This window comes from Streptomyces sp. NPDC051064 (genome assembly GCF_044455985.1).
In the GTDB taxonomy this organism is placed as follows: Bacteria; Actinomycetota; Actinomycetes; order Streptomycetales; family Streptomycetaceae; genus Streptomyces.
Window position 1 is genome coordinate 648553 of the sequence record NZ_JBITFK010000001.1, and the last position, 111605, is coordinate 760157.

Annotated in this window: 108 protein-coding genes, 1 tRNA gene and 5 pseudogenes (2 of these 114 only partly in view); 70 read left to right on the plus strand and 44 right to left on the minus strand. The window is 70.4% G+C overall.

From position 1 onward, the window contains the following. Positions 1-55 carry the start of a hypothetical protein gene (locus tag ACIBCU_RS03030; RefSeq protein ID WP_362942189.1) on the minus strand. Its footprint begins 161 nt before the window's first position, so 55 of the gene's 216 nt are visible here — the first part of the coding sequence; its start codon is at positions 53-55; the stop codon falls past the left edge of the window. 65 nt (positions 56-120) lie between these two features. On the opposite strand from ACIBCU_RS03030, the gene ACIBCU_RS03035 reads away from it, so the two are divergent. Both ACIBCU_RS03035 and ACIBCU_RS03040 read left to right on the plus strand, forming a co-directional pair. Next, the gene (locus ACIBCU_RS03035) at positions 121-390 is read left to right on the plus strand and encodes a hypothetical protein (RefSeq protein ID WP_399228824.1); all 270 of its coding nucleotides are present in this window, start codon (positions 121-123) and stop codon (positions 388-390) included. Positions 391-520: 130 nt separating this feature from the next. Continuing rightward, the gene (locus ACIBCU_RS03040) at positions 521-1033 is read left to right on the plus strand and encodes a hypothetical protein (RefSeq protein ID WP_362942183.1); all 513 of its coding nucleotides are present in this window, start codon (positions 521-523) and stop codon (positions 1031-1033) included. On the opposite strand, the gene ACIBCU_RS03045 is transcribed toward ACIBCU_RS03040, so the two are convergent. After that, positions 1025-1912, minus strand: coding sequence for a LysR family transcriptional regulator (locus ACIBCU_RS03045; RefSeq protein WP_362942180.1), 888 nt, complete (start codon positions 1910-1912; stop codon positions 1025-1027). The two genes, ACIBCU_RS03040 and ACIBCU_RS03045, sit on opposite strands and share 9 nt — an antisense overlap. A gap of 69 nt (positions 1913-1981) precedes the next feature. Here ACIBCU_RS03045 and ACIBCU_RS03050 point away from each other — a divergent pair, with 69 nt between their 5' ends. The 3 genes from ACIBCU_RS03050 (at position 1982) to ACIBCU_RS03060 (ending at position 4204) form a co-directional block, all read left to right on the plus strand. Next, the gene (locus ACIBCU_RS03050) at positions 1982-2911 is read left to right on the plus strand and encodes an EamA family transporter (RefSeq protein ID WP_399228827.1); all 930 of its coding nucleotides are present in this window, start codon (positions 1982-1984) and stop codon (positions 2909-2911) included. 128 nt (positions 2912-3039) lie between these two features. After that, positions 3040-3603 (plus strand): flavoprotein, encoded by a 564-nt coding sequence (locus ACIBCU_RS03055; RefSeq protein WP_362942175.1) that lies wholly within the window; start codon positions 3040-3042, stop codon positions 3601-3603. A gap of 55 nt (positions 3604-3658) precedes the next feature. After that, positions 3659-4204, plus strand: coding sequence for an MOSC domain-containing protein (locus ACIBCU_RS03060; protein WP_362942172.1), 546 nt, complete (start codon positions 3659-3661; stop codon positions 4202-4204). 12 nt (positions 4205-4216) lie between these two features. Here ACIBCU_RS03060 and ACIBCU_RS03065 read toward each other — a convergent pair whose 3' ends face one another. Beyond that, the gene (locus ACIBCU_RS03065; RefSeq protein ID WP_399228830.1) at positions 4217-4693 is read right to left on the minus strand and encodes a DUF6194 family protein; all 477 of its coding nucleotides are present in this window, start codon (positions 4691-4693) and stop codon (positions 4217-4219) included. 63 nt (positions 4694-4756) lie between these two features. Here ACIBCU_RS03065 and ACIBCU_RS03070 point away from each other — a divergent pair, with 63 nt between their 5' ends. Continuing rightward, complete coding sequence (locus ACIBCU_RS03070) at positions 4757-5482, plus strand: MerR family transcriptional regulator (RefSeq protein ID WP_362942166.1); 726 nt, start codon at positions 4757-4759, stop codon at positions 5480-5482. Positions 5483-5583: 101 nt separating this feature from the next. Here ACIBCU_RS03070 and ACIBCU_RS03075 read toward each other — a convergent pair whose 3' ends face one another. After that, positions 5584-6873, minus strand: coding sequence for an LAETG motif-containing sortase-dependent surface protein (locus ACIBCU_RS03075; protein ID WP_399228832.1), 1290 nt, complete (start codon positions 6871-6873; stop codon positions 5584-5586). Between the two features lie 240 nt (positions 6874-7113). Here ACIBCU_RS03075 and ACIBCU_RS03080 point away from each other — a divergent pair. Continuing rightward, a pseudogene (locus ACIBCU_RS03080) lies at positions 7114-7633 on the plus strand (SDR family NAD(P)-dependent oxidoreductase); the annotation flags it as partial. Here the strand turns inward: ACIBCU_RS03080 and ACIBCU_RS03085 are convergent. Beyond that, complete coding sequence (locus ACIBCU_RS03085; protein ID WP_399228834.1) at positions 7605-8183, minus strand: dihydrofolate reductase family protein; 579 nt, start codon at positions 8181-8183, stop codon at positions 7605-7607. The pseudogene ACIBCU_RS03080 and the gene ACIBCU_RS03085 sit on opposite strands and share 29 nt — an antisense overlap. Positions 8184-8829: 646 nt before the next feature. Then, positions 8830-9372 (minus strand): DUF1707 domain-containing protein, encoded by a 543-nt coding sequence (locus ACIBCU_RS03090; protein ID WP_399228836.1) that lies wholly within the window; start codon positions 9370-9372, stop codon positions 8830-8832. A gap of 1014 nt (positions 9373-10386) precedes the next feature. Here ACIBCU_RS03090 and ACIBCU_RS03095 point away from each other — a divergent pair. Then, positions 10387-10683: a DUF3303 family protein gene (locus tag ACIBCU_RS03095; protein ID WP_399228838.1), complete on the plus strand. Its 297-nt coding sequence runs from the start codon at positions 10387-10389 to the stop codon at positions 10681-10683. Positions 10684-11780: 1097 nt separating this feature from the next. Here ACIBCU_RS03095 and ACIBCU_RS03100 read toward each other — a convergent pair. Next, on the minus strand, positions 11781-14708 hold the full coding sequence (locus ACIBCU_RS03100) for an AfsR/SARP family transcriptional regulator (RefSeq protein ID WP_399228840.1): 2928 nt from the start codon (positions 14706-14708) through the stop codon (positions 11781-11783). Positions 14709-14806: 98 nt separating this feature from the next. Beyond that, positions 14807-15040: a hypothetical protein gene (locus ACIBCU_RS03105; protein ID WP_399228842.1), complete on the minus strand. Its 234-nt coding sequence runs from the start codon at positions 15038-15040 to the stop codon at positions 14807-14809. 174 nt (positions 15041-15214) lie between these two features. Here ACIBCU_RS03105 and ACIBCU_RS03110 point away from each other — a divergent pair, with 174 nt between their 5' ends. From ACIBCU_RS03110 to ACIBCU_RS03120, 3 genes are read left to right on the plus strand one after another with little or no spacing between them, the layout of a single operon-like run. After that, positions 15215-16558, plus strand: a complete 1344-nt coding sequence (locus ACIBCU_RS03110; RefSeq protein WP_399228844.1) for a replication initiator — start codon at positions 15215-15217, stop codon at positions 16556-16558. After that, positions 16555-16743 (plus strand): helix-turn-helix domain-containing protein, encoded by a 189-nt coding sequence (locus ACIBCU_RS03115; RefSeq protein WP_399228846.1) that lies wholly within the window; start codon positions 16555-16557, stop codon positions 16741-16743. Before ACIBCU_RS03110 ends, ACIBCU_RS03115 begins: the two co-directional genes overlap by 4 nt. Further along, complete coding sequence (locus ACIBCU_RS03120) at positions 16743-17912, plus strand: tyrosine-type recombinase/integrase (RefSeq protein ID WP_399228848.1); 1170 nt, start codon at positions 16743-16745, stop codon at positions 17910-17912. The genes ACIBCU_RS03115 and ACIBCU_RS03120 overlap by 1 nt, the downstream gene beginning before the upstream one ends. Before the next feature lie 46 nt (positions 17913-17958). On the opposite strand, the gene ACIBCU_RS03125 is transcribed toward ACIBCU_RS03120, so the two are convergent. Continuing rightward, positions 17959-18033 (minus strand) — tRNA-Val (locus ACIBCU_RS03125). A gap of 195 nt (positions 18034-18228) precedes the next feature. On the opposite strand from ACIBCU_RS03125, the gene ACIBCU_RS03130 reads away from it, so the two are divergent. From ACIBCU_RS03130 to ACIBCU_RS03145, 4 genes are all read left to right on the plus strand, one after another. Continuing rightward, positions 18229-19002: a DUF4097 family beta strand repeat-containing protein gene (locus ACIBCU_RS03130; RefSeq protein WP_362942554.1), complete on the plus strand. Its 774-nt coding sequence runs from the start codon at positions 18229-18231 to the stop codon at positions 19000-19002. 70 nt (positions 19003-19072) lie between these two features. Beyond that, positions 19073-20440 carry a hypothetical protein gene (locus ACIBCU_RS03135; protein WP_399228851.1) on the plus strand — a complete coding sequence of 456 codons (1368 nt, stop codon included), beginning with the start codon at positions 19073-19075 and terminating at the stop codon, positions 20438-20440. Positions 20441-20560: 120 nt separating this feature from the next. Next, positions 20561-21145: a DUF4383 domain-containing protein gene (locus tag ACIBCU_RS03140; protein WP_362937357.1), complete on the plus strand. Its 585-nt coding sequence runs from the start codon at positions 20561-20563 to the stop codon at positions 21143-21145. A 9-nt stretch (positions 21146-21154) separates the two neighbouring features. Next, positions 21155-21379: a zinc ribbon domain-containing protein gene (locus ACIBCU_RS03145; protein WP_399228853.1), complete on the plus strand. Its 225-nt coding sequence runs from the start codon at positions 21155-21157 to the stop codon at positions 21377-21379. 31 nt (positions 21380-21410) lie between these two features. Here ACIBCU_RS03145 and ACIBCU_RS03150 read toward each other — a convergent pair whose 3' ends face one another. From ACIBCU_RS03150 to ACIBCU_RS03165, 4 genes are read right to left on the minus strand one after another with little or no spacing between them, the layout of a single operon-like run. After that, positions 21411-22070 carry an O-methyltransferase gene (locus ACIBCU_RS03150; RefSeq protein WP_362937363.1) on the minus strand — a complete coding sequence of 220 codons (660 nt, stop codon included), beginning with the start codon at positions 22068-22070 and terminating at the stop codon, positions 21411-21413. A gap of 56 nt (positions 22071-22126) precedes the next feature. Further along, positions 22127-23005, minus strand: coding sequence for an HAD family hydrolase (locus ACIBCU_RS03155; RefSeq protein WP_399228857.1), 879 nt, complete (start codon positions 23003-23005; stop codon positions 22127-22129). Further along, positions 23002-25473, minus strand: a complete 2472-nt coding sequence (locus tag ACIBCU_RS03160; RefSeq protein WP_399228858.1) for a phosphoribosyltransferase — start codon at positions 25471-25473, stop codon at positions 23002-23004. The genes ACIBCU_RS03155 and ACIBCU_RS03160 overlap by 4 nt, the downstream gene beginning before the upstream one ends. 8 nt (positions 25474-25481) lie before the next feature. After that, positions 25482-26642, minus strand: coding sequence for an HpcH/HpaI aldolase/citrate lyase family protein (locus ACIBCU_RS03165; RefSeq protein ID WP_362937369.1), 1161 nt, complete (start codon positions 26640-26642; stop codon positions 25482-25484). A gap of 212 nt (positions 26643-26854) precedes the next feature. Here ACIBCU_RS03165 and ACIBCU_RS03170 point away from each other — a divergent pair, with 212 nt between their 5' ends. Then, positions 26855-27706 (plus strand): TerD family protein, encoded by an 852-nt coding sequence (locus ACIBCU_RS03170; RefSeq protein ID WP_399228861.1) that lies wholly within the window; start codon positions 26855-26857, stop codon positions 27704-27706. A 33-nt stretch (positions 27707-27739) separates the two neighbouring features. Here ACIBCU_RS03170 and ACIBCU_RS03175 read toward each other — a convergent pair whose 3' ends face one another. From ACIBCU_RS03175 to ACIBCU_RS03200, 6 genes are all read right to left on the minus strand, one after another. Then, positions 27740-28474: a Tellurium resistance gene (locus tag ACIBCU_RS03175; protein WP_362937375.1), complete on the minus strand. Its 735-nt coding sequence runs from the start codon at positions 28472-28474 to the stop codon at positions 27740-27742. Between the two features lie 162 nt (positions 28475-28636). Continuing rightward, entirely contained in the window at positions 28637-29779 is a 1143-nt protein-coding gene (locus ACIBCU_RS03180) for a DUF475 domain-containing protein (protein ID WP_362937378.1), read from the minus strand. A 71-nt stretch (positions 29780-29850) separates the two neighbouring features. Continuing rightward, the gene (locus ACIBCU_RS03185) at positions 29851-30426 is read right to left on the minus strand and encodes a TerD family protein (RefSeq protein ID WP_104785332.1); all 576 of its coding nucleotides are present in this window, start codon (positions 30424-30426) and stop codon (positions 29851-29853) included. Between the two features lie 151 nt (positions 30427-30577). After that, positions 30578-31153, minus strand: a complete 576-nt coding sequence (locus ACIBCU_RS03190; RefSeq protein WP_124276684.1) for a TerD family protein — start codon at positions 31151-31153, stop codon at positions 30578-30580. 194 nt (positions 31154-31347) lie between these two features. After that, entirely contained in the window at positions 31348-31806 is a 459-nt protein-coding gene (locus tag ACIBCU_RS03195; RefSeq protein ID WP_362937381.1) for a peroxiredoxin, read from the minus strand. Positions 31807-31971: 165 nt separating this feature from the next. After that, positions 31972-32409 carry a DUF3052 domain-containing protein gene (locus tag ACIBCU_RS03200; RefSeq protein WP_031092598.1) on the minus strand — a complete coding sequence of 146 codons (438 nt, stop codon included), beginning with the start codon at positions 32407-32409 and terminating at the stop codon, positions 31972-31974. A gap of 481 nt (positions 32410-32890) precedes the next feature. Here ACIBCU_RS03200 and aceE point away from each other — a divergent pair, with 481 nt between their 5' ends. Then, the gene (aceE, locus tag ACIBCU_RS03205; protein WP_362937384.1) at positions 32891-35623 is read left to right on the plus strand and encodes a pyruvate dehydrogenase (acetyl-transferring), homodimeric type; all 2733 of its coding nucleotides are present in this window, start codon (positions 32891-32893) and stop codon (positions 35621-35623) included. A gap of 61 nt (positions 35624-35684) precedes the next feature. Here the strand turns inward: aceE and ACIBCU_RS03210 are convergent, their stop codons facing one another. Both ACIBCU_RS03210 and ACIBCU_RS03215 read right to left on the minus strand, forming a co-directional pair. Next, positions 35685-36113, minus strand: coding sequence for a peptidase inhibitor family I36 protein (locus tag ACIBCU_RS03210; RefSeq protein WP_362937387.1), 429 nt, complete (start codon positions 36111-36113; stop codon positions 35685-35687). A gap of 209 nt (positions 36114-36322) precedes the next feature. Further along, entirely contained in the window at positions 36323-37933 is a 1611-nt protein-coding gene (locus tag ACIBCU_RS03215; RefSeq protein WP_399228867.1) for an MFS transporter, read from the minus strand. A 115-nt stretch (positions 37934-38048) separates the two neighbouring features. On the opposite strand from ACIBCU_RS03215, the gene ACIBCU_RS03220 reads away from it, so the two are divergent. The 8 genes from ACIBCU_RS03220 (at position 38049) to ACIBCU_RS03255 (ending at position 47244) form a co-directional block, all read left to right on the plus strand. Then, positions 38049-38714 carry a TetR family transcriptional regulator gene (locus ACIBCU_RS03220; RefSeq protein ID WP_362937393.1) on the plus strand — a complete coding sequence of 222 codons (666 nt, stop codon included), beginning with the start codon at positions 38049-38051 and terminating at the stop codon, positions 38712-38714. A gap of 234 nt (positions 38715-38948) precedes the next feature. Continuing rightward, on the plus strand, positions 38949-40160 hold the full coding sequence (locus tag ACIBCU_RS03225) for an alpha/beta hydrolase (RefSeq protein WP_362937396.1): 1212 nt from the start codon (positions 38949-38951) through the stop codon (positions 40158-40160). A gap of 117 nt (positions 40161-40277) precedes the next feature. Further along, complete coding sequence (locus tag ACIBCU_RS03230) at positions 40278-41198, plus strand: DUF4429 domain-containing protein (RefSeq protein WP_399228870.1); 921 nt, start codon at positions 40278-40280, stop codon at positions 41196-41198. Positions 41199-41344: 146 nt separating this feature from the next. Next, positions 41345-42694, plus strand: coding sequence for a sensor histidine kinase (locus ACIBCU_RS03235; RefSeq protein ID WP_399228872.1), 1350 nt, complete (start codon positions 41345-41347; stop codon positions 42692-42694). Further along, the gene (locus ACIBCU_RS03240; RefSeq protein WP_399228874.1) at positions 42691-43371 is read left to right on the plus strand and encodes a response regulator; all 681 of its coding nucleotides are present in this window, start codon (positions 42691-42693) and stop codon (positions 43369-43371) included. Before ACIBCU_RS03235 ends, ACIBCU_RS03240 begins: the two co-directional genes overlap by 4 nt. 171 nt (positions 43372-43542) lie before the next feature. Continuing rightward, the gene (locus ACIBCU_RS03245; RefSeq protein ID WP_362937409.1) at positions 43543-44586 is read left to right on the plus strand and encodes an alpha/beta hydrolase; all 1044 of its coding nucleotides are present in this window, start codon (positions 43543-43545) and stop codon (positions 44584-44586) included. Further along, positions 44583-45791: an acyltransferase gene (locus ACIBCU_RS03250; protein ID WP_362937413.1), complete on the plus strand. Its 1209-nt coding sequence runs from the start codon at positions 44583-44585 to the stop codon at positions 45789-45791. Before ACIBCU_RS03245 ends, ACIBCU_RS03250 begins: the two co-directional genes overlap by 4 nt. A 568-nt stretch (positions 45792-46359) precedes the next feature. Then, positions 46360-47244, plus strand: coding sequence for a hypothetical protein (locus ACIBCU_RS03255; protein ID WP_399228877.1), 885 nt, complete (start codon positions 46360-46362; stop codon positions 47242-47244). 137 nt (positions 47245-47381) lie between these two features. Here ACIBCU_RS03255 and ACIBCU_RS03260 read toward each other — a convergent pair whose 3' ends face one another. Together ACIBCU_RS03260 and ACIBCU_RS03265 are read right to left on the minus strand one after the other, a co-directional pair. Beyond that, entirely contained in the window at positions 47382-48401 is a 1020-nt protein-coding gene (locus tag ACIBCU_RS03260) for an aldo/keto reductase (RefSeq protein WP_399228879.1), read from the minus strand. 4 nt (positions 48402-48405) lie between these two features. After that, positions 48406-48867: a MerR family transcriptional regulator gene (locus ACIBCU_RS03265; protein WP_399228881.1), complete on the minus strand. Its 462-nt coding sequence runs from the start codon at positions 48865-48867 to the stop codon at positions 48406-48408. 87 nt (positions 48868-48954) lie between these two features. Here ACIBCU_RS03265 and ACIBCU_RS03270 point away from each other — a divergent pair, with 87 nt between their 5' ends. Next, a complete protein-coding gene (locus ACIBCU_RS03270; RefSeq protein ID WP_399228883.1) occupies positions 48955-49776 on the plus strand; it encodes a serine hydrolase domain-containing protein in 822 nt (273 codons plus the stop codon). Between the two features lie 2 nt (positions 49777-49778). On the opposite strand, the pseudogene ACIBCU_RS03275 reads toward ACIBCU_RS03270, so the two are convergent. After that, positions 49779-50189: pseudogene (locus ACIBCU_RS03275) on the minus strand (ATP-binding protein); the annotation flags it as partial. A gap of 83 nt (positions 50190-50272) precedes the next feature. Between ACIBCU_RS03275 and ACIBCU_RS03280 the strand changes: the two are divergent. The 4 genes from ACIBCU_RS03280 to ACIBCU_RS03295 all read left to right on the plus strand — a co-directional run bounded on the left by ACIBCU_RS03280 (position 50273) and on the right by ACIBCU_RS03295 (position 53217). Continuing rightward, positions 50273-51121 carry a helix-turn-helix transcriptional regulator gene (locus ACIBCU_RS03280; RefSeq protein WP_362937430.1) on the plus strand — a complete coding sequence of 283 codons (849 nt, stop codon included), beginning with the start codon at positions 50273-50275 and terminating at the stop codon, positions 51119-51121. After that, positions 51081-51347 carry a DUF397 domain-containing protein gene (locus ACIBCU_RS03285; RefSeq protein ID WP_362937433.1) on the plus strand — a complete coding sequence of 89 codons (267 nt, stop codon included), beginning with the start codon at positions 51081-51083 and terminating at the stop codon, positions 51345-51347. The genes ACIBCU_RS03280 and ACIBCU_RS03285 overlap by 41 nt, the downstream gene beginning before the upstream one ends. Positions 51348-51350: 3 nt before the next feature. After that, positions 51351-51857: an HAD domain-containing protein gene (locus ACIBCU_RS03290; protein ID WP_362937436.1), complete on the plus strand. Its 507-nt coding sequence runs from the start codon at positions 51351-51353 to the stop codon at positions 51855-51857. 454 nt (positions 51858-52311) lie between these two features. Further along, positions 52312-53217: a tetratricopeptide repeat protein gene (locus ACIBCU_RS03295; RefSeq protein ID WP_399228886.1), complete on the plus strand. Its 906-nt coding sequence runs from the start codon at positions 52312-52314 to the stop codon at positions 53215-53217. A gap of 73 nt (positions 53218-53290) precedes the next feature. Here the strand turns inward: ACIBCU_RS03295 and sigJ are convergent, their stop codons facing one another. Next, complete coding sequence (gene sigJ, locus ACIBCU_RS03300) at positions 53291-54190, minus strand: RNA polymerase sigma factor SigJ (RefSeq protein WP_399228888.1); 900 nt, start codon at positions 54188-54190, stop codon at positions 53291-53293. 103 nt (positions 54191-54293) lie between these two features. On the opposite strand from sigJ, the gene ACIBCU_RS03305 reads away from it, so the two are divergent. Continuing rightward, on the plus strand, positions 54294-54656 hold the full coding sequence (locus tag ACIBCU_RS03305; protein WP_362937442.1) for a hypothetical protein: 363 nt from the start codon (positions 54294-54296) through the stop codon (positions 54654-54656). A gap of 28 nt (positions 54657-54684) precedes the next feature. Here ACIBCU_RS03305 and ACIBCU_RS03310 read toward each other — a convergent pair whose 3' ends face one another. Next, positions 54685-55263, minus strand: coding sequence for a 1,4-alpha-glucan branching protein (locus ACIBCU_RS03310; RefSeq protein WP_362937444.1), 579 nt, complete (start codon positions 55261-55263; stop codon positions 54685-54687). Positions 55264-55692: 429 nt separating this feature from the next. Between ACIBCU_RS03310 and ACIBCU_RS03315 the strand changes: the two genes are divergently transcribed. From ACIBCU_RS03315 to ACIBCU_RS03325, 3 genes and pseudogenes are all read left to right on the plus strand, one after another. Beyond that, positions 55693-56358 (plus strand): DUF4232 domain-containing protein, encoded by a 666-nt coding sequence (locus ACIBCU_RS03315; RefSeq protein WP_399228890.1) that lies wholly within the window; start codon positions 55693-55695, stop codon positions 56356-56358. Positions 56359-56526: 168 nt separating this feature from the next. Continuing rightward, a complete protein-coding gene (locus tag ACIBCU_RS03320) occupies positions 56527-56718 on the plus strand; it encodes a hypothetical protein (RefSeq protein ID WP_399228892.1) in 192 nt (63 codons plus the stop codon). Beyond that, positions 56664-56909, plus strand: a pseudogene (locus ACIBCU_RS03325) (LuxR C-terminal-related transcriptional regulator); the annotation flags it as partial. The gene ACIBCU_RS03320 and the pseudogene ACIBCU_RS03325, both read left to right, overlap by 55 nt. An 8-nt stretch (positions 56910-56917) precedes the next feature. Here ACIBCU_RS03325 and ACIBCU_RS03330 read toward each other — a convergent pair. Continuing rightward, positions 56918-57589: a pirin family protein gene (locus tag ACIBCU_RS03330; protein WP_399228894.1), complete on the minus strand. Its 672-nt coding sequence runs from the start codon at positions 57587-57589 to the stop codon at positions 56918-56920. A 59-nt stretch (positions 57590-57648) separates the two neighbouring features. Here ACIBCU_RS03330 and ACIBCU_RS03335 point away from each other — a divergent pair, with 59 nt between their 5' ends. From ACIBCU_RS03335 to fabF, 5 genes are all read left to right on the plus strand, one after another. Next, entirely contained in the window at positions 57649-58866 is a 1218-nt protein-coding gene (locus ACIBCU_RS03335; protein ID WP_399228896.1) for a PucR family transcriptional regulator, read from the plus strand. Between the two features lie 89 nt (positions 58867-58955). Then, complete coding sequence (locus ACIBCU_RS03340; protein WP_362937452.1) at positions 58956-59870, plus strand: ACP S-malonyltransferase; 915 nt, start codon at positions 58956-58958, stop codon at positions 59868-59870. Between the two features lie 13 nt (positions 59871-59883). After that, on the plus strand, positions 59884-60915 hold the full coding sequence (locus tag ACIBCU_RS03345) for a ketoacyl-ACP synthase III (RefSeq protein ID WP_399228899.1): 1032 nt from the start codon (positions 59884-59886) through the stop codon (positions 60913-60915). Between the two features lie 63 nt (positions 60916-60978). Then, on the plus strand, positions 60979-61227 hold the full coding sequence (locus ACIBCU_RS03350; RefSeq protein ID WP_028439857.1) for an acyl carrier protein: 249 nt from the start codon (positions 60979-60981) through the stop codon (positions 61225-61227). Positions 61228-61301: 74 nt separating this feature from the next. Next, positions 61302-62564 carry a beta-ketoacyl-ACP synthase II gene (gene fabF / locus ACIBCU_RS03355; protein WP_104785377.1) on the plus strand — a complete coding sequence of 421 codons (1263 nt, stop codon included), beginning with the start codon at positions 61302-61304 and terminating at the stop codon, positions 62562-62564. A gap of 160 nt (positions 62565-62724) precedes the next feature. Here fabF and ACIBCU_RS03360 read toward each other — a convergent pair whose 3' ends face one another. Beyond that, positions 62725-63219: a DUF3145 domain-containing protein gene (locus ACIBCU_RS03360; RefSeq protein ID WP_362937462.1), complete on the minus strand. Its 495-nt coding sequence runs from the start codon at positions 63217-63219 to the stop codon at positions 62725-62727. Between the two features lie 362 nt (positions 63220-63581). Here ACIBCU_RS03360 and ACIBCU_RS03365 point away from each other — a divergent pair, with 362 nt between their 5' ends. From ACIBCU_RS03365 to ACIBCU_RS03375, 3 genes are all read left to right on the plus strand, one after another. After that, positions 63582-64493, plus strand: a complete 912-nt coding sequence (locus ACIBCU_RS03365; RefSeq protein ID WP_362937465.1) for an SGNH/GDSL hydrolase family protein — start codon at positions 63582-63584, stop codon at positions 64491-64493. Positions 64494-64504: 11 nt separating this feature from the next. Further along, the gene (locus tag ACIBCU_RS03370) at positions 64505-65497 is read left to right on the plus strand and encodes an aldose epimerase family protein (RefSeq protein WP_399228902.1); all 993 of its coding nucleotides are present in this window, start codon (positions 64505-64507) and stop codon (positions 65495-65497) included. Between the two features lie 125 nt (positions 65498-65622). Further along, the gene (locus tag ACIBCU_RS03375) at positions 65623-67536 is read left to right on the plus strand and encodes an FAD-dependent oxidoreductase (protein WP_362937471.1); all 1914 of its coding nucleotides are present in this window, start codon (positions 65623-65625) and stop codon (positions 67534-67536) included. A 40-nt stretch (positions 67537-67576) separates the two neighbouring features. Here ACIBCU_RS03375 and ACIBCU_RS03380 read toward each other — a convergent pair whose 3' ends face one another. Then, on the minus strand, positions 67577-68368 hold the full coding sequence (locus ACIBCU_RS03380) for an EI24 domain-containing protein (RefSeq protein ID WP_399228905.1): 792 nt from the start codon (positions 68366-68368) through the stop codon (positions 67577-67579). A gap of 111 nt (positions 68369-68479) precedes the next feature. Between ACIBCU_RS03380 and ACIBCU_RS03385 the strand changes: the two genes are divergently transcribed. The 7 genes from ACIBCU_RS03385 (at position 68480) to ACIBCU_RS03415 (ending at position 77003) form a co-directional block, all read left to right on the plus strand. Then, positions 68480-69634: a mandelate racemase/muconate lactonizing enzyme family protein gene (locus ACIBCU_RS03385; protein ID WP_362937477.1), complete on the plus strand. Its 1155-nt coding sequence runs from the start codon at positions 68480-68482 to the stop codon at positions 69632-69634. Then, on the plus strand, positions 69631-70650 hold the full coding sequence (locus ACIBCU_RS03390; protein WP_362937480.1) for an alcohol dehydrogenase catalytic domain-containing protein: 1020 nt from the start codon (positions 69631-69633) through the stop codon (positions 70648-70650). The genes ACIBCU_RS03385 and ACIBCU_RS03390 overlap by 4 nt, the downstream gene beginning before the upstream one ends. A 111-nt stretch (positions 70651-70761) precedes the next feature. After that, the gene (locus ACIBCU_RS03395; protein WP_399228907.1) at positions 70762-71745 is read left to right on the plus strand and encodes a hypothetical protein; all 984 of its coding nucleotides are present in this window, start codon (positions 70762-70764) and stop codon (positions 71743-71745) included. Positions 71746-71875: 130 nt separating this feature from the next. After that, on the plus strand, positions 71876-72985 hold the full coding sequence (chvE, locus tag ACIBCU_RS03400) for a multiple monosaccharide ABC transporter substrate-binding protein (RefSeq protein ID WP_399228909.1): 1110 nt from the start codon (positions 71876-71878) through the stop codon (positions 72983-72985). A gap of 32 nt (positions 72986-73017) precedes the next feature. After that, positions 73018-74568 carry a multiple monosaccharide ABC transporter ATP-binding protein gene (mmsA, locus tag ACIBCU_RS03405; protein ID WP_399228911.1) on the plus strand — a complete coding sequence of 517 codons (1551 nt, stop codon included), beginning with the start codon at positions 73018-73020 and terminating at the stop codon, positions 74566-74568. Next, entirely contained in the window at positions 74565-75809 is a 1245-nt protein-coding gene (gene mmsB, locus ACIBCU_RS03410) for a multiple monosaccharide ABC transporter permease (protein WP_362937492.1), read from the plus strand. Before mmsA ends, mmsB begins: the two co-directional genes overlap by 4 nt. A 27-nt stretch (positions 75810-75836) precedes the next feature. Next, positions 75837-77003, plus strand: a complete 1167-nt coding sequence (locus ACIBCU_RS03415; protein WP_399228914.1) for an aldose epimerase family protein — start codon at positions 75837-75839, stop codon at positions 77001-77003. A gap of 53 nt (positions 77004-77056) precedes the next feature. Here ACIBCU_RS03415 and ACIBCU_RS03420 read toward each other — a convergent pair whose 3' ends face one another. Next, positions 77057-78574, minus strand: coding sequence for an alpha-N-arabinofuranosidase (locus tag ACIBCU_RS03420; RefSeq protein ID WP_399228916.1), 1518 nt, complete (start codon positions 78572-78574; stop codon positions 77057-77059). 176 nt (positions 78575-78750) lie between these two features. Continuing rightward, entirely contained in the window at positions 78751-79179 is a 429-nt protein-coding gene (locus ACIBCU_RS03425; protein WP_362939203.1) for an organic hydroperoxide resistance protein, read from the minus strand. A 116-nt stretch (positions 79180-79295) separates the two neighbouring features. On the opposite strand from ACIBCU_RS03425, the gene ACIBCU_RS03430 reads away from it, so the two are divergent. Then, complete coding sequence (locus ACIBCU_RS03430) at positions 79296-79766, plus strand: MSMEG_6728 family protein (protein WP_362939206.1); 471 nt, start codon at positions 79296-79298, stop codon at positions 79764-79766. A 62-nt stretch (positions 79767-79828) separates the two neighbouring features. Here ACIBCU_RS03430 and ACIBCU_RS03435 read toward each other — a convergent pair whose 3' ends face one another. After that, complete coding sequence (locus tag ACIBCU_RS03435) at positions 79829-80848, minus strand: NADP-dependent oxidoreductase (protein ID WP_362939209.1); 1020 nt, start codon at positions 80846-80848, stop codon at positions 79829-79831. A 113-nt stretch (positions 80849-80961) separates the two neighbouring features. On the opposite strand from ACIBCU_RS03435, the gene ACIBCU_RS03440 reads away from it, so the two are divergent. Further along, positions 80962-81396, plus strand: coding sequence for a MarR family transcriptional regulator (locus ACIBCU_RS03440; protein WP_356707579.1), 435 nt, complete (start codon positions 80962-80964; stop codon positions 81394-81396). A gap of 13 nt (positions 81397-81409) precedes the next feature. Here the strand turns inward: ACIBCU_RS03440 and ACIBCU_RS03445 are convergent, their stop codons facing one another. Further along, positions 81410-82102, minus strand: coding sequence for a hypothetical protein (locus ACIBCU_RS03445; RefSeq protein WP_399228919.1), 693 nt, complete (start codon positions 82100-82102; stop codon positions 81410-81412). A gap of 123 nt (positions 82103-82225) precedes the next feature. On the opposite strand from ACIBCU_RS03445, the gene ACIBCU_RS03450 reads away from it, so the two are divergent. The 3 genes from ACIBCU_RS03450 to ACIBCU_RS03460 all read left to right on the plus strand — a co-directional run bounded on the left by ACIBCU_RS03450 (position 82226) and on the right by ACIBCU_RS03460 (position 85498). Continuing rightward, the gene (locus ACIBCU_RS03450; RefSeq protein ID WP_362939215.1) at positions 82226-82804 is read left to right on the plus strand and encodes a hypothetical protein; all 579 of its coding nucleotides are present in this window, start codon (positions 82226-82228) and stop codon (positions 82802-82804) included. A gap of 132 nt (positions 82805-82936) precedes the next feature. Next, a complete protein-coding gene (locus ACIBCU_RS03455) occupies positions 82937-83974 on the plus strand; it encodes a rod shape-determining protein (protein ID WP_362939217.1) in 1038 nt (345 codons plus the stop codon). Between the two features lie 18 nt (positions 83975-83992). Beyond that, positions 83993-85498: a GAF domain-containing protein gene (locus ACIBCU_RS03460; RefSeq protein WP_399228922.1), complete on the plus strand. Its 1506-nt coding sequence runs from the start codon at positions 83993-83995 to the stop codon at positions 85496-85498. Here the strand turns inward: ACIBCU_RS03460 and ACIBCU_RS03465 are convergent. After that, positions 85476-85907: an Lrp/AsnC family transcriptional regulator gene (locus ACIBCU_RS03465; protein ID WP_362939222.1), complete on the minus strand. Its 432-nt coding sequence runs from the start codon at positions 85905-85907 to the stop codon at positions 85476-85478. The genes ACIBCU_RS03460 and ACIBCU_RS03465 overlap by 23 nt on opposite strands. A gap of 161 nt (positions 85908-86068) precedes the next feature. On the opposite strand from ACIBCU_RS03465, the gene ACIBCU_RS03470 reads away from it, so the two are divergent. The 3 genes from ACIBCU_RS03470 to ACIBCU_RS03480 are packed head-to-tail and all read left to right on the plus strand — an operon-like array spanning position 86069 to position 90136. Continuing rightward, positions 86069-87280 carry a nitrate/nitrite transporter gene (locus ACIBCU_RS03470; RefSeq protein ID WP_399228925.1) on the plus strand — a complete coding sequence of 404 codons (1212 nt, stop codon included), beginning with the start codon at positions 86069-86071 and terminating at the stop codon, positions 87278-87280. 44 nt (positions 87281-87324) lie between these two features. Continuing rightward, complete coding sequence (locus tag ACIBCU_RS03475; RefSeq protein WP_399228927.1) at positions 87325-88782, plus strand: acyl-CoA synthetase; 1458 nt, start codon at positions 87325-87327, stop codon at positions 88780-88782. Continuing rightward, positions 88775-90136, plus strand: coding sequence for a carboxyl transferase domain-containing protein (locus tag ACIBCU_RS03480; RefSeq protein ID WP_399228929.1), 1362 nt, complete (start codon positions 88775-88777; stop codon positions 90134-90136). The genes ACIBCU_RS03475 and ACIBCU_RS03480 overlap by 8 nt, the downstream gene beginning before the upstream one ends. Positions 90137-90203: 67 nt before the next feature. On the opposite strand, the gene ACIBCU_RS03485 is transcribed toward ACIBCU_RS03480, so the two are convergent. After that, positions 90204-90509, minus strand: coding sequence for a beta-Ig-H3/fasciclin (locus ACIBCU_RS03485; RefSeq protein WP_362939234.1), 306 nt, complete (start codon positions 90507-90509; stop codon positions 90204-90206). 140 nt (positions 90510-90649) lie between these two features. On the opposite strand from ACIBCU_RS03485, the gene ACIBCU_RS03490 reads away from it, so the two are divergent. Both ACIBCU_RS03490 and ACIBCU_RS03495 read left to right on the plus strand, forming a co-directional pair. After that, on the plus strand, positions 90650-93421 hold the full coding sequence (locus tag ACIBCU_RS03490; protein ID WP_399228931.1) for a BTAD domain-containing putative transcriptional regulator: 2772 nt from the start codon (positions 90650-90652) through the stop codon (positions 93419-93421). A 129-nt stretch (positions 93422-93550) separates the two neighbouring features. Continuing rightward, entirely contained in the window at positions 93551-94345 is a 795-nt protein-coding gene (locus ACIBCU_RS03495) for a VOC family protein (RefSeq protein WP_362939240.1), read from the plus strand. Positions 94346-94359: 14 nt separating this feature from the next. Here the strand turns inward: ACIBCU_RS03495 and ACIBCU_RS03500 are convergent, their stop codons facing one another. Then, entirely contained in the window at positions 94360-94545 is a 186-nt protein-coding gene (locus ACIBCU_RS03500) for a hypothetical protein (protein ID WP_399229754.1), read from the minus strand. On the opposite strand from ACIBCU_RS03500, the pseudogene ACIBCU_RS03505 reads away from it, so the two are divergent. From ACIBCU_RS03505 to ACIBCU_RS03515, 3 genes and pseudogenes are all read left to right on the plus strand, one after another. Further along, positions 94478-94660 (plus strand): annotated as a pseudogene (locus tag ACIBCU_RS03505) (helix-turn-helix domain-containing protein); the annotation flags it as partial. The gene ACIBCU_RS03500 and the pseudogene ACIBCU_RS03505 sit on opposite strands and share 68 nt — an antisense overlap. 213 nt (positions 94661-94873) lie before the next feature. After that, positions 94874-96406 carry a PQQ-dependent sugar dehydrogenase gene (locus ACIBCU_RS03510; protein ID WP_362939314.1) on the plus strand — a complete coding sequence of 511 codons (1533 nt, stop codon included), beginning with the start codon at positions 94874-94876 and terminating at the stop codon, positions 96404-96406. A 257-nt stretch (positions 96407-96663) separates the two neighbouring features. Further along, a pseudogene (locus tag ACIBCU_RS03515) lies at positions 96664-97028 on the plus strand (3-hydroxybenzoate 6-hydroxylase); the annotation flags it as partial. Positions 97029-97041: 13 nt separating this feature from the next. Here ACIBCU_RS03515 and ACIBCU_RS03520 read toward each other — a convergent pair. Genes ACIBCU_RS03520 through ACIBCU_RS03530 form a run of 3 tightly spaced genes read right to left on the minus strand, consistent with a single transcriptional unit; the run spans position 97042 to position 99284 of the window. Beyond that, on the minus strand, positions 97042-97602 hold the full coding sequence (locus ACIBCU_RS03520; RefSeq protein ID WP_362939243.1) for a TetR/AcrR family transcriptional regulator: 561 nt from the start codon (positions 97600-97602) through the stop codon (positions 97042-97044). 10 nt (positions 97603-97612) lie between these two features. Continuing rightward, complete coding sequence (locus tag ACIBCU_RS03525) at positions 97613-99091, minus strand: amidase (RefSeq protein WP_362939246.1); 1479 nt, start codon at positions 99089-99091, stop codon at positions 97613-97615. Then, positions 99078-99284 carry a hypothetical protein gene (locus tag ACIBCU_RS03530; protein ID WP_362939249.1) on the minus strand — a complete coding sequence of 69 codons (207 nt, stop codon included), beginning with the start codon at positions 99282-99284 and terminating at the stop codon, positions 99078-99080. Before ACIBCU_RS03530 ends, ACIBCU_RS03525 begins: the two co-directional genes overlap by 14 nt. A gap of 158 nt (positions 99285-99442) precedes the next feature. Between ACIBCU_RS03530 and ACIBCU_RS03535 the strand changes: the two genes are divergently transcribed. Continuing rightward, entirely contained in the window at positions 99443-100366 is a 924-nt protein-coding gene (locus ACIBCU_RS03535) for an MBL fold metallo-hydrolase (protein ID WP_399228937.1), read from the plus strand. Positions 100367-100690: 324 nt separating this feature from the next. Here ACIBCU_RS03535 and ACIBCU_RS03540 read toward each other — a convergent pair whose 3' ends face one another. After that, the gene (locus ACIBCU_RS03540) at positions 100691-101452 is read right to left on the minus strand and encodes an SDR family NAD(P)-dependent oxidoreductase (RefSeq protein ID WP_362939254.1); all 762 of its coding nucleotides are present in this window, start codon (positions 101450-101452) and stop codon (positions 100691-100693) included. A 190-nt stretch (positions 101453-101642) separates the two neighbouring features. On the opposite strand from ACIBCU_RS03540, the gene ACIBCU_RS03545 reads away from it, so the two are divergent. Beyond that, positions 101643-102515, plus strand: a complete 873-nt coding sequence (locus ACIBCU_RS03545; RefSeq protein WP_362939257.1) for a helix-turn-helix transcriptional regulator — start codon at positions 101643-101645, stop codon at positions 102513-102515. Positions 102516-102923: 408 nt separating this feature from the next. Here the strand turns inward: ACIBCU_RS03545 and ACIBCU_RS03550 are convergent, their stop codons facing one another. Next, complete coding sequence (locus ACIBCU_RS03550) at positions 102924-103418, minus strand: MarR family winged helix-turn-helix transcriptional regulator (protein ID WP_399228940.1); 495 nt, start codon at positions 103416-103418, stop codon at positions 102924-102926. A 223-nt stretch (positions 103419-103641) separates the two neighbouring features. On the opposite strand from ACIBCU_RS03550, the gene ACIBCU_RS03555 reads away from it, so the two are divergent. The 4 genes from ACIBCU_RS03555 (at position 103642) to ACIBCU_RS03570 (ending at position 107203) form a co-directional block, all read left to right on the plus strand. Next, the gene (locus ACIBCU_RS03555; protein ID WP_399228942.1) at positions 103642-103833 is read left to right on the plus strand and encodes a ferredoxin; all 192 of its coding nucleotides are present in this window, start codon (positions 103642-103644) and stop codon (positions 103831-103833) included. A gap of 56 nt (positions 103834-103889) precedes the next feature. Continuing rightward, entirely contained in the window at positions 103890-105104 is a 1215-nt protein-coding gene (locus ACIBCU_RS03560) for a cytochrome P450 (protein WP_399228944.1), read from the plus strand. A 281-nt stretch (positions 105105-105385) separates the two neighbouring features. Then, the gene (locus ACIBCU_RS03565; protein ID WP_399228946.1) at positions 105386-106612 is read left to right on the plus strand and encodes an NAD(P)/FAD-dependent oxidoreductase; all 1227 of its coding nucleotides are present in this window, start codon (positions 105386-105388) and stop codon (positions 106610-106612) included. A gap of 81 nt (positions 106613-106693) precedes the next feature. Continuing rightward, positions 106694-107203 (plus strand): substrate-binding domain-containing protein, encoded by a 510-nt coding sequence (locus ACIBCU_RS03570; protein WP_399228948.1) that lies wholly within the window; start codon positions 106694-106696, stop codon positions 107201-107203. A gap of 107 nt (positions 107204-107310) precedes the next feature. Here ACIBCU_RS03570 and ACIBCU_RS03575 read toward each other — a convergent pair whose 3' ends face one another. Then, entirely contained in the window at positions 107311-107889 is a 579-nt protein-coding gene (locus ACIBCU_RS03575; RefSeq protein ID WP_399228950.1) for a TetR/AcrR family transcriptional regulator, read from the minus strand. 235 nt (positions 107890-108124) lie between these two features. Between ACIBCU_RS03575 and ACIBCU_RS03580 the strand changes: the two genes are divergently transcribed. Further along, positions 108125-108940 carry an oxidoreductase gene (locus tag ACIBCU_RS03580; protein ID WP_399228952.1) on the plus strand — a complete coding sequence of 272 codons (816 nt, stop codon included), beginning with the start codon at positions 108125-108127 and terminating at the stop codon, positions 108938-108940. 211 nt (positions 108941-109151) lie between these two features. Here the strand turns inward: ACIBCU_RS03580 and ACIBCU_RS03585 are convergent, their stop codons facing one another. Continuing rightward, positions 109152-109490 carry a MerR family transcriptional regulator gene (locus ACIBCU_RS03585; protein WP_362939281.1) on the minus strand — a complete coding sequence of 113 codons (339 nt, stop codon included), beginning with the start codon at positions 109488-109490 and terminating at the stop codon, positions 109152-109154. A gap of 846 nt (positions 109491-110336) precedes the next feature. On the opposite strand from ACIBCU_RS03585, the gene ACIBCU_RS03590 reads away from it, so the two are divergent. Further along, on the plus strand, positions 110337-110765 hold the full coding sequence (locus ACIBCU_RS03590) for an ATP-binding protein (protein WP_399228954.1): 429 nt from the start codon (positions 110337-110339) through the stop codon (positions 110763-110765). A 268-nt stretch (positions 110766-111033) separates the two neighbouring features. Here the strand turns inward: ACIBCU_RS03590 and ACIBCU_RS03595 are convergent, their stop codons facing one another. Continuing rightward, a protein-coding gene (locus tag ACIBCU_RS03595; protein ID WP_399228956.1) for an NAD(P)H-binding protein crosses the window boundary here: on the minus strand, positions 111034-111605 show its 3' portion. It continues 571 nt past the right edge of the window; the window shows 572 of its 1143 coding nt (coding positions 572-1143); its start codon lies beyond the right edge, outside the window; its stop codon occupies positions 111034-111036.

Below are 111605 nucleotides of genomic sequence, written 5' to 3' on the forward strand. Positions count from 1 at the left end.
GCCGGCCACCGGTCGGTGAGGGCGGGTACACGATCACAGGCGGATGTCCGGACATGCCTCCACGGTCCCCCGTGCCTCGTCGCCCCGCATCCCGGGGCCCTCCGGAGCGGACGGGGCATCGTGCCCGGCACCGAGTGGGCGGCGTACCACGACGAGCTCGCCGAGGCGTTCGGCCTGCGCATCGACGCGATCGGCCCGCACTTCGGCACAGCCGCCCTGCTGGACGCGCCGACGGACTCCGACGACCCGGCCACGCTCGTGGGCGCCGGCGACCGCTACGTCCGGCCGGCCACGACCTCCGCCGCATCCCGGTCCGCGACCCGGCCCCGGTCCGCCCCCACGCCCTGGTCCGCCGCAGGAGCAGCCCCCACCCGGCGCTCGCGGCCCTGAGCGCGTACCTCGCGGCGGCACGGCCGAAGGCGGAGGGCGAGCCGTGGAGGCCGGGCTGGTCCAGGACATGAGCCGCAGAGGCCCCGAACTACGTTTCGACAGCCGCCTGTTGTGACCTAGTGTCACCCGTATGAGTGCAGCCGTAGCAGCCATGGTCGCCGCAGTCGTCGGCGTGCTCGGCACGCTCTTCGCTCCGGTGATGACGAGTTGGGTGGCGAGGCGCCAGCGCACGGCGGACGAGCTGGCCGAGGAGAGGCGGAGGAACTTCGAGGACCGGCGCACCGCGTACACCTCGATGAACCGGGCGACCCGCCATTTCCACACCCTCCTCAAGGACGCCCTGCACCGCGTGCGCGACGGTGTCTGCACCGACGACGACCGGGCGCGGCTGGAAGAAGCCCGGCGCGACTACCGCGACCGGTACGCCGAGGCTCAGATGATCGTCCCCGGTGCCGTCCTGGCCGCGTCCCGCGAGCTCAACGTGGTCCTCGCCGGGGTGGACGCCGCGCTCAAGCGCGTCGACCGCGGTCTGCCCCGCGAGGGCGAGACGGCCGGGCGGCTGCTCCTGGACCTCAAGGCGGCTGATCCGCAACTCACCGCCATGCACCGCCTCATGCGCCAGGACCTCGGCATCTCAGACTGAGCGGCCCTCGCGGTAGAGCCCGGCGGCGAGGGCGATCGCGGTGTGGGTGGCGGGGTGGGTGGTGGGGGCGCGCCAGATGAGGTGGACGGGGACCGGCTCGGCGTCGCGCAGACGGCGGTAGACGATGCCGTCGCGGCGGTACTGGGCGGCGGTGGCCTGGGGGGTCAGCCCGATGCAGCGGCCGGTGGCGATGGCGGCGAGCCAGTCGTCGATGTCGTGGGTGTACTCGACCGAGGGCCGGTCCTCCTCCGGCCACAGGTCCAGGGCGGTGGTGCCGGTCCGGCGGTCGATGGCCAGGGTGCGGCCGGGGATCTCGGCCAGGCGGATGCTGCGGCGGCGGGCCCATGGATCGTCGGACGCCAGGGCGACCTGGCGGGGCTCGTGGCCGATGCACGCGTGGGACCACGGCTTCAGGTCGATCGGGGCGCGGATCACGGCGAGGTCGCAGAGTCCCTCGGCGAGGCCGCCGGTGGGAGTGTTGTGGCGGATGAGGCGCAGCTCCGTCTCGGGGTGCTGTTCGTGCCAGCGGCGCTGGAACTCGGTGGTGTGCGGGCCGAAGGCGGACCAGGCGTGGCCGATGTGCAGGCGGGTGTGCCCGGTGGTCGCTTCGCGTACGAGTTCGTCGGCGCCGGCGAGCAGCATGCGGGCACGGGCCAGCGCCTGCACGCCCGGGGCGGTGGGGGCGACGCTGCGGCTGGTGCGGTGCAGCAGCCGCACCCCGAGGAGGCTTTCGAGACCGGCGAGGGTGCGGGAGACGGCGGCCTGGGAGATGCCGAGTTCGTGGGCGGCGTCGGTGAAACTTCCGGTGTCCACGATGGCGACCAGGCACCGCAGGTGCTTCAGCTCCAGCGCGGCCGCCCTGGTACGCGTCTCATCCATACGCCCAGCGTATAGGTGAGCGCCTGGATGCATTTTGCGTATGGCGACGGCGCTCCCAGGGTGAGGGGCATGAAGCTCGACTCCCCCGCCGCGATGCCCCGGCCCGTCTCGGCAGCCGGCCACGCAGGCCCTTCCACGGAGCGCGCGGGGCGCGGGGCCGCGGTGGCGCTGATGCTGGGCAGCGGCCTGTCCAACCAGACGGGGGCCTCGGTCGCGGCACTGGCGTTCCCGGTGCTGGGCCCTGCCGGGGTGGTGGCCGTACGCCAGTGGGTCGCCGCCCTCGTACTGGGAGCCGTCGGCAGGCCACGGCTGCGGCACTTCACCCCGGCGCAGTGGCGTCCTGTGCTGGGCCTCGCGCTGGTGTTCGCCGGGATGAACCTGTCCTTGTACCTGGCGATCGAGCGGATCGGACTCGGACTGGCCGTCACGCTGGAGTTCCTCGGCCCGCTCACCGTGGCCCTGTCCGGCTCCCGCCGCCGCGTGGACCTGGTCGCCGCGCTTGCGGCCGCAGGCGCGATCGCGGTCCTCACGCGCCCCACGCCCTCCACCGACTACCTGGGGATCGGCCTGGCCCTGCTGGCCGCGACGTGCTGGGCCTGCTACATCCTGCTCAACCGCATGGTGGGAGCCACCCTGCCCGGCCTGGAGGGCTCGGCAGCCGCGGCGGCCGTCTCCGGCACCCTCTACCTGCCGGTCGGGGCGTGGGCGTTGTGGCACCACCCGCCCACGCCCGCCGCCCTGGGCTGCGCCCTGGCAGCCGGAGTGCTCTCCTCCGCGGTGCCGTTCCTGACCGACGTGGTGGCACTGCGCCGCGTCCCGGCGCACTTCTTCGGCGTATTCATGAGCGTGAACCCGGTCTTCGCGGCCCTGGTCGGTCTCGTCGTCCTCGGACAGCGCCTCGACGCCCTCGCCTGGCTCGCCATCGCCGTGATCGTCGGCGCGAACACCGTCGTGGTCTCCACCGCGCACCGTTCCACCGCCCGCCGCAGCGCGACATGAAGTGCCGCTCAGCAGCGGGCGGCCACCTCTAGTGTGGTGTTCGCGGAAGTACGCCGGCCGTCGCCTTCGCGCCCGAGCGTGAGGGCGCGGGCCGGGTGGGCGGAACCGGACGCAGGGCGGAGAGAACGGTGACAGCAGGCAGCCGCGGGGTGCTGGGAGTCGTGGGCACGGCCACCGACGGAGTGGAGACGCTGCGCACCGGGCTGGTCGAGCCGGCCATCGCGCTGGGCTGGCAGGTGGCCGTGACGCTCACGCCGAACGCCGGGCGGTGGCTCAGGGCGAACGGGGAGTGGGACCGGCTGGAGTCGCTGACCGGCCTGCCGGTGCGGGACATGCCCCGCCTGCCCGCGGAGCCCCGCCCGCACCCGGTCGCCGACTGCTACGTCGTCGCACCCGCGAGCGCGAACTACGTCGCCAAGCTCGCGACGGGCATCGCCGACAACCAGGCCCTGACGCAGGTGAGCGAGGCACTCGGCACAGCCGGCGTCCCGGTGGTGGTGTTCCCCCGGATCAACGCCGCGCACGCGCGGCACCCGGCGTGGGAGGGGCACATCGGGACACTGCGCAGGGCGGGCGTCGAGCTGGTGTACGGCGCGGACGTCTGGCCCTTGTACGAACCTCGGCAGGGCCCGGAGGTACGGGAGCTCCCATGGGCGGCGATCCTGGGACGCCCGGCGGTGGGCCCGCGTTGACGCCGGGCCTCCATAGGATGGCCCGAGGTACACGGGCCGACGGGCGGGGTGGGACATGGCAGGCCGGGTCACAGCGGTGAGCAGCAACGGGACGTACGCGTTCAGCAAGCCCAACCGCCCCTCCGTCACGCTGCTCGCCGGCCTCGGCGTCGAGGGGGACGTCCACGCGGGCGAGACGATCCGCCACCAGTTCCGCATGACGTACGAGCCGGACCTGCCGAACCTGCGCCAGGTGCACCTGATGCACGAGGAGCTCTTCGACGAACTCGCCCTCAAGGGTTACGCCGTCGCGGCGGGCGGGCTCGGCGAGAACATCACCACCCGCGATGTCGACCTGCTCGGCCTTCCGACGGGCACCCTGCTGCACCTCGGTGCGGAGGCGGTGGTGGAGGTGACGGGCCTGCGCAACCCGTGCGCGAAGATCAACGACTTCCGGCAGGGCCTGCTCGGGGAGATGTTCGCCGTCGATCCGGTGTCGGGGGACTTCACGTTCAGGTCCGGCGTCATGGCCGTGGTCCGCCGCGGCGGCCCGGTCCGCCCGTACGACGCGGTGGAGGTCGAGCTCCCACCGGCCCCGCACCGCCCGCTGGAGCGCGTCTGAGGGTGGCGGCTCCTACGAGCTCGGCGCCGAGCCGGTCCGTCGCTCATGACGCACGCGTGCGAGGTGATGGGCCTCGCGCAGCAGCCGGCGCACCGCCTCGTCGGTCCGCCCGCCCGGATTCACCACCGCGAGCCAGCCGACGGAACCGTAGACCGGGTGTGCGATCACGGTGTCGGTGACGCTCGGGTCGTCCTCCGGGGCCGGTTCGCGTGGCGCGTGGCCGGTCCATTCGCTGAACGTGTCCCTCCCGGCGGCGACGTTGACGCGGAAGGTGTCCGGGCGGTCCAGGCGCGACCGCTCGTCGCCCGGGTAGTCCTTCGTCACGATCGTCGCGAACGGCTGAGTCGCTTTCGGCGGTACGCCGTCGGGCGCGTAGGAGAAGAACGTGTCCCCCCAGCTGATCTCGGGTGTTCCGTCGCCGGGTGCCGGCCTGACGGCCAGGACGCCGCCGAGGCCTTCCACGAAGTCGGTGATCTCGTCGATGGTCATGTGCTCAAGCGTTTCATTAAGGTTCCTGTGGAGGCTTTGGACGGGAATCCGGAGGAGCGGCGGGTGTCAACCCTCAAGTCGTCGGACATGCGCACGGTCGATGTCGCGCGGCGGGCGGGGTACTCCGTCCAGCAGATCCGCAACCTCGAACGCGACGGTGTCCTGCCGCCGGCGACGCGTACGGCCTCGGGCTACCGGGTCCACGGGGAGACGCACGTCCAGTCCGCGCTTGCCTACCGGGCCCTCGCTGCCGCCACGGGCCCGGTCGAGGCCAAGCGGATCGTGCGTGCTGTCCACGCACGCCCGGCCACGGAGGCACTCGCGCTGCTCGACGCGGCACACGCCCGGCTCGACCGGGAGCGCACGGACCTGGAACTCGCCAAGGAGGCCGTGACGGCGATCTCCGCCGAGCTGATCGAAGACGTACGCCCGTCGGACTCGATGGGCGTCTCCGAACTCGCCGCCGCGCTCGGAGTGCGCCCGTCCACGCTGCGGCACTGGGACGCCGAGGGGCTCGCCGTTCCGGACCGGGTCCCTCCACGAGGGACGCGACGGTACTCACCCGCGCAGATCCGGGACGCGCGGATCGTGCACCAACTGCGCAGCGCCGGCTACCGGATCGAGCCGCTCCGGGCCTTGATGCCGAGCCTGCGACGCGGACCGGGGAGGGAGGAGGCCGGAGCCGCTCTGGCGGCCCGGGACGCCGGCATCGCGGCCCGCTCCCGCGCCCTTCTCGACGCCGCTGTGCCGCTCCGTTCGATACTGACGCTCCGTCAAGACCTGTGCTAGCACGGCCGTGTCACCGCAGAGGGCCCGACACCGGACGGTGTCGGGCCCTCTGGGCGGTCAACGCGTGGGGCGGGCGCCTGGCCGGTGCCACACCTCATGCGTCAGGCGTGCGAACCTGCCTTGCGACGGCGTACGACGAACACCGCGCCCGCGCCGATCGCCAGGGCCGCGCCGCTCGCGAGCGCGAGCTGCGAGGTGGCGGAGGACGAGCCGGTGGCGGCGAGGCTGCCGCTCACGGGACTGGCCGACGCGCCGCTCTGCGGCTTGAGGTCCGAGGTGTTCGGCTTGGTCGTGCTGGGCTTGGCGTCGCCGACCTTGCCGGGCTTGCTGCCCGCGGCGGCGATCATGAACTCGTAGCCCTCGAGGTCCGGGCTCCCGCCGCAGGTGCCGTCGTCGTTCCAGTAGTCACCGGCGACGAAGGTGACGCCGTTGCCCGCGGGGGCCGAGGCGTCGACCGTGAGGCGCAGTTTGATGTCGGCGTGGGCGCCGGCCTTCAGCGGGCTGATCTTCTCGATGTAGTTCTCGTTGTCGACGTTCTTCCACTTCGAGGAAGAGCCGGACGACCACTGCAGGTGCACCAGGTGGTCGAGGCCGTTGAGCCCGCTCCGGTCGGTCGCGTGGGCGTAGACGAAGGGGAACACCTCGTCCATCGTCTTCTCGGTGCCGTTGGTCACCCGGAGATTGAAGGTGACCTTCGTGCCGGCGACGACCGTGGACGGCAGACCCGTGACGACCGTGGTGAGGTCGGCCTCGGGGACGCAGGTGTCGTCCTCCCCACCGTTCTCGCCGCCCTCGGCCTCCTCTTCCTTCGCCTTGGCGAGCGCCGCATCGGCGGCGTTCTTGTCGTCGAGCGCGGCGTCGGTGGCCTTCTGCAGCTCGCCGATGGCCCGGGCTGCCGCGACCCGCTCATCGCTGTACGCGTCCCCGGCCTCCACGGCCTTGGCATCGGCGGCGACCTTGTCCTTGTCGGCGGCCACGGCGGCGGCCTCCGCCTCGGCGAGAGCCTTCGCCGCGGTGGTCTTCTCCTCCTCGGTGGCCGTCTCCGGAAGAGTCTCTACGGCTGCCTTCGCGGCGACGACCGCCTGGTCGGCGACGGTCTTCACGGAGGCAGCCTCTTCTGCCGCCACCTTGGCGTCCTTCTCGGCCTTGGCGAGGAGAGAGGTCTCGTCAAGGGATTTCAGAGCGGCCACGGCGGCCTTCTCGGCCGCCAAGGCGTCGTCGTACGCCGTCTGCGCTGCGGCGGCGGCCTTTTCCAGCTCCGCGACGGACGGCTTCTCCTGCGTCTGCGCTGCCGGCTTGTCGTCGGCGAACGCGGGGGTGACCGACAGCAGCAGCGCAGGCGTGGTCACTGCGGCGGCAACAGCTGTGGCAAGTATCTGGCGAATCTTCACTAGAGCCCTTCGAGGTCCGAAAAGAGAGAAGGGGTCGCAGCGGACTGGGACACGCATACGCGACTTGAGGTGATCGTATGACCAGGGAGACGGTCGGCCGCCACACTTTCTTCACCTGCCCGCACCGGTGGCACCGCACCGCGGCAGACAGAAAAGACGAATGGGTGCAGTTGCTTTCCCTGCCTGTGCTTTCGCTGTGAGGAACGCCACACCTCCCTGAACGCGCCCCTCCTCGGCCGCCGCGCCAGCGGCGGCGCCGCCCTCGACCTCGCCGACCGTACGAGCATCCGCGCGGCCGTCGACCGCGTCGAGGAACTGCACGGACGGCTCGACGGCGCCTTCAACAACGGCGCGGCGATCCAGCAGCCCGGCCCGCTCGACACCACGAGTGACGAGGACATCGACGAGCAGTTCGCCGTGGACTTCCGCTCGCACTGGACCGCCATGACCGCCGAGGCCGCGCTCATGCGGCGGAACGGCGGCGGGGCATCACCGAGACCGCGGCTGTGACCTGGGCCCTCAGGGAATCCGGGTGAACGGCATCACGCCCGACGGCACCGCCACGGAGATGATCGACGCGTGGGAGGCCGCGTCCCCTGCGTCAGGGGTGGAGCCTGACGCAGGACGGAGAACAGCACGCCCCCGGCCGGGCTCGCCCCGTCGGTCGGAAGCCCCGTCCACAGCGGTCCGCCGCATCCGCTGCCGGCGCCAGGCCACCGCCCACGCTCAGCTCAGTCATGCAGGGTGGGCCGGTAGATGAGTTCCTGGGTGTGGCCGTCGAGCGTCCGGTGCTCGATCAGTTCGAGGTCGAAGTCGGCCGCACCGTGGAAGATCGGGTCCAGCCCGGTCTGCCCGGTGATCACGGGGAAGAGAGTCACCTGGAGGCGGTCGACCAGACCGGCGGCCATCAGCGCCCGGTTCATCGAGAGGCTGCCGTGGGAGCGCAAGGGCACCTCGGACTCCTTCTTGAGCCGGGCGACGACGTCGACGGCATCGCCGCTCGCGACGGTCGCATCCGGCCAGTCGAGGGGCCCTTCCAGCGTGGTCGACACCACCGTTGCCGGCAGGTTCCTCATCCGTGTGACCCACGGGTCACGCACCTCGGACTCGTCGCTGCTCGACGCCACCATCTGCGCGAACGCGCGATACGTGTGGGCCCCGAAGACCATCCGCTGCTCCTCGCGGTACAGACCGAGGCGGCGGTCGAGGAGCTCGGGGCCCTGTTTACCCCAGTAGCCGGTCCAGTTGCCGCCGGCGGCGCCGAAGCCGTCGAGGCTGGAAAAGACGTCGAATGTGTAGGTGGCGGCCATGGCGCTCTCCTCGGCTGCGATGAGTCTCGTATGTGGATGAAGACTGGAAACCACGGCGAAACTCATCGCTGACCCGCAATCGGCGACTGGGCGAGCGAGAGGAGGGTGCAGGGAAACACCGGTTCACAGGACTTGCCCGCTCTTCACGTGTTCGTGAGGGGAGCCGAATCGAAGCTGCCATCCGCTTCGTGCGTCAGGTGATTCACTCGTCACCGACTCTCGGTGAAGCGGACGGACCATGCATAGCCACTCAAGCTGTCGTGCGGGACTCGCCGTACTTCTCTGACCTGGCAACCATCGTGAGCGTACTTGAGGGCGAAGCGGTCGTGGCGCTCTGTGTCGGTGAGGTCCTCCATGGACAGAGGTGCTCCGACAACGAGGTCTTCGTGAAGGACTTCGTCCGTGGCGGCCCCGTTCGAGCAGGCCGGGCAATGATGCGTTTTCGGTAGGGCCATACGTTCAGTGTGCCCCTACCCCGGAGCCTCTGGCATGCGCAGCGCATATGGCCGCGGGGCACAGCCTCTCAGAGGCCGACGTTTCGGCGGGCCGCGATCAGGCCTGGAGCAGAGGTGAAGGGGGCGTCAACAGAGCCGAAGCACTGGGACGGAAATGTGCTGGAGAGACGGGCCTGATGACGGATGGAACGTCAACGCCGCGCGTGGCGGACTTTCAACCGTCCGAACCCCATGGTTCCGGAAATCCGGATTTCTGGCCCTCCGGGACGGGACCGCCGCGTGCTCTTGTAGCGCAGGTCCTTCCACCCGGTGTGCAGATCATCGAGGTCCACGATCGCGTCGCGGGGCACCGTGATCTTGGCCCTGCCGGTGCCGAGCTGCAACTCGATGTCGACTACCGAATGCTCGATGACCGCCCGGGACAGGTCCAGATGCACCCTTCCGAATGCGGACTCGACCTTCAGGCTCCGAGGTACCCGCCATACGCCGCGCCGCCTGATCCGTCCGCCGGCGGCGGCGATCGTGGACGTGGTGACCGCTTTCCCTGCCGGGAGCGAGGCCAGAGTCGACTCGAGCTCGCTGTGCGACGCGACGGTGAGCACCTGGTGGAGGCGTTCGTCCAGATCCTCGTGCGAGATGTGCCCTTCGGCGTACGCCTCCTGCAAACGTCGCACGGCCGTGTCACGGTCGTCATCGCTGATCAGTGGCGGCCGGTCTTCCGGCATAGCGGTCACCGTTGCACTCTACTGCCGCGCCGGCGATGCGAACGGGCCAAAGTCCGTAACGGTCGAGGGATCTGATGGGGAGGCGGACCGCCCCTACGTCCAGTCGAATCGCGGCCGACCTTGGCGACCGGGGTCGCCCACCCCTCCAGCCGCAGCTGTCGCACCAGAGACGGCGTCCGCACAGGATGACCTGCGTCCGGGAGGGCGGCGCGGATTACACAGGCGGCCCCGGGGCGCCCGTGCCCCATCAGAGGCGGAAGCCGCCTGTGGCGTCGATGATTTGCCCGGTAACCCACACGTACGGGGCGTATCTGCGGAGCCCGAACAAGAACTGGGCTTCCCTGTGAACAGGCGGCCAGCGACAATGCAGAGCAACAAGGGACCACAGGGCGGTTCCGCCAGATAAACGGGGGAAACATGATCTTCATCATTTCCATGGCGGTCGTGTCTGCGGCTGCGATCGGGGGGTGCCTGGTCGCACTGCGGCGCAGAGGCGGCTCGGGGGAGCGCGGGGCACTGGAGCGTGGGGCAGCGGACCAGGGTCTCGCACAAGGTCTGGGCGCGGCGAACGCCAAGGGCCAGAACACAGGGTCCTGGTCCTGAGCTCTGCCGTCACCTACTACCGTGAACGCCCCCGCAGCGGATCGCTGCGGGGGCGTTCTGGTTGGTGGGCGCGGACGGTTTCTAACCGCCGACATCTGCTTTGTAAGTTCGTTCGAACCGTCGCTGCGGATGCCTCTTCCCGGGAGAGCAGGGCTGCTTGAGACCGCCCAAGGCTGCGACTGTCCGCCGTCGTTGATGTCAGTGGGTGGATCTCAGGGAGCTGCTACTACCACCCCTTGCCGAACAAGGGGTGCAGCGAGGCCGCAACTCCTGACGTCACCGCCATGACGACGGCGGCACGGACGGAGGACAAGATGTTGCTGCCCTGATCACGTGAGGTGAGGCTGAGCGTAACGTCACCGGGTCTCAGCGAGCGCGGACGGGACCGCGCCAGTCGTGGTGGACGGAAGGAGCGATGCAATGAGGGTCATGCTGAGAGCGCACCTGGACACCCAGGTCTCGAATGAGGCGATCAAGAACGGCACGCTGCAGAAGCTCATGCAGTCGATGACGGAACGGCTCAAGCCCGAGGCTGCCTACTTCGGCCCCAGCGAGGGCGGGCGGTCCTGCACCTTCGTCTTCGACATGCAGGACAGTTCACGGTTGCCCACCATCGCGGAGCCACTTTTCGAAGTGCTCGGCGCGAAGATCGAGATCCAGCCGGTGATGAACAGCGAAGACTTGCAGAAGGGCCTTGCCGCCCTGCAGCAGGGCTGACCCTTCGGCCAACCGCAACGCTCGGTCCGGTGACGTGACTCCAAGCCGTGATGCGCGCGAGAGAGCGGAGCACCTGTTTGGAAGACGCCGTGACCGCATGGTGCGGCGCTGAGCTAGCAAGACGGCACTCGCGAACGGCGCCCTTCCCATCCTGGAGCCTGAGCGCCCCCGCCGGAGGCATGTCTTGAAGCCGCGGGCTTGGTTCTCGACTCATGCCCTCCGGGCCTATCCACTGCGGGCGCGCGGCGGCGGCGTCAGCGCCGAGCGGGCCGGAGGCAGGAGCGCGGGCGCAGCCAGAGCCGGGAAGCGCGCCCGGCGCAGCGGAGCGCAGCCGGGTGCCTTGATGCAGTAGAGAAACTCTTACCGCGCTATGTCCCTGTGGCTTCGAGGGTGGCGCGGTTGGCGTCGATACGTGCTGAGATGCCGATCAACGAGCACTTGACTGGGCCCTGGTGATCGGGTCGAAGTCCGTCACAACAGGTGCTGCGGAGAGGTAGTCGGAGGGATAGATACCCCACCCTTCGATCAGACTCCATCCCGCCTGGACCTCGGCGGCCTCCCCATCAGTAGACGTCACACGAGCAGATCAGAAAGGTCCGGCCGGCAGAGCCCGACGACGCATCTGGGACGTGACTGGCACGACGCCTCTCCCTCGCCCCCGCGGCGGAGGAACGAACAAGGCCCAGGCTCCCGGTTCTATACCGGTGACCTGGGCCTTCGTCGTGCTTCGTACTAGTGGGCGCGGACGGTTTCGAACCGCCGACATCTGCTTTGTAAGTTCGATCACGGGGTTACTGAGGCCCTGGTTGCCGCCGCTCGGCCATTCTGGCCGTCGCCGTAGCGGGGCGTGTGAGGTTGCCGTTGTTCGCCGACGTTGATGTCAGGCATGGATGTCAGCCGCTACGGTCGACCTGGCCGGTGGTCACGATTCGTGCCAGTTTGCCGCCGGGCGGTGGCCGTCGTGCGGCCGCAGGTGTGGGTGGTGGATGACACCGGCTTCCCGAAGAACAGGGTGTCCTCGCCAGGGTGGTCAATCGGCCCCCGGCCGCAATTCCAGGAAGTTGTTTCCCAATCGGCGTACGCCTGCTTTCGGCCGCTTACGCCAAATCGTTCTGTCCGCTCGTCGTACGTCCGTCCAGCTTGGCCTTGAGGCGATCCGCCGCTTCCGGCCGTTCGAGCTGCTCATACAAGGTTGCCGACTGCTGCCACGCAGAGCGGGCAGCGGGATGATCACCAGCGCCTTCGTGTGAATCGCCCAGGCGCTCCCAGAAAGTTGCTTGGTAGAAGTGTTCCCCGTAAGGAAGCGCCTTCAGAGCCCGATGGCAGCAGCTGATCGCTTGATGAAAATCGCCTAGCCCTAGGTATGCCAATGCCATGGTGTCAAAACTGTAGGCTTCGACCTCGGGCTGACCGATCCTTTGTGCCAACTCGATAGCGCGATGGGACCACTTGATTGCCTCTGTATAGTTCCCGAGACGTGCGTGTATCCAGGCTATGCTACTGAGCCCAAGTGCTTCCGAAGAACGGAGGCCGGTCTGCCGAAACAGGTGTATCGCCGCCTCGGAATGACTGAGTGCGTCGTAGTAGCTTCCCTGTGCCTGAAGGAGAAAGCTCATCGCTCCATGAGTGAGCGCCTGCTCGGTCGGATCATCCAGCTCTCGGGCGGTAACAAAGGCCAGGTCAAGATTCTCACGGGCCTCGTCGAACTGTTGCAGTTCTGACAGCGCCCGGGCCAGCTTACGAAGAGTGGTTATCTCCCCGAGCAGGCTCCCGCCCAGACGCGCGGCCTCGACGGCGGTGCGCTGAGTTGCTGCCCATAGCTCCCAGCCCCCTTGACTGAAAAGGAACTCCTGCAAACAGCAGGGAAGTTGCCAGGCCTGGGTGAAAAAGCCCGCATCCAGGGCGTGTGGGATCACCGCTGCCAGTGTGTCGCGCTCGGCGGTGAACCAAGCCAGGGCAGTGGGGCGGTCGGTGAAATGCCCCGGAACGGAGTCGGGCTGCGCCGGAGACAAGTCCAGACGGTTCTTATTCGAGCCAAGTACTTGGTCTGCGGAATAGGCGGTATGGAGATAGTGATCGAGCATCCGCAGCTGCGCGGCCTGGCGTTCGACCGGAGTGTCGTGTGTGGCGGTGAGTTCGACGGCAAATGTACGCAGCAGATGGTGCAGCGCGTAGCGGCCCGGCATCACTTCATTGGCGAGATGTGCGTCGGCGAGTTCGGCGAGCATGAGGCGGGCTCTGCCGATGGGGAGGGCTGTCAGTGCGGCGGCTGCCGCTGCCTCGATGGTGGGTCCCGGGTGCAGGGACAGAGACCGGAACAGCCGGGCGCCGTCGGGCGGCAGGAGCTGGTAGGAGCAGGTGAAGGCTGCGCGGGCATCGGTCGTGGGGTCGCTGCTGGAAAGCGCGTCCAGGCTGCTGTGCGTGTCCCGCAGTTCGGCAGCGATGGCCGCCAGCGGGAAATGCTGATGCCTTTGGGCCCGGGCCGCCACGATGGCCAGGGCCAGCGGCAGGCGCCCGCACTGGGTGATGATCTCGGCAGCGGCCTGCGGGTCGGCGGCCAGCCGCTCGGCCCCGGCACGCAGAACCAACGACGCGTGGGCATCTGCGAACGAGGGCAGATCCAACGGCAGCGGAAGGACGCCCGCGGTGGTCAGCCCCGGCAGCGCGCTACGGCTGGTGATGAGCGTGAGACAACCCATGGACGAGGCCAGCAAGGGGCGTACCTGCTCGGTCTCCCAAGCGTTGTCCAGGACAACAAGGACCCGCCGGCCGTTCAGCAGGCTGCGGAACAAACCCGCTCGCGCGTCGATACCCCTGGGTATGCGCTCCGGCGCAATGCCCAGCCCTTCCAGCATGTGGCGCAGCGCTTCCAAGGGCGGCATCGGATTTCTGGCAGGATCGAAGCCCCGCAGGTCCACGTAGAACTGGCCGTCCGGGAACTGATCCGCCACCCGACCGGCCCACTTCACCGCCAGTGTCGTCTTCCCGACGCCGGCCATGCCGCTGATCAGAACCGCGACAGGTGCACCCGGCCCGGCCGACACCTTGTGGGTGATCTCCCCCAGACGGCTGAGCTCCGCCCGCCTCCCCGCGAAGGCACCCAGATCGGCAGGCAGCTGCGCCGGACGCACCATGGCCTCCGCCGCTCCCCTCCCGGCTTCTGGTGCCTCCGACTCATGCTCCCCACCGGACGGTGGCCCCTGCTGACGAAGTACCTGCATGTGGGCGCCGCTCAGCTCGGGACCCGGGGAGACACCCAGTTCCTCGAGCAGCCGGTGCCTGATCTCCTCGAACGCCACCAGGGCCTCTGCCTGGAACCCGGCGGCTGCCAGCGCCATGACCACTCTGGCGTGCAACGGCTCGTTCAACGGATCCAGGGCGACGGCCCGGCGCAGCCAGGGCAGGACATCGTCCGCCCGGTCGCACAGCAATGCCGCGTCGCCAGCCAACTGCGCCGTGCGCACGAGTTCACGCTCGATGGAGCTGAAGACGGCATGGGCCCGCATCGAAGCAGGAATCCCCATGGCCACCTCTCCCTGCCACAGGCGCAGCGCCTTGATGAAGTGGCTGACCGCCTCCTCGGTCCTCCCCGTGGCCACCGCTCGTGTGCCACCTTCGGTGAGACCTCGGAACTCCAGGAGGTCGAATTCCTCGTGCTCCACCTGCAGAACGTAGCCGCCCGCACGACGGATCAGTCGCCGGCCGGGCGCCCGGGGCGCAAGCCCGGGCTCCAGCAGGCGCCGTAGCTCACCGACGTAGCGACGCACCATGTTCACCGCGCTGTCCGGCGGGTCCTCTCCCCAGAGCGCGTCGATGATCGTGCTCGTGCCTACGGGCCGTCCCGCTTGAGCAAGCAGCATGCTCAGCAGGGCACGCTGCTGAGGAAAACCCAGGTCAAGTTCCCTGTCCCCGTCCCAGGCGCGCAAGGGGCCCAGCACCTCGAACCGCATCACCACATCCAGCTCCGTATCGCTTCGTGCTGCCACAGACTCGGGAACCGCTTCAAGCGCCGACACATGCAGCACAGCTCCCGTCCGATCAGCCGTCGCTCAGGCGGACCGAGATCCACAAAAACCGGCTAGATCTGCCGCCGGCATGGCCGTGACAGTGGGCGACCAGGGGATCAGTAGAACGTCTCCACCTTCAAAACGTCCAGTTCGTTCCGCACCGTGGTCATGTCCGCTTCATTCCCCAGTTCGTCGAGCATGGCCGGCACGAGCTGCCGGCCGGTGATGCTCGCGCTCGGGAACCCGGCAGCGGGCCCACCCCTGCCCGGGTACGGATCTGCCCCTCCTGCGACGGCTTCGCTTCCGCCGCCATCACCCTTGGCGGCCGTGACCGCAACGGCAACCGGCACACGATCACCGCCCACTGCCGCGCCTGCCAGGGCACCGGCACTGTCCCGCCCCTGCGCACTCTCCTCGACACCGCGGCTACCGCAGTCTTCACCCGCCGCTGTCCTGCCGCCGGGGCACCGCGCGCCTTCCAGCCCGGTGTCCCGGCCTCTGCGTTTCGAGAGGAGGACTCCACAATGACCACGACGACCACACGGCCCCCGGTGGGCGAACTCGCCTTCCTCGCCAGCCTGGGCATCATGCCCGGCCTCATGCGCCAGCTGCGCGGCCTCGGCGGCTGCACCACCCCGATCCGTCTCGACGGCCAGCACACCGAGGTGCACCCCGCCACCGGCGAAGTCCTGCACGAACTCACCTCGTCGGACCTGCCCGCCGGGAACCTCCTGGTCCGCTGCAACAACCGCCGCGCCACCCGCTGCCCGGCCTGCGCAGAGACCTACCGGCGCGATACGTACCAGCTCATTACCGCGGGACTCCGTGGCGGCAAAGGCACTCCCGAACGCGTCGCCACCCACCCCCGCGTCTTCGCCACCTTCACCGCCCCCGGCTTCGGCCCCGTCCACAACCGCCCCTCCAACGGGCGCTGCCGCTGCGGCACCCAACACCCCGACACAGCACCCGAGCTAGGCACCCCGCTGGACCCTGCCAGCTACGACTACGAAGCAGCCGTGCTCTGGAACGCTCACGCCTCGAAGATCTGGGCCCGCTTCTCCATCTACCTGCGCCGGGAAGTCGCCAAGCGCGCCGGACTCAGCCAACGCGCCTTCAAGGAACACGCCCGCGTCTCCTTCGCCAAAGTCGCCGAGTACCAGCGCCGCGGCGCCATCCACTTCCACGCCGTGATCCGCCTGGACGGCCCCGAAGGCGGCGACACCCCTCCCCCGGCCTGGGCAACCCCAGACCTCCTCGCCGACGCCATCCGCGCCGCATCCGCCGCCGCGGACGTCCCCGGACCAGCTCTCCACGGCCGTACCCACACCTTCGCCTTCGGCCGACAGCTCGACATCCGCCCCATCCACTCCGCCGACTTCGACGGCAGCACTGAGCTGACCGAACGAGCCGTCGCCGCCTACATCGCCAAGTACGCCACCAAGGGAGCAGAGACCGCGACCGGCACCCTCGATCGCCCGTTGAAGTTCCTCGCCGAACTCGCCCAGATGCCCCTCACCGAACACGCCCGCCAGATGATCCGCACCGCCTGGACCCTCGGGGCACGCAAAGACCTCGCAGACCTCCGCCTCCGCGCCTGGGCCCACATGCTCGGCTTCCGGGGCCACTTCTCCACCAAAACCCGCCGCTACTCCACCACCCTCGGCGCCCTCCGCACCGCTCGCGCCGAATGGCGACGCCTCCAAGCCGCCATCGCCCACGGCGACCGAGCCCCCGTGCCGGCCGACCCGGACAGCCACGACACCACCCTTGTCCTCGCCTACTGGACCTTCGCCGGAACCGGCCTCACCCGCGGCGAGGAATGGCTCGCCGCCTCCGTCGCACCCGACCCGGAAGGAGTCGAAGCATGACCACCGCCACCGCCGAACTGCTCACCGTCCCCGAGGTCATGGCACGGCTCAAGCTCGGACGCTCCACCGTCTACGACCTGATCCGCTCACGCCGACTGGCCTCCATCACCATCGGCCGGTCCCGGCGCATCCCTGCCGACGCCATACGGGACTTCATCGTCAACGAGATCGAGGCGGCTGCCTGATGCCTCCTCAGCGCAAGCGCAACCCGAACGGCGCGGGCACCATCACCAAGCGCAAGGACGGCCGCTACCAAGCCGCCGTCTACGTCCTTCAGCCGGACGGCACCCGCGCCCGCAAGTTCGCCTACGGCAAGACCTGGGCCGAATGTGACACCAAGCGGCGCGACCTGCTGGCCAAGGTGGACCAGGGCGTGCCCGTGCCCACGCGGTCGGCCAAGCTCTCGGAGTGGCTGCCGTACTGGTTAGAGAACATCATCAAGCCGCGCCGCAAGCGCACGACCTACGCGAAGTACGAGACACACATCCGCCTCTACCTCGTGCCCATGCTCGGCTCGAAGCGCCTCGAATCGCTGAGCGTCGCTGACGTCCGGCGCTTCCTCGTCCGCCTGGAGCAGCAGACCACCGCGGCGACCGCCAAGGAGTCCCACCGCGTCCTACGCACCGCCCTGACCGCTGCGTGCCGCGAAGAACTGGTCATACGGAACGTGGCCACCCTGGTGGAGCCTCCGCCCGCCACACCCCGGGATCTGTCGCCCTGGTCGCTCGACGAGACCCTGTCCTTTCTCACCGCCGCCCGGAAGGACCCGCTCTACGCGGCCTTCGTCCTCGCCATCGCGCTCGGCTTCCGTCGCGGTGAGATCGTCGGCCTGCGGTGGGAGAACGTAGACCTCGACAAGCGGGAGATCCGAGTTCGTACCCAGCGCCAGCGCGTCCGCGGCGAGGCGTACGAGGACGATTCCAAAGGGCGCCGCAGGAAGCAGACACTCCCCCTGCCTGCCCTGTGCGTGGCGCCGCTCCGCTGGGAACGACTCCGGCAAGCTGCTCTGCGTGAAGCTGCCGGTGACCAGTGGGACGAGACCGGCTACGTCTTCACCACCCGCACCGGCCGGCCGATCGAGCCCCGCAACCTGTACCGCTCGTTCACCCGGGTCGCTGGAGCCGCCGGACTTCGCGTGATCCGGCTGCACGACGCCCGGCACGGCTGCGCGACTCTGCTGACCGCGGCCGGGGTCCCGCCCCGCGTCGTGATGGAGATCCTCGGGCACAGTCAGATCGCGGTCACGATGAACATCTACGCCCACGTCGTCCAGGACACGCAGCGCGAGGCCGTGAGTCACCTGGACCGCATGCTGAAGCGGCAGGTCCCGACCGTGGGTGACCGCGCCTGTTGATGGATGTCAAAGGCCCCCAACCATGATCGGTTGGGGGCCTTTGTGCTGGTGGGCGCGGACGGTTTCGAACCGCCGACATCTGCTTTGTAAGAGCAGCGCTCTACCCCTGAGCTACGCACCCGTGGATGAGGCAACAGGTTACATGGCCCACGCCCCCCGGCGGCAATCCGGTTCCCGCCGGGCACGGCCGGGGCCCCGGACCCGCGTACGGGGGTTACCCCCACCCCTGAGACGGTAGCCGTCCGGATCGTCGTGAGGGTGCGCCCGTACATACGGTGGGGCCACATCGCCGGCGCTCTCAGGGGGACCCGACACCATGACCATCCGTACACGACGCACCGACGCACTCGTGGCCGCCGCCGGGACCGCGCTCCTCGTGGCCGCGCTCAGTGGCTGTGGGAGTGCGGACGCGGAGGACGCTGCCGCCGAGCACAAGTCGTTCGCCTTCAGTGGGGACTCGCTCACCATCGACGCCGAGAACTCGACCCTGGATCTCGTGCCCGCCGACGTGGAGCAGATCGAGGTCACCCGCCGGGTCGACGGGTGGGTCGTGCTGGGCAGTGGGCCGGATCCCGTGTGGAAGCTCGAGGGGGACGAGCTGCGGCTCGAGGTGAAGTGCCGGGCGGTGATCAGCGACTGCGAGGCGCACCATGAGGTGAAGGTGCCCCGCGGGCTGGCCCTGACCGTGCAGGGGGACAACGGGAAGGTCACCGCGGCCGGCTTCGGTGCCCCGCTCAAGATCTCCGCCGACAACGGCGGCGTCGACGTGCGTGACATCTCCGGGCCGCTGGAGCTGCACTCCGACAACGGCTCCGTCGAGGCCGAGCGGATCTCGGGGAGTTCGGTGATCGCCCGTTCGGACAACGGGTCGGTGCGCATCGGGTTCACCCGGGTCCCGAACCTGGTGGACACGGTGAGTGACAACGGGAGCATCTCCATCGACCTGCCGGCCGGGGAGAGTGCGTACGCGGTGTCCGCCGAGGCCGACAACGGTGACGTCTCCGTCAAGGTGCCCCGCAGCGAAAGCAGCAAGCACGTGGTGAAGGCGCGCAGCGACAACGGTGAAGTCACCGTCCGAAGTGCGAACTAACCGGCCCGTGCGTTCGTCCTAACTGGTGCGAGAATGAACCGGGCAGGGCGAATCGGCACGGGAGAGGGATGTGACGGCGACACACACGCGGCCGCAGGCGAAAGCGAGTGTTGGTTCCGCCGTCAGGGACGTCCTGGTGCTGATGCTGCTGCCGGTCCCCCTGATCGTCGCCGCGCTGCCAGGCGCCTTCGCGGGCGGGGGTACGCGCCGTTGGTTCGGGGGGCGCGGGGAGAATCAGCGCGCCGACGCGCAGGCTGCGAAGGACGCGGCGGCTGCCGCCTTCTACGAGCTGGACACCGCTCAGCGCGATCTGCGGATCTCGATCGAGACGATCACCGCCGTGGACAGTTCGTCCCGCGCCCGCAAGGCCGCGGACGACTTCGCGGCGCTGGGCCGGCGGATCGACGAGGTCAGCCACGAGTACATCACCGCGGTCGACGCCCATGACCTCGACCGGGACGATCTGGAGCCTTCGGCGGCGGCAGGTGCGCGGACCCAGCTGACCCGGGCCAAGGACGATCTCGTGCGGGTGAAGGGTGAGCTCGACCGGTTCGCCCAGGGGCTCGGGACGCTGCTCAGCAGTGCGGAGACCCAGCTCGCGCGGCTCGCTCCCGCTGTGGAGCGGGGCCGCCAGGCGTTGCTCGCCGCGAGCAACGCGCTGGACGCGGTGCGCGCGTCAGGGCTGCGGGCGGACGATCTCGCGGCCCGGCTCGCGGCCCTCGCCCCGGAGCTGACGAAGCTCAACCAGGGCGCGGGACAGCACGGTGTGGCGGAGACCCTGCAGCGTGCGGACAAGGTGCTGCGGGACGCCGAGGCGATCCGTGCGGAGGCGGCCCAACTTCCCGAGCGGGCCGCCGAGATCGACCGCAGGCTGGTGTCGCTGCGCACCCGGGCCCAGGCGCTGACCACGCGCGCCGGGCAGGTCGAGCCGGTGCTCAGCGAGCTGCGGCGGCGCTTCTCGGCCGCCTGCTGGCAGGACCTGCAGCCGGTCCCCGAGCAGGCGGCGGTCAACGTCCGGCAGGCCGAGGCGAAGCTGGCGGAGGCCGCCGAGGCACGGTCCGAGCAGCGCTGGCCGGATGCGACGTCCCGGCTGACTACGGTCCGGGCGCTGCTCAACGCGACCGACGAGGCGGTGTCCGCCGCCGGGGACCGGCTGCAGCGGCTCGACGCGGTGGCGAAGAATCCGCAGGCGGAGATCGACCGCACCCGGTTCGCGATCCGGGACGCCCAGCGCCTCGCCATGGCCGGGCGCAACACGCCCGACCCGCGTCATGCCCGCCCGCTGGACGACGCCGTGGCGCGGCTGGAGCGGGCGATCGAGGGGCTGGACGGGCGCCACCCCGACTACTGGCACTTCCTCACGGAGACCGAGGCCGTGCGGCAGACGGCGACCCGTGTGGTCTCCGCGATCCGCGAGGAGCTGGGCGGCGGCACCTGAGCGCGCCGTAGTCCGCGGACAGGGGCTGAGTTGTCCCCGGCCGCCCGTGGGCCGATCCTGGAGGTACGCAGCGGCTTCCGCTGAGGCGTCCCTGGCCGCACTCGGCCGAAGGAGGCCGTCATGGCCACTCACGTCCTGCATCCCACGCGCCGGCCCGGCAGGCCCGCCCGCCGCAAGGCCGTCCTCGACGACCACCTGCCCGTCGACCACCGCCTCAGCCGGGTCTACCGGGTGGGCGCGGGCCTGATGGGCCTGCTGCTCGTCGCCTTCGGGATCCTGGGGCTCATCGACCGTATCGGCTTCTTCGACACCGGCGGCGACACGGTGGCGGGCCTCAACACCAACGGTGCGCTGAGCATCCTGTCCATCGGTGTCGGGCTGCTGCTCTTCGTCGGCATGGTCATCGGCGGGAACTTCGCCTCGACGCTGAACATGGTCCTGGGCATCGCCTTCATCCTCAGCGGGTTCGTGAATCTGGCCCTGCTGGACAGCAGCGCGAATTTTCTGGCGTTCCACATGCAGAACGTGATCTTCAGCTTCGTGGTCGGGCTGCTGCTGATGCTGTTCGGCATGTACGGGAGGGTCACCGGCGGCCTGCCCCACGACAATCCGTACTGGCGCGCCCGCCACCCCGAGCAGGTGGCGAGGGAGGAGCGCCGCTCCCGTGCCCCGATGCCCGAGGTCGCGAAGGGGAAGAGGCTCTAATCTGGGGCCATGCCTCGTTACGAGTACCGCTGCCGCCCCTGCGGCGAGACGTTCGAACTCAGCCGCCCGATGGCCGAGTCATCCGATCCCGCCTCCTGCCCTGCCGGGCACGAGGACACCGTGAAGCTGCTCTCCACCGTGGCGGTGGGCGGCGGCTCGGCGTCCTCCGCGCCCGCTGCCGCACCCTCGGGCGGCGGCGGTGGCGGCTGCTGCGGTGGGGGTTGCTGCGGCTGACCCCCGGCCTGCCCCCACCGGGGCGGTCCCGCTACTTCTTGCGCGAGAGCGTCAGCCCGTCCGCCACCGTCAGCATGACGCTCTCCATCCGGTCGTCGGCTCGGACATGGTCGTTGAACCCCCTGATGGCGGCCGTGGCCCCGGTCGCCAGCGGGTCGGTGACGCCTCCGTGGAAGAGCACGTTGTCGGTGACGACGAGCCCGCCGGGGCGGAGTCGCGGGACCAGCTCCTCCCAGTACGCGATGTAGCTGCCCTTGTCCGCGTCCAGGTAGGCCATGTCGATGTGCGGCTCGGCCGGCATCGCGCGCAGGGTGTCCAGGGCAGGCGCGATCCGCAGGTCGATCCGGTCGGCGACGCCGGCCTTCTCCCATGCCTCGCGGCCGTACGCCGTCCACTCCTCGGAGATGTCGCAGGCGATCAGCACGCCGTCCGCGGGCAGCGCCCGGGCCATCGACAGGGCCGAGAAGCCCGTGAAGGTGCCGACCTCCACGATGTGCCGGGCCCCCGTCAGCCCGACGAGGAAGGCGAGCAGCGGGCCCTGCTCCTGTGCGGACTGCATACCCGCGTGGTCGGGCAGCTCGGCGTACGTGGTCTCCACGAGCTCGCGCTGCACCTCGTCCAGCGGAGGGTTGTGAGCCAGTGTGTACGCGTACAGCTCGTCGGTGATCTTGGTGTTGTTGCCCTTGGTCATGAGCATCTCCTCCGGTCGGCGGCCCGACCAGCTTGCCGAAGATCGCCCGCGAGTGCTCAGCAATTCACCCGCAGGGGGTCGGCGGCGCGCAGGAAGCGGCGGAGGATCTCCTCACCCGCGGCCCCGCCCCGCTCCCGGAGCACCTCGGTGTTGGGTGCGCCCCAGCCGCAGTCGGCCAGCTCACCGTGGCCCGGGCGCCACGCCCGGTCGGCGGCGAGCAGGAGGTCGGCGTCCAGGAGCGAGTCCCCGGCGGCGAGCGTCAGCGTGGCACCGCTGCGGCGGGCCACCTCGTGCATGGCGGCACTCTTGGTGAGCGGCTTGGGCACGGCGTAGATCTTGCGGCCCTGGAGCGAGACGGTCCATCCCTTGGTGTCCGCCCAGGCGGTCAGCTCCTTGACCCAGCCCTCGGGGAGGGCTCCGCGGTCGACGACGAGGTAGGCGAAGAGATCTTCGGCGACCCGTTCCTTGAGCAGCCAGGAGGGGTCGCCCGCCGCCTGGAGGTGGGCACGGACCTCGCCGAGGGAGGCGCACTCGCCGGCGATCCGGCGGGCCACGTGGTCCTGCCAGTCCGGGTCGGAGACGCCGTCGACCAGGATGTGTCCGCCGTTGGCACAGATGGCGTACCGGGGGGCGGGTCCGGGCAGGTGGATGCGGCCGTACTGCTCCCGGGTCCTGGTGGTGGTCGGGACGAACACCGTGGTGCGGGCCAGCTGGTCGAGCAGTGCGGCGGCCGTCTCCGTCATGTAGCAGAGGGGCGCGCCGCCGTACACCTCCACGCAGAGCAGGCGGGGGGCCTGCTCGTCCGGCATGGTCAGCTGGAGGGATGCCGCCGAGTAGATGAGGGTGCGGTCCAGGTCGCTGGCCACCAGCGCCAAGGGGCCGTCCCCGGGGGTGGCCGTGGTCGCGTCGTCAGGCGTGTTCACGGTGTCGCTCACTTCGCCGTCACCGCCGTGCCGTCCGCGCCGGTGGCACCGCGGGTGTACTTGGGGTGGATCAACCCGACGCAGGTGTACGGGAGTTCTCCGACCTCCTCGACCGGGACGCCGCGCTGCTCGGCGAGCAGCCGTACGTGGTCGAGGTCGGCGCCGGCCCCCCGCTTGGCCAGGATCTTCCAGGGAACGCGGCGCAGCAGCACCCGGGTCGTCTCGCCGACACCAGGCTTGACCAGGTTCACGTCGTGGATGCCGTACTCCTCGCTGATGCGTTCGACAGCGGCCCAGCCCTCCCAGGTGGGGGCGCGGTCCGCGGCGAGCAACCCCTTCGCCTCCGCGTCCACCGCGTCGCCGACCTCGTCGAAGCGGGCGGCGACCGTGTCCAGGAAGAGGCCGGAGACGTCGGCGTCGGCGAGCTCGCTGTAGAACTTCGCGCCGTGGAAGTCGTGCGGCCCGACCAGGTCGGAGCGCAGGACCGTACGGGAGATCAGCCCGGACACCGTGGAGTTGAGGCAGGCGGACGGGATGAGGAAGTCCTCGCGCGTCCCGTACGTCCGTACGCAGCCGCCCGGGTCGGCCAGTACGGCGATCTCCGGGTTGAAGCCGCCGAACTCCTCCAGTGCTGCGGCGAGTTCGCGGGTGATGGCGCCCTTCCCGGTCCAGCCGTCGACGAAGACGACGTCCGCCGGGTCGTGGTGGGCGGCCAGCCAGCGCAGGGCGTTGGCGTCGATGCCGCGGCCCCGGACGATGGAGACGGCGTAGTGCGGCAGGTCGAGGCCGTGCCGGTGCTGGGCCCATCGGCGCATGAGGACCCCGACGGGGGTGCCGGCGCGGGCGAGGGAGACCAGGACGGGGCGGGGGCCCCTCTCCGCCAGGACGGTCTCGGTGACGGTGCCGACGGCCCGGGCGATACGGGCCGCCGAGGTGTCCAGGGCCGCCTTGAACAGCTCCTGGTACCGGGGGCTGGGCTGGTACTCGACGGGCAGCGACTCGGCGTAGTGCGCGCCGCCGCTCTGGATCGCCTCCTCGCGCTCCTCGGTGGGGGCTTCCAGGGCCGTGTCGGAGAGGTCCTGGAGCAGCCAGCCGACGTCGTCCGCAGCGTAGGAGGAGAAGGCGGGTCCCCGGAGGGGTTCGGGCAGCATGGCGGCTTCCTGCCTGTGTGAGGTCGGCACGTACGAGGGGACGACCGCGAGCACGACCTGGTCGGTGTGGCCGGCGAGCCGGGCCAGCAGCCCGTCCGGAGCGTGCAGGGCGGGGGTGTCGCCGGCGGAGTCGACCACCGCGACGACGGCGTCGAAGCCCGCGCCCGCGACGTTGTACGCGTACCGGTCGCCCGGACCGTCGGCGGGGTCGTCGTGGGCGGGGAAGACGAGGCGGCTGCGTATGGCGTAGCCGGGGTCGTCGACGGCGAGGACGGGTGAGCGGGTGGTGGTGGAGTAGCGCACCTCGGCCGTGGTGGCGTCCTCCAGCGCGGTGGCGAGCCGCAGGGGCGCGTACATCAGCTCCTCGAAGCCGAGGACGAGCACCCTGCGGGCGTCGCCCACGGCGTCGGCGATCCGGGCGGCCATGCCCGGCAGAGCGGCTTCCAGGGCCGCGCGGTGGGCGGGGGTGAAGCCGTGGCGCCCGCCGTCGGGTACGCCGGCCGGCCAGTCCAGGGCGACCCGTGCGGGGACGGTCCGTGGCGCGGGGGGCTCGTCCGGCGCATGTCCGGCTTCGTGCGCGGCCACCAGGTCCCGGCCCTTCTCCAGGACTCCGTCGGGCAGGCGCACGGTGCCCCGGGCGCGGGCCACCAGGTCGACGCGCGCACCGATCTCCTCGGCGAATTCCGCGAGCCGCCCCTGGTCGGCCTCGGAGCGCATGTCCACCAGGGCGACGATGACGTACCGGTCCCGGGGGTAGCGCGCGTGGAGGGCCCGGATGGTGTTCAGCACGGTGTTGCCGGTGGAGAACTCGTCGTCGACCAGGACCAGCGGCGAGCCCTCCGCCGACGCGCTCAGCAGGTCGGGGTCCTCGGGCAGCAGCAGATGGGAGGTGGCGTGCGAGTGCGCCTCCTCGAAGCCGCCGGCCTGTGCGACGCCCGCGACGGGGCGCCGGGTCGAGTGGAGGTACGGAGCCACCCCGAGCCCGTCCGCGACGGCGTGGCCGAGACCCGTGGCCGTCTCCGCGTAGCCGAGGACGACCGCACGGCGGGCCTCCTCCTCCCCCAGCAGGTTCCGCACCCGTTCGCCGAGCTCGAAGCCCACGCCGTGGACGACGGACGGCCGCTGCGGCACGTGCTTGCCCAGGACGTTCGACACGAGCAGATGGGCCCGCTTCGGATTTCGGCGCAGGGCCAGGCCCAGCAGCTCCCGGAGCTCCCCGTCGCCGACGAGCTCGACCCCGAGGCGCTCCGCGACCCAGTTACCCGACCACTCCACGTCCACTGCCTCTTCTTCCCGTATCTGCTCGTCCGCTCGCCCGCATACGCCCATGTCCGCGCTCAGGCCGTCACGCCGGCGGCCAGGAGCTCCACGAAGCCGACGTCCTCGCGGGCCACGCCGAAGACGTCGGCCCGCAGCAGGGTCCGCTCGGCCCAGGCGCGGTGGGGCTTCACTTCGTTCATCTTGTTCGTGTACGCGGAGCGCAGCACCCCGCCGCCGCCCCGCTCCGGCCGCAGGATGTCCTGCGCGTCGCTGTACTCCTCGTGGCTGACGACCGACAGCGCGTGCACGGGCAGGACGTGCGACGGATGGATGCAGGTCTTGCCGAGCAGGCCGTTGGCCCGGTCCAGCTCGATCTCACGCAACAGCCCGTCGAGGTCGTGCTCGATGAGCGCGGTGCGCAGCTCCTCGGCCTGGCCCATGAAGGGGCTGCGGCGCAGCTGGGGCTTGAACATCCGCTCCTGGAGCCGGAAGTACTCCCACACGGGCCCGGTGATGGTGAAGCCGGTGCCGTCCGACCGGCCCAGCACGTTGACGACGTCGCCGATGACGGCACCGACGATCTGGACGTCGTACGCCGTCATGTCGGGGGCCCGGCGCAGACCGTAGGCGGAGCAGAAGTCGGTGACACCGAGCCGCAGCGCCAGGACCCGGTCGCGGTACTTGTCGACGGTGCGGGAGATTCCCCGCAGGGTCTCGCCCCTGGTCTCCAGGTGCAGCAGCTCGGGCGATTCGAGGACGGGCATCGCGAAAAGCCGGTGCCCTCCGCTCGCTTCGGCCGCGGTGAGCGCCTCCAGGAAGAGCTCACCCCGCTCCTCCGTGAATTTCGGAAGTACGAATCCGGACAACAATCGGACGGAGTTGCCGAGCCGCCGTACGAGGTCGGAGATCTGCTCCGGCTCGCGGACCCTGATGAAGAGCAGCGGCACATCGGCGTCCCGCGCCTCGAGGTCGGCGAACTGCCGGACCAGGTTGGCCTCGGCACCGACCACTTCGGCGTCGTCGATGGAATCCTCCAGGCAGAGCACCATGGAGACCACTCCCTGCCCGCCCTGCTTGATCACGTCGTCGGCCAGCCTCGGCCGGGTCGCGGGGCTGTAGAGCGTGGCCCCCAGGGCCGTGGACAGCAGGCGGGAGGAGGAATCCGCGTCGAATGCACACGGCTCCCTGAAGAACAGACTCTCCCGGACAGCGGGCGAGATATGCCCGAAATGACGCATGTGATTCCCCCGTACTGCCTGATGGAGCGGATAAAGGTATGGCCGGTAATAGTACGTTCGGGGAGGTGTCGCCGGTTCCCCGTCCCTATGAACTTCAGGTGTCCCCGGCGTATCCGGCACCCCGCGCGGCGCGCCTGCGTGCCCCTCGCGAACCCTGCCTGGCCTACTGGTTCGTACCCCCGCGTTGTCCGGACACCACCCCAGCAGGCAGGATGACCGCCATGACGCACGCGATGCTGAAGGGCTCGAACGTCCCTCTCGACGCCATGGCCGTACGGGCCGTGCTGCGATGGACCCCGGGCGCCGGGGTCCCTGATGTGGACGCCTCCGCCCTGCTGATCGGCCCCTCCGGGCAGGTGCGTTCCGACGAGGACTTCGTCTTCTACAACCAGCCACGGCACCCGTCGGGCCTCGTACGGCGTCTGCCCAAGCGCAGCGCCCCCGAAGGGCTCACGGACACGATCGAGGCGGACCTGTCCGCGCTCGACCCCTCCGTGGAGCAGGTGGTCATCGCCGCGTCCTGCGACGAAGAGGCGTTCGAACGCGTGACGGACCTGCGGATATCGCTGTACGACGCGGCGTCCGCCGACGGTGAGCCACTCGCGGTGTTCGATGTGCGTGCGGAGACCGGCGAGGAGACCGCCGTCATCTGCGGCGAGTTGTACCGGCGCGGCGACGGCTGGAAGTTCCGGGCGGTGGGGCAGGGCTACCCGACGGGCCTCGTCGGGCTGGCCACCGCCTTCGGGATCTCGGTGGACGAGGCGGAAGCCGCCTCCGAGCCCGGCCCTGCGGCCGTGCCCAGCACCCCCGAGGCGTCCGCACCCGCCCCGTCCGTCCCTGAGGCCACGGCGCCCACGCCCGACTCCCAGGCCACGGTCCAGCACCAGCAGCCCGCGTACGGCTACCCGCAGCCGTCCGTGGCGCCCCAGCCCGCCTACGGCTACCCGCAGCCCGCCCCGGCGCAGCCGGCGTACGGCTATCCGCAGCCCGCCGCGGCGGCGGCGCACGCCGCGGACCCGAATTTCGTGCTCCCTCCGCAGGGCCCGCAGTTCCTCCGGTCGTGAACCGGAGGCGCGGCCGCCCTTCACGGTGCGCACTCAGGCCCGCGTCTTGTAGCCGCGTCCCCACTGCATGCCGAAGCCGTACATCCGGTCCAGCTCCGACTGGAAGCCGTACACGAACTTCACCTCGCGGCGCACGATCAGCTCGCCCTTGACGTTCTCCACCGTGAACACCGCGCAGGAGCGGGCCTGCGGGGCCCGTTCGTCCAGCTCGATCTCGATGCGCGGGCCGTTGCCCGGATAGAGCGTCACCTTGGCGTGCGTACGGTCGAAGGCCGGGGTCTGGTCGTAGATGTACACGAAGAACAGCAGGCGCTTGAGCTCGTCGCGCTTGTCGAGGTTCACGTAGACGGTCTCGCCCGACGGCGCCCCGAAGCGGTCGTCCCCGCTGAGCCTGATGTACGGCGGCGCGTTCAGGTCGCCGATGAGGTTGCCCAGGGGCTGCACCACGCCCTTGGTGCCGTCCGCCAGTTCGTACATGCAGCCCAGGTCCAGGTCCACGTTGACCATGCCCTGGGTGTGCGCCTGGACCACGTCGGGCTGGAAGAGCTTCAGCGGATGCAGCAGCCGGCCGCTCTGCCGCGACCTTCCGCCGAAGTCCGACGTACGCATCCGCCACGACAGGTTGACGCGCAGGTTGCCCGACAGGGCGCCCTGCTTGTTCAGCGAGACCGTGGCGTTGCGCTTGGAGAGCACGATCGAGTTCGTCGCGGAGTTACCCGACTCGAACTGCGCGGCCCGCCGCGGAAACAGGCCGTCCCAGAAGGCCATCCCAACCCCCATATGTATCGGTAGTACCGCCCGACCCCGCACCTGCGGCTCACACGCCCCGCACGTCACTGCGGGGCGGCCTCCGGGCCGGGTCCGGGTGTTCCCCGGAGCACCGCCACCGTGGCCGCCCCGCAGAGAGAGCGTTCCTCAATCCCTACCGGGTCACACCCCGGAGGACACTTCCGCCTTGGAATCGGAGCCGTCGCCGCCTGCCGCAGCGATCGCCTTGTTGCGCCGCACCGAGGACCAGAAGGACCAGCCGATCAGGATGACCCCGACGGAACCGGTGATGAGCTCGTTGATCTCGTACTGGATGGTGACGAGCAGGATGACCGCGAGGGCGCCGATCGCGTAGTGCGCGCCGTGCTCCAGGTAGACGTAGTCGTCCAGGGTGCCCTGGCGGACCAGGTACACGGTGAGCGAACGGACGTACATGGCGCCGATACCGAGGCCGAGCGCCATCAGCACGATCTCGTTGGTGATGGCGAAGGCGCCGATGACACCGTCGAACGAGAAGGACGCGTCGAGGACCTCGAGGTAGAGGAACATGAAGAAGGCGGCCTTGCCCGCGAGGACCACCGCGGAGGGTGACTTGCCGGACTTCCTGGCCTCTTCCTCGGCCTCGTGCTCGCGCTCCTCCTCCTCCTCGAGCTTGTTCTCGAAGAATCCGGAGAGACCGCCGACCACGAGATAGGTGATCAGACCCGCGATGCCGGAGAGCATGACGGTCTCCGCCTTGTCGGCGTGCCCGCCACCGTGCTGGTGCGCGTGGGTCGCGAAGGTCATGGCCGCGATCATCAGGACGATCAGCGCGACACAGACCGACAGCATGTCGACCTTGCCGAGCTTGGCGAGCGGACGCTCGATCCAGCGCAGCCACTGGATGTCACGGTCCTCGAAGATGAAGTCGAGGAAGATCATGAGCAGGAACATTCCGCCGAAGGCGGCGATGGACGGGTGAGCGTCCGTCACCAGTTCCTTGTACCTGTCAGGGTCGTTGAACGAGAGGTCGATGGCCTCGATGGGCCCCAGCTGGGCACTGATGGCCACGATCACGACAGGGAAGACCAGCCGCATACCGAAGACCGCGATGAGCACGCCGACGGTGAGGAAGATCTTCTGCCAGAAGGCACTCATCTTCTTCAGGATTCCGGCGTTGATCACCGCGTTGTCGAAGGACAGCGAGATCTCGAGGACCGACAGGATCGCGACGACGCCGAATGCCTGCCACCCCCCGTAGAACACCGCTGCGACCAGGCCGAGCGCGGTAACCGCGAACGACCAGCCGAAGGTTTTCAGAAGCACTGGCTACCCCATCGTGTATGTAACGGGTCTCCCCCGGTTGAGTACGGGGCTCCCCCGCGCCGTGCGCGGCTTTACGAAACGTTGACCCCGAAGTCTAGAGCGATGCCCCGCAGCCCTGACGCGTACCCCTGTCCGACTGCACGGAATTTCCACTCGCCGCCGTAGCGGTAGAGCTCACCGAAGATCATCGCCGTCTCCGTCGACGCGTCCTCGCTGAGGTCGTACCGCGCCAGCTCCTGGCCGTCCGCCTGGTTCACCACGCGGATGAAGGCATTGGCCACCTGACCGAATGTCTGCCCACGATTGTCGGCTTCATGGATCGAAACCGGGAAAAGAATCTTGTCGCAGTGCGCCGGCACCTGCGTGAGGTTCACGATGACGGACTCGTCGTCGCCGTCGCCCTCCCCCGTGAGGTTGTCGCCGGTGTGCTCGACGGAGCCGTCGGGGCTGGTGAGGTTGTTGTAGAACACGAACCACTCGTCGCCGAGGACCCGGCCCGACTGGCACAGCAGTGCGCTGGCGTCGAGGTCGAAGTCGGCTCCCGTCGTGGATCGTGCGTCCCAGCCGAGCCCGACCAGCACCTGAGTGAGATTGGGTGCGGCCTTGGAGAGGGAGACATTGCCTCCCTTGGCGAGCGTGACGCCCATGGTGTGTCCTCCCCGAGTCGATGGACGGTATCGCGGCCCGGCAGGGCGCCTGACGGACGCGGGGCGCTCTGCCGAGCGCGTCCGGCGCCGCACATGGTGCGGCGCCGGACGCGATGGAGCTGCGGGTGTCCGGAGGATTCTCCGGACCGGCTCAGACGTTGACGCCGAAGTCCTGCGCGATGCCGCGCAGACCCGAGGCATACCCCTGGCCGATGGCACGGAACTTCCACTCCGCGCCGTTGCGGTAGAGCTCGCCGAAGACCATGGCGGTCTCCGTCGAGGCGTCCTCGCTCAGGTCGTAGCGGGCGAGCTCGCTGTTGTCAGCCTGGTTCACCACGCGGATGTACGCGTTGCGGACCTGGCCGAAGCTCTGCTGACGGCTCTCGGCCTCGTAGATCGAGACCGGGAAGACGATCTTGTCGACGTCGGCCGGGACACCGGCCAGGTTGACCTTGATGACCTCGTCGTCGCCCTCGCCCTCACCGGTGAGGTTGTCACCGGTGTGCTCGACCGAGCCGTCGGGGCTCTTGAGGTTGTTGAAGAAGACGAAATTCCCGTCGCTGCCGACCTTGCCCTCGGCGTTCGTCAGCAGCGCGCTGGCGTCGAGGTCGAAGTCACCGCCGGTGGTCGTCCGGGCATCCCAGCCCAGACCCACGATGACCGCGGTCAGGTTCGGCGCGGCCTTGGTCAGCGAGACGTTGCCGCCCTTGCTGAGGCTGACTCCCACGAGTCCTCCAAAAGTTTTGAGAGGGCCGGCAGACACCAGCGCCCCCGTCGTGCGTTGGCATCGGATCAACGATTGGATCCTAGTGACCGGTTCCCGGCCAAAACAGGCTTTTGGCCGGTCGCCGCCAGGAGATCCCCGGATCCGGCAGGTCGCAAACCCCGGATCCCGTACAAGCCGTATCCGGTCGGGCCGGATCAGATCGCGTCGAGTGCCTTGATGTAGTCGTTCAGGTCACGCGCGTCCGGCAGGCCGTTGACGACGGTCCAGCGGACCACGCCCTCCTTGTCGATGATGAACGTGCCGCGCACCGCGCAGCCCTTGTCCTCGTCGAAGACGCCGTACGCCCGCGAGGTCTCCCCGTGCGGCCAGAAGTCCGAGAGCAGCGGGTACTCCAGGCCCTCCTGCTCGGCGAAGACACGCAGAGTGTGGATCGAGTCGTTGGAGACGGCGAGCAGCTGGGTGTCGTCGTTCTCGAACGTGGGCAGCTCGTCGCGGAGCGCACACAGCTCCCCCGTGCAGACACCGGTGAAGGCGAAGGGGTAGAAGAGCAGCACCACGTTCTTCTCACCGCGGAAGTCCGAGAGCTTCACGGTGCGCCCGTGGTTGTCCTTCAGCTCGAATTCCGGAGCCTTCGTGCCGACCTCGATCGTCATGTACAACGCATCCCTTCACGAACGTCACACTTCCCCGGCCTGGGCCGTCCGGGTGACACCCACCCTACGCAGCGTCCCCGGCGGGACCTGGGCAGGTCCGCACCCGCGCGTACGAAGGCCCCCGGCGGCGCGATGCCGTCGGGGGCCCAGGTGGTGAAAGAGCTCTCAGCGCTTGGCCGGGGCCCCCTTGGGAGTGACCAGACGGCTGCCCGTCCAGTCCTTGCCCGCGCTGATGCTCTTGGTCTGGGCGAGACCAGCTGTCTGGGCAGCCTCGTTGATGTCGCTCGGTTCGACGTATCCGTCGCGGCCGGTCTTGGGCGTCAGCAGCCAGACCGCCCCACCGTCCTCGATCAGACCAATGGCATCCACCAGCGCGTCCGTAAGGTCGCCGTCCTCGTCACGGAACCAGAGCAGGACGACGTCAGCGACGTCGTCGTAGTCCTCGTCGACGAGTTCCTGGCCGATTGTGGCCTCAATGCCCTCACGGAGCTCCTGCTCGACGTCGTCGTCGTAGCCGATCTCCTGGACCACCTGTCCGGGTTCGAACCCAAGCCTTGCGGCCGTGTTGGTCCGTTCCTCCGCGTGGTCCGCGGTCGCGCTCACGGGTTGCCTCCTGATCATGTTTCGGAAAATGCTTCAGCCACGCGCGTGCGCGGGGCATTGGCCGTAGTCCACACGGGCTCGGCGAATCGCGCAAGTACCCGGCGTCCGAGACCGCCTAAACGGTGACGTTCCATGCCACGTCGCCGCAACTACCGGCATGTCTCCTGCGGGGCCGGAAATGGTGTCCGGACCCTTTACGTCCTTCCTCAGCTTATGCCGTTTCGCTCCGCCATTCGGATTCGAACGGGCTTTGGGAACGCTTGGCCGGGTTGGGCGTATGGTTGCGGTTTGGGCAGGACTGCTCTCGCGCTGCTGGTACTGGTGCCCGGACACGGCGTCCCGGAACCTCGTGTTACCCCACAGTAGAGATGACGTCCGGCTCCTCGCGGTACACGATGGAGGCGGCGTACAGCAGCCGCCCCGGGGGTACGTTCCCCGCATACAGGCCCCGAAGAGCACCACCGAACAGCGAAGGAACAGCGTGGCTTCCGGATCCGATCGCAACCCGATCATCATTGGCGGCCTTCCGAGCCAGGTCCCGGACTTCGATCCTGAAGAGACCCAGGAATGGCTCGACTCCCTCGACGCCGCCGTCGACGAGCGCGGCCGTGAGCGGGCCCGCTATCTGATGCTCCGGCTCATCGAGCGTGCGCGCGAGAAGCGCGTGGCCGTGCCCGAGATGCGCAGCACCGACTACGTCAACACGATCGCCACGAAGGACGAGCCGTTCTTCCCGGGCGACGAGGAGATCGAGCGCAAGGTCCTCAACGCGACCCGGTGGAACGCCGCGGTGATGGTTTCCCGCGCCCAGCGTCCCGGGATCGGTGTCGGCGGCCACATCGCCACGTTCGCCTCCTCCGCCTCGCTGTACGACGTGGGCTTCAACCACTTCTTCCGGGGCAAGGACGACGGCCTGGGCGGCGACCAGATCTTCTTCCAGGGCCACGCGTCCCCGGGCATCTACGCCCGCGCCTTCCTGCTCGACCGGCTGAGCGAGGCCCAGCTCGACGGCTTCCGCCAGGAGAAGTCGAAGGCGGGCCACGCGCTCTCCAGCTACCCGCACCCGCGGTCGATGCCGGACTTCTGGGAGTTCCCGACCGTCTCGATGGGCCTCGGCCCGCTCGGCGCCATCTACCAGGCGCGGATGAACCGCTACATGGAGGCGCGCGGCATCGCCGACACCTCCAAGTCGCACGTCTGGGCCTATCTCGGCGACGGCGAGATGGACGAGCCCGAGTCCCTCGGCCAGCTCTCCATCGCCGCCCGCGAGGGCCTCGACAACCTCACCTTCGTGGTGAACTGCAACCTGCAGCGCCTCGACGGCCCGGTGCGCGGCAACGGCAAGATCATCCAGGAGCTGGAGTCGCAGTTCCGGGGCGCCGGCTGGAACGTCATCAAGCTGGTCTGGGACCGCACCTGGGACCCGCTGCTCGCGCAGGACCGCACGGGCATCCTGGTCAACAAGCTGAACACGACCCCGGACGGCCAGTTCCAGACGTACGCGACCGAGACCGGGGCGTACATCCGTGACCACTTCTTCGGTGACGACCCGCGGCTGCGGGACATGGTCAAGGACATGTCCGACGACCAGATCCTGCACCTGGGCCGCGGCGGTCACGACCACCGCAAGGTCTACGCGGCGTACGCGGCGGCCAAGGCCCACAAGGGCCAGCCGACCGTGATCCTGGCGCAGACGGTCAAGGGCTGGACGCTCGGACCGAACTTCGAGGGCCGCAACGCGACCCACCAGATGAAGAAGCTCACGGCGGACGACCTGAAGCGCTTCCGTGACCGCCTGCACATCCCGATCGCGGACAAGCAGCTGGAGGACGGCAACCCGCCGTACTACCACCCGGGCCGCGACTCGGAAGAGATCCAGTACATGCACGACCGCCGCCAGGGTCTGGGCGGTTACGTCCCGACCCGTGTGGTGCGGGCGAAGCCGCTGCCCCTTCCGGACGAGAAGGCGTACGCGACCGCGAAGAAGGGTTCGGGTCAGCAGTCGATCGCCACGACCATGGCGTTCGTCCGTGTGCTGAAGGACCTCATGCGGGACAAGGAGATCGGCAAGCGCTTCGTGCTGATCGCGCCCGACGAGTACCGCACCTTCGGCATGGACGCGTTCTTCCCGAGCGCGAAGATCTACAACCCGCTCGGTCAGCAGTACGAGTCCGTGGACCGTGAGCTCCTCCTCGCGTACAAGGAGTCGCCGACCGGCCAGATGCTGCACGACGGCATCTCCGAGGCCGGCTGCACGGCCTCGCTGATCGCCGCGGGTTCGGCGTACGCCACGCACGGCGAGCCGCTGATCCCGGTGTACGTCTTCTACTCGATGTTCGGTTTCCAGCGGACCGGTGACCAGTTCTGGCAGATGGCCGACCAGCTCTCGCGCGGCTTCGTCCTGGGCGCGACCGCCGGCCGTACGACGCTGACCGGTGAGGGCCTGCAGCACGCGGACGGCCACTCGCAGCTGCTCGCCTCGACGAACCCGGCGTGTGTCTCCTACGACCCGGCGTTCGGGTACGAGATCGCGCACATCGTCAAGGACGGTCTGCGCCGGATGTACGGCGAGGACAGTGAGGACGTCTTCTACTACCTCACCGTCTACAACGAGCCGATCCAGCACCCCGCCGAGCCCGCCGACGTGGATGTCGAGGGCATCCTCAAGGGCGTGCACCGCTACCGCGCCGGCGAGCAGGGCGAGATCCCGGCCCAGATCCTGGCGTCCGGCGTGGCGGTCCCGTGGGCGGTCGAGGCCCAGCGGATCCTCGCCGACGAGTGGAACGTGAAGGCGGACGTCTGGTCGGCGACCTCCTGGAACGAGCTGCGCCGTGAGGCCGTGGACGTGGAGCGCCACAACCTGCTCCACCCGGAGGAGGAGCAGCGCGTCCCCTACGTGACGCGGAAGCTCTCCGGCTCCGAGGGCCCGTTCGTGGCGGTCTCGGACTGGATGCGGTCCGTGCCCGACCAGATCGCGCGCTGGGTGCCCGGCGCCTATCAGTCGCTGGGCGCGGACGGCTTCGGCTTCGCCGACACCCGGGGGGCGGCCCGCCGCTTCTTCCACATCGACGCGCAGTCGATCGTGCTCGCGGTGCTGACGGAGCTGGCCAAGGAAGGCAAGATCGACCGTTCGGCGCTGAAGACGGCGCTGGACCGCTACGAGCTGCTGGACGTGACCGCCGCGGGCCCCGGCCCGGAGGGCGGCGACGCGTAGGGAACCCACGGTTCCGGAAGAAGGGCGGCGGGCCCCGGGTCCGCCGCCCTTCGGCGTTCGCTCAGCTCTCCCAGATCTTGAAGGCCCGGACCGCGTACGGCGACCGGGGCACCCAGGTGCCGCCTCCCGGGTACGTCTCGAACTCGCCGGTCTCCGCGCACTCGGCGGACTGGTAGGTGGTGACGGGCCGGCCGGTGCGGTTGACGAGCGCCTGGGCGTGGCCTGCGTCCGGCAGGGGGACGCAGCTCTCGATGTCCACGGTGGACAGCTCGTGGACCTGCCTGGGCCCGGTGAAGCCGGACTTCGCCCAGAGGCAGAGCTGCCCCGCGCCGCACGGCGCGAGCCCCGCCGGGGCGGACTGCGGGGCGCTGCGGGAGCGCTCCTGTCCGGTGGGCCCGTGGTGGGCGGCCGGCGCGGCGCCGGAGGACAGGGCCGTGGCCGGGACGAGTGCGGTGGCCGCCAGGGTGGCGGCGAGGACGGTCTTGCGCATGGTGGATCAACCCCCGTGGTCGAGCGAGCCGGGCGGCTCGCCATGTCCGCACTCTGACCTGCGGGAGTACGGGCCGGGAAGGGGCCTGGCGGCGGACCACCCTGATAGGCGACAGCCCCGCCGGAACCGTCCGGCGGGGCTGTCGGGTGCGCTGTGTTGACGCCTGGGTCCCAGGGGCGGCCCGGGGCGGGCCAGGTGTCTCCGAGGGGTCAGATGTGGCCCGCGCCCATTCCGGCCTCGGCGTTCTTGCCCCGCTTGGTGAGCGTGGCGACCAGGGCGGCGACCACCGCGACGATGCCCGCGACCATGAAGGCCGTGCTCATGCCCGACACGAAGGTGTCATGGGCGACGCCCGTGATGGTCGCCGCGATCTCCGGCGGGGTGCCGGGTGCGACGGGCGGCATGCCGACCTTGATGGCGGCGGACGCCTGGTCCAGCTGCGCCGGGTCGACCGGCGGGAGTCCCGCGGCCTTCCAGTTGCCGTCGAGCTTCGCGTCGACCTGGGCGGCCATGACGGCGCCGAGTACGGCCGTACCGAGGCTTCCGCCGACCTGCATGGCGGCCTGCTGGAGTCCGCCCGCGACACCGGAGAGCTCCATCGGGGCGTTGCCCACGATGACCTCGGTGGCACCGACCATGACCGGTGCGAGGCCGAAGCCGAGCAGCGCGAACCAGAGCGACATGGTCAGCGTGCCGGTGCCGATGCTCAGCTGGGACATCCCGAACATGGCGACCGCGACGGACACCATGCCGCCCACCAGCGGCACGCGCGGTCCGAACTTGGTGATCGCGGCGCCGGCCAGCGGGGAGCCGACGATCATCATCCCGGTCAGCGGCAGCAGGTGCAGACCGCTGTCGACGGGGCTCATGCCATGGACGTTCTGCAGGTAGAAGGTGACGAAGAACAGGCCGCCCATGAAGGCGAACGCCATGAGCACCATCAGGACCACGCCGGCCGACAGCGGCACGGAGCGGAACATCGCCAGGGGGATCAGCGGCTCCCTGACCTTCGTCTGGGTGAGCGCGAACGCGGCGAACAGGACGATGGCACCGACGAGGAACCCGATCGTCTTCGGGTCGCCCCAGCCCCACTCGGAGCCCTTGATCAGCGACCAGATCAGGCAGAACATCGCCAGCGACAGCAGCACGATGCCGCCGATGTCGAAGGACCTGGGCGCGTTCTCGGCGCGGTGGTCCTTGAGGATCACCAGGCCGAAGACGAGCGCGATCACGCCGACCGGGACATTGATGAAGAAGACGGACTGCCAGCTGACGTGCTCCACGAGCACACCGCCGAGGATGGGGCCGCCCGCGGTCGAGGCACCGATCACCATGCCCCAGATGCCGATCGCCATGTTCAGCTTCTCGGCCGGGAAGGTGGCGCGCAGCAGACCGAGCGCCGCCGGCATCAGCAGGGCGCCGAAGAGCCCCTGCAGCACCCGGAAGATGATCACCAGGGCCACGCCCTGGGAGAGGCCGATGGCCGCCGAGGCGGCGGCGAAGCCCGCGATGCCTATCAGGAACGTCTGCCGGTGGCCGAACCGGTCACCGAGCTTGCCCGCGGTGATCAGGGACACCGCGAGGGCGAGCATGTAGCCGTTGGTGATCCACTGGACGTCGGCCAGCGAGGCGCCGAGGTCGTGCTGGATCGCGGGGTTGGCGATCGCGACGATCGTGCCGTCGAGGGCCACCATCATCACGCCGATGGCCACGGCGAAGAGCGTCAGCCAGGGGTGGCCGCGCAGCCCTTTCACCGGTGCGGGAACAAGGGTGTCGTCAGGCTCCCGCGGTGCCTTGTCGACTGTGGTCTGACTTGTCATACGCGGGACGTTATGTCAGCTACTGACAGTTGACAAACCAATTCACAAGACAGTAACTGTCACGTAGCTCACAGGTAGGCTGATCAGGGAAAAGCAGGGAAAAGAGGTCCGGTACGTGACACGCAGGCAGACATCCGGGGTTCCCGTGCCGGGGGCTCCGACCGGGTTGCGCGAGCGTAAGAAGCGGCGCACCCGCGAGGCCCTGCTGCACACCGCCCTCAGGCTCTTCACCACACAGGGCTACGACCGGACGACGGTCGACGAGATCGTCGACGCCGTCGATGTCTCCCAGCGCACCTTCTTCCGCTACTTCGCCAACAAGGAGGCCGTCGCCTTCGCCGTCCAGGAGGCGGTGGACGCGCGCTTCCTCGCGGAGCTGCGTCAACGTCCCGCCGCGGAAGCCCCTTTCGAGGCAATGCGCCGGGCGGCACTGGATGCCTGGAAGACCATCGCCGAGACGGACGACGACGTCACGGTCGAACTCCAGATGCGCGCCTACCGGGTGATCGAGTCGACCCCCGCGCTGCACGCCGCCCATATGCGCCGCCACATCGGCCTGGAGCAGCAGACCGCCCTGCTGATCGCGGAGCGTGAGGGGATCGACCCGGAGACGGATCCGCGCCCCCGGGTCGCCGTCGCCGCGTTCTCCGGGGTGATGCGGATGACCGGACAGCTGTGGGGCCGCCGCGAGGACGCCGGGGTGGAGGCGCTCAGGGAGCTGACCGAACTCCACCTGGACCAGCTCGGACCTGCGCTCTCCGGGAGCTGGCGCGCCGCGTAGGCACGCTTACGCGAACCGCACAGCTGTGCCGCACCCCTCACCGCTCCCGCATGGCCGAACTCACAATGCCCCTGCTCCGGGGGCCGATTCGCGTACGCGACGGGCTTCATCCGTATCGGATCGTGGATCCCGCGCACACGGAGCGTAAGAGACGGACGGTCAATTCCCCGCGGTCGAGTGATCCGTGTCACCCCTGCCACGACGTCACGCGCGTGTCTCCTAGGGTGGGGCGCAGTGACTTCCTTCGACTCCTCCCCCACTCTCACCGCGTGGCGCGCTCTGCTCGCCATCGCGGTCGTGTTCGTGATGCTGGCGACCACCGGATGGACCGCCGTGCGTCATCAGCACACGTCAGCGCCGCGCGAGACGGCGCTCGCCTCCTGGGCGAAGGACCGGATAGCCGGTCACGCCCTCCCGGACGTGAGCGCCCCGGCATACCGGCTGGCGCACTTCTTCGCGACGCTCACGGCGGGCCAGCAGGTCGCCCTGGCCGACAAGTACCCGCTGGTGGTGGGGAATCTGGACGGCGCTCCGGTCACCCTGCGCTACCGGGCCAACCGGCACGCGCTGGCGCAGGCGGAATCGGCCGAGGAACAGCGGGCGCGGGACACACGTCTCTCACCGGACGGGCGCCATCAGGCCGCGCTCCGGCTGGCGCGTTTCCGGTCCATGCTCTCCGGTGACCGGCAGATCCTCGCCTTCGATCCGTCGGGCCGCGGCCGGGCGGCCGAGGTCCTCGGCGACCTCGACCGGGCCGAGCGGGTCTCGGTCGTCGTCCCCGGGGTCGACACGAATCTCCTGACGCTGGAGCGCACCGGGGTCAAGAAGAACGCGGCGCCCGTCGGCATGGCGCAGTCGCTGTACGCCGCGGAGCGCTCGGCGCGTCCAGGTTCGCGTACGGCGGTCATCGCGTGGGCGGACTACACGGCGCCCGTCGGGATCGGCATGGACTCCGCGCTGGGCGGGCTCGCGGCGGAGGGGGCGGAGCGGCTGAACGGCCTCCTGGACGCGCTGCCCGGCGCGTCGGACGTCTCGTTGTTCTGCCACAGCTACGGCTCCGTGCTGTGCGGCATGGCCGCGGACGAGCTGCCGTCCAGGGTGTCCGACATCGCGGTGGCCGGCAGCCCCGGGATGCGGGCGGACAACGCCGACGCCCTGCACACCGGGGCCAGGGTCTGGGCGATGCGGGACAGCGACGACTGGATCGCGGACGTGCCGAACATGGCGTTCGGCGGGCTCGGACACGGCGCCGACCCGGTCGACCCGGCCTTCGGCGCGCGGATCGTGTCGGCTAACGGCGCGATCGGGCACAGCGGCTATTTCGAGCCGGGCACGGAGAGTCTCGACAACTTCGCCGCAATCGGCGTGGGCGCCTACGACTCGGTCAGCTGTGCGAGCTCCGACGGCGCGTGCCAGCGGGAGATTTCCGGCGAGTCAGAGGCCTGACGCGCGTAGAAAGACGTCTGACGCGCGTAGAGAGCGGCGAACGGCCTGTCTGCCTGGTCGCGATTCTGCCAGTACCGAAGGGGGACGTGCGGGCCTGTGCCACATACGATGAGGCACATGGGTGATGTGCTGGCCGGAATTCATGCCACCTGGGAGTTCGACACCGACTCCGTGCTCATCCGCTTCGAACGGGGAATCCGCACGCCGAGGCTCTTCCAGAGTCTGCGTGAACGCCGCATTCCGTACGCGGCGTTGTCTTCGGTGACGCTGACCCCCGGCAAGCGGGGCACGGTGGTCCTGCGGGCGGTGCCGAGACCAGGTGCCGATCCGCTGCTCGCGGCCGCGGCCGGGCAGCTCAAGGAGGGGAGCGACCCCTACCGCCTGGTACTGCCCGCCGAGCGCCAGACGCTCGCCGAGTACTACGCCGACGAGCTGCGCGCCGTGCTCGGGTCCGAGGCGTCCCTGCCCGCCGAACGCTTCATGGTGACGGCGCCCGAGGCGCCGATGCACTTCAAGGCGTACGACGGCCGGGCCGGCTTCGACGGGTCCCTGGTCTCCTTCCGGTGGTTCTGGACGGGGGCGTCGAGCGCCAAGTGGAAAGCGGGCGACCAGACGTTCCCCGTGGCGGAGCTGGGCGGGATCGAGTGGCGTTCGCCCGAGGCCTTCGAGGGATATCTCCGGCTGCTGCCACGCGGCGCGGCGTCGGACTCCGACGCGGACGGCCCCGGACCGGACCCGGTGCCCGGCGGGCAGACGCCCGTCCGCGCCCAGCCGGACCAGGATCCCGCCGCTGTGGTGTTCGGCCTGGGCTACGGGCCGGTGCACGAGTCGCTGCCGTTCGCCGCGGCGGTCCTGGAGTCCGTGCGCCGGACGCAGTCGGTGCCGGTCGCGACCGCGCCGGTCCCGGTGGGCGGTGCGCGGCGCGACCCCGCGGACATCGCGGAACGGATACGCCACCTCGGGGACCTGCACCAGGCGGGCCTGGTGACGGACGCGGAGTACAGCGCGAAGAAGGCGGAGCTCCTCGCCGAGCTGTAGGCCGTACTTCGCCGGACGCCGCAGCACCCCGCCGTCCCACTCACGGAACAGGGCCGTCCCCTACCTGGGTACGGGGCCGGCGGCCCGCGGGTCCACCCCCGGGTATGACGCCGCCCGGCACACCCCGCACCTACTCTGACCCGATCATGCCCCCATCTCCCACCGGGCCCCCGCCCGCCGACGGTCTGCTGAGCGCCGCCCGCCGCAATCTGCGCGAGCTCGCCCACGGGCTGTCCCACGCGTCCCACCCGCCGACCCCGCTGTTCGCCGACTCCCCGAGACGCTGGTTGCGGCTGGTGCCGTACGTGGCCGTGCTCGCGCTCGCCGCGATCTTCATCCCGGTCACGATCCAGGTGCTGGCCAACGACTACGGGGTGCCCGGCGCGCTTGCCGGAGCCCTGGCCGTCGGGCAGGCCGCTCCCCTGCTGATGCTGGCGCACCGGCCGCTGCAGGCCTGGTGGATCGTCTTCGCCGCCGACATCGTGGGCGCCCTGGTGCTGCTGGGCCAGGGGCTGCGCCCCGACACCCTCTGGCCGTGGACTCCTCCGGGCCTCGTCGGCTATCTCTTCGTGCTGCTGGCCCTCGGGCTGCGGGAGAGCCGGCGGACAGCGATCGGCGTCTGGCTGGCGACGGGCGCGGCCGGGCTTCTGCTGTATTTGTTCAGGCCGTCGCACGACAACACCAGCGCGCTCCTGCTGTTCATCCTCAGCGGCGCGGTGCTGGTGATCGGGGCGGCGGTACGCGAGCGGAGCGAGGCCCAGCGCCGGCTCGTCGAGCAGGAGACGATCAGCGAGGCCGAGCGGGCGCAGCGCACGCTGCTGGAGGAGCGCACCCGGATCGCCCGGGAGCTCCATGACGTGGTCGCGCACCACATGTCGGTGATCACGGTGCAGGCCGACTCGGCGCCGTACCGGGTCAGCGGGCTCTCCGAGGAGGCACGGGCGGAGTTCGCCTCGATCGCGGCCGGGGCCCGGGAGTCACTGGCCGAGATGCGCCGGCTGCTGTCGGTGCTGCGCAGTGACGGCAGCCGGGGCGAGCTCGCCCCGCAGCCCGGACTCGACCGGGTGCAGCAGCTGGTGGAGGCGACGGTACGGGCGGGGCTCCCGGCCGAGCTGTCGATGGCGACGGACGTGCGGGAGGCGCTGGAGCGGGGCGGCGTGCCGCAGGCGGTGGACCTGTCGGCGTACCGCATCGTGCAGGAGGCGCTGGCCAATGTGGTGCGGCACGCGCCGGGTGCGCGGACCAGGGTGTCGGTCACGGCGCGCGACGGCCATCTGACCGTGCTGGTCGTGAACGAGGAGGCGAGGAAGCCGGGTTCACCGCTGGAGACGTCGGGGACCGGACACGGGCTGGTCGGCATGCGGGAACGCGTACGGTTGACCGGCGGCACACTCGACACCGGGCCCCTGCCGGACGGGGGCTTCCGGGTGGCCGCGCGGCTCCCGCTGCCACCGGACAGGCCGCCCTCTCCATCCGTGACTCCGGAGGAATCGTGACCATCCGCGTGATCATCGTCGACGACCAGGCCATGGTGCGGGCCGGGTTCGCCGCGCTGCTGGCGGCGCAGAGCGACATCGACGTGGTGGGCGAGGCCCCGGACGGGCGCCAGGGCGTCGAGGTCAGCAGGTCGGTGCATCCGGACGTCGTCCTGATGGATGTCAGGATGCCGGAGATGGACGGACTGGCCGCCGCCCGCGAGCTGCTGAGCCCGCCGATGGGGGTGGTGCACCGGCCGAAGGTCCTGATGCTCACCACCTTCGACGTCGACGACTACGTCTACGAGGCGCTGCGCGCCGGCGCGTCCGGGTTCCTCCTGAAGGACGCCCCGCCGACGGATCTGATCTCGGCGGTGCGGGTCGTGGCGGCGGGGGACGCGCTCCTCGCGCCGTCCGTGACGCGGCGGCTCATCGCGGACTTCGCACGGCAGCGCCCGGCTCCGCCGTCCGGTGGGCCGGCACTGCGGCTGAACGGTCTGACACCGCGCGAGACGGAGGTCCTGGAGCTGATCGCCCGGGGCCTGTCGAACCAGGAGATCGCGGCGCGGCTGGTGCTGGCAGAGCAGACGGTGAAGACGCACATCGGCAAAGTGCTGGCGAAGCTCGGGCTCCGGGACCGGGCACAGGCCGTGATCTTCGCGTACGAGTCGGGGCTGGTGGCTCCGGGTGAGGCGTAGCCGCCCCTGCCGCTGACCCCCTGCTCGACGGGGGGCTGTCCCCCCGTACGCCCCCTACCCCGGTAGCACCGGACAGTTGGCTCCCCGGTGTGACGCCCTGTCACCCACCGTCTTCCTACCTTCCTCTCCGGCACACCGAACGGTGCGCCGGATCCGTAAGGGGAGGGCACGATGCGCCGATTCGCGAGGACGCTGGCCGCGGTCGCACTGGCGACCACCGTGGTGGCGGGGACGGCCGGCTGGGCGTCCGGGAACACCCAGCGGGCGGTGACGGGGCCGCCGCCCGGCAGCGCCTCGTGGCGTGCCGACGGGGTGCTGGGGCGGGAGCTACCGGACCCGGGCCGCGCGACGCCCGATCACGTGCGGGCGTTCTTCCGGGGGTTGAGTGCGGCCGAGCAGCAGGTGCTGCTGGAGCGGCACCCGTCGGTCGTCGGCAATCTGGACGGGGCGCCGCTGGAGCTCCGCTACCGCGCCAACGCCCTTGCGCTGCGCGCCTCCGACGACGCCCGGTACGCCGGGCTCGCCGCGTCCGGCCGGCAGATCCTCGCCTTCGACCCGCGGGGGCGCGGCCAGGTCGCCGAGGTCTTCGGGGACCTGCGCTCCGCGCGTCATGTGTCCGTCGTGGTGCCCGGGTCGGACATCGACGCGGGGACCTTCGACCGGCGCGGCGACGTGTACGGCACCCCGGCGGGCATGGCCAAGTCCCTGTACGCCGGGACGGGTCAGGGCAGTGCGGTGATCGCCTGGGCCGGTTACACCACCCCGGTCGGCCTCGGGCTGGACGCCGCGACGGGCACGCTGGCCGAGGCCGGGGCGGAGCGGCTGACCCGGTTCCAGGCGGGGCTGGCGGCCGACGGGCTGCCCGCGCCGGTCGTGTTCTGCCACAGCTACGGCTCGGTGGTGTGCGGGCTCGCGGCCTCCGGTCTCGGCGCCACGGACCTGGTCGTGCTCGGCTCCCCCGGGATGCGCGCGGACGACGTGGCCGGTCTGCACACCGGGGCACGTGTCTGGGCGGCCAAGGACGACACCGACTGGATCGACGACGTGCCGCACGTCCAGGTGGCGGGTCTGGGCCACGGCGCCGACCCGGCCGACGAGGAGTTCGGGGCGCGACGGGTGCCCGCGGAGGACGCCGAGGGCCACACCGGCTACTTCGCCCCCGGCACGGACTCGCTCCGCGCCTTCACCGCCATCGCCGAGGGGGTCTCCCGATGAGCGTGCGGCAGCTGGTCTCCCGGATCGACGCGGGCACTCCCGCCCACCGCGACCGCGCGGTCGACGGGCTGCGCGCCCTGGCGCTGATGGCCGTACCGGCCGGTCACTGGCTGCTCGGCGGGTTCGGCCTGGACAGCGAGGGCGGCCTGCACAACGCCAGCCCGCTCTCCACGTTCGCCGTGTTCTCCCCGGTGAGCTGGGTGCTCCAGATGCTGGGCGTGTTCTTCCTGGTCGGCGGCTACGCCTCCGTCCTCTCCTACCACCGCCGTCCGTCCACCACCGGCGCGTGGCTGCGCGGCCGGATGGTCCGGCTGAGCAGGCCCGTGCTCGGTGTGACCGCCGTGTGGGCGCTGATGATCCCGGTGCTGTACGCCGTCGGCGTCCCCGAGGACACCCTGCGTACGGGGGCGAAGCTGGTGATCCAGCCGCTCTGGTTCGTCGGGGTGTACGCCGTGGTCACGGCTCTCACGCCCTACTGCGTACGACTGGCCCGGCGGCTCGGCGGCTGGGCGGCCGCCCCGCTGATCGGCTCGGTCGCCGCGGTCGACTTCCTGCGCTACGGGCCGTACGCGGACGCCGTGCCGTCCTGGCTGAGCCTGCTGAACATCCTGCCCGGCTGGCTCTTCGCGTATCAGCTCGGCGTCAGCTGGGGCGAGGGCCGTCTCTCACGGCGGGGCGCCCGGCTCCTGCTCGTCGGCGGCACGGCCCTGTTCGCCGTGCTGCTGCTCGCCTTCCACTACCCGGCCTCGATGGTCGGCGTACCGGGCGAGGCCCGGACCAATTCGCATCCGCCGTCGCTGCTGGTCCTCGCCCTGGCCTCGGCACAGAGCGGTGCGGCGGTCCTGCTGCACGGCCGGATCGGTCGGGCGCTGCGCCGTCCCGCGCTGTGGGCGCCCGTGGTGGTCATCAACCTGTCGGCGATGACGATCCTGTGCTGGCACCAGACGGCGATGCTGGCCGCCGCCGTCCCGGCCTCCTTCGCCGGCGCCGTACCCGGGCTGACCACGGACCCGGACTCGATCAGCTGGATCCTGGCCCGGCTGGCGTGGATGCCCGTGTTCGCCGCCCTGCTGGTGCTGATCTCCCGGTACGCCCGCAGGTTCGAGGCTCCCTGGCAGACCACCGGCCGGACCGCGAACGCCCGCCGGGCAGCGGCCGGGCTGCTCGCGGCGGGCTTCGCGGTCTTCGCGCTCCGGCCGGCCTGAGGCCGCCGGGGGCCGCCGATGTCACGGGACGCCGTACGAGGAGTGACAAGTGTGGCGGGCGTTCGTTTCTCAAGCATGAGTAACAGTGATGCTCCGACGGCAACTGGCACCGGCTACGCATCTTTTGTTTCGGAACAGGCACGCGGGAGGGCGGGAAACGTGCCCGGCCCCAGGGCTGCGGAATCCCGCCCTGAGGTGCAACCGCATACGGCTTTCCCCACAGCAGTCCATGAGAGAACAGGAACGCCGATGTACGGGGAGCTGTTCAGGCTCTGGGCTGCCCGCGGCAGCACGCTCCCCGGCGCCCCGGACCCGGAGTGGCGCCGGCTCACTTCCTACAGGCACCACCAGGAGGAAACAGAGCGGACGTTGCGGATACTCCGCCTCCAGAAGAACACGCCGGTCGGATGATGTGACGGAGAACGTCATGCCGGTTCGCGCGCAAGAAAGCACGAACGGCCGGAAACCCGACGCGGAACGATTTTCTGCACGTATGACCTAGCAGGCCCAATCGGGTTAATTCAGGATTTCACTGACGCCTATTCAACCGCAGCGGCGTTGACCGACCGTGGAAGCCAGGGAGATGTGGGAACGGCACGCCGTTTTGGCCGACGCCTTCTGCGGTGCGGACGACCGCGTGCGTGAGGCGCAGTCGGTATTCGACGGGGCCCAGGCGGAACGTGCAAGAACTCTTGCCGCTTTCGCCGTCACTGTGGGTAGTGACGCAGCCGTTGCCGAGCTGCTGGGACTGAACGAGCGCGAGGTGCGACTTGCCCGCCGTACCGTGGGAAAGAGCGATGCCCGCTCGCTCGCCGGGGCGCTGCTCAGCCATCCGTCGGCCGCCGGGCCGGAGGCCGGCCCGGCGAAGGAGGCCGCTTCCGACGACAGCAGCCCCCTGCCCGCTCCCCAAGGCGCCGATCCTGCGGTAAAAGTACGGCTGGACTCCACGCAGTCATCCATTCCGTCACCCCGCGTGGAACAGTTCCCCACTCGACAGGCAACACCTGCGGGGCCCACAGGACTGAAGGAGTGGTCACACGCTCACGACTCCTTGCTCGTGGACGGCTGGAGCAAGGGCGCGGATGCCGCAGCCCTTGCCGCCCAACTCGGCATCGGGCTCACGGAACTGGTCTCCCGGGCCCAATCGCTGTTCGCAGCCGGCCGCCTCCCGTATGTACGCCGCGACCGGGGCCGTCACCGGCGCCTCACAGACGAATTCACCCGGAGCGGCGAGACCGCCCACGACTTGGACCGCGCCCTGTACCCGAGCTCGAGCGAGAACCATTCATGGCCGCCACCGGTCGACGCCACCGGACAAGGTCATACCGCGCAGTACGCGCCTTACGCCCAGGGCGGCAGCGGTTTTCTCTCCTCTCATGCTGATTCGACGCTCGGCGATTCTGGTTACCCGACCCCACAGAGGTGGGCTCACGAATACTCAGCGGAGCGCTGACACCTGGCCCCGGTGCGCCCCCACGGCCGACGCGAGTAACGTCTCGTCGGCGCCGCGCCCGTGGATGTCGACGATCCAAGAGCGTCATGCCCGCTTCGCGCCCCCGCGTTCCGGCCTGCCCGGGAAGCCGTGCCCGGCTACTCCCGCGCGGTGGCCGTGTTGCTCATGTCCGGGTACCGGTCCCCCGCCACCTGGCCCGCGATGGGCTCCAGCAGCTCCAGCTCCTGCTCGGTCAGCGTGAGCCGGGTCGCCGCCACGTTCTCCAGCAGACGGCTGCGCTTACGCGTGCCGGGGATCGGCACCACGGTCAGGCCGTGCACCTGTGCCCGCTGCTGCACCCAGGCCAGGGCGACCTGCGCGGCCGTCACGCCGTGCGCCGCCGCGATCTTGTGCACGGGCTCCAGCAGCGCGGCGTTGGTCTTCGCGTTCTCCCCGGTGAAGCGCGGCTGGTGCTTGCGGAAGTCGTCCTTCGTCAGGTCCTTGGCCGCGTCGGCGAACGCCCCGGTCAGGAAGCCGCGGCCGAGCGGCGAGTACGGCACGAGGGTCACCCCGAGCTCGACGGCCGCGGGCACGGCGCTGCGCTCCACGTCCCGGCTGAAGAGCGACCACTCGGACTGCAGGGCCGCGATCGGGTGCACGGCGTGCGCCTCGCGGAGCTCGTCCCCGGTCACCTCGCTCAGCCCGAGCTGCTTGACCTTGCCCTGCTGTACGAGTTCGGCCATCGCACCCACCGATTCGGCGAACGGGACGAGCGGGTCGCGGCGGTGCATGTAGTACAGGTCGATGACATCGGTGCCCAGCCGGCGCAGGCTGGCCTCGACGGCCTGGCGGATGTACGCCGGGTCGTTGCGCACACCCCGGTAGTGCGGGTCGTCGTCCCTCCGCTCGATGGCGAATTTCGTCGCCAGCGTGATCTCGTCGCGGTGCGCCCCGACGAACGGCGCGAGGAACGTCTCGTTGGCGCCGCTCCCGTAGATGTCCGCCGTGTCGAAGAGGGTGACTCCGACCTCCAGCGCCACCTCCAGGGTGTCCCGGGCGGAGGGCTCATCGGTGGCACCGTAGAACTCGCTGATCCCCATGCATCCGAGCCCCTGGACACCGACCTGCGGGCCTCCGTCCGCGAGCTGTACGGTCGCGATCTTTTCGGTCTCGCTCATAAGGTCAGACCCTTTCCGATTCCGACGCCGCGCGGGCGCCCCCATAAAAATCGATCTTGAAGTCGAGCACGGCGAGAGTCCCCTGGAGTTCCGCGATCCGTGTCTTCACGTCACGCCGGGTCGCTTCCAGCAGTTCCTGCCGCTCGGCGAAGGTGTGGTCGCCCTCCCGCAGGAGTTCCGCGTACCTGACCATGTCGGCGACCGGCATTCCGGTCAGCCTCAGCTTGCCGACGAAGGCCAGCCAGTCCAGGTCGCGGTTGCTGAAGCGGCGCTGGCCCGTGTGGGAGCGGTCGACGTGCGGCATCAGCCCGATCCGCTCGTACCAGCGCAGCGTGTGGGCGGTGAGCCCACAGAAGGCGACGACCTCGCTGATGGTGTAGTGGTCCTGGCCCTCGGGGCGCGGATGCGCCTTAGGGGCGGAAGCGCGGGTGTCCGTCCGTGCGGAACTGCTCTCCATCACCGTCATGGCCTCCACGCTAGAACGTTGGAGTGCACTTGAAGCAAGCGTAATCGGGTCGCGATCCCGGATTCGGCTCCCGTTAGGCTCATACGCATGCAGAGCCTGGCGATGATCGAGAACTGGCCCGTCCCCACCGCGGCAGCCGCCGTCGTCACCTCGGACGGCACGCTCCTGGGTACCCATGGTCCCACCGCGCACCGTTTCCCGCTGGCCTCGGTGACCAAGCCACTGGCGGCCTACGCGGCGCTGGTGGCCTACGAGGAGGGCGCCGTCGAGCTGGACGAGCCGGCGGGCCCCGAGGGCTCGACCGTCCGCCACCTCCTCGCACACACCAGCGGCCTCGCCTTCGACGAACACCGGGTCACCGCGCCCCCCGGCACCCGCAGGCTGTATTCCAACGCCGGGTTCGAGGTGCTCGGCGACCACATCGCGAAGGCCACGGAGATCCCGTTCGCCGAGTACGCCCGCCAGGCGGTCCTGGAACCCCTGGGCATGACGTCGACGTCCCTGGAGGGCTCCCCCGCGAAGGACGGCGTCTCGACCGTGGACGACCTCGTGCGCTTCGCGGCCGAGGTGCAGGCCCCGCGCCTCCTCGACCCGCGTACGGTCCTGGAGGCGCAGACCGTCGTACACCCCGGCCTCAAGGGCGTGCTCCCCGGCTACGGTCACCAGAACCCCAACGACTGGGGGCTCGGCTTCGAGATCCGCGACTCCAAGTCGCCGCACTGGACCGGGCTCTCCTCCTCCCCCGCCACCTTCGGCCACTTCGGCCAGTCCGGCACGTTCCTCTGGATCGACCCGGCGGCGGGCGCGGCCTGCGTCGCCCTGACGGACCGGGCCTTCGGACCGTGGGCGGCCGAGGTCTGGACCCCGTTCACCGACGCGGTGCTGGCGGAGCTCGCCGCATCCCGCTGAGCGCACTCGAACCACACCGTCTTCCCGCCCCCGTCGCGACGCTCCTCGACGCCCCAGCTGTCGGTGACGGCGTCCACCAGCAACAGCCCCCGCCCGCCCTCGTCGAGCACGTCCCCGGCGAGGGCGCGGGGCAGCCGTGGACAGGCGTCCGCGACCTCGACGCGCACACCCCCGGCGGGGAGCAGGAAGATGAGGGTCTGGCAGCGCCGGCCGGGAACGTGCCGTACGACGTTGGCGATCAGCTCGGTGAGGGCGAGCTCCGCCGCGTCCGCCACATCGACCAGGCCCCAGCGGATGAGGTAGAGCCGCAGGATGCGGCGCAGATGACGGGCGGAGTGGGCGCCCATCGCGAGGTCAGCGCGGTAGACCGCGGCCTCCGCGTCACCGGTCCGGGTATCGGATACGTGATTCATGGCACCAGCGTGCAACGCAGTGGTTACTCTCGGCTACGACCTGAAACGAACGCCGCCAGGCGTTGCACCGAAAGGCACCCGCCGTGGCCAACGTGCAGTCACTCGACCCCAGCGCCTCCCCGTTGGACTACTACGGCTGGGAGCTGCGCCGCCAGCGCGAGGCCCACGGCCTCAGGCAGGGCCAGCTCGGCGAGATCATCTTCTGCACGGGCTCACTGATCGGCCAGATCGAGACGACGAGGAAGGTGCCGACCCGCGACTTCTCGGAACGCCTGGACGCCGCGCTCGGCACGGACGGGGTGTTCTCGCGGCTGGTGGGCCTGGTCCTGCGGAGCCAACTGCCGACGTGGTTCCAGCCGTACGCGGAGATGGAGGCGCGGGCGACGTACATCTCCACGTATCAGGCGCAGTTGGTCTACGGGTTGCTGCAGACGGAGGCGTACGCGCGAGCGGTACTGGCCACGGGCATGCCCGACGACCTGGAGGGCCTGGTCGCGGCCCGGATGGAGCGCCAGCGGATCCTGGAGCGGGAACAGCCGCCGCTGGCCTGGGCGATCCTGGACGAGGCGGTGCTGCACCGGCCGATCGGCGGGCGCGAGATCATGCGGAACCAACTGGCCCGCTTGTTGGAGTTCACGAGGCACCGGTGGATGCGGATCCAGGTGCTGCCGTTCCTGGCGGGTGAACACTCCAGCCTCGCGGGGTCGTTCACCGCAATGCGCTTCGATGACGACCCGGACCTGATCTATACGGAGGACCTCATCTCCGGCCATATGACCGCCAGCCCCGAGACCATCAGGGAGGCTGCGCGCCGTTACGCTCACTTGCAGGCCGCAGCCCTCTCCGTCGAGGACTCCGCGGCACTGATCGCCCGTGTGATGGAGGAGCGTTATGGCAATCGGCCCGAACCAGAAGAGCGCGCCGTGGCGTAAGTCCAGCTACAGCGGAAACACCGGCGGTGACTGCGTCGAGTGCACCATGACCGGCGGCGCGGTCTGGCGGAAGTCCTCGTACAGCGGAAACACCGGCGGCGAATGCGTCGAGGTCGCCGACGGCTGCTCCGCATCCGTCCCCGTCCGCGACAGCAAGAACCCGTCCGGCCCCGTGCTCATCATGAGCACCGCCGCCTGGCAGGCCTTCGTGGACGGGCTCCGCTGACGCGTGTCCCGCTCCCCGCTGCCCCTCCTCTTCCTCGATGTCGACGGCCCGCTGATCCCGTTCGGCGCCACCCGGGAACAACTCCCCGACGGATACCCGGCCTTCGGGAAGCCGGGCCCGAATCCACTGATCACGAGAATCGACCCTGACCACGGACGCCGGCTGAGGTCGCTGCCGTGCGAGCTGGTGTGGGCCACGACGTGGATGTCCGACGCGAACGAGTACGTCGCACCGCGGCTCGGCCTGCCGGAACTCCCCGTGCTGGACCGGCCGGACCCGCCCCTCGACGACGGTACGAAGGGACTGCACTGGAAGACGTCCGCACTCGTGGGATGGGCCGCCGGACGCTCCTTCGCCTGGGTCGACGACGAGATCACCGACATGGACCGGGCCTGGGTGGAGGCACACCACCCAGGACGGGCACTCCTCCACCGCGTCGAGGCCTGGCGCGGGCTGACCGGCGCGGACTTCGCCGTACTGGACGCGTGGCTGAGGCGACTCCCGGACTGACGCCGCCGCGCCCGGGCTCCGACAGGTTCGTCGGCCATGCGATCTCACTATGACGACGTGGACTTCCGGGACCGCGCCGGGAAGACCCGCACCTGGGGCTTGGTCCCAACTGCGCGAGGGAACGCGACTGGCCCGAGGTCCTGGCGGTGCTCGGGAGCTCCATACCGGTCTCGGTCGTCGGCGGGTCGCTCTTCACGATCGGCGCGGTCTCGCGCCGGATGAGCGCCCACGCCCAGGCCCTGCGCGAACTGGACAAGCTGACGGACACGCCGAAGGACCAGGCATGTAGGCCCCGTTGTCGCCCGATCGCCGACTGCGGTGATCGTCGTCCAGGCGGGACGCTCCCAGAACCTTCGGCCATGGATACTCTCTGGGGATGTCGAATCAGTCGGTGGCGGCGGGAGTCAGAGTCGCCGGTGTGATGGCGCACTGCGGCGGAAGCCCGGTCGGCGCCATGAAGTTTCTGGTGGGGGCGATAGCCTCGGCGCCGACAGTCCCGGAGCCCTATGCGGCCCTCGCCGAGTTGTGGCAGGACCGGCGCCCGGAACTCGAGGAGAGCCTCGAAGGGGATGGCTCCTTGAGCGCTGTGCTGGCACAGGCGTACTTTCTGTTCCTCGAAGGGGACATGGACGACGCGGTGATGACCCTTGGTTCGGTCACCGGCGCGCGGCCCGATGTGGCATGGGGCGCTGCACCCTGGTTCAGCGATGCACGCTTTCTCGGCGCAGTGAGTGCCGAGGCGCTGGCCGAAGCCTGTCTGAGGACGTTGGACTACGGCCACGACCTGGACACCGACGAGATGCGTGAGCGGTTCGCGCCCTGGTTCCATGCCATCGAGGTGGTGTCCGAACGCAGTCCCGTTCCGGAGTCGCTGGCCTCCATGGCTCGGCTGCCCCGGGCCTGCGGCCGTTACGAGCTGTGCTTCGCCCTGTGCGATCGCGCCGATGCCGTCGATCCCGTCATGTGGACCGCAGTCGCGCGAGCGGCCACCTGGCGCGTGATGGGCGACTTGGACCAGGCTGCAGTGGCCTTCGCATGCGCCCTGACCCGGGACCCCGCCAACTGGTCCCTCTACCTGGACCTGGCGGACGTGCGTGCGGAGCAGGGCGACTTCGCCGCAGCCGCGAGCCTCGTCGAACAGGGCCTGGAGTACGAACCCCACGAGGTCTCCCTGCGCGCGGCGGGCGCCGCCTACCGCACACGTCTTTCCGGCTCGTCCGACGATCTGATGGCCCTGATCGCCCTTGCGCCGGAGCTCGCGAACACCACCTACCGAAATCTGCTGATCGACCACGCGTGTGCAGGGCCGGGACTGCCTCCGAGAATCGTGGCCGAGGCCCACCGCATCCGCGCGACCTGAATGAGCTGTTGTACCGACCGTTCAAGCCAGGAGGGCCTTCCGGTGCCTCGTCACACGCTCGGCCGGACAGCGCCTAGCCCTCCCGCCCCCACGGCCGCAGCTTCTCCGGATTGCGGACCACCCAGATCCGGGTGACGCGGCCGTCGACGACGTCGAACGAGGCCACGGTCATGACGGCGCCGGCACGCCTGGCCACCAGGCCCGGTGTCCCGTTGACCGACCGCTCGACGAGTTCGAGCCCTGGAGCCTTGTCGGCGATGGCGACCATGTACTGGGCGATGCGCGCACCGCCTTCGACCGGGCGCAGGACCGTGCCGACCATGCCGCCGCCGTCGGCCGTCATCACGGCGGCCGGGTCGAGAAGGTCGACCAGGGCCGCGATGTTCTTGGTCTCCCAGGCCTCCTTCACCCGCCGCACCGCGTCGCCCTGCCCTGCCCCCGGCGCCGGTGACCGCGCGACGCGCGCCCGCCGCCGTGCGGAGGCCGCGAGCTGTTTGCAGGCCGCGGGGGTCCGGTCGAGGATGCCGCCGATCTCGGCGAAGGGGTACCGGAAGACGTCGTGCAGGACGAACGCCACCCGCTCGGCCGGGGTCATCGACTCCAGGACGACCAGGAAGGCCATCGTCACCGATTCGTCCAGGACCATCTGGTCGGCGGGGTCGGTGCCGGGACCGTTGTCCCATTCGGCGCGGGTGGGCAGCGGATCGGGCAGCCATGCCCCGACGTAGCGTTCACGCCGGGCGCGTGCGGAGCCGAGCACGTCCAGGCAGATGCGGCCCGTCACGGTCGTCAGCCACGCCCCTGGGGACACGATCTCGTCCCGCCGGCTTCGCGGCAGCGCGTACCAGCGTGCGTAGGCCTCCTGCACGGCGTCCTCGGACTCGGCCAGCGAACCGAGCAACCGGTACGCGACATTGATCAGTTGACGCCGCTCGTCGGCTGCCTCGCCGGTGCTCGTCCCCGCCGTCCCCATGCTCCCGGCCGCCCCCTCGCCTTACCTTTCGCGGGCCCGCGTCGTCGGGCTGGTGAGACCTTATCGATCTACTGCCCCCAGGGCGGGAAAAGGGGACCGAGGCATGGCAACCCAGGCGACGGCACAGTACCGCTTCTCGTTTCTGCGGATCGCGATCACCCTGCAGACCCTGACCATCTTCCTTCAGGCGGTCTCCGCCGGACTGCTGCTGACCGCGTCCTACGGGGAGACGCTGCACAGCGTCGGGGCCCGCGTCATGTACGGGGCGTCGATGCTGTATCTGCTCGCGGCGGTGCTGGCGTGGAAGCCGGGCGGCGGCTCGCTCCGCCCCGTCCTGCACGCGACCGGTTTCCTGGTCCTCGCCTCGGTCCAGGTCGTGCTCGGCATCGCGCACATACCGTCGGTCCACCTCCCGCTGGGCGTCCTGATGTTCGGGCTGAGCGTGCTGGCGCTGGCACGGCGCTGACGTCAGGTCCGGGGAGCCGCGCCGCCCCTCACGACGGCTCGACGACCGCGAGTGCGCCCCGTGCAGCCGTGCCGTCCGGCCAGGTCCACCCGGCGACGAGGCCTCCGGGCGGCGCCTGCGCGGCCTCAGCCGGCCGCAGGACGCGGTTGACCCGGACGTCGTGCCCGTCCTCGGGGCCGGCTCCGTGCACCGTGACGGTCGGGTCGGGGGTGTCGCTCCGGGTCAGGTGCTGCGGCATCGCGTCCCCGCGCAGGAGCGCGCGCAACTGCGCCGTCACGACCGGGTCGTGGACACCGTCGTAGATCCACCGGGTACCGAGCACCCCGTGCTCGGAGGTACCGATCAGCGCCTCGGCCCGGGCGCCTTCCAGCGCCTCGCCCCGGTAGCCCAGCGGGACCGCGTACGCCACGGGGTCCGGCGCGGTGGTGTCCACCACGACCATGAACTCGATCCCGACGGCGCCCTCCGGGTCGTCCAGGCGGAAACCACCGACCCGGGCCAGTTCCGGCGTCTCCGTCTCGCCGACGTACCAGTCCTGCCTGGGCAGCCAGCCGGTGAGCAGCTCCAGCTTGGTGGGCGTCATGGTGGTGCGGTGGACAACGGCCATTGCGAGCTCCCTCAGAAGTAGGTCTCCATCCTCCCCGCTGTCCACGGGCAGTCACGTACCGGTGGAACCATGAGGTGTGGCGCGGGTGAAGAGATCGTGCCGCCGATGATGTTCAAGGGGCGCCGGGTCACGGGTCTGTCCCAGCCGCCGGCACCTACGCTCAGGAGTCCGGAAACCGTCGGCAGGTGCATGACGACGCCCCTCTCCCCCTGGCGCCCGGGCCCCATTTCACGGGCCTGACAGCGGTGCGCGAGCCGGGGGCCCGGGCGGTGCGCGACCGGCGGCTGCACCCCCGTACCGCGTAATCGCATGTAACGGGCACGTATTAGGGGGCGGCCGGGAGGAACGGCCCAGGGACCGCTGCGGGTCTTGGTGATCAGTAACGCTCGCTCGTACCGGGCGGACGGCACCGACCGCAAGGAAGAAACGATGCGCACCAAGAACCTCACCCTCGCCGTTCTGGTCCTCACCGCGGGACTCTCGCTCACCGCCTGCCAGGGGAACGAGGACTCCGCCGCGAGCACGAGCGACTCCAGGTCCTCGTCCTCGTCGGCCACCTCGTCCTCGTCCTCGTCCTCGTCGTCGTCCGAGGCCTCTGGGACCTCTGGGGGCAGCAGCGACTCCGGGCTGAACACCTCGACCACCGGTGGCGACTCGGCCACGACGGAGTCCGCCGCCGGCAGCGGCAACGGACAGGTCACCACAGGCACCTGCAAGACGGCGGACCTCGACTTCGGCACCGCTCACGGCATGGGCGAGGGCGACCTCCTCGTCAGCCTCAAGAACACCGGCGACGCCTGTACCCTCAAGGGCTTCCCCGGAGTCGACCTGAGGTCCCAGGACGCCTCCGGGCCCCTGAGCGCCAAGCGCAGTGAGCTCAACGCCCCGGTCGTCAACCTCGGCAACGGAGAGACGACCCGCTTCACCCTTCACTACCCGGCGGCCGAGGGCACGGGCGTGTACGTCAGCGCCATCGAGGTCACCCCGCCCGACGAGACGCACTCCAAGGCCCTGTCGGTCTCCCTCCGCCTCCAGATCGCCGACGGCGCCGACCAGCAGGTAACGGTGGACCCCGTCGGCACAGGCAAGCAGTAGCGCGCGGGCGGTCATGGGGAAGCTGCGGACAGTCCGACCCCTCTCCAGGGCCCGTCTTCCGTCCGTAAGTTCCCAACGAGGACGCGGCCTTGTCCACCGGGTGGTGGACAACAGGTTCAGTCGGGAGGTCGTGTCGGGGGCGGGGCCCCTCCGGCCAGGCTTTCCGGCATGAGACAACCACCTGTACGCATGTCCCGATGGAGCGCCCGGCACGCGGGACGCGCGATCGCCGTCGGTGAGGCCGAGGACGGCCGGGCGGCCGTGGGGCTCGTCGAACGGCTGGAGCCCGACGTGGCGCTGATGGATCTCCGCGCGTCGCGGCGCGGCTGGTGGCCCGGATGCGGATGCCGGCCCCGGTGACGCTGACGAGACGGGAGGTGGACGTGCTGGGCGCGGTGGCGGACGGGCTGTCCAACGTGGAGATCGGCCGCCGGCTGGTCATCACGGAGGCCACGGTGAAGACGCATCTGCTGCGGGTCTTCGCCAAGCTCGACGTCGGCGACCGCACGCACGCGGTGGTCAGGGCACTCGAACTCGGGCTGCTGGGGAGGCCGTGGCCTCACACCTCGGCGAGCTCCCAGAGCAGCGTCTCGGCCGGTTCCAGCGCCTCCAGCTCCAGCCCCCGGGACTCCGTGATCCGGGCCGAGTCGCCCGGCCCCAGCTCCTCGCCCGCGAGGAGCACGCGGCCCCGTACGACGTGGACGTAGACACCCGCCGCGTCGGGCACGGCGGTCCGCTCGCCCTCGGACTGCCGGCGCACATGGAGCATGGCGCCCGCCTCGGGGAGGGCGTAGGGGGTGGAATCGGCGATCCCGGCGACGTGTGTGTAGGACGGCTCCCCGCCGGCCCGCAGAGGGGCCAGCCACATCTGGATGAACGTCAGCGGGTGTTCCCCGTCGTTGCGCTCGACATGCCGCACCCCGGCGGCCGAGCTGAGGTGCTGGACGTCCCCGGCCCGTACGACGGTGGCGTGCGAGGCCGAGTCGCGGTGGGTGAGTTCACCCTCCACCACCCAGGTGACGATCTCGGTGTGGCTGTGCGGATGCTCGTCGAAGCCGGCGCCCGGGGCGAGACGCTCCTCGTTGCAGGCCAGGATCGGCCCGAAGCGCAGATTGTCCGGGTCGTAGAACCGCCCGAAGGAGAATGCGTGCAGCGTCTCGATGCCCGCGGAGTCACCCGTGGCCGGGTCCCCGCCGCGGAACCGGTCCCCGGAGCGGCGTACGTCCATCACGCCACCAAGGTATCCCCGTCGGCCGGTCTTCCGCCCCGCCCCTCCGGGCACCTGTCCCGATGAGGCAGTCTTGTGTCGTGCCCCGACCCGATCCTGAGCAGCCCGCCTCGCATGACCCCCATCTCCACGCCGCGACCCTGAAACGCCTGGAGCAGTCCTCCGGCCGGCTGGCCGCGAACGCCATCGCCCGCATGGACGAGACGCTGCCGTGGTACCGGGCGATGCCACCGGAGAACCGGTCCTGGATCGGCCTGGTCGCCCAGGCCGGTATCGCCGCGTTCACCGAGTGGTTCCGGCACCCGGAGACACCGCAGGCCATCTCCACCGATGTGTTCGGCACGGCTCCGCGCGAGCTGACGCGGGCGATCACCCTGCGCCAGACCGTCGAGATGGTGCGTACGACGATCGAGGTCATGGAGACCGCGATCGAGGAGGTCGCGGCGCCCGGCGACGAGTCGGTGCTGCGCGAGGCGCTGCTCGTCTACGCGCGCGAGATCGCCTTCGCGACCGCACAGGTCTACGCGCAGGCCGCCGAGGCCCGCGGCGCGTGGGACGCCCGCCTGGAGTCGCTCGTGGTGAACGCGGTGCTGTCCGGCGAGGCGGACGAGGGCGCCGTGTCCCGGGCCGCCGCCCTCGGCTGGAACTCCCCCGAGCATGTGTGTGTCGTCCTCGGCACCGCCCCCGAGGGCGACAGCGAGCTCACCGTGGAGGCGATCCGGCGGGCGGCCAGGCACGCGAAGCTCCAGGTCCTGACCGGGGTCCTCGGACACCGTCTGGTGGTGATCGCGGGCGGCAGCGACAACCCCCTGAACGTCGCGAAGTCGCTGATCGGACCGTATGCGGCCGGTCCCGTCGTCGCCGGGCCCGTGGTGCCCGACCTCCTCGCGGCCACCCGGTCCGCGCAAGCCGCGGCCGCCGGTCTCAAAGCCTGCTCGGCGTGGCAGGACGCTCCGAGGCCCGTACTGTCGGACGATCTCCTTCCGGAGCGTGCGATGGCGGGAGACCCCGCCGCGCGCGATCAGCTGGTGGAGGAGATCTACAGACCGCTCGAAGAAGCGGGTTCGGCACTTCTGGAGACGCTGAGTGTGTATCTGGAGCAGGCGAGCAGTCTTGAGGGCGCGGCACGGATGCTGTTCGTGCACCCCAATACCGTGCGCTACCGGCTGCGACGTGTGACCGACGTCACCGGCTGGTCACCCTCCGACGTCCGTTCCGCGTTCACGCTACGGATCGCCCTCATCCTGGGGCGCTTGGCCGCCGGGGACACTCAGTCCTAGACTTTTGTCGAACTTCAACAATTCCCCTGACGGTTCTTCGTCCCTGTCCCCACGGGCATCCGGGGCCGTCCACAAGAGAGAGTGTGAGGGTGCTCGTACTCGTCGCTCCCGGCCAAGGCGCTCAGACGCCCGGCTTCCTGACTCCCTGGCTCGAACTCCCCGGTGCCGCCGACCGCATCGCGGGATGGTCCGACGCCATCGGGCTCGACCTTGCCCATTACGGCACGAAGGCCGACGCGGACGAGATCCGCGACACGGCGGTGGCTCAGCCGCTGCTGGTCGCCGCGGGCCTCCTCTCCGCCGCCGCCCTGGACGCCTCCCCCGGCGTCGTCGCCGGACACAGCGTCGGTGAGATCACCGCCGCCGCGCTGGCCGGTGTCATCGACGACGAGGCGGCACTCCGTTTCGTACGCACCCGGGGTCTCGGCATGGCCGAGGCCGCCGCGGTGACCGAGACCGGCATGGCCGCGCTCCTCGGCGGGGAGCCGGACGTCACGGTCCCGCACCTGGAGAAGCTGGGGCTCACCCCGGCCAACGTCAACGGCGGCGGGCAGATCGTCGCCGCCGGCACCGCGGCGCAGATCGCCGCGCTGGTCGAGGACAAGCCTGAGGGCGTACGCCGCGTGGTGCCGCTCCAGGTGGCCGGCGCGTTCCACACGCACCACATGGCTCCGGCCGTGGACAAGCTGCGTGAGGCCGCCACCGCTCTGACGGTCACCGACCCGAAGATCACGTACGTGTCGAACGCCGACGGGAAGACGGTCGCCACCGGCGACGAGGTCATCTCGCGGCTCGTCGGCCAGGTCGCCAACCCGGTCCGCTGGGACCTGTGCATGGAGACCTTCGCCGAGCTCGGTGTCACTGCACTCATCGAGGCCGCCCCTGGTGGGACCCTGGTCGGGCTCGCCAAGCGCGCGCTGCCCGGTGTGAAGACCCTCGCGCTCAAGACCCCCGACGACCTCGACGCGGCCCGCGCGCTCATCTCCGAGCACGCAGGCGCCTAAGGAGCCCGAGAGCATGTCGAAGATCAAGCCCAGCAAGGGCGCCCCGTACGCACAGATCATGGGTGTGGGCGGCTACCGCCCGACCCGTGTCGTGCCCAACGAGGTGATCCTCGAGACGATCGACTCGTCCGACGAGTGGATCCGCTCCCGCTCCGGTATCGCCACCCGGCACTGGGCCTCCGACGAGGAGACCGTGTCCATGATGTCCGTGGAGGCCTCCGGCAAGGCGATCGCGGACGCCGGCATCGATCCCGGGCAGATCGGCGGAGTCATCGTCTCCACGGTCTCGCACTTCAAGCAGACCCCCGCCGTCGCGACCGACATCGCGCACAGGATCGGCGCGGGCAAGCCCGCCGCCTTCGACATCTCGGCCGGCTGCGCGGGCTTCGGCTACGGCCTCACGCTCGCCAAGGGCATGATCGTCGAGGGCTCGGCGGAGTACGTGCTCGTCATCGGCGTCGAGCGGCTCAGCGACCTCACCGACCTGGAGGACCGCGCGACGGCCTTCCTGTTCGGCGACGGCGCGGGCGCGGTCGTGGTCGGCCCGTCCCAGGAGCCGGCCATCGGCCCCACGGTCTGGGGCTCCGAGGGCGACAAGTCCGAGACGATCAAGCAGACCGTGGCGTGGAACGACTTCCACATCGGCGACGTCTCGAACCTGCCGCTCAACGAACGGGGCGAGGTCAAGTTCCCGGCCATCACGCAGGAGGGCCAGGCCGTCTTCCGCTGGGCCGTCTTCGAGATGGCGAAGGTCGCCCAGCAGGCGCTGGAAGCGGCCGGGATCTCCCCGGAGGACCTGGATGTCTTCATTCCGCACCAGGCAAACATGCGGATCATCGACTCGATGGTGAAGACGCTCAAGCTGCCGGAGCACGTCACGGTCGCCCGTGACGTGGAAACCACCGGCAACACGTCGGCCGCCTCGATTCCGCTCGCAATGGAGCGGCTTCTGGCGACCGGTCAGGCCAAGAGCGGCGACACGGCGCTCATCATCGGCTTCGGGGCGGGTCTCGTCTACGCCGCGACGGTCGTTACCCTCCCCTAGGCACACCGGACCTTACGGTCCGCACGCCCGAACCCTGCAGAAACATATCGAAGGAGCGCCAACATGGCCGCCACTCAGGAAGAGATCGTCACCGGTCTCGCCGAGATCGTCAACGAGATCGCCGGTATCCCGGTCGAGGACGTCCAGCTGGACAAGTCCTTCACCGACGACCTGGACGTCGACTCGCTGTCCATGGTCGAGGTCGTCGTCGCCGCCGAAGAGCGCTTCGACGTCAAGATCCCCGACGAGGACGTCAAGAACCTCAAGACGGTCGGCGACGCCGCCGAGTACATCCTGAAGCACCAGGGCTGATCCCAGCCCGTCCCGTGTGTCGCCACCCGGCGGTGGCGCCGCTGATTCCCTCTACACGTGGAGAAGATTTTCCAGTGAGCCCGACCAATCGCACCGTGGTCGTCACCGGTATCGGCGCAACCACTCCGCTGGGTGGCGACTCCGCATCGACCTGGGAAGGTCTGATGGCCGGCCGTTCCGGCGTCAAGCCTCTCGAGGGCGAACGTTTCGCCGAACTGCCCGTCCGGATCGCCGCCCTCGCGGCCGTCGATCCCGGCGAGGTACTGCCCCGACCGCTCGCCCGCAAGCTGGACCGCTCGGCGCAGTTCGCGCTGATCGCCGCCCGCGAGGCGTGGGCGGACGCCGGCTTCACCGGCAAGGCCGGTGAGGACGAGAAGATCCAGCCCGAGCGTCTGGGCTCGGTCATCGCCTCCGGCATCGGCGGCGTGATCACCCTGCTCGACCAGTACGACGTGCTGAAGGAGAAGGGCGTACGCCGCGTCTCCCCGCACACCGTTCCCATGCTCATGCCCAACGGCCCGGCCGCCAACGTCGGCCTGGAGGTCAACGCCCAAGCGGGTGTCCACACCCCGGTCTCCGCCTGCGCGTCGGGGGCCGAGGCAATCGGGTACGCCGTCGAGATGATCCGCACCGGCCGTGCCGATGTGGTCGTCGCCGGTGGCACCGAGGCGGCCATCCACCCGCTGCCGATCGCGGCCTTCGCCAACATGATGGCGATGTCCAAGAGCAACGACGAGCCCGAGAAGGCCTCGCGTCCGTACGACACGGCCCGTGACGGCTTCGTCCTCGGCGAGGGCGCCGGCGTCGTGATCCTGGAGTCCGCGGAGCACGCCGCCGCGCGTGGCGCCAAGGTCTACTGCGAGGTGCTGGGCCAGGGTCTGTCCGCGGACGCCCACCACATCGCGCAGCCCGAGCCCACCGGGCGCGGGATCGCCGCCGCGATGCAGAACCTGCTGGACTCCACGGATCTCAAGCCGTCGGAGGTCGTCCACCTGAACGCGCACGCCACGTCGACGCCGCAGGGCGACGTCGCGGAGATCAAGGCGCTGCGTGCGGTGCTGGGCGACGACCTGGACCATGTCGCGATCTCCGCCACGAAGTCCATGACGGGCCACCTGCTGGGTGGCGCGGGCGGTATCGAGACCGTGGCGACGGTCCTGGCGCTGCACAACCGGATGGCGCCGCCCACCATCAATGTCGACGACCTCGACGAGGCGGTCGACGCGGACGTCGTGCGCGGTGAGCCGCGCGCGCTGCCGGAGGGTTCGATCGCCGCGATCAACAACTCGTTCGGCTTCGGTGGCCACAACGTGGTGCTGGCGTTCCGTTCGGTCTGACCGGCTGATCCTGCCGCGAGGTCCGCTTCCCCCGTCGGGAGGCGGGCCTCGCGCATGCCGCAGGCCGTTCCCCGGCGCCCCGCCCCGGGCAGTTCCGCCATCTGAGGCAAAACGTTTCAGCGCGGGCTGAGGCACGGAGCCGGGCAGGGGCGGTGGACCGTCACACCACCTGGTGCAGCCACCGCACGGGCGCGCCCTCGCCGGCGTGACGGAAGGACTCCAGCTCGTCGTCCCACGGCTTGCCGAGGAGCTTGGCGACCTCGGCCTCCAGGTCCGTCTCGCCGTTCAGGGACCGCGCCAGAGCCGCCCGCAGCCGGTCCTCCGGGACCAGGATGTCCCCGTGCATGCCGGTGACGGCGTGGAAGATGCCGAGGCCCGGCGTGGAGCTGTAGCGCTCGCCCTCCGCCGTGGTGCACGGCTCCGCCGTCACCTCGAAGCGCAGCAGGTCCCAGCCGCGGAGGGCCGAGGCCAGCTCCGAAGCCGTGCCCGCCCGGCCCTTCCAGGAGAATTCGGACCGCCAGGTGTTGGGCGCGGCCGGCTGTCTGGTCCAGTCCAGCTGGACCCTCACACCGAGTACGCCCGCCACCGCCCATTCGACATGCGGGCACAGCGCGCGCGGTGCGGAGTGAACGTAAAGGACTCCACGTGTCGTCACCGGGACCTCCAGTGTGGGACGAGGTTCGCCTTCCCCAGCGGCCTCGCGCCCGTACGGTCTCTTCCCGGCCGGCTCCCGAGGTTGTCATCAGTAAACAGCATCGGGAGTGAATCTCCAGAAAAAGGACAGTATGTGACGTGAGATAACTTACCGGACCCGCCGATTCGTCCGCGTGCCGGTCGGGCGCCACTGGTTCGACGGGGAAAAGCTACCGTGCGCCGGGGTCGGTTGTGTGACGTACCGTCGGTCCCGGACCCATGATTCGCTCAGCATTCACCCGCGAGGGCGCGAGGGCCCGCCACCTGGGGCTGTCCGGGTGTGCCAGGGGCACAATCACCCGTGTGACCGAAGGGGAGACAGGGATGCCTGAGCGTTCGCCACGCCGCCGTGCCCGCGGCGCCGCAGCCCCTCTGGCGGCGGTCGCGCTCGTCGCTGCGGCCGCGCTCACGGGCTGCACCTCCGACGGGGGCACGGAGTCGCGGAACACCACGGGCCCACGGAGCCCTTCCCCCTCGCCGACGCCGGCGTGGGACGCGAGCCCCGCCTCCATCGCGGCCGTCGGGGACTCCATCACCCGGGGCTTCGACGCCTGCTCGGTGCTGTCCGACTGTCCCGAGGTGTCCTGGGCGACCGGGACCGACGGCGGGGTGCGCAGCCTCGCCGTACGCCTGCTGGGGGCGTCGAAGGCGGCCTCGCACAGCTGGAACCACGCCGTCTCGGGTGCCAGGATCGCGCAGCTGCCGGAGCAGATGGCGCTGGCCGCGAAGGACCGGCCGGAGCTGGTCACGGTGATGATCGGCGCGAACGACGCCTGCCGGGACTCGGTGCGGCTGATGACTCCGGTGGCCGACTTCCGGGCCTCCTTCGAGGCGTCGATGCGGCAGTTGCGGGCCTCGGCCCCGAAGTCGCAGGTGTACGTGTCGAGCGTGCCGGATCTCAAGCGGCTCTGGTCCACCGGGCGGGAGAACCCGCTGGGCAAGCAGATCTGGAAGCTGGGGATCTGCCGGTCGATGCTGGGCGACGCCGACGACATGGGGGCGGCGGCCGTCGCGCGGCGCGACGCGGTGCTGGCGCGGGTCGTCGCGTACAACGAGGCGCTGCGGGACGTGTGTGCGCGGGACGAGCTCTGCCGCTACGACGGCGGGGCGGTCTTCGACTACCGGTTCACCGGTGCGCAGCTCAGCGAGTGGGACTGGTTCCATCCGGGCCGCAACGGCCAGGCCAGGCTGGCAGAAATCGCTTACCGCAAGGTCACGGCGGCCGGTCGGCCTTAAGGTTATTGATCATGACTACGGGTGCAGCGGTACACAGCGAAGACTTCTCCACGCTCGACGACGGCACGCCGGTCCGGCGCTGGACCCTGGAGCGCGGGGGGACGCGGGTGCGGGTGCTGACGTACGGCGCCGTGGTGCAGTCCGTCGTGGTGCCCGGGCGGGACGGCACCCGCGCCGAGGTGGCCCTGGGGCTGCCGGACGTCAAGGGGTACGAGACGCACACGGGCCCGTATTTCGGCGCCACCGTCGGGCGGTACGCGAACCGGATCGCGGGCGGCTCCTTCGTCCTCGACGGGCATACGCACCGGGTGACGCCGAACGAGGGCCGCAACACCCTGCACGGCGGCGAGCGCGGTTTCGACAAGCGGGTGTGGGACGCCCAGGAGGTGCCGGACGGTGTGCGGCTCTCCCTGGTCTCCGAGGACGGCGAGGAGGGCTTCCCGGGGCGCCTGGCGGTCTCGGTGACGTACACCCTGGACCAGGACGGCGCGCTGCGGATCGTCTACCGGGCGACGACGGACGCGCCGACCGTGGTGAACCTGACGAACCACACGTACTGGAATCTGGCCGGGGCGGACAGCGGGAGCGCGCTCGGGCACGAACTGCGGCTCACGGCACGGCAGATCACGCCGGGGGACGAGGAGTCGATCCCCACGGGCGAGCTCCTGCCGGTGGAGGGGACCCGGTTCGACTTCCGGGAGCCGAAGCCTGTGGGGCCCGGCTACGACACCAACTACGTGCTGGAGGAGACCGGCGACGAGCCGGTCGCCGAGCTGTACGACCCCTCGTCCGGCCGTCTGCTGACGGTGCGTACGACGGAGCCGGGGCTCCAGCTGTACACCGCCGACCACATCGACGACGGTCCGTTCGGGGCGTGCGCGGGGATCGCGCTGGAGACACAGCACTTCCCCGACTCGCCGAACCACCCGGAGTTCCCGAGCACGGTGCTGCGTCCGGGCGAGGAGTTCGTCTCCACGACGGTGTACGGCTTCTCCGTGCGCTGAGCCTCAACTCCCGCTGTTCCGCCGCGGGTCAACACCCGTCGATCAAGATCACCACCGGGTGAATCGGAGCGGTGGGCGCGCGTCCGCGACGGTCTCGGCCGGTCCCGCACAGCAGGGTAATCAACATGACCTCACCCGTTGATGAATCGTCATCCGCCCTGCCTTCCCGCCGTGCCGTGATCGCGAGCGCCACGGCCGGTGCCGCGGTCCTCGCCGTGACCGGCGCCGCCCCGTACGCAGGGGCCACGGCGCCGGGAGCGGCGCCCGCGTCCGACCGGGAAGCCGCTCTCCTCGTCGCGCGCGCCATCCTCGTGCGCGACGAGAACGACCGGGACCTGGTGCCCGGTTACCGTGAGGTCCTGCTGGGCAAGGGCCTGCCCCGCACCCGTGCCGCTCGTAAGAAGGTGCTGGTCGTCGGCGCGGGGCCGGCCGGACTCACGGCGGCGCGGCTGCTCCACGAGGCCGGTCACGACGTCACCGTGATCGAGGCCAACGGCAACCGTGTCGGCGGCCGTATCAAGACCTTCCGGGCCGGCGGCCACGAGCAGTCGGAGCCGCCCTTCGCCGATCCGAAGCAGTACGCGGAAGCCGGCGCCATGCGCATCCCGGACAGCCACCCGCTGGTCACCGGGCTGATGGCCCATCTCGGGCTGAAGACCCGGCGCTTCCACCTGACCGACGTGGACAGCGAAGGGCGTCCCGCCAACCGCACCTGGATCCATGTCAACGGCGTCCGCGTCCGCCGCGCCGACTACGCCGCGAAGCCGCAGGCGGTCAACCGCTCCTTCGGCGTCCCCGCGGCCTACGAGAACACCCCCGCCTCGCAGATCGTGCGGGACGCGTTCGCTCCCGTACGCGCGGAGATCGAGGGCAAGGAGGGCAGCGCCCTGGTCCAGGGCTGGGCGACCGTGCTCCAGCGTTACGGGCACTGGTCGATGTACCGGTACATGACCGAGGTGGCCAAGCTCGACGAGCGCACCATCGACCTCATCGGCACCGTCGAGAACATGACCTCGCGGCTCCATCTCGCCTTCCTGCACAGCTTCATCGGGGCGTCGCTGATCAGCCCCGCGACCTCCTTCTTCGAGCTGCCCGACGGCACGGCGACCCTGGCCGACGCGATGTACGCGCAGGTGAAGGACCTGGTGCACCTGGACCGCCGGGCCACCCGGATCAGCCACTCCGAGGACGGGGTGAGCGTGGAGACGGTCTCCGAGGGGCGGGGCGGGCCCGTGGTCCGGGAGACCTTCACCGGCGACCGGGCCATCGTCACGGTGCCCTTCTCCGGGCTGCGGCACATCCCGGTCGTCCCGGCGCTCTCGTACGGCAAGCGGCGCGCGGTCACCGAGGTCCACTACGACGCGGCGACCAAGGTGCTGCTCGAATTCAGCCGCCGCTGGTGGGAGTTCGACGAGGCGGACTGGAAGCGCGAGCTGGGAGCGGTGCGGCCCGGGCTGTACGAGGAGTACCGGGCGGGGAAGGCCCCGGCCGACGGTTCGCTGCTGGGGGCGCACCCCTCCGTGCCGCGCGGCCACATCCCGCCCGACCAGCGGGTGCACTACGGGGCCTGCCGGTCCACCGCCCGTGACCAGCCCGAGGCGGCCCATGTCATCGGCGGCGGGTCGGTGACCGACAACGCCAACCGGTTCATGTACCAGCCCTCGCACCGGATCGAGGGCTGCGAGGGCGGGGTCCTGCTCGCCTCGTACAGCTGGGCCGACGACGCCCTGAAGTGGGACTCGCTGGAGGACGACGAGCGCTATCCGCACACCCTGGGCGGCGTCCAGGACGTGTACGGGCAGCGGATCGAGGTGTTCTACACGGGCGTCGGCCGCACCCAGTCCTGGATGCGTGACCCGTACGCGTACGGCGAGGCGTCCGTGCTGCTGCCGGGGCAGCACACCGAGCTGTTCCCGGACGTGCGGACGCCTGAGGGCCCGCTGCACTTCGCCGGCTGCCACACGTCCATCAAGCCGGCCTGGATCGAGGGCGCCCTGGAGTCCGCGGTCCGGACGGCGCTGGAGGTCCACGGCGCCTGACCCGGAGCGGGCCCCCGGACCGGCCGGCCCGGGGGCCTCCTCAGCCCTTGTGGAGGGTGTACGGCGACGAGGGGACCGGCTCCGGGCCGGGCGCGGGCGGCGCCGTGAGCTCGCGGGCCAGCAGCGTGGCTCCGGCGACGGCGCCCGGCATGAGGAGCACGGCCACGAAGGGGACGAGGAAGGCGAGCACGAGCGGGACCCCGAAGCCCAGGACCATCATGCGGCGGCCCCGCAGCAGCGCGAGCCGGTCCTTCAGGACCATGCCGCGGCGCTGGAGGGCGACGCCGGTGAGCTCCTCGGACAGGAAGTAGCCGGAGACGCAGAAGCCGAGGACGGGGATCACGGTCTGTCCGACGACGGGGATGAACCCGAGGGCGAAGAGCAGCACCCCGTAGAGCGCGACGCGCAGCAGGACGCGGACGGAGTCGCGGGCGGAGATCCACAGCTCACGCCAGAGCGGCAGACCCGACTCGGGCACGTCACCGCCCTCGCTGCGGTCGACCTCCTCGGAGAGCGACTCGTAGAAGGGCTGGCCGACCAGCAGGGTCACCGCGGTGAACGTGATGACCGCGAGGAACGTCCCGAACACGAAGACCAGGACGACCAGGGTGTTGCGCAGGAGCCCCAGCCAGGGCGAGGACCAGTCGTCGGCGAACGGCGTGGCCCAGGCGACGAAGTCGTCGGCGCCGTAGCCGAGTCCGACCAGCGCGCCCGCGTAGATGACGAGGGTGACCAGCGCGGGCAGCAGGCCGAAGCCGAACCACCGGCCGTGTCCGAAGACCCAGCGCTGGCCCTTGATCAAGTACCCGAAACCCACCCCGAGATCACTCATGGCGTCAGCGTACTTGCGCTAACCATTGACACGTCCCCTGGCCCGTCATTAACGTCACGCCAGCATTTCGAACGAGTGACGAAATACCGAACACGTTGAGAGGCATTGCTCGTGCGCATCACCGGAATCAGTACGCATGTCGTCGGCACGCCGTGGCGCAACCTCACCTACGTCCAGGTTCACACCGACGAGGGGCTCACCGGCGTCGGCGAGACCCGGATGCTGGGCCGCACCGACGCACTGCTCGGCTATCTGCGTGAGGCGTCGGCCAACCACATCAACGGCTCCGACCCGTTCGCGGTCGAGGACCTCGTCAAGCGCATGAAGTACGGCGACTACGGCCGCGCCGGCGAGATCGTGATGTCCGGCATCGCGGTCATCGAGATGGCCTGCTGGGACATCAAGGGGAAGGCGCTCGGCGTCCCCGTGTGGCAGCTGCTCGGCGGGAAGGTCACCGACCGGGTCAAGGCGTACGCCAACGGCTGGTACACCACCGAGCGCACCCCGGAGGCGTACCACAAGGCGGCGCAGGGAGTCGTCGAGCGCGGTTACCGGGCGCTGAAGATCGACCCCTTCGGTACGGGACACTTCGAGCTCGGCCAGGAGGAGACGCGTTACGCCGTGTCCCTCATCGAGGCCGTGCGGGACGCCATCGGGCCCGACACCGAGCTGATGCTGGAGATGCACGGGCGGTTCAGCCCGTCGACGGCGGTGCGGATCGCGCGCGAGATGGCGCCGTTCACCCCGGCCTGGCTGGAGGAGCCGGTGCCGCCGGAGAACCTCAAGGCGCTGAGCAAGGTCGCGGAGAAGGTCGACATGCCGATCGCGACCGGTGAACGCATCCACGACCGGATCGAGTTCCGCGAGCTCTTCGAGTCGCAGGCCGTCGACATCATCCAGCCGGACGTCGGCCACATCGGCGGCATCCTGGAGACCCGCAAGCTCGCGGCGACGGCGGAGACCCACTACATGCTGATCGCCCCGCACAACGTGGGCGGTTCGGTGCTGACCGCGGCGAGCCTCCAGGTGGCCGGCTGCACCCCCAACTTCAAGATCCTCGAGCACTTCAACGACTTCGCGGACGCCGACATCAAGAAGGTCGTCAAGGGCGCCCCGACCGTCGACCCGGCCACCGGCTGCTTCGAACTCTCCGACGCGCCCGGGCTCGGCGTCGAGCTGGACGTGGACGCGGCGGCGGAATTCCCGCAGCAGCAGGCGCGGTTCGACCTGTGGGCGGACGGCTGGGAGAAGAGGCAGCCCAAGTGACGGCCTTCTCCCGCTCGTTGACCGTCGAGCGGCCAGGCAGCCACACGCTGACCGAGGGGCCGCTCCCGGAGCCGGGCCCCGGTGAGGTCAGGGTGCGGGTCGCCGCGGCCGGGATCTGCATGAGCGACCGCGAGGTGTACGACGGCCACCGCGACCCCGCCTATGTGCGCTATCCCGTGGTGCCGGGTCACGAGTGGTCGGGGACCGTCGACGCGGTCGGTGAGGGCGTCGATCCCGCGCTGACCGGACGGCGCACGGTCGCCGAGGGTTTCCGGGCCTGCGGGTGCTGCGAGCGCTGCCGTCACGGGGAGACCTCCCTGTGCACGGCGGGGTACGACGAGACGGGGTTCACCCGGCCCGGCGCGTTCGCCGACCACCTGGTGGTCCCCGCGCGACTGCTGCACCCGCTGGCCGACGACGCCGATCTGCGCGCGGCGGCGCTGCTGGAGCCCGCCGCGGTGATCGCGGCGGCGGTACGGGCCGGGGCGCCCGAGCCGGGTGAGCGGATCGCCGTCCTGGGCGCGGGCACGCTCGGCCTGCTGGCCGTGCAGCTGCTGGCGGCGGTCTCGCCCGCGGAGCTCACCGTGATCGACCCGAGGGAGGGACGGGCCGCGCAGGCCCTGGACTTCGGAGCGAGCGAGGCCCGGGTCCCCAAGGAGGCCGAGGAGGTGCGGGGCCGCTACGACCTGGTCGTGGAGACGGCCGGAGCGCCGTCCACCGCGGCCGACGCGTGCCTGCTGGCGCGGCGCGGCGGGCGGGTGGTGCTCACCGGGATGTTCACCCCGGGCGCCGTGGGCATCGACCCGGTGCACCTGTCGCTGAGCCAGCTCACCGTGCGCAGCGTCTTCGGCGCGCCGTCGGCGGCCTGGTCCTACGCGGTGCGGGCGTTCACGGCCGGGCTGCTCGATCCGGCACCGCTGATCACCCACGAGTTCCCGCTGGAGCGGTTCGCCGAGGCGGTCGCGCTGGTGGGGTCCGGGGACCCGGAGACCGGGAAGGTGCTGCTGCGGCCGTGACGGGCCCGCCCCGATCCGTGTGCCGGTACGGCGGCGTCCTGACCGCCTCCGTACCGGCGCACTCCCAAAGATCCGAATGTCGTCCGAAATACCGAACATGAAGGACCAGTCGTGAACGACGCCCCTGTCTCTTCCCCCGGTGCCGCCGGCGCCCGCCGTCCCGGTGACGCCGCGCTCACCGCGCTCGGTCTCGGCCCGGCGCCGCTGTCCCCGGCCGACGCCTCCCCGCACTCCTTCCCCGACGGCGGGAGCTGGCGCACCGAGGTGCCGTCCGTGGAGGGTCCGGAGGCCCTCGGCGTCGTACTCAAGGAGTCCGCGAGGCTCGACGTCCCGGTCCACCGCATCAGCCAGGGCAGCGGCATCTGGATGCTGACCGACGCGGAGATCACCGAGATGGTGGAGGGCTGCGCCGAACGGGACATCGAGCTCTGCCTGTTCACCGGCCCGCGCGGCACCTGGGACACCGGCGCGTCCGTCCGTACGGACTCCGGCGGCGCCGGGCTGCGCTCCCGGGGGCACGACGCCCTGGCGGGCTGCGTGGAGGACGCACTGCGCGCCGCCGGGCTGGGCGTGAAGTGCCTGCTCGTGGCCGACGAGGGCGTGCTGTGGACCCTGCACCGACTGCGTGAGCGGGGTGCCCTGCCCGCCGACACCACCTTCAAGGTGTCGGCGCTCATCGGGCCGGTGAACCCGGCCTCGTACGCCGTGTTCGAGCAGCTCGGCGCCGACTCCATCAACATCCCGTCGGACCTGACGCTGGCCCAGTTCACCGAGATCCGCCGGGTCTCCCGGGCTCCGATGGACCTCTACATCGAGGCCCCGGACGACCTGGGCGGCTATGTGCGGATGTACGAGGTCGCCGAACTGATCCGGCGCGGCGCGCCGCTGTACCTGAAGTTCGGCCTCTCCAAGGCGCCTGGGATCTACCCGTACGGCCAGCACCTGCGGGAGATGGCGCTGGCCACCGCGAAGGAGCGGGTGCGGCGCGGCCGGCTCGCGCTGGACCTCCTCGCGCGGCACGGGGCGGACGAGGGCATGGCTGCGCTCGGCAGCCGACTGCCGGGCCCGCTCAACCGGTTCGAGATCTCGTCATAACGCTTCGGAAACACTCTCCCCAAAAAAAGACACAGCCGCGCACAATCCCACAACACCTGTTCTCGGTCGACGCCCCTCAGCCTTCCGGCACCACCGGACCGAGGCCTGACCCACATCAAGGATGATGACTATGCGCAACCGCAGAGCCGCACTTGCCGCCATAGCCTCCGCCGCCTCCCTCGCACTCACTCTGACCGCCTGCGGCCAGAGCGGCGAGGGCGGCAGCGAGGAGAAGGAGGGCGGTACCGACGGCGCCACCATCGGCATCGCGATGCCGACCAAGTCCTCCGAGCGCTGGATCTCCGACGGCGCCAACGTCGTGAAGGAGCTGAAGGGCAAGGGCTACAAGACCAAGCTCGTCTACGGCGAGGACGACCCGGACCAGCAGGTCTCTCAGATCGAGAACATGATCACGCAGGGTGTGGACGCCCTGATCATCGCCGCGATCGACAACAAGTCCCTCAACAACGTGCTGCAGCAGGCCAAGGACGCCGACATCCCGGTGATCTCCTACGACCGGCTGATCCTCGGCACGGAGAACGTCGACTACTACGCCTCGTTCGACAACGAGAAGGTCGGCGAGCTGCAGGGCACGTACATCGCGGACAAGCTCGGCCTGAAGGACGGCAAGAAGGGCCCCTTCAACATCGAGCTGTTCGCCGGTTCGAACGACGACAACAACACCAAGTACTTCTTCCAGGGCGCGATGAACGTCCTCAAGCCGTACGTGGACAAGGGCGAGCTGGTCGTCAGGTCGAAGCAGACCGCCCTCAACCAGGTCACCACCCTCCGCTGGGACGGCGGCACCGCGCAGAGGCGCATGGACGACCTGCTGACGTCCACCTACCGCAGCGCCCGGGTCGACGCCGTGCTCTCGCCGTACGACGGCATCTCCATCGGCATCCTCTCCGCCCTGAAGTCGGACGGCTACGGCTCCAAGGCCAAGCCGATGCCGGTCGTCACGGGTCAGGACGCGGAGCTCGCGTCCGTGAAGTCGATCATCGCGGGTGAGCAGACCCAGACCGTCTACAAGGACCTGCGCAAGCTCGCCAAGGTCGCCTCGGGCATGGTCGACGCCGCACTGAACGACAAGAAGCCCGAGACCAACGACACCAAGTCGTACGACAACGGCGTCAAGGTCGTCCCCGCCTACCTGCTGCAGCCGGTCAGCGTCGACAAGGCCAACTACAAGGAAGCCCTCATCGACGACGGCTACTACAGCGAGAACGACCTCAAGTAACCGGGCCCCCTCAAGGATTGGAAGGCAAGACCATGGCGGGACCCGTCCTGGAAATGCGCTCGATCGTCAAGACCTTTCCCGGTGTCAAAGCGCTTTCGGACGTCACACTGACCGTCCGTCAGGGCGAGGTCCACGCCATCTGCGGCGAGAACGGCGCCGGCAAGTCGACCCTGATGAAGGTGCTCTCAGGAGTCCATCCGCACGGCAGCTACGAGGGGGACATCCTCTTCGACGGCGAGGCATGCCGGTTCAAGGACATCCGGGCGAGCGAAGAGCACGGCATCGTGATCATCCACCAGGAGCTGGCGCTGGTGCCGTACCTCTCCATCGCGGAGAACATCTTCCTCGGCAACGAACACGCCAAGCGCGGACTGATCAACTGGAACGACACCCTCAGGCACGCCGGCGAACTCCTGCGCCGGGTCGGCCTCGACGAGCACCCCGAGACCCGCGTCGCCGACATCGGCGTGGGCAAGCAGCAGCTGGTGGAGATCGCCAAGGCGCTGTCGAAGAAGGTGAAGCTGCTCATCCTCGACGAGCCGACGGCGGCGCTCAACGACGAGGACAGCGGCAAGCTCCTCAGCCTGATCCTTCAGCTGAAGGAACAGGGCATGACCTCGATCATCATCTCGCACAAGCTGAACGAGATCCGCCGGGTCGCCGACTCGGTCACGATCATCCGCGACGGGCACTCCATCGAGACGCTCGACGTGAAGGCGAAGGAGACGACCGAGGACCGGATCATCAGCGGGATGGTCGGCCGCGACCTGGAGAACCGCTTCCCGGAGCGGACGCCGCACCACCCGGAGGAGGGGACCGCGCCCGCCCTGGAGATCCGCAACTGGACCGTGCACCACCCGATCGACCAGCAGCGCAAGGTCGTCGACGACGTCTCCATCGAGGTGCGGCGCGGCGAGATCGTCGGTATCGCCGGGCTCATGGGCGCCGGCCGCACCGAGCTGGCGATGAGCGTCTTCGGTCGCTCCTACGGCCGGTACGCGGGCGGCACCGTCCTCAAGGACGGCACCGAGATCCGTACGAAGACCGTCCCGGAGGCGGTCAAGCACGGCATCGCGTACGCCACCGAGGACCGCAAGCACTACGGCCTCAACCTCATCGACACCATCAACCGGAACATCTCGCTGACCGCGCTGGGCAAGGTCTCCAAGCGAGGTGTGGTCGACGAGCACGGGGAGCGGCAGGTCGCCGAGGGCTTCCGCACGTCCATGAACATCAAGGCGCCGACCGTCTTCGAGCCGGTGGGCAAGCTGTCCGGCGGCAACCAGCAGAAGGTCGTCCTCAGCAAGTGGATCTTCGCGGGTCCCGAGGTGCTGATCCTGGACGAGCCCACACGCGGCATCGACGTGGGTGCCAAGTACGAGATCTACACGGTCATCGACCAGCTGGCCGCCCAGGGCAAGGCGGTCGTCTTCATTTCCTCCGAACTGCCGGAGCTGCTCGGCATGTGCGACCGCATCTACACGATGGCCGCGGGACGGCTGACGGGTGAGTTCTCGCGGGCCGAGGCCTCGCAGGAAGCGCTGATGCGTCAGATGACGAAGGACAAAGAGGTAACGCGATGAGCACGGACACGACCGCCAAGACCCCGGCCCCCGCGCCGCCCGGCAGAGGCGGATCGGCCTCCGGCGACGGCCTGCTGCAGCTGATGATCGGCGGCATGCGCCGCAACATGCGCCAGTACGGCATGCTGATGGCTCTCGGCCTGATCGTGGTGCTGTTCGCGGTGTGGTCGGGCGGCGACCTGCTGCTGCCGCGCAACGTCTCCAACCTGGTGCTGCAGAACAGCTACATCCTGATCCTCGCGATCGGCATGATGCTCGTCATCATCGCGGGCCACATCGACCTCTCGGTCGGCTCACTGACCGCGTTCATCGGCGCGATGTCCGCCGTGCTGATGGTCGAGAACGATCTCTCCTGGCCGCTCGCGGTGGTGCTGTGCCTGGCCATCGGCGCCGTCGCCGGTGCGGTCCAGGGGTTCTTCATCGCCTATCTCGGCATACCGTCGTTCATCGTGACCCTCGCGGGCATGCTGCTCTTCCGCGGTCTGACGGAGATCTTCCTGAAGGGCCAGACCCTCGGCCCCTTCCCGAAGGACCTGCAGAAGATAGCCAACGGCTTCCTGCCCGAGGTCGGTCCCGACACCAACTACCACAACCTCACGCTGCTCCTGGGCTTCGCGCTGATCGCCTTCGTGGTCTTCCAGGAGGTCCGCGACCGCAAGCGGCAGCAGGAGTTCGCCCTCGACGTGCCGCCGGTCAAGCTGTTCCTGCTGAAGCTGGTCGCCCTGGTCGCCGCCGTCCTGGTCGTCACGCTGCTGCTCGCCAGCTACAAGGGCGCCCCGGTCGTGCTGCTCATCCTGGGCGTGCTGGTCGTCGGGTTCGGCTACCTGATGCGCAACGCGATCATCGGCCGCCACATCTACGCGATCGGCGGCAACCTGCCCGCGGCCAAGCTGTCGGGCGTGAAGGACAAGAAGGTCACCTTCCTGGTCTTCCTGAACATGGGCATGCTCGCGGCCCTGGCGGGCCTGGTCTTCGCCGCCCGCTTCAACGCGGCCTCGCCCAAGGCCGGCCTCAACTTCGAGCTGGAGGCCATCGCCGCCTCGTTCATCGGCGGCGCGTCGATGAGCGGCGGCGTCGGCACGGTCCTCGGCGCGATCATCGGTGGTCTGGTCCTGGGCGTGCTCAACAACGGTATGAACCTCGTCGGCATCGGCACCGACTGGCAGCAGGTCATCAAGGGCGCTGTGCTGCTGGCGGCGGTCGGCTTCGACGTCTGGAACAAGCGCAAGGTCGGCTCGTAACACCCCTTCTCACCACAGGAGTTGTTCATGACCTTCACGACCGGAACCAGCAGACGTACTGTCCTGGCGGCCACGGCCGCCGCCGGGCTGGCCGTGGCGGCGGGCGCCCCGGCCGCGCACGCCGCGGCCACCGGGCGCACCCCGTCCAGGGAGCTCTTCGGCACGCTGTCCGACGGGACGAAGGTGCACCGCTGGACCCTCGCCAACGGCGGGACCCGGCTGAAGGTCCTCTCCTGGGGCGGTGTCGTCCACTCCCTGGAGACCCCCGACCGCAGGGGCCGCACGGAGAACGTCGCGCTCGGCTTCGACAACCTTCCGGACTACGTGGCGAAGTCCCCGTACTTCGGGGGGCTGATCGGGCGGTACGGCAACCGCATCGCCGAGGGGCGTTTCACCCTCGACGGGGTCACGCATCAACTGCCCGTCAACGACGGCCCCAACAGCCTCCACGGGGGTGACCAGGGCTTCGACAAGCGGGTCTGGGACGTGGAGCCGTTCACCGGCCACGGCGACGTCGGGCTGGTCCTGACCAGGACCAGCCCGGACGGCGAGGCCGGCTACCCGGGCGCGCTCGCCGTCCGTGTCGTCTACACCCTCACCTCCCGGGGTGAGTGGCGCATCGACTACACGGCGACGACGGACCGCGCCACCGTCCTCAATCTGACCAGCCACACCTATTTCAACCTGGCGGGCGAGGGCAGCGGCAGCGTCGACGGGCATCTGCTGGAGCTGGCGGCGGCACGCTACACCCCGGTCGGCTCCACGCTGATCCCGACGGGTGAGCTCGCGCCGGTGGCGCGTACGCCGTTCGACTTCCGGCGGTCCCGGGCCATCGGGGAGGCCGTCCGCACCCCGCACGAGCAGGTGGGCTACGGACAGGGAATCGACCACAACTACGTGCTGGACAAGGGGATCACGGCCCGCCCCGAGTACGCGCTGACCGTGACGGACCCCGGCTCCGGCCGGGTGATGAAGATGTACACGACGGAGCCCGGCATGCAGGTCTACACGGGGAACTTCCTCGACGGCACGCTGACGGGCACCTCGGGGCGGGTCTACCGCCAGGGCGACGCGTTCTGCCTGGAGTCCCAGCACTTCCCGGACTCCCCCAACCAGCCGTCGTTCCCCTCGACGGTGCTGCGGCCCGGTGAGACGTACCGCTCGACGACGGTGCACGCCTTCTCGGCCCGCTGACCGTCACGCGTACGGCGCCCTCCCCCGAGCGGGGAGGGCGCCGTACGGCGTTGTCACACCAGCCGGATCATGTTCCAGGACAGCGGCTCCAGCACGGCCTTCAGCGTGCCGCCTGCCAGCTCCGTGCCCACGGCGGTGTGCGGGACGACCCGCTCGGGCTCGGCGAGGGTGTTCCGGGCCTCCGGGTCGGCGTCCGCGACGACCTGGTGCTCGGCGACCCGGTCCAGCTCCAGTCCCGTCAGGACGACTTCGAGGGGCAGCGCGGCGTCCTGGCTGCGGTTGACGGCGAACACCGTGACGGCACCCGTCTCCGGGTCGCGTACGGCGGTGGCGTGCAGCAGGTCCGTCTCGCCGTACTTCGCCGTCCCGTACGTGGGCGAGTCCACCCGTACGTCCAGGACCTGGCCCCGTCCGTACCGAGCGGCCTGGGCGAAGGGGAAGAAGGTGGTCTGCCGCCAGGCCGGTCCGCCGGGCTCGGTCATGATCGGCGCGATCACGTTGACCAGCTGGGCGAGACAGGCGACGGTCACCCGGTCCGCGTGGCGCAGCAGCGCGATGAGCAGGCTGCCGAAGACGACGGCGTCCGTGACGCTGTAGTTGTCCTCCAGCAGCCGCGGCGCCTCGGGCCAGTCGAGAGGGTTCTCCTCCGTCTCCTGCTGGAAGCGCTTCTGGTACCAGACGTTCCATTCGTCGAAGGAGAGGTTGATCTTCTTCGTGGACTTCAGGCGCGCCCCCACGTGGTCGCAGGTCGCGACGACGCTCTCGATGAAGGACTCCATGTCGACGGCCGAGGCGAGGAAGGAGTCACGGTCGCCGTCGGTCTCCTCGTAGTAGGCGTGCAGCGAGACGTAGTCGACGAGGTCGTAGGTCTCGGCGAGCACCGTCGCCTCCCAGGCCGCGAACGTCGGCATGGCGCGGCTGGAGGACCCACAGGCGACGAGCTGGACGGAGGGGTCGATCTGCCGCATCGCGCGTGCCGTCTCGGCCGCGAGCCGCCCGTACTCCTCGGCGGTCTTGTGGCCGGTCTGCCACGGGCCGTCCATCTCGTTGCCCAGACACCACAGCTTGATGCCGAAGGGCTCCTTGTCGCCGTGGGCGGCGCGGCGGTCGGAGAGCTCCGTGCCGGACGGGTGGTTGGCGTACTCCTGGAGCTGGATGGCCTCCTGGACGCCCCGGGTTCCGAGGTTGACCGCGAGCATCGGTTCGGCCTGCGGGCCGATCTTCCTGAGGAAGTCGATGTACTCGGAGAGGCCGAAACGATTCGTCTCGGTGGAGCGCCAGGCGAGGTCGAGGCGGCGGGGACGCTCGGCGGCGGGGCCGACGCTGTCCTCCCAGCGGTAGCCGGAGACGAAGTTGCCGCCGGGGTAGCGAATGGCGGTGACGCCGAGTTCGCGGACGAGATCCAGGACGTCGGTGCGCAGTCCGGCCCCGTCCGCCGACGGGTGGCCGGGCTCGAAGATGCCGTCGTAGACGCAGCGGCCGAGGTGCTCGACGAAGGAGCCGAAGAGCCGGGGGTCGACGGCGCCGACGGTGAAGGCCGGGTCGAGGGTGAAGCGCGCGGTGCGGGTCATGGCTTCCTTACTCGTTCGATATTTCGAATGCTGCTCGTAACCTCGAACGGGACCGTAGAGTTCAACCTCCACGGCCGTCAATGCCTCTGCGCGCTTTTACGGATACGGGCGGCCGCACACGTCCGAGGGCCGCACCCCTGTGACGGGATGCGGCCCTCGGACGTACGCGGTCAGGCTCAGCCGGCGGACAGCTCGACCTTGATGTTGCCCCGGGTGGCGTTCGAGTACGGGCACACCTGGTGCGCCTTCTCGACGAGCGCCTGCGCGGTGGCGGTGTCGACGTTCGGTATGGAGGCGCTGATCGCGACCTCCAGGCCGAAGCCGCCCGCCTCCGTCTTGCCGATGGAGACCGACGCCGTCACCGTCGAACCGGAGATGTCGGCCTTCTCCTGACGGGCGACCACACCCAGGGCGCCCTGGAAGCAGGCGCTGTAGCCGGCCGCGAAGAGCTGCTCGGGGTTGGTCCCCGCGCCGCTGCCGCCCATCTCCTTCGGCGGGTTGACGACGACGTCGAGCTTGCCGTCGTCGGTGGAGACGCGGCCGTCGCGGCCGTTCTCAGCGGTGGCGACGGCGGTGTAGGCCACGTCGATGCTCTGGATGGTCATGCGGTCATTCCTCCTGCTGGTGCGCCGCGACTCGCGCCCACGATCGCGACGGGCTGCGCCGAGCCTAGCGGGTGACGGGGGCGGGCACTCCGGCGCGGACGCGGTAGGCATGATTCATGCAGACTTTCCTGCCCTACGCCGATTTCTCCCGGAGTGCCCTCACACTGGACCCCCGACGGCTGGGCAAGCAACGGGTCGAGGCGATCCAGGTGCTGCGAGGACTCACCGTCCCCGGCTACGGCTGGCGGCACCACCCCGCCGTCCACATGTGGACCGGGTACGAGGAGGCGCTCGTCCGCTACGGCCTGGACATGTGCGCCGCGTGGACCGCCGAGGGCAGGGCCGACACCTGTGCGGCGACCCTGCGCACGGACCTCGCCGCCTCGCTCGGGCGCACCGCCGTCCGGTCGGCCGCGGAACTCGCGGCGGCGGCGGAACTGCCCCCGTGGCTGGGTGACGAGGCGCTGCACGAGAGCCACCGCTCCGCGCTCGTACGCAAGGACCCTGCGTACTACCGCCCGCTCTTCCCGGACGTGCCGCCCGATCTGCCGTACGTGTGGCCTCCCTCGGACCGCGAGGGGCGGTGACGGGTGGCCTCGGTTGCCGGTGGCGGGCCCGTAACCAGCGGCCCGCCACCGGCAGGGAGCCGTCAGGCGTCCAGCGAGACGATCATCTTGCCGGTGTTCTCGCCGCGCAGCAGGCCGACGAAGGCGTCGTAGCCGTTCTCGATGCCCTCGACCTTCGTCTCGCGGTACTTGAGCTCGCCGGAGGCCAGCCAGCCGGCGACGTCCTCGACGAACTGCGGCTGGAGCGCGGAGTGGTCGCCGACGAGCATGCCCTGCAGACGCAGCCGCTTGCCGATGACGAGCGCCAGGTTGCGCGGGGCCGGGGTGGGCTCCGTGGCGTTGTACTGGGCGATCATTCCGCAGATGGTGGCGCGGCCGTGGACGTTGAACGAGGAGATCGCGGCCTCCAGGTGCTCACCGCCGACGTTGTCGAAGTAGACGTCGATGCCGTCGGGGGCGGCCTCGGCGAGCTGCTGCCGGACGGGGCCGTTCTTGTAGTTGAAGGCCGCGTCGAAGCCGTACTCCTCGGTGAGGAGCTTGACCTTCTCGTCGGAGCCGGCCGAGCCGATGACCCGGGAGGCGCCCTTGATCCTGGCCATCTGGCCGACCTGGCTGCCGACCGCACCGGCGGCGCCGGAGACGAAGACGGCGTCACCCTCCTTGAAGGAGGCGACGTCGAACAGGCCGGCGTAGGCCGTGAGCCCGGTCATGCCGAGCACGCCGAGGTAGGCGGAGAGCGGGGCGAGCGAGGCGTCGACCTTCACCGCGTGCTTGGCGGGGACGTCGGCGTACTCGCGCCAGCCGAGGCCGTGCAGGACGTGGTCGCCGACGGCGAAGCCCTCGGCGTTCGACGCGACGATCTCGCCGACCGCGCCGCCTTCCATGGGGTGGTCGAGCTTGAAGGGCGGGGTGTACGACTTCACGTCGTTCATCCGGCCGCGCATGTAGGGGTCGACCGAGAAGTGCAGGTTGCGGACGAGGACGCGGCCCTCACCGGGAGCGGCCACCGGCGCCTCGCGCAGCGCGAAATCCGAGGCCTCGGGCCATCCGTGCGGACGGGCGACGAGGTGCCATTCGCGGCTGGACGTGGGAAGTGCGGACATGGGCTCGGTTCTCCTCGATGTCGTGCGGGGCGGGAAGCGAAAAGCTTCAGGACATGAAACAACCATGCGTCCAGATATTTCACCTTGTCAAGTAATTCGGTACCCTGGGTGTCATGGCCACCTCGCGCACGGATCCGCTCACCCTCGACGTCATCCAGCTCATCGGCGGCGTCGTGGCGCGTTACCACGAGGAGTACGAGCGGGCCGCGGCCACACACGCGCTGACCGGCGCACAGGCCAGGGTGCTCGGACTGCTCTCCCTGGAACCGATGCCCATGCGCAAGGTTGCCCGGAAACTGAAGTGTGAACCGTCCAACATCACGGGCATAGTCGACCGGCTGGAGCTCCGTGGCCTGGTGGAACGCCGCCCGGACCCGGCCGACCGGCGGGTGAAGCTCGCCGCCCCGACCGAGGAGGGCGTCCGGACGGCCCGGCAGTTGCGGGACGCGCTGGACTTCGCCCGGGAGCCGCTCGCGGAGCTGTCGGAGTCGGAGCGGACGGTGCTCCGTGACCTGCTGCGCAGGATGCTCGGCGAGGACGCCGCCTAGCACCCCTGCCGTGTCAGAAGCAGAAGATCCACAAGTGACAGGTCTCCGTCGGCGACGGGGTGGGCGTGGGCTCGTCCGAGGGTTCCGGCGACGTCGGAGCCACGGTCGGCTTCCCGGAGCCCGAGGGCTCGGCCGGCGCTTCCGTTTCCTCCGGGTCCGCGGGCTCGGAGGCGGACGGCGACGTGCCCGCGGGGGCGGAGGGCGACGGGGGCACCCCGGGCGCCGTGGTGCGGGCCGGGCCGCCTGTCGCGGTCGCGGAGTGGGAGTCGGTGACCGGCACGACGGTGGGCACCTCCACCGGGCCGGGGTCGTCGGGCTCCGTGCTCGACGACGCGGACGGGACAGGCTCCGTGGCGGCGGCCGTGGCCTCGCTCACGTACTCCGAGGCACCGCTGTCGCCCCCGGGCTCCATGGCCAGCTCGGCGAGGCTCAGCGCGCCCAGCGCCAGCGCCACGCCCGCAGCCGTCAGCAGCAGCGCGCGGCCACGCCGCCGGTGCGTGCGGCGGCCACGCTTCCGCGCGCTGCCCCGGGCGCGGCGGCGGTGACCGGCGGCACCGGACGCCTCCAGGGTCTCGCCGGGCGGCTCCCGGTCACCGCCTGGAGGGCCCGCGAGGGCATAGGGGACCAGCGCGTCGGCGGGGGTCCCGCAACCGGCGCAGGCCAGTGCCCCGTTGAGGTGCCGTCGGCACGGGTGGCAGTAATCCATGGCGCCCGCAGACTAGACGTGTACGGAACAACACGGGAAGTCGCACAGGTGAGGATCCTGTGTGGAATCCAGGACTCCGGAGTACGCCGCCCGATACGTTCGACAATCGGCAGGATGGGGCCCATGACCGCTCCCGCCCCGTTCGGGCCGCTCCAGTTCCAGCTCGTCCTGCTGCGCCGGATGGCCGACCACCAGCCGGACCTCGTCGAGGACGCCCGTCATGAACTGAGTGCCTCCCTCGCCGAGATGCGGGAGGCGAACCGCCGCTGGCAGGCGATGCTGCGCGCCCCGCGCGGCCGGGGCGCGCTGCGCCGCTACCGCTCGGTCCTGGGCGAGCCCGAGTCGTCCGTACGCCGCAAGGTCGGCGACCTGGAGTGCGACGCGCTCCTGTGGCCGCTGCCGCTCTGGCCGGACCTGCGGTTCGAGGTGATGGCGGGCCCCGGCGGAGCCGTGTGGAACGAGTGGCTGGTCCGCGCCCCGGGCGCCGCGGGCCCCGAGCTGCGTACGGCCGCCGACCTGCTCCCCTGGTCGTGCACCGTCGACGAGGTGGCCCGGGCGTTCGCCCCGGCGCGCCCCATGGAGGGCAGCGCGCCGACCCGCTGGGCGCTGGCCTTCACCGATCCGGCCACGCCCGGCGGCCGGCCCCGCGTCGCCGAGTTCACCTGGGGACTGTTCCAGCGGATGCTGCCTGACGGCCCCTGAGATCTGTCGCGCCGTCAGCTCGGTTCCCCCCTACGGCTCACCCAGCGCGCGCCGCCCCGGCCACGGCGCGACGATGCCAGGACAGCCGGCTGCCGCCGGTACCCCCCGTCAGCGCTCTCGGGAGAACCTGCCGTGACCGTCAGTCTCGAACAGTTGCGCCGTTGCCATGTCGCCGTCGATCTCGGGGCCGCGAGGACCCGTGTGTACATCAAGGGAGTGGGCCTCGTCGTCGACGAGCCCAGTGTCGCCGCCGTGAACACGCGCACCGGCTCGCTCATGGCCGTCGGCACGCTCGCCGAGCAGATGACGGGCCGTACGCCCGCGTACATCCGAGTGGCCCGCCCGGTCTCCGGCGGAACCGTCGTCGACATCGACATGGCGCAGCGGATGCTGCGCCATCTGCTCGGTGAGAAGCTCCGCCGCCAGCTGCGCCGCAAGCCGCGGCTGCGGGCCGCCGCCTGTGTCCCGCACGACGCCGATCCGCTGGCCCAGCGGGCGGCCGTCGAGACCCTCGTGGGGCTCGGCGCGCGGCGGGTGGAGCTGGTCGACACCCTGATCGCCGCGGCCATCGGCTGCGGGCTGCCGGTCGAGCAGCCGACCGCCACCATGATCATGGTCTGCGGGGCCGCCACCACCCAGATCGCCGTGCTGTCGCTCGGCTCGATCGTGACGGCCGTACGCATCCCGATCGGCGGCGAGGCCATCGACCAGGCGGTCATCCAGCATCTGCGACAGCACCACGAGCTGATGCTGCCCAGCCAGTCCGTGCGCCCCCTGCAGCTGGCGCTCCGCGGCAACGGCCTCACGCTCGCCGGCCCCGCGATGACGGAGATCCACGGCCGCGACGTGGCGACCGGTCTGGCCCGTTCGGTCCAGGTCGACACCGCCGCCGTACGCCAGGCGATCCACGCCCCGCTGACCGCGGTGCTCGACGGGCTGGGGAAGGTGCTGCGTGACTGCCCGCCCGACCTGGTGGCCGACATCGCGGACTCCGGGATCATGATGGTCGGCGGCAGCGCCCTGCTGCCTGGGCTCGACCAGATGCTGCGCGACGCCACGGGCGTGCCGGTGACCATCGCCGAGCACCCCGACGTGTGCTCGGTGCTGGGGCTCGGCGCGATGCTGGACGGCACGGTCCAGCCGCTGGTCCTCGCCCCGCTCGCCGGCTGAGCGCCGGCGGGCTCGCCGGTGGACGGGACGGATCTCGACCTGCGGACCACCCTCCAGCACATCGTGGACACCGCGACGGCGCTGGCCGGGGCGCGCTACGGCGCCCTGGCCCTCCTCCACGGGGAGGACCGCCATGTCACCGACCTGTTCACCACCGGCCTGACCGAGGGTGAACGCCGCGCCGCGAGCCCGCTCCTGGACGGGCGTACGGGGATCCTCGGGGCCCTCGTGGACGAGGCCCAGGCCGTACGCGTCGACGACCTGACGGCCGGTCCGCACCCCCGCACCCTTCCGGAGCCGCTCCTCCCGATGCGCTCCTTCCTCGGGGCGCCCGTCCGGGTGCACACCGAGGTGCTCGGCAGCCTCTGCCTCACCGCCGGGGAGCCGGGGCGCTTCACGGCCACCGAGTCGGCGCTGCTGCGGTTGCTCGCCTCCCAGGCCGCCGCGGCGATCAGCGGCGCCCATCTGTACGAGGCGGCACGACAGCGGGAACACTGGATCGAGGGGGCGGCAGCCGTCACCCGGGCGCTGCTGACCGGAGCGGGTACGACGGACGCGCTGACGACGGTCGCCGAGCGGGCCAGGGTGCTGGCCGACGCGGCGGCCGGGGTGATCCTCCAGCCGACCCCGGGCGGCGGGATGGAGATCGTCGCCGCCTCCACGCTGGACGATCCGGCCGGACTCGTCGGCACCGCCATCGAGCCGGGCTCCCCCGTCCTCGTGCAACTGCTGGGCGGGGAGGAGGTCTTCATCGAGGACTCCGCGACGGACGACCGGATGACGACGCCCGTGCGGTCCCGGTTCGGCCCCAGCATGATGCTGCCCCTGGAGAACGAGGGCAGGCTCATCGGCACGCTCGCCCTCCCCCGGAGGCGTGGCGAGGCCCCGTACACGGCGATGGACCGGCAGCTCGCCTCCCAGTTCGCCTCCCAGGCGGCGCTGGCCCTGGTGATGGCCGACGCGCGGCACTACAGGGAGCAGCTGGCGGTCTACGAGGACCGCGACCGCATCGCCCGTGACCTGCACGACCTCGTCGTACAGCGGCTGTTCGCGACGGAGATGATGCTGGAGTCGACCCGCCGCAAGGACCTGGCGGGCGACACCGGGACCGCCGAGCTGCTCGGACACGCGGTCGACGAGCTGGACTCCACGATCCAGGAGGTCAGGACCGCGATCTTCGCGCTCCAGCAGCCGCCGGCCGAGGCCCCCGCGACCTTCCGCGGCCGGGTCCTGCGCGAGACCGGCGGAGCGGCGGCGGTGCTCGGCTTCCAGCCGTCCGTTCAGTTCACCGGCGCGGTGGACGCCCTGGTGAGGGAGCCGGTGGACGGGGAACTGCTCGACGTGCTGCGCGGCGCCCTGGCGGCCGCGCACCGGCGGGCGGGGGTGTCGGCCGTCGAGGTCGAGGTGGACGCGACGGCGCGGCTGCCCGACGGGCGTGCGGCGGTGCGGCTGGTGGTCGCGGACAACGGGCGCGCCGAGGACGGCGAACGGTCGCCGACCGTCACCTGGCAGGCGCCGCTCTGAGGGCGATCCGGGTGTTGGAGTGGGCGACGCCCGCGTCCTTCTTCAGCCGTCGCAGCAGCGTGTCCAGGGAACCGGGGTCGGCCGCCGTGGCGCGTACGAGGTAGTCGTGGGCGCCCGTCACGTGCACCACCTCGGTGATGCCGGGGAGGGTCAGCACCGAGCGTTCGAACTCCTCGTTCGTCGTGTCGAGACGCAACGACACGTCGATGAAGACGACGAGGCCCGAACGGGTGTCGGCGGCCGGGTCGACGATGACCGTGAAGCCGCGGATCACCCCGTCGCGGCGCATCCGGCGCACGCGGTCGCCCGCCGCGTTGGCACTGAGCCCCACGCGTACGCCCAGATCGCGGTACGAGATCCGGGCGTCCTCCTGAAGAATGCCGAGGATCTCTCTGTCCAACCGGTCCATACCGGTGATTGTCGCAGCCCGGGGCGGGAAACGGCGGGTGAGAGGCCCGTCCCGGGGCCGCCGGGAGGCCCTCCGCCCATGGGGCGTCTGCCGTGCGACGGCCTTACCCGGATGGCGCAGCCCGCCGTGCCGCGCCTTCCCCTCCCCCCTTGACTTGCGGTGTGGAGACAACCGCCAAGCAGGCCCCCGCCCCGGACCGGAGACGATCCGCCGCCGCCTACCGGAACCTGATCACGGCCACGATCGGGTTCACCCTCACCTTCTGGGCGTGGAACCTGATCTCCCCCCTGTCCGGTGACTTCAAGGAGCGGCTCGGTCTGAGCTCCTTCCAGCAGTCGCTTCTGGTGGCGGTGCCCGTGCTCGTCGGCTCACTCGGCCGGATCCCGGCGGGCGCGCTGACCGACAGGTTCGGCGCCAAGCTGATGTTCCCGGTCGTCTCGGCGCTGACGATCGTCCCGGTGCTGCTGCTCATCCCCGCGAAGGACTCCTACGGGGCGATGCTGGCCGTCGGCTTCCTGCTCGGGCTCGGCGGCACCACGTTCGCGATCGGCATCCCCCTGGTCAACTCGTGGTTCCCGCCCGCGAAACGGGGTCTCGCGCTCGGCGTGTTCGGTATGGGCATGGGCGGCGTCGCGCTGTCCGGCTACTTCACGCCGAGGATCGCCAAGCACAGCGAGAACCTGCCGTTCTGGATCGTCGCGGGGGCGCTCCTCGTCTACTCGCTGCTCGCGGCGGTCCTCATCAGCGACCACCCGGAGCGCAAGATCCCGGCGGACTCGCTGGCCCACCGGCTGGGCGAGGCGAGCCGGCTGCGGGTGACCTGGGAGCTGTCCGCGCTGTACGCGATCGGCTTCGGCGGCATCGTCGCGTTCGGGGTGTACCTGCCGACGTATCTGAAGACCTGGTACGAGATGTCACCGACGGAGGCGGGCACCAAGGCGGCGGGGTTCGCGCTGGTCACCGTCATCTTCCGGCCGATCGGCGGCTGGCTGTCGGACCGGATCCACCCCGCCCTGGTCACGGCCGGGGCTCTGCTGCTGGCCGCCCTGATGGCCATCGTCCAGGCCTTCGACCCCCCGCTGAATCCGCTCGGCACGATCGCGCTGCTCTGCATGGCGGCCGGGCTCGGCACCGCGAGCGGAAGCGTCTTCGCCCTGGTCTCGCAGGTGACCCCGCAGGCCAAGGTGGGCAGCGTGACCGGCATCGTCGGCGCGATGGGCGGGCTCGGCGGCTTCGTGCCGCCGCTGATCATGGGGGCGATCTACAGCGCGAAGGGCTCGTACTCGATCGGCTTCATGCTGCTCTCCGACCTGGCGCTGGCGGGCGCCGTCTACGCCTACGGCCGGATGCGGACCATCCAGCGCGACGGCTGACGGCGCTCTTCGAGAGTCCGTGGACAGCCCCTAGGCTTCGCCGGGTGACCTCTCTTCTGCCCGCGCTGCGCGGAGCGTCGGGCCGGACGGACTCCCCCGAGGCCGTCCGGTTCGGCGAACACGTCCTGACCTACGCACAGTTGGCCGATGCGACCGCCTCCCTCGCCGCCCGGATCGCGGGGGCGGGGCGTGTCGCCGTCTGGGCCACGTCCACCCCGGAGACGGTGGTCGCCGTCGTGGCGGCGCTACGGGCGGGGGTGCCCGCCGTGCCGCTCAACCCGAAGACCGGCGAGCGGGAACTCACGCACATCGTCGCCGACAGCGCGCCCTCGGCGGTGCTGGCCGGGGCGGACGACGTACTGCCGGCCGCGCTGGGCGGCCTGGAGCGGCTGGATGTCGACACGGCCGCCCGCCCGACGGAGGCCGGCCTCCCCGAGCCCTCCGCGGACTCCCCCGCGCTGGTCGTCTACACCTCCGGCACCACGGGCCCGCCCAAGGGCGCCGTCCTGCCCCGCCGGGCGATCGCCGCGACGCTGGACGCGCTGGAGGACGCCTGGCAGTGGACCGGCGAGGACGTCCTGGTCCACGCCCTGCCGCTGTTCCACGTGCACGGGCTGATCCTGGGCGTCCTGGGCCCGCTGCGCCGGGGCGGCTCCGTGCGCCACCTCGGCCGGTTCTCGGCGGAGGGGGTGGCCCGGGAGCTCCGCTCCGGGGGGACGATGCTGTTCGGGGTGCCCACGATGTACCACCGGCTGGCAGGCGCGCTGGACGGCCCTGCCGGGTCCGGCGACCTCGCGAAGGCCCTGGCGGGCGCCCGGCTGCTGGTCTCGGGCTCGGCGGCGCTGCCGGTCCACGATCACGAACGGATCGCCGCCGCCACCGGCCGGAGGGTCATCGAGCGGTACGGGATGACGGAGACCCTGATGAACACGGGCGTACGGGCCGACGGCGCACCGCGCGCCGGGACGGTCGGCCCGCCGCTGCCGGGCGTGGAGCTCAGGCTCGTCGAGGAGGACGGCACCGTACTCCAGGACACCGCGTCCATCGGCGAGATCCAGGTGCGCGGCCCGAACCTCTTCACCGGCTATCTGAACCGGCCGGACGCCACGGCCGCCGCGTTCACCGAGGACGGCTTCTTCCGTACGGGCGACATGGCCACGGTCGACCCCGACGGCTATGTGCGGATCGTCGGGCGCAAGGCCACCGACCTCATCAAGAGCGGCGGCTACAAGATCGGTGCCGGTGAGATCGAGAACGCCCTGCTCGACCACCCCGGCGTGCGTGAGGCCGCCGTCACCGGTGAGCCGGACGCGGACCTCGGCGAGCGGATCGTCGCCTGGGTGGTGCCTGAAGACCCCGGATCACCCCCGGGCGAGCAGGAGTTGGCGGACCACGTGGCGGACCTGCTGGCACCGCACAAGCGCCCGCGCGTCGTCCGCTACCTCGACGTACTGCCCCGGAACGAGCTGGGCAAGATCATGAAGAGGTCGCTCGGTGTCTGACCCCACGTGCGCCCGCCTGTCGGCGCGGGAAGCGATCGCCGCCGTCGCCGGGAGCTTCACGGAACACCGTCCGGCCGAGCGGCCGGTCCCGCCGGACGGCCCGCTCGGCTGGAGCGGTTACGCGGAGTCCAGGGCGCGCGCCTCGGCGCGGACCGGCGAGGAGGAGTCCGTGCTGTACGGGACCGCCGTCGTCGGCGGCCGGGAGTGCGTCCTGGTCTCGTTCGAATTCGGTTTCCTGGGCGGCTCGTTGGGCGGGCACACCGGGGACCGTCTGGAGGCCGCGTACGCGCTGGCGGGCGAGCGGAGGCTGCCGCTCGTCTCGCTCGTCGCCACCGGGGGCAGCCGGATGCAGGAGGGCATGATCGCACTGATACAGCTTCAGCGGGTGGCCCGCGCGTCCACGCGGCTGAGGGCCGAGGGACTGGCGCAGATCGCGGTGCTGCGGGATCCGACGACCGGGGGCGGCTGGGCCACCGTGGGGGCGGGCTCCGACGTGGTGCTGGCGCTGCCCGGTGCGCAGATCGGCTTCGCGGGTTCCCGGGTGCGGCCCGCCGACGCGGATCCGCACGCGTACACCGCCGAGGGGCAGCTCGCCGCGGGCCAGGTCGACGCGGTCGTCACACCGGAGGAGCTGCCGGGGACGCTGGGCCGCTGGCTGGCCGCGGTGACGGTCGCGGAGCCGGTGCGGGCCGCCCCGGTACCGGGCGCGCTGTCGGCCACGGGGCTGCCGGCGACCGGCTGGGACGCGGTGGAGCAGGCCAGGGCGGCGGCGCGGCCACGGGCCGAGGCCTATCTGGACGCGTACTTCGAGGACCGGCTGCCTTTGAGCGGCGACCGGTGCGGCGGCAGGGATCCGGGGCTGCTCTGCGGGGTGGGTCTGCACGCCGGGCGCCCCGTGGCGTACGCCGCCCAGTGCGGCACCGCGACCCGCCCGGCGGGCTACCGCACGGCCGCCCGGGTGATCCGGCTGGCGGACCGGCTCGGCCTCCCCGTGCTGACCCTGATCGACACCCCCGGCGCCGCCAACGACGCGGAGGCGGAACGGGCGGGCGCGGGCGCCGCCATCGCCGACGCCTTCGCGGCGGTCGCCGGCGCCCGGGTCCCCGTGACGACGCTCGTGATCGGCGAGGGCGGCTCCGGCGGGGCGCTGGCGCTGGCCGCGCCGGACAACACCCATGTCACGGCGGACAGTTACTTCTCGGTGATCGCACCCGAACTGGCGGCGGCCATCCTGAAGCGCGGTCCGGACGAGGTGCGGTCCACCGCCGACCAGCTCCGGCTGCGCCCCCAGGACCTGGTGGAGCTCGGGGTCGCCCGGTCGGTCGTCGGCCCCGCACGGACATCCGGCGGCTGACGGGGGCGGCACGGGCCACGCCCGGGGGATCCGGCGGGGCCACGCACGGCAGACCGACGAAACGTCGTCAGCAGTTGACGGTGCGGTCGTAGTTCCCGAGGATCCCGTGGTAGACGTACAGCACGTTGGTGCCCTTGGACATCACGTAGCAGGAGCTGTCCGGGGCCAGCGAGACGACGACCTTCACCGAACGGGTGCCACCACACCTGTTCGTGAGAAGCACGTCGAAGCCGTCGGTCGTCTGGGTGACCATGCGGCCGATACAGGTCGGGGCCGTCGTCGCCGCGGCGGCCGGCGTCGCCGAGATGATCATGGAACCGCCGAGAGCCGCCGCGGTCACCGCGGCCTGGGCCGCCTTCCGGGACATACGCATCAAGGACTCCTTGCAGAGAAGATTTCGTCGCAACGGCGCGAACGCTAGGCTGACCAGCGCACAATCCGCGCATAGAGCGCGCACAACTCGGCGTTCGGCGGCTCGCGTTGCGGAACTCGACCGTGCGGCAGGGGGTATCGGTGCGTTTCGCTCTTCTCGGCCCCTTGGAGGTCTCCCGCGACGGCCGTCCCGTCGACCTGGGCTCCGCCAAACAGCGCCTGCTGCTGGCGGCCCTTCTCAGGCGTCCGTCCGAGACCGTGCCCACCGCAGCGCTGACGGCTGCACTGTGGGACGACGATCCCCCGGCCTCCGCTGCCGCGAATCTGCGGACCTATGTGCGCGGCCTGCGCAGCGCGCTGGGCGACGGCCGACCCTGGGACGGGATACCGCGCACGCCGGGCGGCTATCTGCTCCGGGTCGAGCCGGGCAGGCGGGACGTCGACCTATTCGAGGAGGGGGCCGCCCGCGGCCACCGGGCCCTGACGCTCGGCGATCCCGCCCGGGCGTGCGAGGAGCTGGCCCAGGCGCTGAGGCTGTGGCGCGGGACGTTCCTCGAAGGGCTGACGCTGTCGGATGCGCTGACCCGCTGGGCGGGTCGACTGGAGGAGCGCCGCTGCCATGCCGAGGAGGAGTACGGGGAGGCGCTGATCGCGGAGGACCGCTGCCCGGAGGCAGTCCTCCGCATGCGGGAGCTGGTCGAGCACCATCCGCTGCGGCAGGGGGCCTGGGGCCATCTGATGGTGGGCCTCTTCCGGAGCGGGGACGTGGCGGGGGCCCTGGAGGCCTACCGCCGGGCGCGCGAGGTGCTGGTCCAGGAGACCGGCCTCGAACCCGGCCCCGGACTGAGCCGCCTGCACGAGGACATACTCAGGCAGCGCCCGGCGCCGGCGCGGGCCACGCCCGCTCCCCCGCCCAGCCCCAGACAACTGCCCGCCGTCACCGACGACTTCGTCGGACGTGAAACCTCGATCGCGGCGCTCGACTCCTGTCTCGTCCATCGGGCCGGCCATCCTGCGACCGCGGTGATCACCACGGTCTCCGGAATGGCCGGCATCGGCAAGACCGCTCTCGTGCTGCGCTGGGCCCACCGGGTCGCCGACCGCTTCCCCGACGGGCAGCTCCATGTGAACCTGCGCGGATACGACGAGGAGGGAGCCCTGCCGGCCACCGACGCCCTCCAGGGGTTCATCGAGGCGCTGGGCGTGCCGCAGTCCCGGATACCGCCGGGCGAGGAGGCCCGCACCGGGCTCTTCCGCAGCCTGCTGGCCTCCCGCCGCACGCTCGTCGTCCTGGACAACGCACGGGACTCCGCCCACGCACGGCCGCTGCTGCCCGGCGCCGGGGACAGCATGGTGATCGTCACCAGCCGGGACCGGCTGCAGGGGCTGGTGACGACCGAGGGGGCACGGACGGTCACCCTCGGCGTGCTGACCGAGGAGGAGTCGAGCAGCCTGCTGGTCCGCCGCCTGGGCGGCCGGGTCACCGCGGAGCCGGCGGCGGCAGCGGAGATCGTGGCCGTCACCGGGCGGCTGCCCCTCGCCCTCGCCGTGGTCGCCGCACGGATGGCGGACCACCCGTCCTTCCCGCTGCACACCTTCGCGGCGGAACTACGCCCCGCCGGGGCCCTGCTGGACGCGCTGGAGGACGTCGGCGCACGGCGGGTCCTGTCCTGGTCCTACCTGGCCCTCACCGAGGGGGCGGCCCGTCTGTTCCGGCTGATCGGGCTGCATCCCGGGCCCGATCTCACCCTGGACGCGGCAGCGGCTCTGGCCGGTGACCCGGAGCGCACCGTCCGGCCGCTGCTCCGGGAGCTGACCCGGCTGCACCTGCTGACCGAACACGCCCCCGGACGGTACGTCTTCCACGACCTGCTGCGCGGGTACGCGGCCGAACTCGTCCGGACCGTGGAATCTCCCGCGGACCGCAGGGCCGCCCGCGAGCGGCTCCTCGACCACTACCTGCACCGCGCCCACGCCGCAGCCGTGCGCGTACAACCGCAGTGGCCGGCCGTCACGCCCGTACCGCGTCTGTCCCCCGGCACCGGCGGACACGCCCTGGACACCGATGCCGCCCTCGCCTGGTTCGCCGCCGAGCACCAGGGGCTGCTGCGTACGGTGGCGCAGGCCGCTCGGCACGGCTTCGAGACGTACAGCTGGCAGCTCGCCTGGGCGCTCACCGCCTATCTGGCGCCCCACGGCCTGTGGCAGGACCAGCGCGCCGTCCAGGAGACCGCACTCGCCGCCGCCGAGAGGGCCGGCGATCTCACGGGCCAGGCCATGGCCTGCCGTCTGCTCTCCCGTGCCGACTCCCGGCTCGGGAACCTCGCCACCGCCGAGGACCGGCTCCGCCGTGCCCTCGATCTGTACGCACGCCTGGGCGACCCCACCGGGCAGGCGCAGACCCTGCACAACTACGTCGAGCTCTGTTTCATGGGCGGCCGGCTGACGGAGGCGCTGCGCCACGGTGACGAGGCTCTGCGCCTCTACCGGCTGTCCGGCAACGGGGACGGTGAGGCCCGCACTCTGAACGCGATCGGGTGGCTCCACGCCGCGGAGGGGGACTACGCACGAGCCATCGAGAGCTGTTCCCAGGCCCTGGACCGGCAGCGGCGCACCGGTGACCGCAACGGCCAGGCGGCCACCCTCGACAGCCTCGGCTTCGCCTACCACCATCTGGCGCAGTACGACCGCGCCGTCGCCAGCTACGACGAGGCCGTCGCCCTGTTCCGGGCGTCCGCCGACCGCTATCACGAGGCGGAGACCCTGGTCCGGCTCGGGGAGACCCTCGTGGCGACGGGCGGCGCCGGCAGGGCCGAAGAGCTCTGGCTCCGGGCCGCCGCGATCTTCGACGAACTGCGGGACCCGGAGGCCGAGGCCGTACGGGAACGCCTCTTCCGGCTCCGGGAGGAGTGACCCATGGGGCGGCTCCCTCGTCACGTCCCCCCTTCCCCGCGCCCGTGGTGCGTCTCGACGCGCCGGTCGGGCGGGGTGTGGCTAGCGTGACAGGAAGGAACCGCACGCCGACCGAGAAGGGTCCGAGTCATGGCCGCAGAAACTGAGGGAACCCCGTGCTGGGCCGACGGCACGTTCGGCGATCTGGAGGGGGCGAAGCGTTTCTACGGCGAGCTCCTGGGCTGGACGTACGGGGAGTCGATGCCGGAGTACGGCGACTACACCCAGGCCCATGTCGACGGCAGGGCGGTCGCCGCGCTCTCGCCTCCCATGCCCGGTCAGGAGGCGCCGAACGCCTGGTGTCTGTACCTGGCGTCGCCGGACGCCGCCGCCACCACGGCGAAGATCCGCGAGCACGGGGGCCAGGTGCTGGTGGAGCCGATGCAGGTCGGCGACTTCGGGACGATGGTGCTGGCCACCGACCCCGGCGGGGCTGCGTTCGGGGTGTGGCAGGCCGGCACCCACGAAGGGTTCCAGGCCCGGGTGGTGCCCGGCGCCTTCGCCTGGGCCGAGATCTACACCAGGGAGCCGGCGAAGGCGGACTCCTTCTTCCGGTCCGTCTTCGGATACGGCGTGAAGCACCTGGACGACGACGCGATCGACTTCTCGCTCTACGACCTGGGCGCCGACCCGGTGCTCGGCCGGATGAAGATGGGTGAGGAGTTCCCGCCCCAGGTGCCGGCCCATCTGAACGTCTACTTCGGCGTGGCCGACTGCGACGCGGCGGTGGAGAAGGCGAAGTCGCTCGGGGCGGAGCTCCGCTTCGGCCCGATGACCATCCCGTTCGGCCGGTTCGCGTCCCTGACTGACCCGCAGGGCGCGGTGTTCTCGCTGTTCGACCCCACGACGACCGGAGGCGAGATGCCGGGCGTCACGGACGCCTGACCGGACCCCGGTCCCTACGGCTGCGGATCGCGTGCGTCGTACCGGGCGAAGCCGCGCCGGCGAAGCCCCGGCAGGCACACCACCAGCACGCATGCGATGCCTACGGCTCCGCCGTCGCCGCCGACGCGGCCCGGCACGACGCCCTTCCAGTGGCTCCACCGCGCCCGCATCCGCCAGGCCCAGCACCTCCTGGAGCCCACCTACCACACGGTGGAACGCATCGGCGCCCAGGTCGGGTTCGGCTCCCCGACCGCCTTCCGTGACCGTTTCAGGAAGACGACCGGTGTCAGCCCGCAAAGCTACCGGCGTGCCTTCACAGCGCCGCTTTCGCGCCACCGGACGCGAAGGTGGCGCAATCACGCGTTGCCGCCCCGCCCGTCGGCGCGCAGCCTGGTGCGGGAGCGCTCCCACGACGCTGCGGCCGCAGCCTGGCCGCGCTCGCTCTCCATGGAACCGCCACCGCGTGCAAGCACCACCGATGTGCGAAGACCACCGCTGCGCAAGCGTCCCCCACCCTGGAGCCGACACATGTCAAGACGCCGCTGGGCAGGGCCACTCCTGCTGGCCCTCCTGCTGACCGCCCCCCTCTCGCTCCCCGCCACCGCCGCCGATGCCGTGCCGCCCCGGACGGAAGCGGCGGAAGCCACGCCGCTCGTCCCCCTCCCCTCGCTCAGCGCGACCACGACCCAGGTCGCCTCCGGACTGAAACGGCCCACCGCACTCGTCGCCCCCGACGACGGTACGGACCGGCTGTTCATCACCGAGAAGTCCGGCACCGTCCGCGTCTACCGGCCGGACACCGGCCTCGCCGCCACTCCGATCGTCGACATCAAGTCGGCCGTGGACGAGTCCGGCAACGAGCGCGGCCTGCTCGGCATCGCCGTCCCGCCCGACTTCGCCGACAGCCAGGACCTGTACCTGGCGTACACGGCGCTGCCCGACGGCGCGGTCACCCTCGCCCGCTACCGGCTCGACGAGTCCCGCCTGGAGGTCCTGCTCTCGCAGGAGCACGCCGAGAACAGCAACCACAACGGCGGCCAGCTCTCGTTCGGCCCGGACGGCGACCTGTACTGGAGCATCGGCGACGGCGGCGGCTCCGCGGACCCCCTCCGCGCCGCGCAGCGGCTGGACACCCTGCTCGGCAAGATCATGCGTATCGACGTGAGCCGGAGCTGCGGCGAGCTCGCCTACTGCGTTCCCGGCGACAACCCCTTCGTGGGCACCCCGGGCGCCCGCGAGGAGATCTGGCTGTACGGGCTGCGCAACCCGTGGCGGTTCTCCTTCGACGACGCGGACGGCTCGCTGTGGATCGGTGACGTCGGCCAGGGCCGATGGGAGGAGGTCGACCACCTCGCACCCGGACAGGGAGGGCTGAACCTCGGCTGGTCCTGCTACGAGGGCCTGGAGAAGTTCGAGGGCGGCGACTGCAAGGCGGGCGAGACGTACACCGAGCCGGTCTTCACGTACTCGCCGTACACCGGCGGCTGCTCGGTCATCGGCGGCCGCGTCTACCGGGGCCAGGAGTACGCCGACCTGGTCGGCGGCACGTACATCGCCACCGACTACTGCTCGTCCACGGTCTGGGCCCTGCGCCCCGACGGCGCGGGCGGCTACGAGCAGGCGGAGATCGGGAAGATGCCCACCCAGGTGACGTCGATCGGGGCGACCGCCGACGGGGAGTTCTACGTGGTGAACGACCTGCCCGGCGGGCTGCACCGGGTGTCGTTCGCTCAGGAGGAACCCACCTGCCGGGTGGACCGCACCGTGAAGGCCTGGGGTACGGGCATGACGGTCGACCTGACCGTCACCAACACGGGCACGACACCCGTGAACGGCTGGACGCTCGAATTCCCGCTGGCTCTCGGACAGGCCGTCATCTCCGACTGGAACACGGACCTGACCCAGGGGAGCAACACGATCGAGGCGGTCAACGCCGCGCACAACGCCACGATCGCTCCGGGCGCGAGCATCACCCTCGGCTATCTCGTCGAGCACACCGGTGACGCGTCGTCACCACCGCGGTTCGTGCTCAACGGGGACGCCTGCGCCGTCGGCGGCTGATCAGCCGGCCGGAGCCCCGTCACTCCTGCTCGGCCAGGTCCTTCTCCAGCGCGTGCGCCGCGGCGTCAAGGGTGTTGACCAGGGGCTGGAGGCGGTGCGGGTCGTAGCGCACGCTGGGCATGGACACGCGCACGGGCACGCCGACGGCGACGAGTCGCCGCCCTCGAACTTCTCCAGGCCCTCGTAGCAGGACCAGCCGAGGTTCAGCCCTCCCTGTCCGGGTGCGAGGTGGTCGACCTCCTCCCATCGGCCCTGGCGTGTACGTCGGCCCGTCGTGCCACTTCGTCCACTACGGCCTGCGCGGCGGCGAACTCCTCAACCAGGTCGCCGTCTTCGAGTCCCCCAAGGCCGTCGCCGGCCAGGAGGACTGGGGCACCCCGGACGAGCTGGACGAGGCCTTCGCCGTCCCGAGCACTGCCGCCGGGTGCTCACCACCTCCCGCTCGTGGGGCGAACTGTGGCACCTCGACGGCGTCGCCCGTGAGCAGCGCAACGCGCTGCTGCGCGCCCGTGACACCTACGACTACGCGTTCGTGGACTGGCTGTACGGCCCGACCGCCCTGACCGTGGACGAGGAGCCTCCCATGTTCACGCCGGTCCCGCTGTCCTCCGGGGGGTGGTAGTCGCCAGCGTCCGTCAGGGACGGTGCAGAGCGTTGGCCACGAGTTCGCGCGCGTAGCCGGCGCCCTGCCCGCCGGGGCGGAAGAGAATGCGGTACATGATCGGCGCCACGACGCGGTCGATCACCAGTTCCGTGTCGGGCACCGGCTCGCCCCGCAGGACCGCACGGCTCAGCACGGCGTCGATCTGCTCCGCGGCGTAGGCGGAGCACCGGCCGGCGTTGCTGCCGTCCGGGTCTCCGAGGAGCGCGTCCCTGATGTAGGCGCGCCCGGACGGAGAGGCCATCTCGTCGAGGAACTGCTCCGCCCAGGCGTCGAGGTCGGCCCGCAGGCTCCCGAGATCGGCCGGATCGGTCTCGGGGCGCAGCCGTTCGACGGCGACGTCGGACAGGAGTTCCTGCAGATCACCCCAGCGGCGGTAGATCGTGGACGGCGTCACACCGGCCCGCGCCGCGACCATGGGGACGGTCACCGCGTCGCGGCCCACCTCACCGACGAGTTCACGGACCGCGGCGTGGACGGCCTCCTGCACACGCGCGCTGCGCCCACCGGGGCGGGTCATGGGCTTGGGGCTCATACTCCCCACCTTAATGCGAATCCGTTGCTTCTAGCCGCCCCGAAGACTGGAGCCCCGACAACCCGCGCGGCCGTGGGGCCACCGGTACGGCCGGGCCTCGGGCGGCGACCGGGGCGAGCCGCACCCTGTCGGTCGCCGCCTCCTCGTAGGCCCGTCCCACCCGCAGGACCGTCGCGTCCCGGAAGGGCCCCGCCATCAGCTGCATGCCGATCGGCAGGCCGGCCCGGTCGTGGCCGACCGGGAGGGTGAGGGCCGGTACGCCGGTGATGTCGGCCGGGGCGGAGAGCCGTACGTAGCTGTCGGACACCGCTTCGACGGTGCCGTCGGCCCACTCCACGGTGTCCTGGCCGGCCTCGGCGGCCGTCATCGGCACGGTCGGGGCGGCCAGGACGTCGATCCCGTCGAACATCCGGGCCCAGGCGTCGCGCATCATCGTCCGGGCCCGCTGGGCGCGCAGGTAGTCGCCCGCCGAGGTCAGCTCACCGGCCTCCAGCAGGATGCGGACGTCCGGCGCGTACAGACCGGGGGCGGCCCGCAGCGAACGCTCGTGGTAGGCGGAGGCCTCGGGAACCATCAGCCCCCATTGAACGGCCTGGATGTAGCGCGCCATCGGGATCTCGACCTCGACGAGCTCCGCCCCGAGCTCCGACAGCCGCCCGATCGCCTGGCGTACCGCCTCCTCGACCTCGGGCGACACCCGGTCGAAGTAGTAGTTGCCGGGCACGCCGACCCTGAGCCCCCTCAGGTCACCTCCTCCGGAGTGGTCAGGCGGCGGGCCGGACACGCTCGCGGGGTCGCGCGGGTCGTGACCGACTGTCGCGGCCAGCACCAGAGCCGCGTCGTGGACGGTGCGGGTGAGGGGGCCGACGTGGTCGAGCGACCAGGAGAGCGGGGTGACGCCGGAGCGGGAGACGAGGCCGTAGGTCGGCTTGAGGCCCACCACCCCGTTGAGCGCCGCGGGAACCCGGATGGAGCCGCCCGTGTCCGTGCCCAGGGCGAACGTCGCCGCACCCGCGGCGACGGCCACCGCCGATCCGCCGCTGGACCCTCCGGCCACACGGCTGTGGTCCCAGGCGTTGCTGGTCTGCGGCGTGGTCAGGCCGTACGCGAACTCGTGCGTGTGCGTCTTGCCCAGGAGGACCGCCCCGGCGGCGCCGAGCCGTTCCGCCACATGGCTGTCGCGCTCCGCGACATGCCCGGCCCGGACGTCCGAACTCGCTGTGGTGGGCATCCCCTTGACGTCGATCAGGTCCTTGAGGCCCATGGGGATCCCGTGCAGCGGCCCACGCGGTCCGTTTGTCGAGATCTCCCGCTCGGCACGGGCGGACGCGGCCCGGGCCGCGTCCGCGACGACGGTGACATAGGCGCCGAGCCGTCCGTCGACCGCGCCGATGCGACCGAGTACGGATTCGGTGAGTTCGACCGGGGACAACTCCCGTGCGCGCACTGCCCGGGAGGCCTCGGTGAGCGACAACTCAAACGGCTGCATCGGTGTCCTCCTCTCCGGCCCGGAAGGAGGCCGCGGGCGGAGTGTCGCCGAAGTCGAGTTCCCGCAGCGTGGAGATGACGGAGTGGATGTGGTTGGCCGTCGCGGCCACCGCTTCATGGCGGTCACCCCCGAGGGGGAGCCCCGCACGCAGCGCCCCTCGGGCTGCCTCCTGGGGAGTGAGTTCGCTGGTCATGTGCGTCCTTCCCGTTCTGTGCGATGCGTGAGGCCGGGGAGCGCACCCCCGGCCCACGACCACGTAAATGCGAATCGTTTGCTTTAGGGGAACGTAGGCCCTACGGTCAGTTAAAGCAAACCAATCGCTTTTAGCCGCCACAGGTAAGGAAGACCCCCATGTCCGCGACGTCGCCGACCAGCACCACAGCCACCCTCCGGACGCCCGCATGGACCGTGGGCGCCCACACCGTGCGTCGCGTCGACGAGATCGCCCTCCCCGTCGAGACCGGCAAGTGGCTCCTGCCCGGGGCGACTGCCGGCATCGTCACCGGGACACCCTGGCTTCACCCCGACTTCGCCGACGGACGGGGCTCGCTCCGCCTGGCGAGCCACAGCTTCGCCGTCGAGGTGGACGGCATGCGGGTCCTGGTCGACACCGGCATCGGAAACGGCAAGCGGCGCGCCAACCCCGCCTGGCACGACCTGAACAGCGACTACGAAGCTCGACTGCGGGCGGCGGGCTTCGCCCCGGACACCGTGGACCTCGTCATCCTGACCCACCTCCACACCGACCATGTCGGCTGGAACACACGCGCCGAGGGGGACGACTGGGTTCCCACCTTCCCCAACGCGCGCTACCTCACCGCCCGCACGGAATGGGACCACTGGGCCGGGGCCGAGATGGAAGAGGCCCGGCAGCAGATGTTCCGGGACTCGGTCCACCCCGTCCGGGACGCCGGCCTGCTCGACCTCGTCGACGTCGCGGACGAGGGAACGGACATCGCACCGGGCCTGCGCCTGCTGCCCACCCCCGGCCACACCCCCGGGCAGATGGCGGTGCGGCTGAGCAGCGGGGGTGAGAACGCGCTGGTCACCGGCGACAGCATCCACCACCCGGTCCAGCTGTCGCACCCCGGACTCTGCAGCTGCGTGGACATCGCACCCGAACTCGCCGCCAGGACACGGCGCCAGATGCTCGACTCACTCGCGGGCACGTCCACGCTCCTGCTCGGCAGCCACTTCCCGCCGCCCACCGCCGGACACGTACGCCGCGAGGGCGACGCGTACCGCCTGACACCGGCGGCACCCGTCCACGGCTGAGCGGACGTCGAGCGCCTGCGCGAGGCGCGTCCCCCCGCCGATGCGGGGGCCTACCTGTTGTTGCCCGACCAACCGACGCCGACATCACCCCCCGCAGCATCCCCGGAGCCAGCGCCAGGCACCAGGCACCAGCCTCCCCTGATCCACTCGGCCCGGTCCACCGCTCGACCTCCTCCCGCCCGCCCTCCCGGCGGCGGTGCCGATTCGGGAGACGTACCGCCGACCGGGTGGTGACCGTCTCGCACTCCCATGCAAAGAAAATGGCCGCAGGTGCCCATTGCCAATGACCTCCCTTGACCATTTCGTAAGAAGGTGAGGGAGCTGTCAGCCTTGGCGGCTGGGGAGCATGACCAGGGCCTGGGAGCGCTTTGCGACGAGGTCGTCGTAGGTGCCGTCGCGCTCGGCCCAGCGGTGCGTGAGAACCCGCTCGACCAGAATCTCGTCAGGGGTGGGGTTCTGCGAGAGCAACTGCATGACCTCGGCGGCGAAGTCGTCGAGCGGCAGTGCCTGTGGGTTCACTTTCTCCTGCCCTGCCGTGGCGACGGCCGGGGGGACGAGCTCGACGACGCCGACGCCGGTGCCGTCCAGTTGCGCGCGCAGTGCCTCGGAGTAGGCGTGCACCGCGGCTTTGGAGGCGGCGTAGGTGGGCATGGGCGGGAACGGCAGGAAGGCGATGCCTGAGGTGACGGTGATGAAGGTGCCGGCGCCGCGTTGGACCAGGTGTGGGGTGAAGGCGTCGACGACCCTGATGGTGCCGACCAGGTTGGTGTCGATAGTCGTCTGTGCCGCCTCGAAGTGCGCCGGGTCGCGCAGGTCCTCCAGGAGCATGACGCCCGGCATGGTCACCACGGTGTCCAGCTCGGGGTACCGGACGAGTACGGCGTCGCGGGCCCGTGCGACGGAGGCACCGTCGGTGACATCGATGCCGAATGTGCCGATGCCTTCGTCGGAGAGTTCCGAAAGCGCCTCTGCGCTGCGACCGCCGACGGCCACGGTGCTGCCCGCTGCGGCGAACCGCCGGGCCAGTTCCCGGCCGATGCCGGACGTTCCGCCGACGACGAAAACGGTGCGGTTGGAGAGATCCACGAGGTCTTCCCTTCAGTTTGGAGCACCCACGGCGTTCGGGCCCGCGGCGCCGTTCAGCGATGGTCTCTGTCCTTTTCAAACAGTGATATCGCCAGTCTTGACCGGCTCCGCGGAGTGTGGCAGTGCCCCCGTCTTCCCTGGTCCTGCCAGGGCCCCCGCTGAGACGCACGCACCGCATTACGGTGGTGTGGTGAAGGATGAGGAATCGGACAACCAGCTCGGCAGCTACCTCCGCGCCCGGCGTGAGCTGATCTCCCCGGCACAGGCAGGGCTCCCGCCCGGCGGCAAGCGCCGCGTACCGGGCCTGCGCCGGGAGGAAGTCGCCCTGCTCGCCGGAATCAGCCCCGACTACTACCTGCGCCTGGAACGGGGCCGCGACAAGAACCCCTCGCCTCAGGTCCTCGGATCACTCGCGCGCGTCCTGAACCTCGACGACGTCGAGCGGACGTATCTGCTCGGTCTCGCGGCAGCACGTCCCAGGGCACCGCGCCGCAAGCGACCCGAGCACGTACCGGCGCGGGTGCACCAACTCCTCGCCCACCTTCAGATCCCCGCGTTCGTCGAAGGGCGCGCCTTCGACGTACTGGCATCCAATCCCATGGCCGTCGCACTCTCCCCTCGTCTGCGACCCGGCGAGAACCGGCTTCGTTCTCTCCTCCTCGACCCGGAGGAACAAGCCTTCCAGCAGGACTGGGCGAAAGCCACCGCCGACTTCATTGCCGCTCTTCGCACCACCATCGGGGATGACACCGGCAACCCCCGGTTCGTCGAACTTGTCGGAGAGCTCGCACTGTCCAGCCAGCGGTTCCGCACCCTGTGGGCCCGACACGACGTCCGCAACCTCGACGGAGGCACCACCACCGTCCGCCACCCCGTCGTCGGTGAACTACGGCTCCACCGCGACAAACTCCCCATCGACGACGTCATCCTCGTTGTCTACTACCCCGACAAGGACAGCGACAGCGACGAGAAGCTGCAACTTCTCGCCGCACTCTCACACACCGAACCCACCGGCACAGCCCACAGCAGGCCAGCAGACACCTCCCACCCGAAGACACCCTGACGAGCACTTGCGTAAACCGTCGTAGAGGTCGGTGGCGTGCGACGACTGGTCGGCGACGCGGGCCGGATGCCACCGCGATCCGGCACGGCACCCCAGGCGCGTCCATGCTCGGACACAGCCGCTGGGGGGCCCCGCCCCCCGGCCCCCCCGCCCGCGGGGGGTTGGGCGGCTTGGGGGGGGCGGGGGCCGGTGGCCCCACCGTTCCCGCCCGCCCCCCCCCGCCGGTTCATTCCGGGCAACCCCGGCCCCCCCCCCCCCCCCCCCCCCGGGCACCGCGGCATCGTCGACGTGCGCCAGGCGGTCCGGGACCACGTCACCGTCCGCAGCACCGACGGCCGTCCCGCGACATCGAAGGCGCGGGACACCACGGTCGGCGACCCGGCTGCCGAGCGCGTGCAGCGGTGTGTCCTACCCGAGCTCGCCGTCACCGTCGCGGTGGGCGTCGGCGATGCGCTTGATCACCGCGGCGGTTGTGTGCAGTTCGTCGGGTGTGAAGTCCGCCAGGGCGTCGGTGAGCCAACGCTGGCCGGTCGTCTCCATGCGGGAGACAAGATCTCGGCCATCTTCGGTGATGCTGATCCTGCGTACGCGGTGGTCGTCGCCGGGTTCCCTGACAGTGGTGACGAGCCCTTCCTCCTTCAGACTGCGCATCTGGCGCGAGACATGGGACGCCCGCACCATCAGGATGTCGGCGAGGTCCCCCATGGGCATCGGGGCGGAAGCGGCAGCCAGGGCGCGCAGGAGCGTGAGCGAAGCGCGGTCGATGGGCACCCCGGACTGCGCGCGCAACCGTGCGTGGGTGCGGGCGCTGCCCAAGACGTGCGCGAGGTCGGACAGTGATCTGTGCAGCTCGGGTACGGAGGGGGCGACGGGGCCGGGGTTGCCGGACGGAGAGTGGGTCACTTCCTGATGATGGCCTACCCGACTGTCTTCTTTGCAGCCGGGAGCGGCGGGTTCTGTCGACGCCGTGGCTCAGCTGGGGCGTCTGCCCCGCTGGAGCGGATGTGACCAAAAAGTGCCTGTGTAGAGGAGGTTCTTCAGCACCAAGGGATCGGAGTGCTAGGTTCCGGAGTGTGGCTTGCTTTTGTTAAGTAAGTTCATGCGACCCGATCCGGAGGTAGTGAACATGCAGATTTCAGTCGAAATGGACAAGTGTTGTGGGGCCGGCCAGTGCGTGCTGGTCGCGCCGGAGGTGTTCGACCAGCGGGACGAGGACGGGGTGGTGGTCGTGCTGAACGCGCAGCCGCCCGCCGAGCTCCACGCGAGCGTCGAAGAAGCGGCGCAGGTGTGCCCGGCGGCGGCCATCACGCTGTCCTGACCCGTGCTCTCAGGCCGTTCCCGAGTCCCCACCACTCGCACCGCTGAAAGGCGAAAATGACCCAGTCCCCCGTCGCACCCCGCGCCTGGACCATGCAACGCGCGTCCGGCTGCCCCTTCGACCCCCCGCCCGCCATGTCCGAGCTGATCGAGAAAGAGCCGATCTCGCGGGTGACCCTGTGGAACGGCAAGACCGCCTGGCTGCTTTCCAGGCACGCCGACCAGGTCGCGTTCTTTCAGGACGAACGCGTCAGCTCGGACACGACCCTGCCGAATTACCCCAGCACCACCGCGGCCGCGGAAGCCACCCGCGAGCAGAACCGCGCGTTCGTCTTCATGGACGAGCCCGAACACAACCAGCATCGCCGCCGGTTCACCAGTGACTTCACCGTCAAACGCACGCGGGCGCTGGGCCCTCGCATCGAGGTGATCATCGGCGACCTGCTGGACCGGATGGAGAAGGCGGGGCCGTCGGCCGACCTGGTCACCTCCTACGCCCTGCCCATCCCCTCACTGGTGATCTGCGAACTGCTCGGCGTCCCCTACGAGGACCATGAGTTCTTCCAGGGGGCCAGCGCGAGCATGGTCGACACCCGCAGTACCCCGGAGCAGGCCATGGCCGCTTCCAAGGAATTGGCGGGCTACCTCGGCGACCTCCTCGAGTCCAAGCTGTCGCATCCGGGTGACGACCTTCTCAGCCGCTTGGCGACCGGGTTCATGGCCACCGGCGAGAGCACCAAGGAGGAGTGCGTCAACGATGCTGTGCTGCTGCTGGTGGCCGGCCATGAGACGACCGCCAACATGATCGCGCTGGGCACCTGCGCGCTGCTACAGAACCCTGAGCAGCTCGCCGTCGTGCGGGACGGGAACCCGCAGCAGGTGGCCGGCGCCGTGGAGGAACTGCTGCGCTACCTGACCGTCGTCCACATGGGACGGCGCCGTGTCGCCCTTGCCGACATCGAGATAGCAGGACAGGTGATCAAGGCCGGTGACGGGGTGATCTGCCCCATCGACCTCGCCAATCGCGACCCCGAGGTGTTCGAGGACCCCTACAGCCTGCGGGTCGACCGCCAGGCCCGTCGGCATCTGGCTTTCGGCTCCGGTTCCCACCAGTGCCTCGGCCAGAACCTCGCCCGCACCGAACTCCAGCTCGCCTACCCGGCGCTGCTTCGGCGCTTCCCCGCCCTGCGGCTGGACTGCGCTCTGGACGAGGTCGACTTCCGCACCGACATGGGCGTCTACGGAGTCCACGAACTGCCCGTCGCCTGGTAGAAAGTTGCACACCGGGGCCGAGCGCGCCGTGCAGCAGCCGTTCGGCCCTTGGAACGCAAGGTCACCGCGCCGTCAGGCATCTCCGGGTATCCCGCCTGAGTCCCTCGCACGCCGGATGCCTCCCGTCCTGGCGGCATACACCGTTCGCTGGGCGCGTGGATGAACGCACGAGGGACCAAGCCGCGTTCGTCGTGCCCCCAGGCCAGCACCCTGAAGACCGGCGGCCGCCGGACCGGACGAGTCCGCGGCCGTCTTCCACCGAACACGATTGAGGTACGCACATGACGAGTCCCCCCACCCGCATCGTCGTGGTCGGAGCATCAGCTGCCGGACTCGCCACCGCAGAGAACCTGCGCCGACTCGGCTTCGACGGCCGTCTCACACTCATCGGCGAAGAGACGGAGCAGCCGTACGACCGCCCGCCCCTGTCCAAGCAAGTGCTCTCAGGCGCCTGGAAAGCCGAGCGGGCAAGCCTTCGCACCCCTGAGGCACTGGCTGCTCTGGATCTCGAACTCCGCCTGGGTCACCGTGCGACCGGGCTGGACGCGCATCGGCGAGAAGTGGTCCTGGCCGGGGCCGACCGGATCGGCTACGACAAGCTGGTGGTGGCGACCGGTGCCCGAGCACGGACCTTTCCCGGCACCGAGAACGTCGAAGGCGTGCACACGCTGCGCACGATGAATGACGCTGTCCGGCTGCGCGAGGAGTTCCTCGGCCTGCCCCGTCTGCTCATCGTGGGCGGCGGCTTCATCGGCGCCGAAGCCGCCGCCGTCGCACGAGAGATGGGCTGCGAAGTCACCTTGGTCACGGACACGGCCGCCCCCATGGAAAACGCGCTGGGGCCCGTGGTCGGCACGATGCTCGCCGATGCCCACAGAGCGGCCGGGGTTCAACTGGAGACCGGTACCCACGTTGCCGAGGTCCTGACCCAGAAGCGCCGCGTCACCGGCGTGCGCCTCACTGACGGCCGCACCCTGGAAGCCGACGTCGTTCTCGTGGGCATCGGTGCCATCCCCAACACCGAGTGGCTGCAGAACAGCCCGGTGCGAACGGGCAACGGTGTGGAGTGCGATGGGACCCTTCGCGCGGGTGAGCGGATCTGGGCCGCCGGTGACGTCGCCTCCTGGCCCGACGAGGCGACCGGACAGCGGATACGCATCGAACATCGCACCAACGCGGGCGAGCAGGGACTCGCCGTAGCCCGCAATCTCCTGGCGGGCCCGAGCGAGGCCAAGCCGTTCACCACCGTGCCGTACGTCTGGTCCGACCAGTACGACATGAAGATCCAGGTTCACGGCCGTCCCGCGGGCGTAGACGGACTCGAACTGGTCGAAGGCGATCCGGCCGAACGCCGCTTCACCGCCCTTTACCACCGTGAAGGGCAGGTGTGCGCCGCCATCGGTGTGAACAGCATGCGTGCGTTGCGCTCACTGCGCCCGCTCGTAGCCGACCGCGCTCCCTGGCCCAAAACCCCTGGCCTCGCCGTTCCAGGGCCTGTCATGAGTTAGGCGCTCCCCAACGCTCCACGGATCGCACCGGGTATCGCGTACGCCTGCCAGTGACTCGATCGGAGTGGCGGTGCTTGACCGTTGTCCGCCACCGATGGCACCCGTAACCGGGGTCCGGGTAACGCCGTAGGCCACCGTCGCCTCGCCGCGCTGGTTCCGAGCGGGCCGCTGGAGGAGGTAGGCCGCCACCGGTCGGAGGGTCTGCGTAAGGCCGCCCTGGACACAGGCGCGGATTCGGAAGAAATCCTCCTGGAAGCGACGCCGGAATCCGCCGAACGTGCGACAGGACTCTCCTGCGCCAGGGGGCCGTCCGCTGTCTTCACTTACAACGATGAGTACGGCGCGCTGATGCACGGCGTTCTGACCGATCTCGGGGTGACCTTCCCCGACGACCTCGCGCTTGTCGGCGCCGATGACCTCCCCATCGCCCGCTACCTTCGACCCACCCTGTCGTCCGTGGCCATCGACGCCACAGGATTGGCGGGCCCACTGTTCACACACCTCCAGGCAGTTTTGAACGGGCCCACCGAAGACGCAAAGCCGCTGGAAGGACTGGCGCCTCCGCGGGTCGTCCACCGGGGCACCTCATGACACTCAACCGAGGGGGACCGAAGCGGTTCCGGTGCCGCATCAGCGCTTTCCTGCCCAGCTGTTCGTGCAGGTCATGGCGGTAGGAGGTTCGCCTGGGCGGGCATGGCTCAGGGGCGTCGTCCCGCGCCGTGCAGCAGCGTGTCGACGATACGGGTGGCCAACGCGTCCGGGTTCTGTGTATCGGGGTCCTCGGCAGCGCCGGGACCTTGCAGCGCCTCGGTGACCAGGGCGTAGTAGACCCGCCGTGTCCACTCCAGGTCCGCATCCGGGGCGAGGAGCCCCTCGCGCTGCGCCCGGGCGAGGAATGCGAGAGACCGCGTGTTGATCTCGGACCAGACGTCCTGGGCGATGTCGTTGCCGGCCAGGGGGTTGCCGAGTGTGAAACGCCAGGCGTCTTTGACCCGCAGTGTGTTCGCCGTGGCCCGGTGCAGCGCGACGTGCGGCGGGGCGGTCTCCAGGTGGGCGTCGTCGATGGCCGCCGTGAGCTGCTGCTTCGCGGCGGCGGCCAGTGCGTCGATGAGGGCCTGCCGGTTCGCGAAGCGCCGGTGCACCGTCGTCCTGGCCAGACCCGCAGCCTCGGCGATCTGCTCCATCGGTGCGCCCGGATCCTCCGCGAGCACCTTCTCGGCCGCCTCCAGAATCGCGCGCACGCTGCGCTCCGCGTCAGCGCGCAGTGCTCGCCCCACGACTTCCCCTTCCCGCAGCATGCATCGGCCCTCACTCCACAGACGATACGCACCAGGCGCAATTACCTCATCAACCGCGTCACTCAAGTTGCAGTTATGCGCATAACAGCTACCTTAGAGATGTGGCTATTTGCTTGCGTCGCCGAAGGGCAGCTCAGGAAGCCCAGGCGTGCCTTCGATGGCGCGAATAGCCTTAAAAGCGACTAAAGATGATGAATGACAGTAGGAGTTCATGATGGGCACGAATCGACCGGTAGCCCTGGTGACGGGCGCGTCCTCCGGCATCGGAGAGGCGACTGCGCTCGCACTCGTCACGGCGGGTTTCGAGGTGATCGGCACCAGCCGGAACACCGCGAAGGTCGCCCCGCGCGAGGGCGTGACCTTCCTCGACCTCGATGTGAGCAGCGATGACTCGGTCACCACTCTGGTCCAGCAGGTCATCGACCGGTTCGGCCGGATCGATGTCCTGGTCAACAACGCCGGCATCGGCTCGTCGGGCGCCACCGAGGAAAGCTCCGTGGCACAGCACCAGCGCGTCTTCGACATCAACGTTCTCGGTGTCATCCGTATGACGAAGGCGGTGCTGCCTCACATGCGGGCCCAGGGCAGCGGTCGCATCATCAACATGTCGTCGTTCTACGGGTTCGCGCCCCAGCCGTTCATGTCCGCCTACATCGCGTCCAAGCACGCGGTCGAGGGGTACTCCGAGTCGGTGGACCACGAGGTCCGCGAGTACGGCGTCCGCGTGCTGCTCATCCAGCCCGGCGCGACCAACACCTCCTTCGAGGGGAATCTCGTACAGCCCGACACGCCGCTGCCGCTCTACGAGAGCCAGCGGCGGTCCGTCGACCAGGCCGTCGCACAGGCGGTCAGGGGCGGCGACGACCCTGCCGTCGTGGCCCAGGCCGTCGTCACCGCGGCCACCACCGGCAAACCGAAGCTGCGCTCCCCCGCGGGACCGTTCGCCAAGCGCATGAGCCTGGCGCGTCGCCTCGCCCCTGCCCGGTTCTTCGACCAGCAGATCCGCAAGTTCAACAAGCTGCCGGGCTGACACCGCCCGCCCCCAGGCCGATGCGTCTGCCGCCGCCCCGGGGGCGGCAGACGCGTTCCCCGCACCAAGGAGAAGCACGTGAGCGAGACCCCCGGCCCCAACATCACGGGCGTCAACCACGTTGCGCTGACGGTCACCAACCTCGACACCAGCGAGCGCGACCGTGCACGGCTCTTGATCACCGGCCGGTGCCCGGCGGGCACGCCGGGCTTCAGCCCGCGGGTGGCGTACTGGCCGGCTTGGCGCCTCGGTGGTGTTCGGCGTTGATGCGCTGGGCTTCCTCGAGCTGGTCTTCGAGGATGATGATGCGGCAGGCGGCCTCGATGGGGGTGCCGCTGTCGACGAGTTCGCGGGCCCGGGCGGCGATGCGCAGTTGGTAGCGGGAGTAGCGTCGGTGGCCGCCTGGGGAGCGGAGCGGGGTGATGAGTCGGGCTTCGCCGATGGCGCGGAGGAAGCCCTGGGTGGTGTTGAGCATGTCGGCGGCCCGGCCCATGGTGTAGGCGGGGTAGTCGTCGTCGTCGAGGCGGCCGAACGAGTCGTCTGCTGTCATCTGTACCTTCCTGTGGAACACGCGTTGGAGGGGCCCGGGTGCCAATGGCACCCGGGCCCCGAAGGAACTGCTACACCATCAGCCGGCCTTCATTTGCTACGCCGGCTCTGTGTTTCCGCATACCTACCGGGAAGAGGTCCGGGGGTTGCGGGGATCGCGGTTGCTTGACCGGAGACCACCTCACTATCGATGTCCTGCGGTACCCGGGCCCACATCGTTCACCCGGGCGATCCTGATGGCGCTCAACTCCTCCGTTCTTTCCCTCTGAATCGATCACTTGTCCTGCGGTACTGCGTACTGCTGGTACTGCGTACTGCTCATACTGCGAACTGCTGGTGGCCTGCGACAGCGCCACCCTCCGGCAGCCAGCCCCGTCGCCCGTCCTGCATCTGCTCTGGCTTGGAACCCCACTGCCGAACTTCCCGGTACGCGCGCCCGCAGCCGACGCCTTCACCGAGGTACTGCTCTCACATACTGCTACTGCGTGTACTGCTCATGGCGGCCCCTGAAAACTGCGGGCCACCCGGTCCGGCCGTCAGTCCCGTCGCCTTCCTGCAACCACTCTGGCTCCGGAACTCCACCACCGCACCGACCTGCACTTACCTGTACTGCTTCCCGGCAGTTCATCTCTGCCGGGCCTGCTCGATCTCTTGGCTACGGGCAAAACACTAACCCCGGCGACGCCCACATGTCTACTTCCGTCATGGCAGGTTTTCTGTAAGGACTGACAGTGAAGTCCTGCGGTCTGCATCGCTTGAAAACCGCACCAGCGCACACCCCCGGGGTGTGAGGACTGCCGGAAGCGGGCAGGCGGGCTGGCACGGCACAAGCGGCACAACCGATCAGGTGGGGTGTACGCGTATCAACAGCACGAGGACCACCATCGCCCCGACACCCCCCGTACCAACCGCGGTCCAGGGCGACACCGCGGCCGGCATCAGCGAGGCCCGCCAGGCCGCCCGCGCCTTCACCGACAGCCTCACCCCGGCGCCCGGCCCGGACATGGCGGACACCCTCGTCCTGGTGGTCTCCGAACTCGTCACCAACGCCCTGCGCCACGGCGGCGGCCACTACACCCTGGAACTGTCCGCCGGCCCCGACACGGTCACCGCCGCGGTCAGCGACCCGGACCCGGCGCACCCCCGCGAGCGCACACCCGACCTCAACGGCGGCAGCGGCGGATTCGGCTGGCACATGATCCGCCACCTCACCAGCCACCTGACCATCACCCCCAGATCCGGCGGCAAAACCATCCACGCCCAGCTCCCCCGCTGAGCTTGGCTCGGGCGGAACCGCTCGAAATGGACCCCCGCGTTTCAGGTCGGCCCTGATGCTGCACGGCCGCTGCGCACGGTTGAGAGGCGGCCTGCCGCCATCCGGGCACTCACCAAAGCCGTCCGTCGCAGGACCGAGGACATCTCGGGTGCGGCGCAATGAGCTTGCGGGGTCGAGGTCAGGGCATTCGGGGCCCACGCCACACCGGAGTTCCCAGCCGGGGAGCTCCGGCGTGGCGTCAGGGTTCCGCTCCGGACCGCTCAGTGGCTCAGGCAGCCGCCAGCTCCCGGAGGCGCGGATTGTTCTCCAGCGCCCACCGCACGGTCTTCGGTGGGCGCCCGAGCAGGGTTTCCAGCTGTTCGCTGACCCCGTCGGCGCCGTACCGTCCACCGGCGACCAGGCGGGTCAGGGACTTCAAGTGCTCCGCTATATGCGGATAGGCGGCCACGGGGCTTTTGTCCACATAGTTCTCGTTCCAGGTGTCGACGTCTTCGGGAACGTAAGTGACCTGGCGTCCCAGCGCGGCCGCATAGTCCTCCGCGAATCCGTGCATGTCCTTCAGTTCCGGACCGGTGAGCGCGTAGGACTTGGAGAGGTGCGGCGCCGGGTCGAGCAGGATCTTCACGCACAGCTCCGCCACGTCGTAACCCGCGATGGGCGCGAACCGCTGGTCACCGAAGGGCAGGCGCAGTTCACCGCTGCCCAGCGGCTCCAGCGCCAGCCAGGTCAGGACGGGGTTCTCGACGAAGATGGCTGCCCGCACGTTGACGGTCGGGAGGCCGGACCAGTCCAGCACCTGCTCGGCGACCCAGTGGGCCCGCTGCTGCGGCGACCAGTCAC

What these genes read in the sequence shown, in the direction of transcription:
- ACIBCU_RS03440 (WP_356707579.1), top strand. Translation starts at nt 80,962, where the DNA reads ATGGCCACCTCGCGCACGGATCCGCTCACCCTCGACGTCATCCAGCTC.
- ACIBCU_RS03555 (WP_399228942.1), top strand. Translation starts at nt 103,642, where the DNA reads ATGCAGATTTCAGTCGAAATGGACAAGTGTTGTGGGGCCGGCCAGTGC.
- chvE (WP_399228909.1), top strand. Translation starts at nt 71,876, where the DNA reads ATGCGCAACCGCAGAGCCGCACTTGCCGCCATAGCCTCCGCCGCCTCC.
- ACIBCU_RS03370 (WP_399228902.1), top strand. Translation starts at nt 64,505, where the DNA reads ATGACTACGGGTGCAGCGGTACACAGCGAAGACTTCTCCACGCTCGAC.
- ACIBCU_RS03040 (WP_362942183.1), top strand. Translation starts at nt 521, where the DNA reads ATGAGTGCAGCCGTAGCAGCCATGGTCGCCGCAGTCGTCGGCGTGCTC.
- ACIBCU_RS03215 (WP_399228867.1), bottom strand. Translation starts at nt 37,933, where the DNA reads ATGACAAGTCAGACCACAGTCGACAAGGCACCGCGGGAGCCTGACGAC.
- ACIBCU_RS03430 (WP_362939206.1), top strand. Translation starts at nt 79,296, where the DNA reads ATGCAGACTTTCCTGCCCTACGCCGATTTCTCCCGGAGTGCCCTCACA.
- ACIBCU_RS03085 (WP_399228834.1), bottom strand. Translation starts at nt 8,183, where the DNA reads ATGGCCGCCACCTACACATTCGACGTCTTTTCCAGCCTCGACGGCTTC.
- ACIBCU_RS03420 (WP_399228916.1), bottom strand. Translation starts at nt 78,574, where the DNA reads ATGACCCGCACCGCGCGCTTCACCCTCGACCCGGCCTTCACCGTCGGC.
- ACIBCU_RS03295 (WP_399228886.1), top strand. Translation starts at nt 52,312, where the DNA reads ATGAAGTTTCTGGTGGGGGCGATAGCCTCGGCGCCGACAGTCCCGGAG.
- ACIBCU_RS03350 (WP_028439857.1), top strand. Translation starts at nt 60,979, where the DNA reads ATGGCCGCCACTCAGGAAGAGATCGTCACCGGTCTCGCCGAGATCGTC.
- ACIBCU_RS03065 (WP_399228830.1), bottom strand. Translation starts at nt 4,693, where the DNA reads ATGACCATCGACGAGATCACCGACTTCGTGGAAGGCCTCGGCGGCGTC.
- ACIBCU_RS03345 (WP_399228899.1), top strand. Translation starts at nt 59,884, where the DNA reads ATGTCGAAGATCAAGCCCAGCAAGGGCGCCCCGTACGCACAGATCATG.
- ACIBCU_RS03450 (WP_362939215.1), top strand. Translation starts at nt 82,226, where the DNA reads ATGACCGCTCCCGCCCCGTTCGGGCCGCTCCAGTTCCAGCTCGTCCTG.
- ACIBCU_RS03485 (WP_362939234.1), bottom strand. Translation starts at nt 90,509, where the DNA reads ATGCGTATGTCCCGGAAGGCGGCCCAGGCCGCGGTGACCGCGGCGGCT.
- ACIBCU_RS03335 (WP_399228896.1), top strand. Translation starts at nt 57,649, where the DNA reads ATGAGGCAGTCTTGTGTCGTGCCCCGACCCGATCCTGAGCAGCCCGCC.
- ACIBCU_RS03310 (WP_362937444.1), bottom strand. Translation starts at nt 55,263, where the DNA reads ATGGCCGTTGTCCACCGCACCACCATGACGCCCACCAAGCTGGAGCTG.
- ACIBCU_RS03435 (WP_362939209.1), bottom strand. Translation starts at nt 80,848, where the DNA reads ATGTCCGCACTTCCCACGTCCAGCCGCGAATGGCACCTCGTCGCCCGT.
- ACIBCU_RS03130 (WP_362942554.1), top strand. Translation starts at nt 18,229, where the DNA reads ATGACCATCCGTACACGACGCACCGACGCACTCGTGGCCGCCGCCGGG.
- ACIBCU_RS03145 (WP_399228853.1), top strand. Translation starts at nt 21,155, where the DNA reads ATGCCTCGTTACGAGTACCGCTGCCGCCCCTGCGGCGAGACGTTCGAA.
- ACIBCU_RS03445 (WP_399228919.1), bottom strand. Translation starts at nt 82,102, where the DNA reads ATGGATTACTGCCACCCGTGCCGACGGCACCTCAACGGGGCACTGGCC.
- ACIBCU_RS03245 (WP_362937409.1), top strand. Translation starts at nt 43,543, where the DNA reads ATGCGCCGATTCGCGAGGACGCTGGCCGCGGTCGCACTGGCGACCACC.
- ACIBCU_RS03140 (WP_362937357.1), top strand. Translation starts at nt 20,561, where the DNA reads ATGGCCACTCACGTCCTGCATCCCACGCGCCGGCCCGGCAGGCCCGCC.
- mmsB (WP_362937492.1), top strand. Translation starts at nt 74,565, where the DNA reads ATGAGCACGGACACGACCGCCAAGACCCCGGCCCCCGCGCCGCCCGGC.
- ACIBCU_RS03115 (WP_399228846.1), top strand. Translation starts at nt 16,555, where the DNA reads ATGACCACCGCCACCGCCGAACTGCTCACCGTCCCCGAGGTCATGGCA.
- ACIBCU_RS03235 (WP_399228872.1), top strand. Translation starts at nt 41,345, where the DNA reads ATGCCCCCATCTCCCACCGGGCCCCCGCCCGCCGACGGTCTGCTGAGC.
- sigJ (WP_399228888.1), bottom strand. Translation starts at nt 54,190, where the DNA reads ATGGGGACGGCGGGGACGAGCACCGGCGAGGCAGCCGACGAGCGGCGT.
- ACIBCU_RS03530 (WP_362939249.1), bottom strand. Translation starts at nt 99,284, where the DNA reads ATGACCAGCGAACTCACTCCCCAGGAGGCAGCCCGAGGGGCGCTGCGT.
- ACIBCU_RS03045 (WP_362942180.1), bottom strand. Translation starts at nt 1,912, where the DNA reads ATGGATGAGACGCGTACCAGGGCGGCCGCGCTGGAGCTGAAGCACCTG.
- mmsA (WP_399228911.1), top strand. Translation starts at nt 73,018, where the DNA reads ATGGCGGGACCCGTCCTGGAAATGCGCTCGATCGTCAAGACCTTTCCC.
- ACIBCU_RS03565 (WP_399228946.1), top strand. Translation starts at nt 105,386, where the DNA reads ATGACGAGTCCCCCCACCCGCATCGTCGTGGTCGGAGCATCAGCTGCC.
- ACIBCU_RS03365 (WP_362937465.1), top strand. Translation starts at nt 63,582, where the DNA reads ATGCCTGAGCGTTCGCCACGCCGCCGTGCCCGCGGCGCCGCAGCCCCT.
- ACIBCU_RS03315 (WP_399228890.1), top strand. Translation starts at nt 55,693, where the DNA reads ATGCGCACCAAGAACCTCACCCTCGCCGTTCTGGTCCTCACCGCGGGA.
- ACIBCU_RS03465 (WP_362939222.1), bottom strand. Translation starts at nt 85,907, where the DNA reads ATGGACCGGTTGGACAGAGAGATCCTCGGCATTCTTCAGGAGGACGCC.
- ACIBCU_RS03120 (WP_399228848.1), top strand. Translation starts at nt 16,743, where the DNA reads ATGCCTCCTCAGCGCAAGCGCAACCCGAACGGCGCGGGCACCATCACC.
- ACIBCU_RS03585 (WP_362939281.1), bottom strand. Translation starts at nt 109,490, where the DNA reads ATGACAGCAGACGACTCGTTCGGCCGCCTCGACGACGACGACTACCCC.
- ACIBCU_RS03170 (WP_399228861.1), top strand. Translation starts at nt 26,855, where the DNA reads ATGACCGCCATGACGCACGCGATGCTGAAGGGCTCGAACGTCCCTCTC.
- ACIBCU_RS03110 (WP_399228844.1), top strand. Translation starts at nt 15,215, where the DNA reads ATGACCACGACGACCACACGGCCCCCGGTGGGCGAACTCGCCTTCCTC.
- ACIBCU_RS03525 (WP_362939246.1), bottom strand. Translation starts at nt 99,091, where the DNA reads ATGCAGCCGTTTGAGTTGTCGCTCACCGAGGCCTCCCGGGCAGTGCGC.
- ACIBCU_RS03250 (WP_362937413.1), top strand. Translation starts at nt 44,583, where the DNA reads ATGAGCGTGCGGCAGCTGGTCTCCCGGATCGACGCGGGCACTCCCGCC.
- ACIBCU_RS03510 (WP_362939314.1), top strand. Translation starts at nt 94,874, where the DNA reads ATGTCAAGACGCCGCTGGGCAGGGCCACTCCTGCTGGCCCTCCTGCTG.
- ACIBCU_RS03270 (WP_399228883.1), top strand. Translation starts at nt 48,955, where the DNA reads ATGCAGAGCCTGGCGATGATCGAGAACTGGCCCGTCCCCACCGCGGCA.
- ACIBCU_RS03210 (WP_362937387.1), bottom strand. Translation starts at nt 36,113, where the DNA reads ATGCGCAAGACCGTCCTCGCCGCCACCCTGGCGGCCACCGCACTCGTC.
- ACIBCU_RS03150 (WP_362937363.1), bottom strand. Translation starts at nt 22,070, where the DNA reads ATGACCAAGGGCAACAACACCAAGATCACCGACGAGCTGTACGCGTAC.
- ACIBCU_RS03520 (WP_362939243.1), bottom strand. Translation starts at nt 97,602, where the DNA reads ATGAGCCCCAAGCCCATGACCCGCCCCGGTGGGCGCAGCGCGCGTGTG.
- ACIBCU_RS03415 (WP_399228914.1), top strand. Translation starts at nt 75,837, where the DNA reads ATGACCTTCACGACCGGAACCAGCAGACGTACTGTCCTGGCGGCCACG.
- ACIBCU_RS03185 (WP_104785332.1), bottom strand. Translation starts at nt 30,426, where the DNA reads ATGGGCGTCACGCTCGCCAAGGGAGGCAATGTCTCCCTCTCCAAGGCC.
- ACIBCU_RS03060 (WP_362942172.1), top strand. Translation starts at nt 3,659, where the DNA reads ATGGCAGGCCGGGTCACAGCGGTGAGCAGCAACGGGACGTACGCGTTC.
- ACIBCU_RS03260 (WP_399228879.1), bottom strand. Translation starts at nt 48,401, where the DNA reads ATGAGCGAGACCGAAAAGATCGCGACCGTACAGCTCGCGGACGGAGGC.
- ACIBCU_RS03050 (WP_399228827.1), top strand. Translation starts at nt 1,982, where the DNA reads ATGAAGCTCGACTCCCCCGCCGCGATGCCCCGGCCCGTCTCGGCAGCC.
- ACIBCU_RS03380 (WP_399228905.1), bottom strand. Translation starts at nt 68,368, where the DNA reads ATGAGTGATCTCGGGGTGGGTTTCGGGTACTTGATCAAGGGCCAGCGC.
- ACIBCU_RS03195 (WP_362937381.1), bottom strand. Translation starts at nt 31,806, where the DNA reads ATGACGATCGAGGTCGGCACGAAGGCTCCGGAATTCGAGCTGAAGGAC.
- ACIBCU_RS03285 (WP_362937433.1), top strand. Translation starts at nt 51,081, where the DNA reads ATGGCAATCGGCCCGAACCAGAAGAGCGCGCCGTGGCGTAAGTCCAGC.
- ACIBCU_RS03230 (WP_399228870.1), top strand. Translation starts at nt 40,278, where the DNA reads ATGGGTGATGTGCTGGCCGGAATTCATGCCACCTGGGAGTTCGACACC.
- ACIBCU_RS03305 (WP_362937442.1), top strand. Translation starts at nt 54,294, where the DNA reads ATGGCAACCCAGGCGACGGCACAGTACCGCTTCTCGTTTCTGCGGATC.
- ACIBCU_RS03320 (WP_399228892.1), top strand. Translation starts at nt 56,527, where the DNA reads ATGAGACAACCACCTGTACGCATGTCCCGATGGAGCGCCCGGCACGCG.
- ACIBCU_RS03560 (WP_399228944.1), top strand. Translation starts at nt 103,890, where the DNA reads ATGACCCAGTCCCCCGTCGCACCCCGCGCCTGGACCATGCAACGCGCG.
- ACIBCU_RS03095 (WP_399228838.1), top strand. Translation starts at nt 10,387, where the DNA reads ATGAGGGTCATGCTGAGAGCGCACCTGGACACCCAGGTCTCGAATGAG.
- ACIBCU_RS03580 (WP_399228952.1), top strand. Translation starts at nt 108,125, where the DNA reads ATGGGCACGAATCGACCGGTAGCCCTGGTGACGGGCGCGTCCTCCGGC.
- ACIBCU_RS03495 (WP_362939240.1), top strand. Translation starts at nt 93,551, where the DNA reads ATGGCCGCAGAAACTGAGGGAACCCCGTGCTGGGCCGACGGCACGTTC.
- ACIBCU_RS03175 (WP_362937375.1), bottom strand. Translation starts at nt 28,474, where the DNA reads ATGGCCTTCTGGGACGGCCTGTTTCCGCGGCGGGCCGCGCAGTTCGAG.
- ACIBCU_RS03375 (WP_362937471.1), top strand. Translation starts at nt 65,623, where the DNA reads ATGACCTCACCCGTTGATGAATCGTCATCCGCCCTGCCTTCCCGCCGT.
- ACIBCU_RS03160 (WP_399228858.1), bottom strand. Translation starts at nt 25,473, where the DNA reads ATGGGCGTATGCGGGCGAGCGGACGAGCAGATACGGGAAGAAGAGGCA.
- ACIBCU_RS03165 (WP_362937369.1), bottom strand. Translation starts at nt 26,642, where the DNA reads ATGCGTCATTTCGGGCATATCTCGCCCGCTGTCCGGGAGAGTCTGTTC.
- ACIBCU_RS03265 (WP_399228881.1), bottom strand. Translation starts at nt 48,867, where the DNA reads ATGACGGTGATGGAGAGCAGTTCCGCACGGACGGACACCCGCGCTTCC.
- ACIBCU_RS03425 (WP_362939203.1), bottom strand. Translation starts at nt 79,179, where the DNA reads ATGACCATCCAGAGCATCGACGTGGCCTACACCGCCGTCGCCACCGCT.
- ACIBCU_RS03535 (WP_399228937.1), top strand. Translation starts at nt 99,443, where the DNA reads ATGTCCGCGACGTCGCCGACCAGCACCACAGCCACCCTCCGGACGCCC.